Genomic DNA, 88,116 nt, shown 5'->3' on the forward strand with positions numbered 1-88,116 from the left:
CCTCGGTCCACAGCGAATGCCCGTCGGGGTGTTTGAGGCGGCGGGTGCAGCGCAGCCGGGCCTGCCGCCCGCGGAGCACCTCCTGGTACGCGGCCCAGGTACGGGCCTCCGCGGCCAGGTCCACCAGGTCGGCGGCGCACCGGTGGACCAGTGCGTGCGGCTCGGCGCCGAGCAGGCCGGCGAAGGCCTCGTTGGCGGCGACGACGTACCCGTCGCGGTCGACGACCGCCATGGGGAGGTGGGCCGCGTTGAAGGCGGCCCGGTAGTCGCGCCGCTCGGATTCGGCGCGCGGCGGGATTGCCGTTGCCGACACTGCCGCGTGACGCTCCGTAATGGCCGATCGGATGCTGTCGGCCGCCGAACCGGTTCCTTCTGAGGTTCCGCTCACCGTTGGCTCCCGCAGTGCTCGTGAGTGTCCGTGCAGGAAAGTGTGCCGATCATAGAGGCTGCCGGGAGGCCCTATCCAGCGGCGTCGCCGTGCGGGGGGCGGGAGTTCGGCGTGATGACGAAGTGACGCCCGAAGCCGGGGCGATCGTTTCTGCGCGGCTCTGAGCATGCGGAGTCCCCTGCTGATCTCGTGTGATCGGTCGTGACGTTCTGTAGGCAGGCGAGTGAAGGCCAAGGGTCACCGGCTTGCCGGGTTGCTCACTCGTGTGGGGCAGAGCAACAGGGCATTGCCCAGCCAAGCACCTCAAGGTGGACGGACAGGTACGAATCCACCACCGGAGGTCGATGTGGCGCGTCAGCTGACACCCGGGGGAGTGGACCGTTCCCGCATCCGAAGTACGGCGGCGGGCCTCACCTCCCTGACGGCGCTCGCCGCCATGTCGCTCGTCGCGGGGCCCGCGGTGGCCGATTCCGGGGCCGGCCCCTGTGCGCTGACCCGTACGGCCGCACACCATTCGCTGGGCCTCGACACCTGGAACGGCGCCTACCCGCGGCCCGAGCGCACCCTCAACGCGGTCATGGTCTTCCTCTCCTTCCCCGACCACCGGACCGCCGTCACCCCCGAGGAGATCGCCGGCGACTACTTCCCCGCCACCAGCGACTTCTTCGAGCGGGCCTCGTACGGCCGGTTCCACCTGGTCCCGCATCCGCAGAAGCAGTGGGTCCGGATGCCCAAGCCGTCCACCGCGTACGGGATACAGCGCGACTGGGCCCCGGAGGACCGGGCGGCCTACCTGCGGGACGCGGTCGCGACCGCCGACGCGCAGGTGGACTTCGGCAAGTACGACGTCGTGTACTTCGTCGCCGATCCGGATGCGCCCGGGGTGGACTCCGATGCCACGAAGGTCGTCAACTTCGACCGTCCGATCCGCGCCGACGGCACGGACCTGCGCCGGATCGTCACCGTCTTCGAACGGCACCCGCCGGACCGCAACGTGCTCGCCCACGAGACCGGGCACGTCTTCGACCTGCCCGACCTCTACCACCGGCCGACGGACGGCAAGGGCGACTGGGACACCTACGTCGGGGACTGGGACGTGATGGGCAGCCAGTTCGGGATGGCCCCGGACCTCTTCGCCTGGCACAAGTGGAAGCTCGGCTGGCTGGACCCGGGCCAGGTGGACTGCGTCCAGTCGGGCTCCTCGCTGCACACCCTCCAGCCGCTGGCCGAGGCCCCGCTGCGCGGCGGCACGGGAGGGACCCGGCTCGCCGTGGTCCGTACGGGCCCCGGCAGCGCGATCGCCGTCGAGGCGCGCGGCTCCGCCGGCAACGACGGGGACACCTGCACGGAGGGTGTCCTGGTCTACCGGGTGCGCAACGAGGCGGCCTCGGGCGGAGGCCCGATCGAGGTCCTCGACGCGCACCCGGCGACGGAGGCGTGCTGGGACCGCTCGGTGTACCCGCCGCTCGCGGACGCGCCGCTGGACGTGGGCGAGACCTTCACCGTGCCTGGCGAGCGGATCACCATCGAGGTGGCCGACCGGACCCAGTCGGGCGCGTACACGGTGAAGATCACGACCTGAAGGGCGCGCAACGACGAAGAAGGCCCCCGCTCCGAGGAGCAGGGGCCTTCTTCCGTCTGTGCGCCGCCAGGGACTCGAACCCCGGACCCGCTGATTAAGAGTCAGCTGCTCTAACCAACTGAGCTAGCGGCGCTTGCTGACGTCGTAGACATTACCAGGAGGTTCCGCGGAACTAAAAATCGATATCCGCAGCTCGGGCGGCGCGGACGAACGCCCACAGCAGGGCCTCGGGCCCGGGGAGCCAGGGCGTGCGCGCGTCGGGCGCCACCAGCCAGCGGGACGGGCCCGCGGAGGCGGCGAGCGGCGGCACGGTGACGGCGTCGCCGAGCCCGTGGCACAGCGGCGCGGGCGCGGAACGGGAACCTCCCCGCTCTCCCCCCGACTGCGTCGGGGGGTCGCCCAGCCACGCCAGCAGGGCCGGCAGCCGGTGGGCGGTGCCCGGGGCGGCGAAGATCAGCATCCGGCCCCGGTGCACGGCGACCGGGCCGGAGCCGGGGCCCTCGGCCCAGAGCAGGTCCAGGATCCGGCGCCCGAACACGGCCGGGACGTTGACGACGTCGAAGGCGTTCCCGCAGGGCAGCGCGGCGGGCGCGGAGGGCCGGGCCTCCCAGGCCGCGAGGGTGCTCCGGGGGTCCGCGCACGCGGAGACGAGCCACGCGGCGCCCTGCGGTGTGACGTGGGTGGCGGGTGCGGTGCGTACGTCGAGGGCGGGGCGTCCGGGGGCCGTCGTCAGCGTCGTCATGCCTCCAGGTCTACCGGCCGTAACGTTCCGGTTTCTGCGAGTTACCGAAAACCGGGACAGGGCGGGCCGCGCTGCGGTATGTTGCGCCCGCATATGCCAGCCGCCCTGTCCTCAGGTCGATTCCGGGCCCGCCTCGCGCTGGAGGGATTCCCCGAACTCGATCATCTTGCGGGCGTAGTCCTCGGTCCACTCCGCCTGGTCCGCGATCAGCGCCGGCGACAGCCGGTCGAACCGCCGCGGGTCCGCCAGCTGCGCCGCCGCCAGGGCCTGGAGCTCCACCGCCCGCTCCTGTGCGGCCCGGAAGGCCAGCGTCAGCTCGGTCGCACGCGCCAGCAGCTCGAGCGGGTCCTCGATCGACTCGAGGTCGAAGAAGTGCTCCGGGTCCGTGGCGGCCTCGGAGGGCTCGAAGAGCAGGGGTGCGGGCCGAAGCCTCCGCTCGGTCCGCTCGGGCTCTGCCATGCCTGTCCTCCTGCTGCGCGTGCGAAATGCTTCCGGGCCACCGTCCATTGTCCAACGCCCCGCAAGACCGCAGCGAGACCGGGCTTACACGGTGACGGCCTCGGCGGCGGACTCGGCCGCCAGTTCCGCCACGTCGTCGAGCACCCCGGCCAGCCGGTCGGCGAAGCCCTCGGGCGCGGTGAACCCCTCGGGCCCGATCAGGCCCGGGATGCCGGGGACGGCGAGGGAGCGGGCGGCGGGCCGCAGGCCGACCCGGGTGAGCACCGGCAGCAGCATCTCGGCGGCCGGGGCGCCGCCCGTGGGGCCCGCGCTGTAGCTGACGATGCCGACCGGCTTGCCCTGCCACTCGCGGTAGAGGAAGTCGATCGCGTTCTTGAAGGGGGCGGTGAAGCCGCCGTTGTACATCGGCATCACGAAGAGGAAGGCGTCGGCCGCGTCGACCAGCGCGCTCCAGTCCCGGGTGTGCTGGTGGGCGTAGACGCCGCTGGAGGCGTACTCGGGCTCGTCGAGGAAGGGCAGCGCGATCTCGGCGAGGTCGACGGGCGTCACCTCGAAGCCGCCGCGGGAGCGGGCCTGTCCGACGACCCACTCGGCGAGCGGGCGGCCGGAGGAGGTGGGGCGCGTGGCGGCGGAGATGACGTGGAGACGGGTCACGGTGTGGACTCCCGATCGGTGTGCACGGTTGTTGACGTGTCACCTATAAAACCCGGGCGGTGGGTGACGTGTCAACCATCTAGGTGATGTGTCACCGACCTGGTTACAGTGCTGACATGACCCCCCCATCCGAGCCCCGCTGGCTCTCGGAGCCCGAACAGGACGCCTGGTACGCCTGGCGGCGGATGTTCCCGCTGGTCAACGCGGAGATCGCGCGGGACCTCGGCCAGGACAGCGGCCTCTCCGAAGCCGACTACGACGTCCTGTCGGTGCTCGGCTCCACGGACGGCCACCGCATGCGGATCAGCGCGCTGGCCGTCCTCATGCACTGGTCGCGCAGCCGGCTCTCCCACCAGCTCACCCGCATGGAACAGCGCGGGATCGTCCGCCGCGAGGAGGTCGCCGGCGACGGCCGGGGCGCGGAGGTGGTCCTCACCGGGGCCGGAGTGGACATGATCACGGCCGCGGCCCCGCTGCACGTGGAGTCCGTACGCCGCCACCTCATCGACGTCCTCACACCGGAGCAGCTCCGCACCCTGGCCGAGATCGGCGAGGTGCTCCGCGCACGGCTGGGCGCCGAACGCAAGGGCGGCGAGCCCGCCTAGGGGCTGTCTGGCTACGGCTTCCAGGGGACCCGGTGTTCCGCCAGGTGGGCCAGGACCGAGTGGTTCGCCTCCCAGCCGTCCGGGAACTTCACCGTCACGCCCAGCTGCACCGGCTCCGTCGACGGGTGGTCGTCCAGCAGCTCCGCTATGCCCGCCCGGGCCACCACCACGCAGGCGTGCCGGTGCCGGGAGGCCAGCACGCACAGGCGGCCCGTCTCCAGGTGGAAGGCCGTCGCGTCGGGGCGGCCCGACAGCGGGTGCAGGATCACCGTGAGGTCGTACTCCCGCCCCTGGAGGCGATTCGCGGTGTCCACCGTGACCCCGGCGATCCCCTGCGCGGCCAGCGCCGCCCGGATCGCCGACGCCTGGTCGCGGTGCGCGGTGCCCACCGCGACGCGGTCCGCGGTCAGCGGGGCCGGTCCCGCCGACCGCTCGTCGGAGGTCACCGCCCCGCGGTCCAGGGCCCGGCGGACCACCAGGGCCACCGCCGCCACCGCCTCCGGATCGGTGCGCGGCGTGTGCCGCGCGGGCAGCTCCAGCAGGCCCCAGCCCGACTCGGCGGCCTCGTCCAGCACCCGGTCGGGACCCGACCCGTCCGAGGGGACCCCGTACGACAGCCGCCGCTCGCCCGGACCCGTACCGCTGCGGAACTGCGTGTACGGGTAGAACGCCCGGGAGACCAGCGGCGCGGCCGTCGCCGGGAGCCGCCACGACACCGGCAGCCGGTGCTGCGGCAGCTGCGGATTGTGCGCGAGCAGCGTGCTGACCGCCGAGGCGGACGGGTCGTACGACAGTCCCGCCCACTGCTCCGCGCCCACCACGCTGAAGGGGTCCAGCTGCCCCGGGTCGCCGACGAACAGCGCCCGCTCGAAGAGCCCCGCCACGGCCAGCAGCGCGTCGGACCGCATCTGGTACGCCTCGTCGACGATGGCGTGCTCCCAGGGCCCCACGTCCTTGACGTACGCCCACTTCGCCGCCGTCGAGAGGGTGATCGGGAGCTCCGCGAGGTCCCCCGGCTTGGCGGAGAGCGTGACCGAGGGCAGCTCGCGCAGCGCGGGGTCGTACGCGTCGCCCTCGCTGCTGTGCAGCCGGCCGACCTTCAGCTCCGGATCCTTGTCGGCGAGCCGCAGCACCAGGTCGTCGACCTGAGCGTTCGTCTGCGCCACCACCATCAGCCGGCGCCCGGCCGCGGCCAGTTCCCGGGCCGCCCGTACGACGAGGGTGGACTTGCCGGCGCCGGGCGGGGAATCCACGACCACGCCCCGCTCGGTGCCGTGCAGGGTGTCGCGCAGGATGGCGGCGGTCGCCTCGGCGGCGGCCGCCGCCGGGTCGAAGGTCGCGGTCACAGGAGGTCCTCGTCGGTCACGGCGTCGGGCAGCGGGGGAGCGGTCAGGTGTCCCGGCGGGCCGCCGTGGGTCCACGGGGTCCGCTCCGGATCCGGCAGCTTCGGGCCACCGCGCGCGTCGTGCTCGAAGAGCGTCCAGCACACCCGGTCGCCCTTCTCCGGCACCGAGCCCGGCTCCGGTTCCCGGCCGCGGCCCATCTTGTCCAGGAGGCGCAGCACCAGCCGCCCGTCCTCCTCGAAGCGGACGAACTGCGCGCTCTGCGGGCGCCCGTCCAGCGAGCGGTAGACCTTCCCGCCGCCCCCTTCGACGAGCTGCGGCCGGTCATCGGTGGCCACCGTCACCAGCGGCCGCGGGCTCGGCCGCTTCGACTCCGTCCACTCCATCACCACCTCGGTGACCTCCCCGGCGAAGGCCTCGCCCGCGAGCCGCCGGCCCGCCATCACCAGGGGGTCGTCCAAGGCCTCCTGGGCGTCGAGCCGCACCTGCTCGGTCTCCCGCGTGGCCAGCTTCTGCGCCGCCGTCACCGCGTCGTCGCGGCGCGGCTGCGGCGGCTCGCCCGCCCGTACCCGGTCCCGGTGGCCGGTGTACGACCAGCGGTCGCGCGTCCACCGCTCCTCGGCGCGCTCTCCCTCCGGCAGGGTGCGCAGCAGGTCGATCGCCTCCCACGTCATCCGCCAGGTGCCGGACATCTGCTCCACGACCAGTCGGCGCACGGCCCGTTCGGCTGCGCGCACCTCACGGTCGTCGTCCCCGGGTCCGGCCGCCAGCGCCACCCGCGCCGCGTCGTAGCGGGCGATCGCGGGGGCCAGCAGCTTGTTGTCGAAGGCCGGGTCGGTGGCAGGGCCGGCCGGCGGGCACAGCAACTGGCCGTCCGCGCCGCGGCCCAGCTCCGCGCGGAGCGCCGCCTCGGCACCCGAGGCGCCCTCGGGCGGGTCGATCCAGCCCAGGAGCGCGCCCAGGTGCTGGTCCTCCAGGTTGCTCTGGCCGGTCGCCCAGTGCCGGGAGAGCAGGTCCGTCGCCGACAGCAGCATCGAGGAGCCGGGTACCCGCGCGCGCTCGCCGAGGTGGGTGAACCAGCGCCCGAGCAGCGGGACCCGCGAGGGCGCCGGATACGGGTTCTCCGGATCCTCCTCGGCCGTCCGCCGGAACCGCATCGAGCGGCCCAGCAGCCGCACGTACTCGATGCCCGCCCGGCTCGGCACGATCAGCTGCGGCGCGTCCAGGCACAGCTCGGTCTCGACCTTGACCTTCTTGCCCGTCTCCGGGTCGGTCTCGCTGCGCTCGGCCGGTTCCACGGCGTCCGCGTACGCCTCGATGTGGCCCAGCACGTGGACCGCCAGGTCCGCGAGGAACGCCCAGCGCAGGTCCCGGTCGCGTGGCTGGGGTACCACGAACACCCGCGGCTCGTGCCGGTCGGTGCCGACCATGGCGCCCAGCGGGGCACCGGCCTCACCGGCCGTGGTCAGCGGCACGAAGACCATCGGGTTCTCGCTCAGATGCCGGTGCCGTACGGTCGCGAGCGGCTGCGCCCGGCCCGCGCGGACGGCCTCCAGCCGGGCCAGGGTGGTCAGCAGGCTCATCCGGACGCCTCCAGCGCCTCGGCGCGCAGCCGGGCCGCCCGGTGCAGCGCGGCCGCGGTCGGATCCTCGGCGCAGCCGGCGCCGGCGGCCGCGGCCAGGGCCTGCTCGACGGTGGTCAGCGCGCCCAGCTCGCCCCGTACGGAACGGCCCAGCGCGGTCACCTCGTCGGCGGCGCGGGCCCGGTCCCGGCAGTGGAAGGCCAGCTCGCAGGCGGCCAGGCACTCGGGGGCGTAGGAGGCGTCCACGGCGGCCACGGCCTCGGCCAGTTCCTCGGCGGTGCGCGCCGGGTCGAAGCTGAGCCCCTCGGGCAGCGCCGCGGCCAGCTCCTCGACCCGGGTCAGCCGCTCCAGCTGGCGCCGGGTCACGGCGCGCTCGCGGCGGACGTCGACGGGCGCGGCGGTGGGCAGGTTGGAGAAGTCCTTGGGGCAGACCAGCAGCACGGTGTGCCCGACCTCGGCGCCGTCCAGCTTCCCGGCGGTGTTCTCCAGGGCCAGCACGTAGACGGCGGCCTGGCGGGCGGCGGCGCCGACCTTCGCGGCGTCGGCGGACCCGTCGACCATCGGGAACGACTTGATCTCCACGACGGTCCAGCGGCCGTCGGGATGCACGACGACGGCGTCCGGCTCCAGGTAGGCGGGGGTGCCCGCGACCTCCAGGGCCAGCATCGGGTGGTCGAGCAGCGTCCACGCCCCGGTCGCCCGCCCGGCGGCGGTGGCCTCGCGCAGGGCGAGCGCGGTCCGGGCGGCGCGGCCCTCCGGTCCGGCGGCGGTCAGGTCGGGGACGCGGGCGTCCGGCCCCGGGGCCTCGGCCCCGGCGCCGAGGTGCCCGTGGACCAGCCGCAGCAGCTCGGCCCCGCCGCCGCCCTTGACCTTGGCCTCGAAGGAGTTCCCGCGGATGATGGCGAACTGCGACTGCCCGAACGGCGCGGGCGAGCCGAGGGCCGAGGCGAGGGCGGTCTTGTCCACGCCGGCCCCGTCGAGCAGGGCGCGTCTGCCGCAGCCCGGGTTGGCGGCGAGCGCCGCCAGGGCCCGGGCGTCGAGCGGGCGGGGCGGCACGGCCGGGCCGCGCAGGCCGGCGAGCCGCTGCCGCAGGGTCGTCTGCGGAGCGCTGCGGGGCGGGTAGGAGCTCACCCGCGGAAGTGTCCCATCCGCCACTGACAATCGTGCACTTACGGCGGAATGGGGTCGTGGAGTGGCCGCGGGGTGGCCGTGGATGAGCCCGCCGTTCACGTGTTGGATGATGTACGGACGATGGAATCGCAGTAAAAGCGCACAAAAGCTCACCCACCGGGAGAACTCACATGGCCCCCCGCATCCTGCTGGCCCGCCACGGCCAGACGGCGTGGTCCCAGCTCGGCAAGCACACCGGGCGCACGGACGTGCCCCTGCTGGAAGAGGGCAAGCGGGGCGCCAAGCTGCTCGGCGAGCGGCTGGCCCGGGACCCGTGGAAGCGCCTGCCCGGCCTCGAGGTCCGCACCAGCCCGCTGGTCCGCGCCAGCGAGAGCTGCGAGCTCGCGGGCTTCGGCGTCCAGGCGGAGCCGTGGGACGCGCTGATGGAGTGGGACTACGGGGACTACGAGGGCATGACCCCGGCCGAGATCCAGGCCATCCGCCCCGGCTGGCTGATCTGGCGCGACGGGGTCCCGGGCGGCGAGTCCGTCGCCGATGTCGCGGCGCGCGCGGACGAGGTGGTGGCCTGGGCCCGCTCGGCCGAGCGCGACGTCCTGGTCTTCGCCCACGGGCACATCCTGCGCACCCTGGCCGCCCGCTGGCTCGGCTTCGAGGCCTCCTTCGGCGCCCGGATCCGCCTGGAACCCACCTCGCTGTCGGTCCTGGGCTGGGCGTACGGGGCCCCCGCGCTGGAGCGCTGGAACGACACCGGGCACCTGGACGGCTGAGCGGCGCAGCGGCAGGGGCGCAGGCTCCGGCGACCCTTCCCCGCGGCCGCCCGGGTTTACCGAAGAGGGGGCTGCACCAAGGGAGTTGGGCTTTCCCGCGGCTGCGAGGATAGGCCCATGACGATTACCTCCGTGGTGCTGCGGCGGCGCGTGGACGATCTCGGTCCGGCGCTGGACTTCTACGTACGGCTGACCGGCCAGCCGGCGACGCGGTTCGAGTTCGCCGGCCTGGACCTGGCGACCGTCGGGCCGTTCCTGCTGTTCAGCGGGCCCGACGCGCTCGCCGAGCGGTTCGCGGGGGTGGCGGCCACGCTCTCCGTGGCCGACCTGGACGCGGCGGTCGCGCACTGCGCGGCCTCCGGGGGCGAGGTGATCGCCGCTCCCGCGCCCACGCCCAACGGGCGTCGCGCGGTGGTCCGCCATCCCGAGGGCGGGGTCTACGAGTACCTGGGCGTCTGACCGGACCGGGTCAGACGGCGGCGTGCCGGGCGAGGAAGGCGCCCACGCGCGGGGAGCGCTGGTGCGGGACCAGGGTGCGGGCGGTGTCGGAGAGCAGGGACCGCACCCGCGTGGACTGCACCTCGGCCAGCAGGTCCAGCACCCGGCCGCCCGCCCAGGCGGCCTCGTCGGGAGCTCCCGCGTGGGCCAGGTCGCCGGCCAGCTCGGCGGTGTAGAGGGCCACGTTCCGGGCGAAGTGCGGATCCTGCAGGTCGGCGGCGCGGCGGGCGTGGCGGGCGGCGCGGGCGTGCTCGCCGAGCGTCGCCCAGCACCTGGCCTCCAGGAACTCCAGCTCGGCCTCCCCGAAGAAGGACATCCACTCCGGATCCGCGTCCGCCCCGCCCCGGGAGAACTCCGTGTGGGCCCGGGCCAGCGCCTCCTCGCAGGCCCTGCGGTCGGCCAGGCCCGCCCAGCCGCCCGCCTCCCGCAGCGCCAGCAGCGACAGCAGCCGCGGGGAACCCAGGGAGCGGGCGGCGCGGCGGCCCGCCTGCGCCGCCCGTACCGCCTCCCGGGAGCGGCCGCAGTCCCGGGCGAGGAAGGCCATGTTGCTGAACGCGTGCGCCTCCAGGCCGGCGTCCCCCGACACCCGGGCGGTCGCCAGGGCCTCCGCGTAGTGCGAGCGGGCGTCGTCGAAGCGTCCGGAGTCGTGGGCGAGCCAGCCGACCGAGACGGCCAGTTCGCCGGCGCCCGCGTGCAGCCGGTCCTCGGTGGACTGCCGGGTGGCCCCCGCGTCGAGCAGCGCGTACGCCGCGCGCAGGGGCCCGGCGGCCTTGCGGTACAACGCGTCGGCCCCGTGCCGGTCGTCGAGCAGCCGGATCTGGCGTACGGCGTCCTCGACGGCTGCCGCCTCGGAGTCCCCGGCGCGGGAGGGGAGCCGGCGGGAGTCACCGAGCAGGGTGAGGCTGAGCGTCGCGGCCGCCACGGTCGCGGAGCCGCCCGCCATGAACGCGCGACGCAGCACGTCGCTCTCCTTGGCACGGGAAGGGGAATTGGCACGGGAAGGGGACGGGGACGGGGACGGGCGCGGGGCGGGGGCGGACGGGCCGCGCAGCGCGAAACGGCCGCGGACGGCTTCGCGCGGTGAGAAGCCCAGGTCGGCCAGGGTGCGGCCGGGGAACATGTGCAGGAAGACCCGCTCGTACGCGTAGTTGGGGCAGCGGATCTCGCCGGACTCGACGCGGCCGATGTAGCGGGCGTCGCAGGAAACCGTTTCGCCGATCTCCTTCGCGGCCCGGCGCACCAGCGCCGCGAACTCGGCCGGGGAGTGCTGCCCGCGCAGCCGCCGGAACGTGGAGTTGGGTGAGTGGGGGGACGCCGCCATGGACGTGGCCTCTCTGGCAAGGAACGCAGCGCCGGTACGGGAAGGGGTGAGGAGGGGTCGCCCGGCGCGCATGAACGTACCGCCGCCGCGGGTCCCTTCACACGATGTTTGTTTACAAAACGGATATCTCACCCGCGATCTGCCATGAACTGCCATCCTTTGCAGCGTCTTGCCGCCGCACCCGTTGACGTTCCGGGGCGTTGAACCCATGCGGAGTGGGAGGCGACCGACCGCTCCTGCGCTCGTACGCGGATCGAGGAGGGGTTCCCTTGGTGGAGGCCGGCATGGAGAGCACTGGAACGAACACCGCGCCCGAGCCCGGGGTGACCGCGATCGTGACCGCGACCGTGACCGCGACTGTGACCGCGATGGCGACCGCGAGGGCGACCGCCCCCGACGCCCCGGACCTGGTGACCGTGCCCACCCGCCAGGGCCTGGAGGCCGTGGACATCATCCGCCGTGCCAGCCGGGCCGGCGGGGTGGGGCCCGTCCTGCACGACGGATCGGGCGACACCCTCGGCTTCCTCGTCCCGCCCGGCACCGCCGACGCCTGGGACATGCCGGGCAGCGCGTGTACGCAGACCAACGGGCGCGGGATGCGCTTCGGCGACGCGGTCCCGCCCGCCACGGGAGCCACCGGCTGGCTGCTGCCGCCCGAGGCCGTCGGCCCGGTCACCGACCCCGCGGTGCTGCGCGAGGCGCTCGGGGAGGCCGCCCGGCTGATCGAGGCCGCCGACAACTGCCGCTGACCGGCCACAATGGGGTGGTGGCAGGCAAAGACAGAGGCAAGGGCCGGAACAAGGGCGAGCAGCAGCAGCGCGGACGCGGCGCCGCCGAGCCGGTCGTCGGGCAGGTGGCCGGCGGGCGGGCGGAGCTGGCGCCCGACCGCGAGCGCGCCGACGCCTGGACCCTGCTGGTCGACGGAGCCCCGCAGTCGCACGTGGACCTCGCCGACCCCGGGTACCTGGACTTCGCGTACCAGCGGCGGATCGGCCACCTGATCGACCTCGCCGCGCCCGCCCGCCAGCCCCTGAACGTGGTGCACCTCGGCGGCGGCGCCTTCACCCTCGCCCGCTACACCGCGGCCTCCCGCCCCCGCTCCACCCAGCAGATCGTGGAGATCGACGCCGCGCTGGTGGCCTTCGTACGGGAACACCTGCCGCTCGACCCGCAGGCCCGGATCCGGGTCCGCGCGGTGGACGCCCGGGCCGGCCTGGCCAAGGTGCCGGACGGCTGGGCGGATCTGGTGATCGCGGACGTGTTCAGCGGTGCGCGCACCCCGGCGCACCTGACGAGCACCGAGTTCCTGGACGACGTACGCCGCGCCCTCGCGCCCACCGGGTGGTACGTGGCGAACCTCGCGGACGGTCCGCCGCTGGCCCACCTGCGGGGCCAGATCGCGACGGCAGCGTCCCGGTTCACGGAGCTGGCACTGGCGGCCGATCCCGTGGTGTGGCGGGGGAAACGCTTCGGCAACGCGGTCCTGGTAGCCGCGGACCGTGAACTTCCGATTGCGGAGTTCACCCGCCGGGTGGCGAGCGATCCGCATCCGGGCCGGGTGGAGCACGGCCGGGCCCTGGCGGACTTCACGGGCGGCGCCGCGCCGGTCGAGGACGCCTCGGCGGTGGCCTCGCCCCAGCCGCCGCCCTCCGTGTTCCGCTAGCGCCAGGGCCGACAATAAAAAGAGGTCTCCCGACAATCGGTCCTGATGCGTAGTGTGTTGATCCCTAGGAGGCCAGCCCCTCCTACGACGCGCTACGGAGACGGCCAACGATGTCTGATTCCCACGCTGGAACCCCGGGTACCCCCGCACCGAGCACCGCGACCCCGGACTACACCCGGCGGCTCGCCCGCCTCGAACAATCCGGGCTCAAGCGTCTCCTGCCCACCCAGGCGCCCTACCGGTGGAACCTGCAGAGGCTGCGGCTCGGCCGGGTCCTCGACATCGGCTGTGGCCTGGGACGGAACCTGCTCAACTGCGGCCCCGAGAGCGTGGGGGTCGACCACAACCCGCACTCCGTGCAGACCTGCCGCGAGCGCGGGCTGACCGCCTACACCCCCGAGCAGCTGGCCGAGGCCGCGGACTGCGGGCCCGGTTCCTTCGACAGCCTGCTGGCCTCGCACGTGCTGGAGCACGTCGACGAGGAGACCGGGGCCGCGCTGCTGGAGCAGTACCTTCCGCTCGTGAAGCCGGGCGGCTCGCTCGTCCTCATCACCCCGCAGGAGGTCGGATTCCGCTCCGACGCCACCCACATCCGCTGGGTCGGCTTCGACGAGCTGCGCACAGCGGCGGCCCGGGCCGGGGTCGCGGTGCGGCGCACCTACTCCTTCCCCTTCCCCCGCCCGATGGGCAAGGTCTTCCCGTACAACGAGTTCGTGCTGGTGGGCACCGTTCCGGGGGCCTCCCGCTAGGGGCGGACCTCAGGGATCGACGACCTCGACGACCGGCGGGTGGTTGTGCCACGTGCAGAAGACCGACACCTCGCGGTCGTCGCGGGTGAAGGTGACCCGGATCCAGTAGTCCTGCTTCCACACCTGCATGCGCCAGCCGGCGGCCGGGGTCGCGGAGACCAGCTCGGCCGAGGAAGTGCCCAGGTCGAAGACGACCCGGCCGCCCGAGACCGGGTAGGCCTTCACGTTGCCCGCGCGTGTGGACGCCTTCGGCGAGGGCTTGGCGGAGGCGGAGGAGGCCGCGGCGGACGGCGGGGAGGCCGGCGCCGAGGCCGAGGCCGAAGCCGACGCCTGCGGGCTCGCGGAGGCGGACGGGGAGCCCTCGGGGGAGGGGGACGGCGAATGCCGCGTCGAGGACGACAGTGGCCGGGTGGCCAGCGGGACGGCGAGCGGGCGGTCGTAGGCCGTGCCGGACATGACGGTGTGCACGCCCCACCACGACAGCGTCACCGCCGCCCCGGTCGCCAGCGTCCAAGCCATGGCATGTACAAGACCTCGCTGCATCAGGGCACATACTGCACCACCCGTCACAGGGGTGGCCCGGCACCTCCCCGGGCCGGGCGGATGGACTACCGTGCGGGCCATGGCAAGTGTGCTCGTGGTCGAGGACGACCAGTTCGTACGTTCCGCCCTCATCCGGCACCTGACCGAGGCCTCGCACACCGTGCGCAGCGTCGGCACGGCCCTGGAGGCACTGCGCGAGGTCGCCCACCACCGGTTCGACGTCGTCATCCTCGACCTCGGGCTGCCCGACCTCGACGGGTCCGAAGCCCTCAAGATGCTGCGCGGCATCACCGACGTGCCCGTGATCATCGCGACCGCGCGGGACGACGAGGCGGAGATCGTCCGGCTGCTCAACGACGGCGCCGACGACTACCTGACCAAACCTTTCTCCGTGGAGCACCTCTCCGCCCGGATGGCCGCCGTCCTGCGCCGGGCCCGCTCCGCCGCCGGGGCCGAGCCGCCCTCGCGCGTGCTGCGCGTCGGCGGGCTGGCCATCGACCCGCTGCGCCGCCAGGCCGAGCTCGACGGCACGGTACTGGACCTCACCCGCAGGGAGTTCGACCTGCTGGCCTTCCTCGCCGGGCGGCCCGGGGTGGTCGTGGCCCGGCGCGAACTGCTCGCCGAGGTCTGGCAGCAGTCGTACGGGGACGACCAGACCATCGACGTCCACCTCTCCTGGCTGCGCCGCAAGCTGGGCGAAACCGCCGCCCGGCCGCGCTACCTGCACACGCTGCGGGGGGTCGGGGTCAAGCTGGAGCCGCCCCGGTGACGCCCCGATGAGGTGGGCGCTGGTCAAGGTGTGCCTCGCGGTCACCGCCATGGTGGTCGTGGCCTTCGCCGTGCCGCTGGGGCTGGTGGTGCGGGAGATGGCCAGCGACCGGGCGTTCTCCAACGCCGAGCGGCAGGCCGCCACCATCGGGCCGACCCTGTCCATCACCACCGACCCGGCACAGCTGCGCCGGGCGGTCGAGTCCACGCAGATGGGCGCGGCCCGGCGGATGGCCGTCCACGTGCCCGCGATCGGCGACAGCCCGCCGGTGGACATCGGCGAGGGCCGGGCGGGGGCGCACGCCGTCGCGGAGACCCGGCGGATCGGCCGGGCCACGACGGCCTCGGTGCCGGGCGGGGGTTCGGCGCTGCTCCAGCCCACCGCGCTCGGCTCCGGTGACATCGCCGTCGTGGAGGTCTTCGTCCCCGAGAGCGAGGTCAGCAACGGCGTCACCACCGCCTGGCTGATCCTCGCGGGCGTCGGGCTGGCCCTGATCGTGGGTTCGGTCGGGGTCGCCGACCGGCTCGGCGCCCGGCTGGTACGGCCCGCCGAGCGGCTCGCGGACGCCGCGCACCAGCTGGGCGAGGGCCGGCTCGGGGCGCGGGTCCCGGAGGACGGCCCGAAGGAACTCCGCTCGGCCGCCGCCGCGTTCAACGCGATGGCGGACCAGGTGGTGGAACTCCTCGCCAACGAGCGGGAGCTGGCCGCCGACCTGTCGCACCGGCTGCGGACGCCGCTGACGGTGCTGCGGCTCAACGCGGCCTCGCTCGGCGACGGTCCGGCCGCCGAACAGACCCGCGAGGCCGTGGAGCAGCTGGAACGCGAGGTCGACACGATCATCCGTACCGCCCGCGAACAGCGCGCGCCCACCGCTGCGGGAGCGGGCGCGGGCGCCGGATGCGACGCCTCCGAGGTCATCCGCGACCGGATGGCCTTCTGGTCGGCGCTCGCGGAGGACGAGGGCCGCGAAGTGCGGCTCGCGGGAGTGGACCGTACGGTACGGATCCCGGTGGCGCGGCCCGAACTCGCCGCCGCCCTCGACGCCATGCTCGGCAACGTCTTCCGGCACACCCCCGAGGGCACCCCCTTCGCGGTGGACGTCCACGACGCCTCGGACGCGGTGATCGTGCTCGTCTCGGACGCGGGCCCCGGCATCGCCGACCCGGACGCCGCCCTGCGCCGCGGCAACGACGGCGGCCGCGACGGCTCCACCGGACTCGGCCTCGACATCGTGCGCCGGGTCGCGGAGTCGACGGGCGGCGACGTCCGGCTGGGCCGCTCGGTGCTCGGCGGCACCGAGGTGCGGGTCTGGATCGGCCTGGACGGCCGCACGCGCGGCGGCTCGGGCGGGGTGCGGGTCCGGCGGGGCCGGCGCAAGCGGCGGGGTAACTGACGGAACGGGCCGGGTCGGGGGGCGCGCCTCGCGGGCGGCCCGTCCGTGGATGACATGACATGACCTGGACCAGGGCCCGGCTCCGACCCGGACGGTCGCGGAGATGTTGCCGGTTCCGTCCGGGCCGAACAGGGTGGCTGCGAGGGAAGGAGGCAGCATGAGAGTCATGCTCCGCGCCCACTTCGACACGGCTGCCACCAACGAGGGCATCAAGACCGGGGGGCTGCCCCATGCGCTCAAGAAGCTGATGGACACGGTCAAGCCGGAGGCGGCCTACTTCGGCCTGCACGAGGGAGTGCGGTCCTGCTGGATCGTCTTCGACCTGCAGGCAAGCGACATGCTGCCGGCGCTGACGTGGGACCTGTTCCAGGAGTTCAACGCCGAGATCGAGGTCGGTCCGGTGATGCGGCCGGAGGAACTGGCCAAGGCGCTGGGGGCGTTGCAGTCCTCGTAGCCGAGGCCGACGAGGCCGACGAGGCCGATGAGGCCGACGATGTCGATGCGGTGGCCGCGGTCGCCGCCGCAGCCGCCAGGACGGCCGAGGCGGCGGCGGCCGCGCACGCCACGGCGAAGGCGGCCCGGTGGCCGTACGCCGCCGCCAGCGGGCCCGCGGCGGCCGCCGCCACCGCCTGGCCGAGGATCAGGCCGCTGCCGGCCACGGTCATGGCCTCGCCCATCCGCTCCGCCGGACCCGTCCGTTCCACCAGCCCGAACAGCGCGATCAGGTGCGGGGCCACGGCCAGCCCGATGCCCGCGAGCGCGAGGGCGGCGCCGGCCAGGCCCGACACCGCGAGCAGCGGCAGCGTGAGGAGCGCCTGGACGGCGATCGTCCACCGCAGCCGCACGGTCAGATCCGCCGAACCGGGCCGGGCCACCGTCACGAAGCCGGCGAGGGAACTGGTCACGGCCATGGCGGCCCACACCAGCCCGGCGGCGCCCGGCGCGCCCAGCGACTCGGCGAGTGCGTTGACCCCGGTGTTGGCCCCGCTCCAGGCGGCTCCCTGGAGCACGGCCATCGCGAACAGCAGGACGAGGCCGGGCGACCACAGCCGTACGCCGGCCCGCGCGCCGGGGGCCGTCAGCGTCGGCCCGGGCGCGGTCGGATGCACCGCGAACAGGGTTCCGAAGACGAGGATCAGTGCGGCGGCGAGGAGCAGCGCCGAGGCCGGGTGCACGGTCACGGCCAGGATCCCGGCCAGCGCGGGCCCGACCATGAAGCCGGTCTCGTCCAGGGTGGTGTCGAAGGACAGGGCGGAGCCCAGCAGCTTCTTGTCCGCGCCGGCCAGCCGCGCCCAGCGGGCCCGGGCCAGCGGTCCGATCTGCGGGACGGTGAGCCCGGCGGCGACGGCGAGGGCCATGCGTGCGGCGAGCGGCAGCCCGCCGAGGACGGCCGCGACGAGGGCGAGGAGCACGGCGGCGTTGGCGGCGCAGGCGAGCAGCAGTACGGGGCGGTGGCCGCGCCGGTCGGCGAGCCGGCCGATGACGGGGCCGCCGAGGGCCTGGCCCAGCCAGAGGGCGGCGGCGACGGCGCCCGCGTCCCCGATGCCGTCGCGTTCGTTGATGAGCAGGAGCGTTCCGATGGGGCACAGTGCCGCGGGCAGTCGGGCGAGGAACGCGTAGAGGGGGAGGGCGGTACCGCCGAGTGCGAGCACTCCGCGGAAGCCGCCGACCGGGGGCGCGGGTGAGGGCACGGGCGCGGGCGGGTGCGGGGGCACGGGCGCGGGGCGGCCGGGGCGGGCTGATCGGGCTGATCGGGTCACGGACAACCTCCATCCGCACGCCGACCCTCCCGTTTCTCCGGCGCGCGCCGTTGCCCGTTGCCGGGGACCGTACCGGGGAGGCGGCCGCCCCGGAAGACCTCGTCCGGCCGCCGGACGTCAGCCGGCTTGGCCCGAGGTCAGCTTCTTGGCCTGCGCCCGGCCGACTTCGGCGGCGCGGTGCAGGTAGTCGGCGATGATGGCGAGTTCGGCATCGGAGTAGCCCTCCAGGACGGCGCCGAAGGCCCGGCCGGGGGTCTCCCAGGCCTTGCCGATCCGCTCGCGGGCCTCGGGGGAGAGGGAGACCAGGGAGCGGCGGCGGTCGTTGGGGTCGGCGCGCCGCTCGACGATCCCCGCCTTGACCAGCCGGTCGACGAGGCGGGTCGCGGAGCCGGAGGTCAGGCCGGTGAGGCGGGCGATGTCGCCGGTGCTGACCGGGCCGGGCTCCATGTCCAGGAGGGCGACGCACTGCATGTCGGTGGGGTGCAGTCCGACGTGGTCGGCCAGGGCCTGGGTGAAGAGGGAGTAGTCGGCGTAGTGGCGCTGGCTCTCGGTGACGATGCGCGCGAGCAGCTCGGCTCGGCTCCACTCATCACCCGTACGGGGGGAATCGGTTGACATCGGCTTCTCCATGCTCCAAATTTATCTGTGTGACACAGAGAATGTGTAGCGCAGAATCTGCATCACGTATCTATCCTAGGAAAAGGAGCCAGCCATGTCGATCCTCGTCACCGGTAGCCGCGGCGCCGTCGCCCGCGGACTCTCCGCCCTCCTCACGTCCCACGGCCTCCCGCACCGGCTCGGATCCCGGGAGCCGGACCGTCCCGATGCCGTCCGCTGCGACCTCACCGATCCGGCGACCTTCCCCGATGCCCTGGCCGGCGTCCGCTCCGTCTTCCTCTACGCCGAGGCGTCCGGCGTCGAGGCCTTCGTCAAGGAGGCCGTCACGGCCGGGGTCGAGCACGTCGTGCTCCTGTCCTCCTCCTCGGTCCTGAGCCCCGGCGCCGCCGACAGTCCGCTGTCCGCCTCCCCTCTCGCCGTCGAGCAGGCCCTGTCGGCCTCTCCGCTGCGCACCACGCTGCTGCGCCCGGGATCCTTCGCGAGCAACGCCCTCGGCTGGGCCTGGTCGCTGACGTCCGGCCGCCCCGTCCACCTGCCCTACCCGGGCTCGTTCTCCGACCCCGTTCACGAGGCCGACCTCGCCGAAGCCGCCTTCGCGGTCCTCGCCGACCCGGCTCTCGGCGGGCGCGCCTACACCCTGACCGGACCGCAGTCGCTGACGTTCGCGGCGCAGCTGCGCATACTCGGCGAAGTCCTCGGCCGGCCCATACCGTTCGAGGCCGTCTCCTCCGAGCAGTGGAAGGCCGAGGTCGACGGCTACATACCCGGGCCGTACGCCGACGCGCTCCTCGACTACTGGGCCTCCACCGACGGCCTGCCGGTCCCCCTCACCGACGAGGTCGAGCGCCTCACCGGCCACCCGGCCCGCGCCTTCGGCCAGTGGGCCGAGGACCACGCCGACGCCTTCGGCGCCCCCGGCCGGTAAGGGGGTCCGGTCAGAGGGAACCCGTCCTGGCCACGCGCGCGTACCAGCGTGCGCTGGAGCGCGGGGTGCGGGTCTGGGTCTCGTAGTCCACGTGGACGATGCCGAAGCGTTTGCTGTAGCCGTAGGCCCATTCGAAGTTGTCCATCAGCGACCAGAGGAAGTAGCCCTCCACCGGGGCGCCGTCCGCCAGGGCGCGGTGCACGGCGGTCAAATGGGCTTCCAGATAGTCGATCCGCGCCGGGTCGTGCAGGTCGGGAGCGTACGCCGCGCCGTTCTCGGTGACCAGCAGGGGCAGGCCCGGTGCCTCCCGGGAGAAGCGCATCAACAGGTCGTACAAGCCCGTCGGATCGATCGACCAGCCCATGTCCGTCTGCTCGCCCGGCGGCTGGTGGAAGGCCACGGTGTCGGCCCCCGGCCAGGGGGAGTGGTCCGCGGCCCCGTGGCCGTCCGCGCGGGGGCCGGTGCCGGCCGGAGCCGCCGACACCACCGCCGGGGTGTAGTAGTTCACGCCGAGATAGTCCAACGGCTGGTGGATCAGCGCCTCGTCACCGGGCCGGATGAAAGACCAGTCCGTCACCGCGGCGGTGTCCGCGAGGAGGTCCTGCGGGTAGGCCCCGTACAGCAGCGGCCCGGTGAAGATCCGGTTCGCCAGGGCGTCGATGCGGCGCTGCGCGTCCACGTCGGCCGCCGAGGAGGTCAGCGGCCGCACCGCGCTCGGGTTGAGCGCGATCCCGACCCGCGCCGAGGCGGGCAGGGCGGCCGCGGCCAGGCCGTGGGCCAGGTTGAGGTGGTGGGCGGCGCGCAGGGAGTCGGCGGGGGAGGTGCGGCCGGGGGCGTGGACCCCGGAGGCATAGCCGAGGAAGGCGCTGCACCAGGGCTCATTGAGGGTGGTCCACAACTCCACCCGGTCGCCGAGCACCTTCGCGACCTGCTCGGCGTACGCGGCGAAGGCGTAGGCCGTCTCCCGCTCGGGCCAGCCGCCCTCGGCCTCGAGCTCCTGCGGCAGGTCCCAGTGGTACAGGGTCACGCAGGGCCGGATCCCGTGGGCGAGCAGCTCGTCCACCAGGGCGTCGTAGAAGCCGATCCCGCCCGAGAGCACCCGCGGCCAGGACACCGAGAAACGGTAGGCCCCCAGCCCCAGTTCGCCCATCAGCCGCACGTCGTCCCGCCACAGCCGGTGGTGGTCGACCGCCACATCGCCCGTGTCGCCGCCGTGCACCTTGCCGGGCGTACGGCAGAACGTGTCCCAGATCGAGGGCCCGCGCAGGGCGGCCCCGCCCTCGATCTGAAAGGCCGCCGTGGCCGCCCCCCACAAGAACCCGTCCGGGAACCGCACGTTGTCCATCGGCACAGTCGTCATCCTTTGACCGCTCCCTGCATGATGCCGCCGACGATCTGGCGGCCGAAGACGAGGAACACCAGCAGCAGCGGGAGCGTGCCCAGCAGCGCGCCCGCCATGATCACCGACTGGTCGGGGATGTATCCCCGGCCCAGACCGGTCAGGGCCACCTGCACCGTCGGGCTGCCGTTCTGGGTCAGCGCGACGATCGGCCAGAAGAAGTCGTTCCAGGCCATGACGAAGGTCAGCATGGCCAGGACCGCCATCGCGGGGCGGGCCACGGGGAACACCACGTGCCACACGATCCGCAGGGAACTCGCCCCGTCCGTGCGGGCGGCCTCCACCAGCTCCATGGGCAGGGCCTGCGCCAGGTACTGCCGCATGAAGAACACGCCGAACGCGGACACCAGGGTCGGCAGGATCACCGCCTGGAGCCGGTCCGTCCACGACAGCTCCGCGATCAGCATGTACAGCGGGACCACGCTCAGCTGCGGCGGGATCAGCATCGTCCCGATCACCAGCCCCAGCAGCAGCCTGCTGCCGCGGAAGCGCAGCTTGGCGAAGGCGAAGCCCGCGAGCGTGGAGAACACCACCGTCCCGGCGGCCACCGTGCCGGCCACGATCAGGGTGTTCAGCAGGGCGGTGCCCATGTTCGCGTCGGTCCACGCGACCTGGAGGTTGCGGCCCAGGTTCCCGCCGAACCAGAACGGCGGCGGGGTCTGCGCCAGCCGCGTGTTGCTCCGGGACGCCGCGATCGCCGTCCAGACGAGGGGGAAGAGCGAGCCGGCCGTGAACAGGGCCAGCACCACGTAGGTGAGCTTGCCCGCGCGCAGCGATCTCATCGGGAAGCCCCCAGTCTGCGCAGCAGCCGCGCCGCGCCCGCGATGACCAGCAGGATCAGGAACATCGCCCACGCGATGGCCGAGGCCCGCCCCAGGTGCAGGTTCACCCAGCCCTGCTCGTACAGGTACAGCCCGAGCGTCTGGAACTGGTGCTCCGAGCCGCCCGTCGCGCCCGCCCCGCCGTTGAACAGCAGCGGCTCCCCGAACAGCTGGGTCGCCCCGATCGTCGAGACGACACAGGTGAACAGGATCGTCGGCCGCAGCGAGGGCACGGTCACGTGCAGGAACTGCTGCCAGCGCGAGGCGCCGTCCAGCGCGGCCGACTCGTACAGCTCGCCCGGCACGGCCTGCATCGCCGCCAGGTAGATCAGCGCGTTGTAGCCCGTCCACCGCCAGATCACGATGGTGGAGACGGCCAACTGCGAGGCGAAGGTGCCGTTCTGCCAGTCCACCGCCCCGAGCCCGACCGCCGACAGCGCCCAGTTGATCATCCCGTAGTCCCGGCCGAAGAGCAGCACGAACACGAGGGTCGCCGCCGCCACCGAGGTCGCGTACGGGGTGAGCACCGCGACCCGGAAGAACGCGGAGCCGCGCAGCTTGTAGTGGAGCAGATGGGCCAGGCCGAGCGCGATCGCCAGCTGCGGCACCGTGGACAGCAGCCCGATGGTGACGGTGTTGCGCAGGGCGTTCCAGAAGAACTCGTCGTCCCAGAGCCGGGTGAAGTTCTTCAGCCCCACCCACGTCATGCTGTCCGGATCGGTCAGCTCCACCTGGTGCAGCGCCGCCCAGCCCGTGTACAGCAGCGGGAACAGCCCGAAGGCGGCGAAGAAGAGGAAGAAGGGCGCCACGAAGGCGTACGGGCTCCAGCGCAGGTCCCAGCGGTAGCGGCGCGAGCGCCACATCTGGCCCCGGCCGCCCCCTTCCGCCGCCGGCCGCTTCGAGCCGGCGGCGGAAGGGGACAGAACAGCCGTCTCGTCCGTCACCTGCGCCTCACTGGTCCAGGGCGTTGTCGATCGCCTTCACCGCGGCCTCCCAGCCCTCCTGGGCACTGCGGCCCTTCTGGTCGACCTGGAGCATCCCGATGTCCGCCAGGTTCTGCGCGATCACCAGGTCCTTGGGACCGACCACCGTCACCGGCACCGCCTGCGCCGCCTTCGCGAAGATCTCGCCGATCGGGGCCCCGCCGAAGTACGCGTGCTGTGCGCCCGAGACGGCCGGCAGCTTGTAGGCGGCGCTCGCGCTCGGGAAGCTGCCCCGCTTCTCGAAGAGCTTCGCCTGCTGCGCCGGAGCGGTCAGCCAGGCCGCCAGCTTCGTCGCCTCCTCGGTGTGCTTGCCCGCCTTCGGCACCACCAGGAAGGAGCCGCCCCAGTTGCTGGGCTTCGGCGCCTGCGCCACGTCCCACTTGTCCTTGCCCGCCGGGCCGGCCTTGTCCTGGATGTAGCCGAGCATCCAGGCCGGGCAGGAGACCGTGGCGAAGGAGCCGTTGGCGAAGCCCTGGTCCCAGGCCGGGGTGAACTGCTGGAGCTTGGCGCTCAGCCCCTCACTGGCGAAGGAGGCCGCCAGGTCGAAGGCCCCGCGCACCGCCGGGTTGGTCTTGTAGACGATCTTGCCCTGATCGTCGTAGAACCGCTGCGCGCTGCTGCCCGTCACCGCCGCCATCACGCCCGAGGCGGAGTCGACGAAGGCCTTGCCCTCGCCCGCCTTCGCCTTGTACGCCTTGCCGGCCTCCAGGTACTTGTTCCAGTCGCCCGCCCACAGCGCCCCGACCGCCGCCCGGTCAGTGGGCAGCCCGGCCGCCTCGAAGAGGTCCTTGCGGTAGCAGATCCCCTGCGGCCCGATGTCGGTGCCGAGGCCGACCGTGGCCCCGCCCTTCGCCGCGGGCGCCGTGCCCTGAGCCCACTTCCAGGGCAGGTAGGCGGACTTGTCCACCCCCGGCGCCTTGCCCAGGTCCACCAGCTTGTCGGCCTGGGTGGCGGTGATCTCGGCGATGTTGTTGACCTCGACCGCCTGGATGTCGGCGAGCCCGCTGCCCGTCCCCAGGTGGGTGAGGAGCTGGGGGTAGTAGTTCTCGTTCCGCTCGATCGAGGTCTGCTCGATGCGGATCCCGGGATTCTGGGCCATGTACTCGTCGTAGAGGCCGGCCTCCTGGAGGCCGAAGGCCCCGAAGACCCCGACGGTCAGGGTGGTCTTCCCCTTGTCGCCGGCCGGGGCGCCGCTCCCGGACTTCTCGGCCGGATCCTGCGCGCACCCCGCGAGCAGCAGGGCCGCCGCTCCCACCGCGGTGACGGTGGTGACAAGGGTTCTTCGGGCTCGGGCATGGGCTCGCATGTGCATCCTCCCTGAAGGACGGAACGTGCCGGGTGTCGTGTGCCACACTGTGGGAGCGCTCCCACAGTCGTCAAGGGGTAGATTCACAGCTGGGAGGAAGCCATGAACGGGCACGGGGGCAGCAGAGGACGGCCGACCCTGGAGGAGGTCGCGGCGCGCGCCGGAGTCGGGCGCGGCACGGTCTCCCGGGTGATCAACGGTTCTTCCAAGGTCAGCGAGCACACGAGGAACGCCGTCGAGGCGGCCGTGGCCGAGCTGGGGTACGTGCCGAACCGGGCGGCGCGGGCCCTCGCGGCCAACCGCACCGACGCCATCGCCCTGGTGATTCCCGAGCCGGAGGCTCGCTTCTTCGCCGAGCCCTACTTCTCGGACGTGGTCCGCGGGGTCGGGGCCGCGCTCGCCGAGACCGACGTGCAACTCGTCCTCACCCTGGCCGGCAGCGACCGCGAGCGCCGCAGCCTGTCCCAGTACCTGTCCGGGCACCGCGTCGACGGGGTGCTCCTCGCCTCCGTCCACGCCGGGGATCCGCTGCCGGACCTGCTGGCCGAGCTGGGCATCCCGACGGTGATCAGCGGCCGCCGTTCCGCCGCCGAGACCCTGCCCTCGGTGGACTCCGACAACCTGGAGGGAGCCGCCGGGGCGGTGCGCCACCTCCTCGGCCGGGGCCGCCGCGCGATCGCCACGATCACCGGACCGCTGGACGTGTACGGGGCCCAGTGCCGCCTCGACGGCTACCGGCAGGCCCTGGCGGCCGCCGACCGCCCCGCCGACGCGGGGCTGATCGCGGTCGGCGACTTCACCGAGGAGGGCGGCCGGCGCGCCATGCGCGAGCTGCTCGAGCGGCGTCCGGCGCTCGACGCGGTCTTCGCGGCCTCGGACGTCATGGCGGCGGGCGCCCGGCGGGAGCTGCGCGCGGCCGGCCGCCGGATCCCCGAGGACGTGGCGCTGGTCGGCTTCGACGACTCGGTGGTGGCCCGGCACATGGACCCGCCGCTGACCAGCGTCCGGCAGCCGATCGAGGAGATGGGCCGGACCATGGCGCGGGTGCTGCTGGCCAGGATCGCCGGCGAATCCGGGGGAGAGGCGTCCGTGGTGCTGCCGAACCGGCTGGTGGTCCGGGAGTCCTCGTGAGCCCCGTACCCGAACGGCGCGGGAACGAGAAGAGGGGCCCCGGTCCGCTGTCGCGGACGGGACCCCTCTGCTTCGCAGGGTGAGTGACGGGACTTGAACCCGCGGCCACCTGGACCACAACCAGGTGCTCTACCAACTGAGCTACACCCACCATGTCCGGTCGGAGAACCGACCGGCCGAAGAAAAGGGTACAGGGTCCGGGAGGGTGCTCGCTCCCCCGTTGCCGCGCCCTCGGCTCCGGGTCGGTTATTCGGCGGGCAGGACGTACTTGGCGGCGATGCTCCGGGCCGTGTCCGAGTCGGGCCCGGGCTGCGGGACGAAGACCGCCTCCCGGTAGTAGCGCAGCTCGGCGATGGACTCCTTGATGTCCGCGAGCGCCCGGTGGTTGCCGTTCTTCTGCGGGCTGTTGAAGTACGCCCGCGGGTACCAGCGGCGCGCCAGCTCCTTGACCGAGGACACGTCCACGATCCGGTAGTGCATGTAGCTCTCCAGCGCGGCCATGTCACGCAGCAGGAAGCCGCGGTCGGTGCCGACCGAGTTCCCGCACAGCGGGGCCTTGCCGGGCTCCTTCACGTGCTCCCGTACGTACGCCAGGACCTGTGCCTCGGCGTCCGCCAGGGTGGTCCCGCCGGCCAGCTCGTCGAGCAGTCCGGAGGCGGTGTGCATCGCGCGCACCACGTCGGGCATGGTCTCCAGGGCCGCGTCCGGCGGGCGGATCACGATGTCCACGCCTTCGCCGAGCACGTTGAGCTCCGAGTCGGTGACCAGTGCGGCCACCTCGATAAGTGCGTCGTCCGTCAACGAGAGCCCGGTCATCTCGCAGTCGATCCACACCATGCGATCGTTCATGTGTCCCACCTTATGCGGTCGCGGTGCCCGCGGGACCGGACCGTACATGCGGAAGGCCCCCCGCCGGCGGTGACCGGTGGAGGACCTTCCTCGTCGTACCCGTTGTGTGGGTTACGCGTGTTCCCGCAGGGCCCGGCCCGGGGCGTACAGCTCCGTGACCGTCGGGCCGGCCGCGGCCAGGGCCGCCGCCGCCCGCTGGGGCTGCGGAGTGCGCTGGTGCGGGACGGGGCTCTCCGAGAGCTGGGACACCTGAGCCACGTCGGCCTGCGGCCGCCGCGCCCGGTAGGCGGAGCGGTAGGCGGCCGGGGAGGACCCCAGCTGCCGCCGGAAGTGCCCGCGCAGGGCGACCGGCGAACGGAACCCGCAGCGCCCGGCGACCTCGTCGACCGAGTAGTCGGAGGTCTCCAGCAGCCGCTGTGCCTGGAGCACCCGCTGGGTGATCAGCCACTGGAGCGGCGCGCTGCCCGTCAGGGAGCGGAACCGGCGGTCGAAGGTGCGCCGGCTCATGTAGGCGCGGGCCGCCAGGGTCTCCACGTCGAACTGCTCGTGGAGGTGTTCCAGCGCCCAGGCGACGACCTCGGCCAGCGGGTCCGCGCCGATCTCCTCGGGCAGCGACCGGTCGAGATAGCGCTCCTGCCCGCCCGTACGGCGCGGCGGCACGACGAGCCTGCGGGCCAGGGCCCCGGCCGCCTCGCTGCCGTGGTCCGTGCGCACGATGTGCAGGCACAGGTCGATTCCGGCCGCCGTGCCCGCGGACGTGAGCACGTCCCCGTCGTCGACGAACAGCTCGCGCGGATCGACGTGGACGGACGGGTACCGCTTGGCCAGCGTCGGCGCGTACATCCAGTGCGTCGTCGCGGGCCGGCCGTCGAGCAGACCGGCGGCGGCGAGCACGAAGGCTCCCGTGCACAGTCCGACGATCCGGGCACCCTCCTCGTGCGCCAGACGCAGTGCGTCGAGCGCCTCCGGAGGCGGCGGTGAAGTGATGGAACGCCATGCGGGCACGACGACCGTGCCTGCCCGGGCGATCGCCTCCAACCCGTACGGCGCGGTCAGTTCGAGTCCGCCGGTGGTCCTGAGCGGACCGTCCTCACCGGCGCACACGAGCAGTCGATAGCGTGGAACTCCCGCGTCCTGCCGGTCGATGCCGAACACGGAAAGTGGAATGGAGCTCTCGAAGATCGGTCCGCCGCTGAACAGCAGCACCGCGACGATCTCCCTGCGGCGACGCCCCGCGAGCTTCCGGCCGGCGTCCGCGACGACGGCGGTGGAATCCTGGCTCATGGCGCTAAGCCCCCCTTGGGTGTCGCGACTCCTTGGTCTGGTCGCACCTGCACGTTTCCCCTCGGCCTTGCACGTGGATCCCCCGCCGTAAATACATGATCGAATCTACTGCGTCCCGTGGTGTCGGCGTGACAAGTTCAGCACGCAGCGCTATGTCGACTTCTCAACTTGGCGAAAAGCATTCGATCAGGAAGCGTTCCGCTCCGCTACCGGCATGAGAAGCGTCCGATCCGCCCGTGGCCAGTACCCGTAGGGTCGCAGCGCCCCCCGGCGACTGTCGTCGCTGGTGGTAGGGGGGTTGGGGGGACATTCCGGCAAGAGGGGCAACCTGCCGGGAAGTTGGCTGAAAACGTGCGGGTGTGGGTGTGCGAATGAGTCAGTCGTGCGGGGACGGCGCCGCGCGCGGCGCGGAACCGCCGCAGACGCGATGTCCACCGGACCCTCCGCGCGAGTGCCGGCCGCGCGCGGCCGGGGCGGCCGGCGGCCGCTCCTGCGCCGGCACCCGGACCGCGGCCCGCTCGGCCCGCTCCGAGTACCGCAGCAGCGCCCGGCAGGCGGCCGTCACCGCGAGCAGGCCGAGAGTGGCGACCGCGGCCCCGCCGACGGAGGTCCCGTAGACGACGAGGACCACGGGGACGAGCAGACAGCTGAAGGCGGCCCAGCGCACGACGTCACCCGCGGGGTCCTCGTGACGGCGTCCGGAGGGGTGCACGGACGGGTGAAGGGCGGACGGGCGGGAACGGGCGTGGAGCGGGGCGGTCTCGGCGTACTGGTGGACGGACTGCGTCGGCTGAGCTGGCTGGACGGGGTGTACCGGATGGCCGGGCACGGCGTGCTCCCTGCGGGCTCTTCCTGGACGGTCGGACCCGTGTCCAACGGCGTTCGGCCCGGCCGGGTCACTGCGCGCACGGGTGGCGCCGGGCCCGATCGTCACTGGCTGTAGGGGACAGCGGGCATTGCCAAGGAGCGCTCGCTCCGGCATGCTCCCTGGGACGCTCTCCAAGGGCGGCAAGCCCTGTGCAGGACAGGAGTGTCGCCGTACCCTGGTGGGTATGGGCTTGGGAAGATGCTTCCCGGACAGAGCTCCGTCACCCAGCGTCGCCGATTTCGCCCCTGTTGCTTCCTCCAAGGACCTCTTCGCCGAGACACCCATGGCCGGTCACGAATTCTCCGAACCCGCGGACCGCAAGCGCAAACGGGTCGCCGACCCCGCGTCGGCCGCCGATCTGCGCGCGGTGGAACAGACGCGCCTCCCCTGCGATCCGGCCTTCCGGCACGGAGTCGTTGTGGGATTCGACGGATCGACGTCCAGTGAGCGCGCGCTCGCGTACGCGATCGGCATGGCCCGCCGCTCCGGCTCCGGTCTGATCATCGTCCATGTCGCCAACCGGCTGCCCACCACCGTCTGGGCCGGCTGCGAGCCGCCCGTCTTCGTCGACGTGCCGGACCACCGCACGGAGGTCCTCGGGCTGGAACTCGCCTGCGCGGACTACCTCGCCGAGGTGCCCTGGATCCTGGTCGAGCGCGGCGGGGACATCTGCCACGAGCTGGAGGAGGTCGGCCGGGAGTATTCGGCCGACGCCATCGTGGTCGGCTCCACGCACGGGATCGTGGGCCGGATCTTCGGGTCGGTCGCGGGCCGGCTGGCCAAGCGCGCACAGCGCCCGGTCGTCGTCATTCCCTGATGCCCCGCGCCGACCGATTCCGGTCGCTCACCGTTGTCTTCCCGTGACCGATTGTGCGATTGTGCCCCTGTGTAAAGGGTAGATAAATGCTGCTGGGACGCAGCAAACAACTGCAGATCGAAGGGAGCCCGCCGTGGACAATGGTGTCTCTGCGGGAAGCACGGCCTCGACTTCGACCCTCGGGAACATCGCCCTGGGTCTGACCCTTCTCGCATTCGGTATCGGCCACACCGGTGTCATCGACGGAGTGACCGCCGCCCATTCCGTATCGCTCGCCATGTACGTGGGCGGCGCGGCCCTGTTCCTCCTCGGACTCCTCGAGTACCGCGGCGGAAACGGGTTCAACGGCACCGCGTTCGCGGGCCTCGGCGTCTTCTGGTTCACGTGGGCCAAGGGAGCCGGGGCGTCGGTCTCCGACGAAGCCGCCGGAACGTTTCTGGTGCTCTTCGCCCTGCTCGCGCTGACCCTCACGGTCTCGGCGGCGAGCGGTCTGTTCAGCCAGGGCGTCTACGCCCTGCTGACCCTGTCCCTCCTCCTGTTGGCCATAGCCTCGTTCGCCGGCAGCGACGGGCTGGCCAAGGCGGGCGGCTGGGCCGCCGCCGTGTCCGGGCTGCTGGCCTGGTACGGGGCCACCGCCGCACTGGCGCACTGGCCCATGGCGATGGGCAAGGCCTCGGGCCGCGGCGCGGTCGCCGCGGGCTGAGCCCCTGCGCGAAGACCCCCGTGCGCGATGCGCACGGGGGTCTTCGCATGCCCGGGAGGGGCGCAGCCGGTGCCTACTCGACCGTGACCGACTTCGCCAGGTTGCGCGGCTTGTCGATGTCCCGGCCCATGGCCAGGGCCGTGTGGTACGCCAGCAGCTGGAGCGGGATGCCCATCAGGATCGGGTCCAGCTCGTCCTCGTTCTTCGGGACCACGATGGTGTGGTCCGCCTTCTCCTGCTCGCGGTGCGCGACGGCCAGGATCCGGCCGCTGCGGGCCTTGATCTCCTCCAGGGCCGCGCGGTTCTTCTCCAGCAGGTCGTCGTCGGGAACGATCGCGACCGTCGGCAGCGAGGGCTCGATCAGCGCGAGGGGGCCGTGCTTCAGCTCGGAGGCCGGGTAGGCCTCGGCGTGGATGTAGGAGATCTCCTTCAGCTTGAGGGAGGCCTCCAGCGCCACCGGGTAACCGCGCACCCGGCCGATGAACATCATCGACTTGGCCTCGGCGAACTGGGCCGCCAGCTTCTTGATGTCCTCTTCGCCGTCGAGGATCTCCTGGATCTGCGCGGGCAGCTTGCGCAGGCCCTCGATGATCCGCTTGCCGTCGGTGACCGACAGGTCCCGGATGCGGCCCAGGTGCACGGCCAGCAGCGCGAAGGCCACGACCGTGTTGGTGAAGCACTTGGTGGAGACGACGCAGACCTCGGGCCCGGCGTGCACGTACACGCCGCCGTCCGCCTCGCGGGCGATCGCGGAGCCGACCACGTTGACGACGCCGAGGACGCGGGCGCCCTTGCGCTTGAGCTCCTGCACGGCCGCCAGCACGTCGTACGTCTCACCGGACTGGGAGACCGCGATGTAGAGGGTGTCGGGGTCCACGACCGGGTTGCGGTAGCGGAACTCGGAGGCGGGCTCGGCGTCCGCGGGGATCCGGGCCATGCCTTCGATGAGGCCGGCGCCGATGAGGCCCGCGTGGTACGAGGTGCCGCAGCCAAGGATCTTGACCCGGCGGATGCCGCGCGCCTCGCGCGGGTCCAGGTTCAGGCCGCCCAGGTGCACCGTGTTGAAGCGGTCGTCGATCCGGCCGCGCAGCACGCGGTCGACCGCGTCGGGCTGCTCGGAGATCTCCTTGTGCATGTAGGTGTCGTGGCCGCCCATGTCGTACGAGGCGGCCTCCCACTCCACGGTCTCCGGGGTGGCGGTGGTGGTGGCACCGCTGGTGGTGTAGGTGCGGAAGTCGTCGGCCTTCAGCGTGGCCATCTCACCGTCGTCGAGGGTGACGACCTGGCGGGTGTGGGCGACCAGGGCGGCGACGTCCGAGGCGACGAACATCTCCTTCTCGCCGATGCCCAGGACGACGGGGGAGCCGTTGCGGGCGACGACGATGCGGTCGGCGAAGTCGGCGTGCATCACGGCGATGCCGTAGGTGCCCTCGATCGCCTTGACGGCTTCGCGGACCTTCTCCTCCAGGGAGTCGGCCAGGGAGCGGGCGATCAGGTGGACGATCACCTCGGTGTCGGTCTCCGACACGAAGACGACACCGTCGGCCTCGAGCTTGGCGCGCAGCTCGGAGGCGTTGTCCACGATGCCGTTGTGGACGACGGCCACCTTGTTCTCGGCGTCGAGGTGGGGGTGCGAGTTGATGTCGCTCGGGGCGCCGTGCGTGGCCCAGCGGGTGTGGGCGATGCCGGTGGTGCCGGCGAAGCGCTTGGGGACGCGGGACTCCAGCTCGCGGACCCGGCCCTTGGCCTTGACGACCTTCAGGGCCGCGGCCTTCGGGCTGTTGACGACGATGCCCGCGGAGTCGTATCCGCGGTACTCGAGGCGCTGCAGGCCCTCCAGCAGCAGTGGTGCCACGTCACGCTTGCCGATGTAACCGACGATTCCGCACATACGGTTCTGCCCCTCCTGAAGTTCGGTACGTGTGCTCGGGTGGCTGGGTCCCAGCCGTGGTTCGCTGTCGTGCGTCAGCCGTAGACGATGCGGCGCAGCTGCCGGAGAGAGAGCTCCGGGGGCGCCACGGCGCGGTGCGGCAGCTCGGCCGCGATCCGCTCGAAGATCTCCGCGTTGACCGCTCCGCCGGACTGCAGTTCCCGGTGGCGGCGGCGGACGAACTCCTCGGTCGTCTCGTCGAAGTACGCGAGCACGTCGAGGACCACCCGGGCGGCCTCGCCGCGCTGCAGCGAGGTGCTGCGCACCAGGTGGTCGACGAGGTCGTCATGCGACGGACGGCGATCGAGCACCCGTAGATACTGGCGGGTCGCGGCGCCGAACGCAAAGATCCTGCCCGGAATCGGGCAGGATCTCCCTGGTCTGGACCAGCGGAATGGTTGGATCCGGTCAGAAACGGCGCAAAACGGCCTGCTTGGCCGCCGCGAACTCGTCCGCCGTGAGGATCCCCGACTGGTGCAGCTCCCCCAGCTCGCGCAAGCGCCGCAGCAGGGTGTCGTGGTCCGCCGCGGTCTCCTCCGCCGAGCCCGCCACGGCCACCGAAGCCGAGACCCCCGGCTGTCCGGCCGGTCCGGCACCCCGGGCCGCTGCGGCGCCCGCCGGATCGGCCGCGGCCGCCGCGGGGTGGGGCAGCCGGGCCGCCACCGCCGCCGCGACCAGGGCCATCAGCGGGTCGTTCTTGAAACCGAAGAGCTCCACCGTGAAGGGGTCGTACTTGGGCGAGGCGGGCGCCGCGCTGCCCGCCGGGAGGAAGCGCAGCCAGCCGCTCCCCAGCCCCTTCGACGGGGACCACTCCACCGACCGCAGGTCCGCCACCCGGAACACCCGCGTCCCGCCGGAGCGCTTCGCCTCCTCGGCCGTCCAGTTCCACTCCAGGGACACCCGGTCCCCGTCGAAGGCCGCGGTCCCGTCACCCGCGCCCGCCGTGATCGGCACCGCGGGGCCCGGCAGCAGGTACGCGCTGGTGGGACCGGTCTCCACCTGCTCCAGCAGGAGTGCATGGCGCACCTCGTCCACGAAGTACTCCGCCACCCCGGCCCGGTCCGCCTCCACGGTCAGCCGGTACGGGTCGGAGGCGTCCGGCAGCCGACCGCCGGTCACCTGGAGCAGGGGGTCGGCGCCGTCACGCAGCCGCAGCCGCAAGCGGCCCGCCTTGCGCCCCGGTTCGAAGCTGATGCCGGCCAGCGCGCGCAGCGGTACGGCCAGTTCGCCGAGCGTCTGGCGCAGCAGGCCCACCCCCTTGTCGCGGCCCGGCACGATGCGCACCGTGTCCCCGTCGAAAGTCCAAGTGCCGTCCTTCTGGATGATTTCCGCCATCCGTCGATTCTCGCACCGGCCACTGCGGCCCACTTGGCCTATACCTGGGCCATGAGAGTTCTGCGCCGCACGCTCGGCACCCTCCTCGCCCTCTCCGTCCTCGGCGCCGCCCCCGCCTTCGCCACCGCCTGCACCGCGGCCCGCGGTGACGACGCCAGGCCCGGCGGCCGCGCCCCCGCCGCGGCCCTGGCCCCCTTCGACCGGCTGCTGCCCGCGCCCGTCTCCGCACGCGCCGAAGGCCCCGGCTACTCCTTCGGGGCGGGCACGGTCATCCGTACCGGCCTGGGCCGCGACGAGGAGGTCCGGCGGGTCGGCGAGCTCCTCGCGGAGCAGCTGCGCGGCCCGAGCGGACTCCCGCTGCCCGTGGTCGACGGGGCCGAGGGCGACGGCATCCGGCTCCGGATCGACGAGGAGGCCGAAGGGGTCGGGGCCGAGGGGTACCGGCTGGAGTCAGGACCGGGCGGGATCACCCTCACCGCGCGGACCCCGGCCGGGCTGTTCCACGCCGGGCAGACCCTGCGCCAGCTGGTACCGGTGGCGGGGCCCGGGAAGGTGCCCGGCGGGACGGTCGTGGACCGGCCGCGCTTCGCGTACCGGGGCGCGATGATCGACATCGCGCGGCACTTCTTCACGGTGGAGCAGGTCAAGAGGTACGTCGACCAGCTGGCCCAGTACAAGGTCAACACGCTGCACGTGCACCTGACCGACGACCAGGGATGGCGCCTGGCGGTCGACTCCTGGCCGCGGCTGGCGGAGTACGGGGGCGGCAGCGAGGTCGGCGGCGGACCGGGCGGGCACTGGACGAAGGACGAGTACCGGGAGCTCGTCGCGTACGCGGGACAGCGGTACGTGGACGTGGTCCCCGAGATCGACATGCCGGGGCACACGAACGCGGCGCTCGCCTCGTACGCCGAGCTGAACTGCGACGGGAAGGCGCCGCCGCGGTACACCGGGACCAAGGTGGGCTTCAGCTCGCTGTGCGTCGCCAAGGAGCGGACGTACGAGTTCATCGACCAGGTGCTCGGCGAGCTGGCGGAGCTGACGCCGGGCCGCTACCTGCACATCGGCGGCGACGAGGCGCACGCGACGCCGGCGGCGGACTACGCGGCGTTCATGGACCGGGCGCAGGCCGCGGTGGGCCGGTACGGGAAGACGGTGGTGGCCTGGCACCAGCTCGCGGCGGCGCGGCCCGCGCGGGGGGCGGTGCTGCAGTACTGGGGGCACGACCGGACGCCGGCCGCGGAGAAGGCCGGGGTCGTCGCGGCGGCGAAGGCGGGGCACCCGCTGATCCTGTCGCCGGCGGACCGGCTCTACCTGGACATGAAGTACGACCTGGCGACGAAGCCGGGGCTGGCGTGGGCCGGGCTCGTGCCGGTCAGGCGGTCGTACTCCTGGAACCCGGGGGCCTACCTGGCCGGGGTTCCCGAATCGGCCGTCCTGGGCGTGGAGGCGCCGCTGTGGACGGAGACGATCGCCGCGCGGGCCGACTGGGAGCTGATGGCGTTTCCGCGGGTGCTGGGCCTCGCGGAGCTCGGCTGGTCGCCGGCCGCTGCCCTCGACTGGGCCTCGTACAGCCGGCGGCTGGGCGAACAGGGCCCGCGCATGGACGCCCAGGACATCGGCTACTACCGGGCGCCGGAGGTGCCCTGGTCCTAGCGGCGCGGCGCGGCGCCGTTGCCGGGGGCGGAGTCCCGAGAAGTCGGGCGGCAGCCGAGGGACCGTATCGGCTGCCGCCCGGGCTCCGTCACCGCCGGGCGAAGGCCGCGACGGGGTTCTTGAGGGTGCCGATCAGCTGGAGCGCGGCGGACGGGTCGGCGAGGTCGACCATCTGCCGGTTGTTGCGCAGCTGGAGGCGGTTCAGGCAGGACAGCTGGAACTCCTCGGCGAACAGGTCGTAGCGTTCGAAGCGGTCCGACAGGGCCGGCATGGAGTCCTGGTACTCGTGGGCGCAGTCCGCGACCGCCCGCCAGAAGGTCTCCTCCTCGCAGATGCCCTCCGCCGCCAGGATCGGGCCCAGGAAGCGGAAGAAGCAGTCGAAGACGTCCGTGAAGATCGACAGCAGCTTCATGTCCTCGGGGACGTCCGCCCGGACCCGCTCGACCGCGGGCGGCAGCACCGCGTCCGGGTCCATGACCACGATCTCCTCGGCGATGTCCTTGAAGATCGCCCGCTTCACGACGCCGCCCTCGATGACGAGGATGGTGTTCTCGCCGTGCGGCATGTACGCGAGGTCGTACTGGTAGAAGCAGTGCAGGAGCGGGACCAGGTAGGCGCGCAGGTACGAGCGCAGCCACTCGGCCGGGGTCAGGCCCGATTCCGCGATCAGGGCGCCGGCGAAGGACGTGCCCTCGGCGTCCACGTGCAGCAGGGAGGCCATCGTGGCCAGCCGCTCGCCGTCCCGCAGGGAGTTGACCGGGGACTCGCGCCAGAGCGCGGCCAGCATCTTGCGGTACGGGGAGTACCGGTCGGTGGCGCGTTCGTACTGGCGGTGGTGGTAGCCGATCGCCGCGCGCTCGCGGATGATCGAGAAGTCCACGGACCGCAGCACCGGGTCCGACCCGATCAGCTGGTGGAGCCAGTCGTTGATGGCCGGCGTGGCCTCCATGTACGCGGCCGACAGGCCCCGCATGAAGCCCATGTTCAGCACCGAGATGGCGGTCTTGACGTAGTGCTTGCCGGGGGCGCTGGTGTTGAAGAAGGTGCGGATCGACTGCTGCGCCAGGTAGGCGTCCGTGCCCTCGCCCAGCAGGACCAGGCGGCGGTTGGCGATCTCGGCGGCGAAGGTGATGGTGGTCTTGTTCCACCACTGCCACGGGTGGACCGGGAAGAGGTGGTAGTCCGCCAGGTCCAGGCCGAGGCCGGTCATCCGGGCGGAGAAGGCCGCGATCGTCTCGTCGCCCAGCTCGTCGCGCATGAACGTGTCGTGGTCCAGGCCCGCGCCCGCCGTGAAGGTGGAGACGTCCTTGCGGGCCGCCACCCACACCAGGTGGACGGGGCTCGCCGTCTCCGGGGCGTACGAGAGGTACTCGTGCACGCCGAAGCCGAGGCGGCCGTTGTTCGCGACGAAGCAGGGGTGGCCCTCGGTCATGCCGGTCTCGATGTCCTGGAAGGAGGACTTCGCGAGGACGGCGGAGGAGACCTGCGGCTTGGTGTACTTGAAGCCCGAGCCGGCCAGGGTGGAGGAGATCTCCTCCAGGTAGACGGGCAGGACTTCGGCGCTCAGCCCCAGGGACTCGCGGAGCTCGATGTGAAAGTCGAGGGCGTCCAGCGGAAGCTCGCGGCCGTCCTGGTGGCGGGTGATGGACGACTCGTCCACCGACCAGTGGTCCAGGGCGTGGCGGGTGGCCGCGAAGCGGTACTCCACCGAGTTGTCGTCGCTGAGGACCGAGTAGAGGCCGCAGTCCAGCAGTCTGGGGGTCAGCAGGCGCTCGTGGGAGAACTCCGCGAGGGCCTTGCGGACCAGGGCGCGGTTGGCGCGGGCCCACAGCTCGGGGTCGAGGTGGGAGACGGCGTCGGCGAGGCTCATATCGAGAGCTCCTTGGTGAGGCGCTCCGCGGTGAGGCCGGTGGCCGCCTCGAACCGGGCGCGGGTGCAGAAGCTGAGGAGGGCTTCCTTCTCCGGCTTCCGTACGGGGCGGTCGGGCACGAAGCCGACGGCCTCGTTCAGGGCGTGGACGGCGGTGTTGCGGACGTCGGGCTCGACCACGACCCGCTCGGCCGCCGGGTCGGCGAACACGGCCGCCATGACGGTGGTGATGACCGCGCGGGTGAACCCGTGCAGCGGCCGTTCGCTCGGTGCGACGAGGAAGTGCATGCCGACGTCGCCGGGCTGGGCGTCGTACAGGCCGACGAGCTCCAGGCGGGCCGGGTCGTACGTCTCCATCAGGAAGGCGGGCCGGCCCTCGTGCAGGCCGATGAAAGCCTGGTGGTGCTCGGCCGCGGCGATCCTCATGTACTCGCGCTCGACGTCCGGCAGCGAGGCGTCCTGCATCATCCAGAACGAGGCCTTGGGGTGGGTGACCCAGCCGTGCAGGAGCTCCGCGTCGGAGAAGGGGTCCAGCGGGCGGATGGCGAAGGTGCCGAGTACCGCGTCGGTGCGGGCGTAGAGGATCTCGGTGGTGGAGCCGGTGGTGCTCATGCGTGCATGCCTTCCGGGACTGCGAACTGCTGGAACGCGATGGACTTCTCGACCTTGTAGTACTCGCGGCCGAGGAGCTCGCCGATGATGTACGCGTTGCGGTACGCGGCCATGCCCAGGTCGGGCGAGGTGAGGGAGTGGTTGTGGGTCGTGCCGTTCTGGAGGTAGACCCCGCGGCCGGTGGTGTCGACGCTGTAGTTGCGGGCGGCGTCGAGGCGTCCGCGGCCGTCGAAGTTCAGCCGGTCGCGCACCGGGGCGAGGAACTCCGGGATCCGGTACGCATAGCCGGTGGCCAGCACCAGGCCCTCGGTGGAGAGGCAGAAGTCGCGCTCCTGCTCCTCCTGGCGCAGGCCGAGGGTGTACGTGCCCGTGGTGGTGTCGTACGCCGTGCTGTTCAGCGAGGTGTTGGTCAGCAGGGTGGTCGGGACCGCGCCCGGCATGCTGATCTTCTTCTGGTAGAGCAGGTCGAAGATGGCGTTGATCAGATCGCCGTCGATGCCCTTGAAGAGGTTCTTCTGCTGGGTCTCCAGCCGGTAGCGGGTGTCCTCGGGGAGGGCGTGGAAGTAGTCCACGTACTCGGGGGAGGTCATCTCCAGCGTCAGCTTCGTGTACTCCAGCGGGAAGAAGCGCGGTGAGCGCGTGACCCAGTTGAGCCGGTAGCCGTACACGTCGATCTCGGTGAGGAGGTCGTAGTAGATCTCGGCGGCGCTCTGGCCCGAGCCGACCAGGGTGATCGACTTCTTCTTCTGGAGCTCGGCCTTGTGCGGCATGTACGCGGAGTTGTGCAGGAAGTCGCCGCCGAGGCCCGCGCAGGCCTCCGGGACGAAGGGCGTGGTGCCGGTGCCCAGGACCAGGCGGCGGGCCAGGTGGGTCTCGCCCTTGTCGGTGTGGACCTCGTAGAGACCGGCGCGTTCGTCGTAGGTGACCTCGGTGACGGAGGTGGAGTACAGGACGTTGTCGAGCCGGTCGGCGGCCCAGCGGCAGTAGTCGTTGTACTCGGCCCGCAGCGGGTAGAAGTTCTCCCGGATGTAGAAGGAGTACAGCCGGTCGCTGTCCTTCAGGTAGTTCAGGAAGGAGAAGGGCGAGGTCGGGTCGGCGAGGGTGACCAGGTCCGACATGAACGGCGTCTGCAGGTGCGCGCCGTCCAGGAACATCCCGGCGTGCCACTCGAAGTGCGGCTTCGACTCGATGAACAGGCCGTCGAGCTCGTCGATCGGCGCGGTCAGGCAGGCGAGTCCCAGGTTGAAGGGACCGAGGCCGATGCCGATGAAGTCGTGGGGCTTAACGGTGGACGGCAAGGGATTCTCCCAGGAACTGCTCGGCGTGTGCGGCGAGAAGGTCGAGGACGGCCGCGATGTCGGCCGTCGTGGTCTGCGGGTTGAGGAGGGTGAACTTCAGGTACTGGTCCCCGTCCACCTTGGTGCCGGCGACGACGGCCTCGCCCGAGGCGAACAGGGCCTTGCGGGCGTGCAGGTTGGCCTCGTCGACCAGGTCCGCCCGGACGTCGCCCTCCGGTACGTAGCGGAAGACCAGCGTGGAGATCCGGGGCTTGACCACGACCTCGAAGCGCGGGTCGGCGTCGATGAGGTCCCAGCCCGCGGCGGCCAGGTCGATGACCTCGTCGAAGAGGGAGCCGATCCCGTCGGCGCCCATGACGCGCAGGGTCATCCAGAGCTTGAGGGCGTCGAAGCGGCGCGTGGTCTGGATGGACTTGTCGACCTGGTTGGGAATGCGCTCCTCGGCCATGCGGCGCGGGTTGAGGTAGTCCGCGTGGTACGTGGCGTGCCGGAGGGTGTCGCGGTCGCGGACCAGCATGGCGCTGGAGCTGACGGGCTGGAAGAACGACTTGTGGTAGTCCACGGTGACGGAGTCGGCGTGCTCGATGCCGTCGAGGAGGTGCCGGCGGGTGGGCGAGACGAGCAGTCCGCAGCCGTAGGCGGCGTCCACGTGCATCCACGCGGAGTGCTCTTCGGCCAGCTCGGCGATCTCGGGGAGCGGGTCGATGGACCCGAAGTCGGTGGTGCCGGCGGTGGCGACGACGGCCATCGGGAAGAGGCCCTCGGCGGCGCACGCCTCCAGCTCCAGGGCGAGCACCGCGGTGTCCATCCGGCGGCTCCGGTCGACCGGGACGGCGATGACGGCCTCGTAGCCGAGGCCCAGCATGGCGGCCGACTTCTTCACGCTGAAGTGGCTGGCCTCGGAGGTGAAGATGCGCAGCTTCGGGAGGAGTTCGGCCTTGGTGAGCTCGCGGCCCTCGTCCAGCGCCTTCTTCATCACGATGCGGCAGGCCTCGTCGCGGGCCAGCAGCAGGGCGTGGAAGTTGGACTGGCTGCCGCCGGAGGTGAAGATGCCGTCCGCGGCGGGGCCGAGGCCGATGCGCTGCGCGGTCCAGTCGATGAGGCGGCGCTCGATGAGCGTGCCGCCGATGGACTGGTCCCAGGTGTCGAGGGAGGAGTTGACGGCCGAGAGGACCGCCTCTCCGAGCACCGCGGGGATGACGACCGGGCAGTTGAGGTGGCCGAGGTAGCGCGGGTGGTGGAAGTACACCGCGTCGCGCAGGTAGACGTCCTCCAGCTCGTCGAGGACGGCGGCGGGGTCCTCGAGCGGCTTGTCCAGGTCGATCCCGTTGATGACCGGGGCGAGTTCGTCCACGGAGATACCGGTGTGGGGGCGCTGCGTGGCCGCGAGTTTGGCGGCGACGCGTTCGACGCCCTCGGTGACCGAACGCCGGTAGAGGTCCGCGGTCGTCTCGTTCAGCAGATGCGAGCGCATCAACTTTCCTCCGGGCAGGGGAGAGAGGGGGGTGGGGTGTGGAACTTAGGTTAGCCTAACCTAAGTAACAAGCCAAACGACGAGGGGCCCCGGCTGAAAGCCGGGGCCCCTCTCTGAAATGCCCTGTGACCTGCGGAAGTCGACTACAGGTCGGAAGTCGGGTCCTCGCTGGGCGCCTGGCCCGCGTATGCCTCGGCGAGGAGCTGCTCCTCGCTCGCGCCGAGCCGCCAGTAGCCGGTGAAACGCACCGACCGGCGGTCGACGGATCGTTCCTGCACGAAGTGGCGGCGCGTCGCGCGCACGGTGCCCGCCTCGCCCGCCAGCCAGACGTACGGGGCTTCGGCGGCGGGCGGCTCGGCCGCGCGCAGCACGCTCAGCACCTGTTCGGTGCGGCCCCGGCCGTCGCCCTCGCGGACGATCCAGGTGATGTCCGTGTCGGCGGGGGCCGACAGCGCGAGCCGGTCGTCCTCGTGCGGGACCTCGAACCAGGCGCGGACCCGGGTCCCGGCCGGCAGCCGGTCCAGGATCGCGGCCGCGGCCGGCAGGGCGGTCTCGTCCGCGTACATCCAGATCGCGTCGGCTCCGGCCGGCGGCTGGAACCGTACGGACTTGTTCTCCGCGACGACCGGGCCGATCGCCAGGATCCGGCGGCCGGCCACCGCCCGGCCCGCCCAGCGCGAGGCCGGGGAGCCCGCCGCGGCAGCGGCTGATGTCTCAGTGCCGTGCAGGACGAAGTCGATGTCGACCTCGTCCGCGCCCTCGGCCGTGCGGCGCTGTTCGCGCACCGTGTAGGAGCGCATCACCGGCCGCTCCTCGTCCGGCATCCCGCGCCACGCGGCGAACCAGGTGTCCTCGTCCGTGGACGGGAGGGCCGTGTGCTCCTGGTCGCCCGTCGGCAGGAAGAGCGACAGGCTCTGGTCGAAGCCGCCCGAGCGGAAGTCCTTGAGGGACTCGCCGCCGAAGGTGACCCGCAGGAACGAGTGACCGAGGCGGCGCGTGCGGAGCACGTCGAGGGCGAAGAACCGGTAGTGCGCTTCGGCCGTCATGGTCAGCTGACCTTCTTGGCGTTCTGGATGGCCTTCGCGAGGTCCTCGAGGAGCGCGGCGCACTTGGCGTACGAGTAGATCGGCTCGGTGACGCGCGGGGTGATCTGGCCGGCCTTGACCGCCGGGAGCTCGGCCCAGGTGGCCTTCGCCTGCAGGTCCTGCGGCTGGAGGGTGCCGGTGCGGTTGTCGAGCAGGACGACGTCGGCCTTGTACTTGCCGGCGTTCTCCCAGCTGAGGCTCTCGAAGAAGCCGCCCTCGTCCAGCTTCTCCGGGGTGACGAACTCGACGCCGAGGGACTTGAAGTACTTCAGGTCGGCCGAGGTGTCCGGGGTGGAGACGTAGAACAGGTCGGCGGAGCCGGATCCGACGAGCACCTTGATGCCGGGGTTGGCCTTGGTGGCCTCGCGGAGCTTCGCCGCGGCGGCCTCGAAGCGGGCCTTGGAGTCGACGGTGTTCTTGGCGTTCATGTCGGCGCCGAGGGACTTGGCGAGCTCCGCGGTGCGCTCCAGCGCCTTGTCCAGGGTGGCGTCGCCGCCCACGGAGATCGCGGCGGCCGGGGCCAGGCCGAGGATCTTGTCCTTGGAGGCCTCGGGCACGTACCAGTAGCTGCCGTCCCAGGTGTTGGTGACGAGCAGGTCGGGCTGGAGGGCCGCGTACTTCTCGACGTTGAACTCGTCGTAGACGTTGCCGATGATCTCGAGCTTGGAGATGTCCATCGAGCCGGCCTGGACGTCGGCCTTGCCGTCGGCGGTCTTGGTCGGGCCGAACACGCCCTTGACCGGGACGCCGTAGTCGTACAGCGCGGCGGCGGTGCCGGTGAAGGCGACGATGTTCTTCGGCTTGGCCTTGGTGGTGACGTCCTTGCCGAGGTCGTCCTTGAAGGTCCACGGGCCCGACGCCGCGGCGCTCTTGTCCGCGCCGCCGTCGCCCTTCGCCGAATCGGTGCCGCCGCACGCGGCCAGTGCCGCGACGAGGCCGAGGGCGCCGCCGGCCGCGATGAATCCGCGGCGGGTGAAGGAGGAGGTGCGGGACTTGGGCATGTCGATGTCCGTTTTCGTGCGTTCCGGGCGGCCACTGAGCCGTTCGGAACGAAGGTTAGCCTAACCTTGGCTGGAAAAGGTAAGGGGGCCCTAAGTTTCTTAGGGCCCCCGGCACGCGGAGCTGCCGCGTGCGCTACCGCTCCCGGTGCGGCGACTAGGCGGAGAAGCCCAGTTCGCGGGCGATGAGCATGCGCTGGACCTCGCTGGTGCCCTCGCCGATCTCCAGGATCTTCGAGTCACGCCACATTCGCGCCACCGGGTACTCGTTCATGAACCCGTACCCGCCGTGGATCTGAGTGGCCTCCCGGGCGTTGTCCACGGCCACCGTGGAGGAGTACAGCTTGGCGATCGCCGCCTCCTTCTTGAACGACTCGCCGCGCACCAGCCGCGAAGCGGCGTCGCGCCAGCCGATGCGGGCCATGTGGGCGCGCATCTCCATGTCCGCCAGCTTGAACTGGATGGCCTGGTTGTCGCCGATCGCCTTGCCGAAGGCGTGCCGCTCCTTCGCGTACTTCACCGACTCGTCCACACAGCCCTGGGCCAGGCCCGTCGCGAGCGCGGAGATGGCGATCCGGCCCTCGTCGAGGATCCGCAGGAACTGCGCGTAGCCGCGCCCCTCTTCGCCGACCAGGTTGGCGAGCGGCACCCGTACCCCGTCGAAGGACAGCTCGCGGGTGTCCGAGGCGTTCCAGCCGACCTTGGAGTACGGGGCGGCGACCGTGAAACCGGGCGTACCGGACGGGACGATGATCGAGGAGATCTCCGGCCGGCCGTCCGCCTTGCGGCCCGTCACGGCCGTGACGGTGACCAGACCGGTGATGTCCGTACCGGAGTTGGTGATGAAGCACTTGGAGCCGTTGATGACCCACTCGTCGCCGTCGCGGACGGCGGTGGTGCGGGTGCCCCCGGCGTCGCTGCCCGCGCCCGGCTCGGTCAGGCCGAAGGCGCCCAGGATCTCGCCGGAGCACATCTTCGGCAGCCACTGCTGCTTCTGCTCCTCGGTGCCGAAGAGGTAGAGCGGCATGGCGCCGAGGGAGACCCCGGCCTCCAGGGTGATGGCGACCGAGGAATCGACGCGGGCCAGCTCCTCCAGGGCGATGCCGAGCGCGAGGTAGTCGCCGCCCATGCCCCCGTACTCCTCGGGGAAGGGCAGGCCGAACAGGCCCATGCGGCCCATCTCGGCGACGATCTCGTACGGGAACTCGTGGCGCTCGTAGAGGTCGCCGATCTTCGGCGCGATCACGTCGTGCGCGAACGCCTCGACGGTACGGCGGAGTTCCTCGTGCTCGGGGGTGAGCCGGTGGTCGAGGGACATGTCTTCGTTACTCCTTGTGGGAGAGGGCGCGGACGGTACGGGAGGGGCTGGGCCGGCCCAGCTGTTCGGCCATCCACACGCTCGTGGCGGTGAGGGCGGCCAGGTCGACACCGGTCTCGATGCCGAGGCCGTCGAGCATCCACACCAGGTCCTCGGTCGCGAGGTTGCCGGTGGCGCTCTTCGCGTACGGGCATCCGCCGAGGCCGCCGGCGGAGGCGTCGACCGTGGTCACGCCGTGCCGGAGCGCGGCGAGGGTGTTGGACAGGGCCTGGCCGTAGGTGTCGTGGAAGTGCACGCCGATCCGGTCGGTGGGCACCGCGTCCTCGTTGAGCGCGCCGAGCAGCGCCTGGACGTGGCCCGGGGTGGCGACACCGATGGTGTCGCCGAGGCTCAGCTCGTCGCAGCCGAGGTCGAGCAGGGCCTTGGCGACGCGGACCACCTGGTGGACCGGGACCGCCCCCTCCCAGGGGTCGCCGAAGCACATGGAGAGGTAGCCGCGGACGTGCGCCCCGCCCTCCTTGGCGCGGGCCACGACCGGCTCGAACATGGCGAGGGACTCGGCGACGGTCCGGTTGAGGTTGCGCGAGGCGAAGGTCTCGGTGGCCGAGCCGAAGACGGCGATGCGGGTGGCCCCGAGGGCCAGGGCCCGGTCCAGGCCGCGCTCGTTGGGGACGAGCACCGGCAGCGCGGCGTCCACGTCGGCGAGCAGCGGGAAGAGCTGCTCGGCGTCGGCCAGCTGGGGCACCCACTTGGGGTGCACGAAGCTGGTGGCCTCGATGGTGGTCAGCCCGGCGGCGGCGAGGCGGCGGACGAACTCCGCCTTCACCTCCGTGGGTACGGCCGTCTTCTCGTTCTGCAGCCCGTCACGGGCGCCGACCTCGTGGATCCGGACCCGGGCCGGCAGGCCGGGCGCCGGGACGGTCATGGGCAGACCGCTCATGCGTCCGCCTCCTCGTCCGGGGTGACGACGGCCAGGACCTGGTCCATGGCCACGGTGGCGCCGGGGGTGACGTCGAGTTCGGTGACGGTCCCGGCGTGCGGGGCGGAGATGACGTGCTCCATCTTCATCGCCTCGACGACCAGCAGGCTCTGGCCGGCGGCCACCGTGTCGCCGACGGCCACCTTGACGACGGTGACGGTGCCGGGCATCGGCGCGGCCAGGGTGTCGGCCCCTGCGCTCGCCGCGCCGTGGGCCGTGACGGGGTCGTGGCGCTGGACGTGCCAGGAGTCGCCGTCGCGGCCGAGCCAGGTCCCCTCCGGGGAGGTGGCGTGGCTGAAGGTGTGCGTGATGCCGTCCAGCTCGATGGTGAGGTGGTCGGTGGTGCGGCTGACGATGCGGCCGCGGGCCGGTGCGCTGGGGCTCTGCCCCAGACCCCGCGCCTCAAACGCCGGCGAGGCTGGGTTTGCCTCGGCGGAGCCGGTCAGGAGGATCTCCGTGGTCGAGCCGGACCCGGTGGCCGGGGCGGTCACCTCCGCGCGGGTGCGGACTGCGATCGGGTCGTGGCCGGGGAGGCGGAAGTGGTGCACGGTCCAGGCGGGGGTGCCGCCCAGGCGCCAGCCGCTGGGCACCCCGAAGGGGTCCACCCACCCCTTCAGCCCGTCCGGCGTTTGAGGACCGGGGTCTGGGGCCGGGCCCCGGCTTTCGGACAGCAGCGCAGCCGCCGCGTACACCTCCGGCGGGACGCCGTCCGGGAGGAGGGACGGGAGGTCGCGCTCGACCAGCCCCGTGTCCAGGTCCCCGGACACCACGTCCGGATGCGCCAGCAGCCTCCGCAGGAAACCGGCGTTGGTCTGGACACCCAGGATCACGGTGTCCGCCAGAGCCCCCCGCAGCAGGCGCAGCGCACTCGCCCGGTCCGGCCCGTACGCGATGACCTTCGACAGCATCGGGTCGTACGCCGACCCCACCGGCACCCCCGCCGTCAGGCCGGAGTCGGTACGGACCGCCCCGCCCGACGGCTCCGACAGCGCCAGCACCGTACCGCCGGACGGCAGGAACCCGCGCGCCGGATCCTCGGCGCAGACGCGCGCCTCGATCGCGTGGCCCGTCAGCCGGACCTCGTCCTGGCCGAAGGACAGGGCCCCGCCGGCGGCCACCCGCAGCTGCTGCTCCACCAGGTCCAGGCCGGTGATCAGCTCCGTCACCGGGTGCTCGACCTGGAGGCGGGTGTTCATCTCCATGAAGAAGTAGGAGGACGGGTCCCCGCCCGGGACGATGAACTCCACCGTGCCCGCGCCGACGTACCCGCACGAGCGGGCCGCCTCCACCGCCGCCGCGCCCATCGCCGCGCGTGTCTTTTCGTCCAGCAGGACCGACGGCGCCTCCTCGATCACCTTCTGGTGGCGCCGCTGGAGGGAGCACTCGCGCTCGCCCAGGTGGACCACGTTCCCGTGGGAGTCGGCGAGGACCTGGATCTCGATGTGCCGGGGGCGGTCGATCCACCGCTCGACCAGGAGCGTGTCGTCGCCGAAGGAGGAACGGGCCTCGCGGCGGGCCGCCGCGATCTCCTCGGCCAGGACGGCCGCGTCGCGCACCAGCCGCATGCCCTTGCCGCCGCCGCCCGCCGAGGGCTTCAGCAGCACCGGCATGCCGATCTCCTCGGCCGCCGCGACCAGTTCGGCATCCGACAGGCCGCTGCCGGAGGACCCGGGGACCACGGGCACGCCCGCCGCCTTCACCGTCTCCTTGGCCCGGATCTTGTCGCCCATCAGGGAGATGGCCGAAGCCGGGGGCCCGATGAAGGCGAGGCCGGCCTCGGCGCAGGCCGCCGCGAAGGCCGCGTTCTCCGCGAGGAAGCCGTAGCCGGGGTGGACCGCCTCGGCGCCCGTGCGGCGCGCGGCGTCCAGCAGCCGCTCCACCGACAGGTAGCTCTCGGCGGCCGCCGCCGGGCCGATCCGGACGGCCGTGTCGGCCTCCCGTACGTGGCGCGCGTCCGCGTCCGCGTCGCTGAAGACGGCCACCGACCGCACGCCCAGTTCGCGCAGGGTGCGGATGACGCGTACCGCGATCTCGCCGCGGTTGGCGACCAGAACAGTCGTAAACATGGTCCTCACATCCGGAAGATGCCGAAGCCGCGATCGCCCAGCGGGGCGTTCGCGCACGCGGTCAGGGCCAGCCCGAGCACCTGCCGGGTCTCCAGCGGGTCGATGACCCCGTCGTCCCACAGCCGCGCCGTGGCGTAGTAGGCGTTGCCCTGCTCTTCGTACTGCGCCCGGACCGGGGCCTTGAAGGCCTCCTCGTCCTCGGCCGGCCACTCCTGGCCCGCGCCCTCGATCTGGTCCCGCTTGACCGTGGCCAGGACGGAGGCCGCCTGCTCCCCGCCCATCACGGAGATCTTGGCGTTGGGCCACATCCACAGGAAGCGCGGCGAGTACGCCCGGCCGCACATCGAGTAGTTGCCGGCCCCGTACGAGCCGCCGACGACCACGGTCAGCTTCGGGACCCGGGTGCAGGCCACCGCCGTGACCATCTTGGCGCCGTGCTTGGCGATGCCGCCCGCCTCGTAGTCGCGGCCGACCATGAACCCGGAGATGTTCTGGAGGAACAGCAGCGGGATGCCGCGCTGGTCGCACAGCTCGATGAAGTGCGCGCCCTTCTGGGCGGATTCGGAGAACAGGATGCCGTTGTTGGCGACGATCCCGACCGGGTGCCCGTGGATCCGCGCGAAGCCGGTGACCAGGGTCTGCCCGAACTCCGCCTTGAACTCCTGGAAGCGGGAGCCGTCCACGATCCGCGCGATGATCTCGCGGGCGTCGTAGGGGGTGCGCGAGTCGACGGGGACCGCGCCGTACAGCCCGTACGGGTCCACCTTCGGCTCTTCCGGGGCCTCGACCGACCAGGGCAGGGCCCCGCGCTCAGGCAGGGTCGCCACGATGTTCCGTACGATCCGCAGCGCGTGCGCGTCGTCCTCCGCGAGGTGGTCGGTGACGCCGGAGGTCCGCGAGTGGACCTCGCCGCCGCCGAGCTCCTCCGCCGTGACCACCTCACCGGTGGCGGCCTTCACCAGCGGCGGGCCGCCGAGGAAGATGGTGCCCTGGCCGCGGACGATGACGGCCTCGTCGCTCATGGCGGGCACGTACGCGCCGCCCGCCGTGCAGGAGCCGAGGACGGCGGCGATCTGCGGGATGCCGGCCCCCGACATGCGCGCCTGGTTGTAGAAGATGCGGCCGAAGTGGTCGCGGTCCGGGAAGACCTCGTCCTGCATGGGCAGGAAGGCGCCGCCCGAGTCGACCAGGTAGAGGCAGGGGAGACGGTTCTCCAGTGCCACCTCCTGGGCGCGCAGGTGCTTCTTCACGGTCATCGGGTAGTACGTGCCGCCCTTGACGGTGGCGTCGTTCGCGACGATCACGCACTCGCGGCCGCTGACCCGGCCGATGCCCGCGATGACCCCGGCGGCGGGGGCCGCGCCCCCGTACATGCCCTCGGCGGCCAGCGGGGCCAGCTCCAGGAAGGGGGATCCGGGGTCCAGGAGGGTGTCCACGCGGTCGCGGGGGAGGAGCTTCCCGCGGGCGGTGTGGCGGGCGCGGGCCTTCTCTCCGCCGCCGAGCCGCGCCGCGTCGAGCCGGGCCCGCAGGCCTTCGGTGAGCTCGCGGTGGGCGGCCTCGTTGGTCCGCCAGGCCTCGGACGCCGGGTCCGCGGCGCTCGTCAGCACTGGTGCCTGCTGCATCGGTCGAGCTCCCTTGCTCGGTGCACGCTGTTAATGAGCGTTAACGCATGTACCGCTTAGGTTAACGACCGCTAACGGCCCTGTCTAGAATGGTTTCCCATGAGCACCAGTGCCGCCGCCCCGACCCGTCGGGAGCAGATCCTCAGCGAGGCCGCCCGCCTCTTCGCCGCGCGCGGATTCCACGGCGTCGGGGTCGACGAGATAGGGGCGGCGGTCGGGATCAGCGGCCCCGGCCTCTACCGGCATTTCGCGGGCAAGGACGCCATGCTGGCCGAGCTGCTGGTCGGCATCAGCGAACGGCTGCTGACCGGCGGCCGGCGCCGCGTGGAGGAGGCGGCGGGCGACCCCGCGCTGGTCCTGTCCTCCCTCATCGACGGGCACATCGACTTCGCCCTCGACGACCGGGCGCTGATCACCCTGCACGACCGGGAGCTCGACCGGCTGCGGGACACGGACCGCAAGCTCGTCCGGCAGCTGCAGCGCCAGTACGTCGAGCTGTGGGTGGACGTCGTACGGGAACTGCACCCGCAGGTGGGCGAGGCGGAGGTACGGGTCTCCGTGCACGCCGTCTTCGGCCTGCTGAACTCCACCCCGCACCTGGCCGCCCTGGGCAGGGAGGCGACGGAGTCACTGCTCCGGCGGCTCGCGCACGGGGCGTTCGGGGCGCTGACCGTGTGAACCGGCGCGTCCGCGGGTCGGGATGGACGCGGCGCCTCCGCCCCGGCGGCGGCAGAATGGGCCGCATGCCGAAGCCGATAGAGACGCCCGTACCCAGCCGCGCAGAGCTCGTCGACCACCTGGTCCTCACGCGCATCGCCGGCCAGGTCGCCACCCCGCGCGAGAACAACCTCTCCCACTACCGCAAGCTCGCCAACGGCGACCGGCACTACTGGCTCGGGCTGGAACTGGGCGACCGCTGGACCGACGAGCAGGACGTGCTCGCCGTGATGGCGGAGCGCTGCGGGGTCGTGGACGACCCGGCGCACCGCTTCGGCCAGGACACCATCGACCCCGAGCTGACGGTGGCCGGCCTGGACCGGATGGCGGCCCGGCTGCGGAAGGCCGCGCTGGACCGGCAGAGCGTGCTGCTCGCCACCGGGCACCCGGGCGGGCTGCTGGACGTCCACCGGGCCACGGCGGCGGCCCTGCGGGCGGCGGGCTGCGAGATCGTGGTGATCCCGGCCGGGCTGACGGCCGACGAGGGCTCGGTGTGGCAGTTCGCGGACGTCGCCGTGCTGGAGCGGGGCGCGACGCTGTGGCACACCCACTCCCCGGAGCCGATGGCCGCCATCCTGGACGGGCTCGCGGCGGCCGACCGCCCGCAGCCGGACCTGGTCGTCGCCGACCACGGCTGGGCGGGCTGCGCGGCGCAGCGCGGGCTGGACGCGGTGGGTTACGCGGACTGCAACGACCCGGCGCTCTTCCTCGGCGAGGCCGAAGGCACCCTCCAGGTGGCGGTCCCGCTGGACGACCACGTCCGCGACCCGCGCTTCTACGACCCGCTGGTGGCCTACCTGTTGTCCGCGGCCGGGCTCCTGGAGGCGTAGGGCCTGCCGGGCCGGGGTGCGGCGCCGCTGCCGGAGCCCCGCCCCGGATCCCGCGCCGTACGCGCCGCCGCGGGACCTCGTGTGACGGTATGTCCGGTCAGGCGCGCGGAATGCGTACGACACCCTCCTGGATGACGGTCACGGCCAGCCGGCCGTCCTGGGTCCAGATGCGGGCCTGGCCGAGCCCCCGGCCGGCGGCGGCCGACGGGGACTCCTGGTCGTACAGCAGCCACTCGTCCGCGCGGAACGGCCGGTGGAACCACATCGCGTGGTCCAGCGAGGCGCCGACCACGTCGCCGACCGCCCACCCGCCGCGCCCGTGCGCGAGCAGCACCGAGTCCAGCAGGGTCATGTCGGAGACGTACGTGGCCAGACAGGTGTGCAGCAGCGGATCGTCCGCGAGCTTGCCCTCGGTACGGAACCAGACCTGGGAGCGCGGCTCCCGCGGCTCGCCGACCGAACCCCACGGCGGGGTGGTCGCGTACCGCAGGTCCACCGCCCCGCGGGACTCCAGCAGCCGCTCGACGGTGCCCGGGTCACGGAAGATCCCGCGGTAGGCGGGCAGCGACTCGGCGGCCGTCGGCAGGGTCTCGGGGTCCGGCGCGGCCGGCATCGGGGCCTGGTGTTCCAGCCCCTCCTCGTACGTCTGGAAGGACGCGGAGAGGTGGAAGATCGGCTGCCCGTGCTGGACGGCGACCACGCGCCGGGTGGTGAAGGAGCGCCCGTCGCGGATCCGGTCCACGGAGTACACGATCGGCGCGCCGGAGTCGCCGGTCCGCAGGAAGTACGAGTGCAGCGAGTGCGGCAGACGGTCCGCGGGGACCGTGCGGCCGGCCGCGACCAGTGCCTGCGCCGCGACCTGGCCGCCGAACACGCGCGGCACCAGGGAGGTGCGGCTCGTGCCGCGGAAGATGTTCTCCTCGATCTGCTCCAGGTCGAGCAGATCGAGGAGATCCGTCAGTGCCTCGTTCAAGTGGGTTACAGGCCCATCGACTTGGCGATGATCGACTTCATGATCTCGCTGGTGCCGCCGTAGATGCGGTTGACGCGGTTGTCGGCGTACAGGCGGGCGATCGGGTACTCGTTCATGTAGCCGTAGCCGCCGTGCAGCTGGAGGCAGCGGTCGATGACGCGGTGCGCGACCTCGGTGCAGAACAGCTTGGCGCTGGCGGCCTCGGCCGGGGTCAGCTCGCCCGCGTCCAGGGCCTCCAGGGCGCGGTCGGCCACGGCCTGGGCCGCGTCCACCTCGGCCTGGCAGGCGGCCAGCTCGAACTTGGTGTTCTGGAAGTGCGCGACCGGCTTGCCGAAGACGGTGCGGTCCGTGACGTACTGCTGGGCGAACCGGACGGCCGCGGCGGCCTGGGCGTACGCGCCGAAGGCGATGCCCCAGCGCTCGGAGGCGAGGTTGTGGCCGAGGTAGTAGAAGCCCTTGCCCTCCTCGCCGAGCAGGTCCTCGACCGGCACCTTCACGTCGACGAACGCCAGCTCGGCGGTGTCGGAGGTGCGCAGGCCGAGCTTGTCCAGCTTGCGGCCGATGGAGTAGCCCTCGGACTTGGTGTCCACCGCGAACAGGGAGATGCCGAAGCGGCGGTCGTCCTCGCGAGGGGCGGAGGTGCGGGCGCAGACGATCACGCGGTCGGCGTGGACGCCGCCGGTGATGAAGGTCTTCGCGCCGTTGAGGACGTAGTGGGTGCCGTCCTCGGAGAGCTTGGCGGTGGTCTTCATGCCCGCGACGTCGGAGCCGGTGCCCGGCTCGGTCATGGCGAGCGCCCACATCTCCTCGCCGGAGACGAACTTCTCGAGGTAACGCTTCTTCTGCTCGTTGGTGGCGAGCATCTTGATGTAGGGGAGCGCGAGCAGGACGTGGACGCCGGAGCCGCCGAAGTTGACGCCCGCGCGCGAGGTCTCCTCGTAGAGGACGGCCTCGAACTTGTGGGTGTCCAGGCCCGCGCCGCCGAACTCCTCGGGCACGTTGATGCCGAAGACGCCCAGCTCACCGAGCTTGTAGTAGAAGTCGCGCGGCGCCTGGCCGGCCTGGAACCACTCGTCGTAGACGGGGACGACCTCGGCCTCGATGAAGGCGCGGATGGTCTCGCGGAACGCCTCGTGGTCCTCGTTGAAAACGGTACGGCGCACGGCCGGCCTCCTTCGGTCGCGGCAGTCCGCCGCTTATGTCTAAGCGCTTGCTCAATTAAGTTACCGGCGGGTTGTCCCTCCTGTCCAGAGTCGCACCGGAGCCGGACCGCAGGGCGAACCACAGTTCCATCCGCACGTCCGCGTCGTCCAGATCGCGGTCGAGGAGGGCCGCGGCGCGGGCGATGCGCTGGCGGACGGTGTTGCGGTGGACGGACAGGGCGGCGGCGGTGCGGTCCCAGCTGCCGTGGTGGGCCAGCCAGGCGTGCACGGTGGTGCGCAGGACCGGGTTCAGCGGGCCGAGCAGGGCCTCGGCGTGCGCACGGGCCTCGGCCGGATCCAGCAGGGCGGCCAGACCGCCCTCGCTGTGGCGGGCCAGCGCGGTACGGGCCGCCTCCGCCCGGTGCAGCGCCCGCCGGGCCTGCGCCCCGGCCCGGGGCAGCTCCGCCGGCGCTGCCGGTGCGCTCACCCCGAGCCGCCAGCCGGGCTGCGGACCGGGCTCCCGCTCGGTGAGCAGGCGTACGGAATCCCCGCGCGGGTCCAGCAGTACGGTGCCCAGCGCCGCCGCGAGGGCCTGCGGATCACCGGAGCCCCTGGCGTGCACGACGTGCCAGGGCCCGGGGGCCAGCGCGGCCGCCGGGTCCCCGTCGAGGAGGAGCCGGGTGAGCGCGGCGGCCGCGTCCCCGGCGGGCCGCTCGGCGGTGAGCAGGGTCAGCAGGACGGCGGCGATGGCGGTGATGGCGTGGTCGCCCGGGACCCGCCGCGGGGTGGCGGTGCCCAGGACCCGGCCCGTGCCCAGGGCGTAACCGGCCAGCTGCCAGCCCGCCGCCGAGTCGGTGGCCGTGGCCGGACCGCCCGGCGCCCCGCTGCGGCCGAGCAGGGAGGCCAGCGCTTCGGAGGCCTGCGCCGGCAGGGCGCGGCCCGCCGAGCGGCCGGCGGGGAGCAGGCTGACGTGGCCGCCCAGGCTCGCCGCGAGGCGGGCCAGCACGGCGGGGACCGGATCGGGCCGGGCGGCCGCTGCCGCGAGGGACTGCTGGGCCTCGGTGACCCGGCGCAGCTCGCGCGTACGGGCCTCCGCCATCAGCCTCCACACCGTACGGGCCACCGCCGTGAACGGGGTTCCCGGCGGGACCTCCAGCAGCGGCAGCCCGTACCGGTCGCACGCCTCGGCCAGGCCCGGCGGCGCCGCCTCGTGCACCGGGGCCACGCCGAAACCGAGCGCCGCCACCCCGGCCCGCGCGAGCCGGGCCACGTACGCCTCGGCGTCGGTCAGCGCCGCACCCGCCGTGAGCAGCAGCTCGCCGCCCAGCAGGTACGGGGACGGGTCCGCCATCTCGGAGGCGTGCACCCCGTGCACATCGGCCTCGGCCGGCCCCGCGAGGTGGCGCAGGCCCAGCTCCCGGTCGGGGAGCAGCGCGCCGAGGGGGACCGGCGGGGTGGGAGGGGCCTCCATGGATACTCCGTACAGGTTCGAGGTGCTCTATGGATGAAACGTACACTTCGCCGCTCACGGGCACCGGCTTACGCTCGAAGGACCGCACTGACCGCACCTACCCGCACGCACCCCACGTGCAGGACTTCCAGGAGGGCACCCCCCATGAGCACGCAGCCGCGCGGCCCCGTCGACTCCTCCCGCATCCCGCGCTACGCGGGCCCGGCGACCTTCGCCCGGCTGCCGCGCCTCGACGAGGTCGGCTCCGCCGACGTCGCCGTCGTCGGCGTGCCCTTCGACTCCGGCGTCTCCTACCGCCCCGGCGCCCGCTTCGGCGGCAACGCGATCCGCGAGGCCTCGCGCCTGCTGCGCCCGTACAACCCGGCCCAGGACGCCTCCCCGTTCGCCCTGGCGCAGGTCGCGGACGCCGGTGACATCGCCGTGAACCCCTTCAACATCAACGAGGCCGTCGAGACGGTCGAGGCCGCGGCCGACGAACTGCTCGGCGCCGGCTCCCGCCTGATGACCCTCGGCGGCGACCACACCATCGCCCTCCCGCTGCTGCGGTCGGTCGCCAAGAAGCACGGGCCGGTCGCGCTGCTCCACTTCGACGCGCACCTGGACACCTGGGACACCTACTTCGGCGCCGAGTACACCCACGGCACCCCGTTCCGCCGCGCCGTCGAGGAGGGCATCCTCGACACCGAGGCGCTCTCGCACGTCGGCACCCGCGGCCCCCTGTACGGCAAGCAGGACCTGGACGACGACGCCAAGATGGGCTTCGGCATCGTCACCTCCGCCGACGTCTACCGCCGCGGCGCCGACGAGGTCGCCGACCAGCTGCGCCAGCGCATCGGCGACCGCCCCCTCTACATCTCCATCGACATCGACGTGCTCGACCCCGCGCACGCCCCCGGCACCGGCACCCCGGAGGCGGGCGGCATGACCTCCCGCGAGCTGCTGGAGATCATCCGCGGTCTGTCCTCCTGCAACCTCGTTTCCGCCGACGTGGTGGAGGTGGCCCCGGCGTACGATCACGCGGAGATCACCTCGGTCGCGGCCTCGCACACCGCGTACGAGCTCACCACGATCATGAGCCGGCAGATCGCGCAGTCGAAGGGCAAGTAAGAGAAGTGACGCACGACCACGACCTGGTTCTCCGTCCCACCGAGGCCCAGACGGCCGCCGCGCTGGCTCCGCCGCCGGGCCGCACGGGCGGGGACCTGGTCGTGGAGACGCTGCGTTCGCTGGGCGCGACCACCGTCTTCGGGCTGCCGGGCCAGCACGCGCTGGCCGTCTTCGACGCCGTCGGCCGCTCGGACCTGCGCCTCGTCACCCTGCGCACGGAGAACAACGCGGGCTTCGCGGCGGACGCGTACGGCCGCATCACGGGCGAGGCCGTGCCGCTGCTGCTGTCGACCGGGCCCGGCGCCTTGATGGCCCTGCCGGCGCTCGCGGAGGCCGCGGCCGCCTCCGCCCCGGTCCTGGCCATCTCCTCCCAGGTGCCGGTGGCGGGCCTGGGCGGCGGCCGCCGGGGCCACCTGCACGAGCTGCGCGACCAGGCGGCGTCCTTCCGGGACGTGGTCAAGTCCGTCCACGTGGCCCGTACCCCCTCGCAGATCCCGTCGGTGGTCGCCGAGGCCTGGGAATCGGCCCTCACCGCACCGCACGGCCCGGTCTGGGTGGAGATCCCGGAGGACGTGCTGCGCGGCGAGACGTTCATCCCGCAGGTCACGGGCATGGACGCGACCCCGCACGAACTCGCCCCGCGCCCGGAGCTCACCGCCGTCGCCGCCCACTGGCTGTCCCAGGCCGCCCGCCCGGTGATCATCGCGGGCGGCGGCGTCATCCGCTCCGACGCGGCGGGCAAGCTGCGGCAGCTGGCGGAACGCCTGAACATCCCCGTGGCCACCACCTTCGGCGGCAAGGGCGCCTTCCCCTGGACCCACCCGCTCTCCCTCCAGTCCTGGCTGGAGGACCGCCACATGACCGACTTCCTGGAGGACGCGGACGTCCTCCTCGTCGTCGGCTCCGGCCTGGGAGAGCTGTCCTCGAACTACCACACCTTCTTCCCCACCGGCCGGGTCATCCAGATCGAGGCGGACCTCGGCAAGCTGGAGTCCAACCACGCGGCCCTGGGCATCCACGCGGACGCCCGCCTCGCCCTCCAGGCCCTCCTGGAGACGGTGACCGAGCGGTCGGACCCGTACGCTCCGGACCGCGTGAAGATGGTCCTGTCCGAGATCGCGGACCGCCTGTCCACCCAGGACGTCACCCTGGAACAGGACCTGCTGACCTCGATCCGCGCCGCTCTCCCGCCCCGCTCCCCGTCCTTCTGGGACATGACGATCCTGTCCTACTGGGCGTGGTCGGCCTTCGACGCCAAGCACCCCAACACCATGCACTCGGCCCAGGGCGCGGGCGGCCTCGGCTACGCCTTCCCGGCGGCCCTCGGCGCGGCCGTCGCGGAACCGGGCACCCCGGTCCTGGCGGTCTCCGGCGACGGCGGCGCGATGTACTCGATCGCGGAACTGGCCACGGCGCGCCAGCACGACCTGGACGTCACCTGGCTGATCGTCGACGACGGCGGCTACGGCATCCTCCGCGAGTACATGACGCACTCCTTCGGCCGCGCCACCGGAACCGACCTCACCCGCCCCGACTTCGTGGCCCTGGCCGAGTCCTTCGGCGTCCCGGGCGCCAGGACGACCCCGGAAGCCCTGAAGACCGACCTGAAGAAGGCCCTCGGCACACCGGGCCCCTCGGTCCTGGTCCTCCCCGCCACCCTCAAGATGTTCGCCCCGACCCACATCTGAACCGGAATCGTCCTGACGGGTGAAGCCCGCTCGCGGCGTCCGGACCCCAGTGCGATTGTTGCGGCGGGATGAAATCCGCCGGTCGGGGCGTTGGGGCTTCCGGCAGGACAGGACGAACGGGGAGGCATCACGTGACGGCGGCGGCTGGGGAGAAACAGGGCTGGGGCAGGCGGCTCGCCGCGTACACGTGGCGCTACAAGGTCAACGTGCTGCTCGCGCTCGGGTCCTCGCTGGCCGGCATGGCCGTCATGGCGCTCGTGCCCCTGGTCACCAAGGTGATCATCGACGACGTCATCGGGGACCGGTCCAAGCCCATGGGCCCCTGGGCGGGCATGCTCATAGCCGCCGCCCTCCTCGTGTACGCGCTGACCTATGTACGCAGGTACTACGGGGGGCGGCTCGCCCTCGACGTCCAGCACGACCTGCGCACCGACATGTACGACACCATCGCCCGCCTCGACGGGCGCCGGCAGGACGAACTGTCCACCGGACAGGTCGTCGGGCGGGCCACGAGCGACCTCCAGCTGATCCAGGGCCTGCTCTTCATGCTCCCGATGACCATCGGGAACTTCCTGCTCTTCGGGATATCCCTGGGGATCATGCTGGCGCTCTCGCCGCTGCTGACCCTCGTCGCCCTGCTGATGGCCCCCGCCCTCTGGTTCATCGCCAAGCGCAGCCGCAAGAAGCTCTTCCCCGCCACCTGGTACGCCCAGGGCCAGGCCGCCGCCGTCGCGAGCGTCGTCGACGGCGCCGTGACCGGCGTCCGCGTCGTCAAGGGCTTCGGCCAGGAGGAGCAGGAGACCGCCAAGCTGCGCACCGCCGGGCGGGGGCTGTTCGCCGCCCGGATGCGCACCATCAGGCTGAATTCGCGCTACACCCCCGCCCTCCAGGCCGTACCCGCCCTCGGCCAGGTCGCCATGCTGGCGCTCGGCGGCTGGATGGCCACCCGCGGCCAGGTCACCCTCGGCACCTTCGTCGCCTTCTCCACCTACCTCGCCCAGCTCGTCGGCCCCGTCCGCATGCTCGCCATGGTGCTGACGGTGGGGCAGCAGGCGCGGGCCGGTGTGGAGCGGGTCTTCGAGCTCATCGACACCGAGCCCGTCATCGCGGAAGGCACGCGCGAGCTGCCCGCCGACGCGCCCGCCACCCTCACGTTCGACGACGTCCGCTTCGGGTACGACGCCGAGCGGCCCGTCCTCGACGGGTTCTCGCTCTCCGTCGCCGAGGGGGAGACCGTCGCCGTCGTCGGGGCCTCCGGGAGCGGGAAGTCCACCGTCTCGCTGCTGCTGCCGCGGTTCTACGACGTCGACGCCGGGTCCGTGCGCGTCGGCGGGTACGACGTGCGCGAGCTGACGTACGCCTCCCTGCGCGGGGCCATCGGACTGGTGCCGGAGGATTCGTTCCTCTTCTCCGACACCCTCCGCGCCAACATCGCGTACGGCCACCCCGACGCCACCGACGAGCAGATCGAGGCCGCCGCCCGCGCCGCACAGGCCGACGGGTTCATCCGGGCCCTGCCCGCCGGGTACGACACCAAGGTCGGCGAGCAGGGGCTCACCCTCTCCGGCGGCCAGCGCCAGCGCGTCGCGCTCGCCCGGGCCATCCTCACCGACCCCCGGCTGCTGCTCCTCGACGACGCCACCTCCGCCGTGGACGCCCGCGTCGAGCACGAGATCCACGAGGCGCTGCGCTCCGTCATGGCCGGGCGGACCACCCTGCTGATCGCCCACCGCCGCTCCACCCTCGCGCTGGCCGACCGGATCGCCGTACTCGACCGCGGCCGGCTCTCCGACATCGGCACCCACGAGGAGCTGGAGCGCCGCTCCGCCCTCTACCGCAGGCTGCTGACCGACCCCGACGCGCTCGGCGCCGGATCGCCGCGCACCCGTGACGCCCTGCCCATGGCCGAGTTCGAGCGGGACATCGAGCGGGACATCGAGCTCGAAGCCGAGATCGACTCCGAGCCCGTCAGCGCCAAGCGCCGGGTCGCGGGCGGGATCACCCCTGAGCTGTGGAAGCGGCAGGAGCAGTCCGACGGCGCCGCCGCTTCCGCTTCCGCGCCGGCCGCCGCGTCCGCTTCCGTGCCGGGCGCCGTCCCCGGCACGGGCCCCCAGCCGCCGATGGGGGGATCCCCGGCCACACCCGAGCTGCTCGCGCAGGTCGCCGCCCTGCCGCCGGCCGACGACGAGCCCGACGTGGACGAGACCCGCGCCGCGTCCGCCGAGAAGAGCTACGGCCTGCGCCGCCTGCTCGGCGGATTCTGGACGCCGCTCGCGATCAGCCTCGGCCTGGTGGCCGTCGACGCGGGCTCCGGGCTGCTCCTGCCGATCCTGATCCGCCACGGCATCGACCAGGGCGTGGAGAAGGCCGCCCTCGGCGCGGTGTGGGCCGCCGCCGCGCTCGCCCTCGCGGTCGTCGTCGGGCAGTGGGCCGCGCAGTTCGCCGAGACCCGGATGACGGGCCGTACCGGCGAGCGCGTGCTGTACGCCCTCCGCGTCAAGATCTTCGCCCAGCTCCAGCGCCTCGGCCTCGACTACTACGAGCGCGAGCTGACCGGCAAGATCATGACCCGGATGACCACCGACGTGGACGCCCTGTCCAGCTTCCTGCAGACCGGGCTCGTCACCGCCGTCGTCTCCGTCTTCACCTTCTTCGGCATCCTGATCGCCCTGCTCGTCCTCGACCTCGAGCTCGCCCTGATCGTCTTCGCCACGCTGCCGGTGCTGGTGGTCGGCACGATCGTGTTCCGCCGCAAGTCGGTCGCCGCGTACGAGCTCGCCCGCGACCGGGTCAGTCTGGTCAACGCCGACCTCCAGGAGTCCGTCGCCGGGCTCCGCATCGTCCAGGCCTTCCGCCGCGAGGGCTCCGGCGCCCGCCGCTTCAAGGAGCGCAGCGACGCGTACCGCGAGGCCCGGGTCCGCGGCCAGTGGCTGATATCCGTCTACTTCCCCTTCGTGCAGCTGCTGTCCTCGGGCGCCGCGGCCGCCGTGCTGATCGTCGGCGCCGGCCGGGTCGAGGCGGGCACGCTCACCACCGGTGCGCTGGTCGCGTACCTGCTCTACATCGACCTGTTCTTCGCCCCCGTCCAGCAGCTGTCCCAGGTCTTCGACGGCTACCAGCAGGCCACCGTCTCCCTCGGCCGCATCCAGGACCTGCTGCGCGAGCCGACCACCACCCCGCGCGCCGACAAGCCCCGTGCGCTGCCCGAACTGCGCGGTGAGATCGCCTTCGAGGACGTCCGCTTCGCCTACGGCACCGCCGAGGAGCGCGGTGAGAAGGGTGACGCACTGGCCGGCATCAGCCTGCGCATACCCGCCGGGCAGACGGTCGCCTTCGTCGGCGAGACCGGCGCCGGCAAGTCCACGCTGGTCAAGATGGTGGCCCGGTTCTACGACCCGACCTCCGGCCGGATCACCGCCGACGGGGCCGATCTGCGGGAGCTCGACCTGACGGCGTACCGCCACCGGCTCGGTGTCGTCCCCCAGGAGCCCTACCTCTTCCCCGGTACCGTCCGCGACGCCATCGCCTACGGGCGGCCCGACGCCGAGGACGCCGAGGTGGAGGCCGCGGCCCGCGCGGTCGGCGCCCACGACATGATCGCCACGCTCGACGGCGGCTACCTGCACACCGTCGCCGAGCGCGGACGCAACCTCTCCGCCGGGCAGCGCCAGCTGATCGCACTGGCCCGGGCCGAACTCGTCGACCCGGACGTGCTGCTGCTCGACGAGGCCACCGCGGCCCTGGACCTCGCCACCGAGGCCCAGGTCACCCAGGCCACCGACCGGCTCGCCGGCAAGCGCACCACGCTGGTGGTGGCGCACCGGCTGACCACGGCCGCCCGCGCCGACCGGGTCGTGGTCATGGACCGCGGCCGGGTCGTCGAGGACGGTACGCACACCGAACTCCTGGCCCTCGGCGGCCGGTACGCCGAGCTGTGGCGCACCTTCGCCGGCGAGGACGAGCGCGCCGCGGCCTGACCGACGGGCGGGTCAGAGCTCGCCGAAGAACAGGTTGCCCGGGGCGTCCTCGGCGGTGCCGGTGTAGTAGTCCCGTACGGCGTCGAGGAGTTCGTCCACGGTGAGGGTGCCGTCCCCGTTGGCGTCGATCCGCCGGAACAGCGCCTCGGCCTCGGCGGAGCTCAGTTCCGTGTCGAAGGCCTCCTGGGCCCGGTGGAACTCCGCCGGGCTGATGCGGCCGTCGCCGTCGGTGTCGACGACCGTGAGGATCGCCTGCATCATCGGCCGGAAGGAGCGGTCGTACGCGGCGCCGCCCTGCTCGTACAGCCGGGTCATGCCCACCTTGTACTCCTCGGGCGTGACCTTGCCGTCCCGGTCGATGTCCAGCTCGGTGAACAGGTCCTGCCAGAAGTTGGCGAGCCCGTTCATCACCGCGTCCGCCTTGGGCGAGTCACCGGGCTCGTCCAGGGCCGCCAGGAGCCGGGAGCCGAGCGCGATGATGTCCGTCGCGTCGATCACGCCGCTCCCGTCCGCGTCGAGGCGGTTGAAGGAGCGCTCCAGCTTGCGGTCGAGCAGGTCGTTCGTCACGTGAATGCCTTTCACGGCTACGGAGGACGGGAGGTGGGTCACCCAGCGTAATCTCCCGCCCTCTCGTGACATCCCGTTCTCCGCCAGGGGATGGCGGATGCACCCTTACGGGCGACGGACGGCTCCCCGCAACCTTCCGGGGGGCCCGTGCGTCGTACGTGCGTACGCACGTCGTACGTGCGGCTGATCGGGGGACAGGGTGTTGCAGGGGTCGAGGGGGTGGCGGAGGTGCGGCCGGCGGGCCGTGCCCCTCGGGGTGTTCGCGGCCGCGCTGTGGCTCTGCGCCGGCGGGCTGTTCGCGGCTCCGTCCGCGCGGGCGGCTGCGCCGGAGCAGGCGGCGGCATCGGAGCACGCGGCGTCGGAGCGGGGCGGGCGCGGGGAGCGGGCCGCCGCCGGCGCCTGTCCCGGCCGGCTGGCGAGGACGCTGCCGTTCGAGGCGGGTGAGGTGCGCGTCTACAAGAGCCGCACCCGGGTGTGTGCGCTGACGGTGGCGCACGTCCCCGGTGAGCGGCGGGAGATGGCGCTCAGCATCCAGGGCCGCGGCGGGGTGCCCGTCCGCGATGTCGGCCGATTCACCCGTTATGCCGGTCCCGTCACCGTGAGCGCCATCGGCCGCTGCGTGTATGTAAAGGGGAGCGTGGGGGCCGGGTCGGCCGAATCCGGCTGGATCCTTTGTTGAGGGAGCGGCCCAACTAGGTCTGTTCAGCAGCACGTTCGCCCGGCTAGGTTCACCGCGACCGAAGTGAACACAAGGGGAGGGTGAATGCGCAAGACGCTCGGATGGCTGCTGTCACTCGTGGTGCTGATCGGCACCATGGGTGCGGCCGGCTCCACGGCACAAGCGGCCACCGCCGCAGGGCCCGCGGCCGCCACGGACATCAAGGACCAGATCCTCGGCATTCCCGGAATGAGCCTGATCGAGGAGAAGCCGTACCCCGGCTACCGCTTCTTCGTGCTGAACTACGAGCAGCCGGTGGACCACCGGCAGCCGTGGAAGGGCACTTTCAAGCAGCGCCTGACCCTGCTGCACAAGGACGTCTCACGGCCGACGGTGTTCTTCACCTCCGGCTACAACGTCAACACCAACCCGCGCCGCAGTGAGCCGACGACCATCATCGACGGCAACCAGGTCTCCATGGAGTATCGGTTCTTCACGCCGTCCCGGCCCGACCCGGCCAACTGGGCGAACCTGGACATCTGGCAGGCCGCCAGCGACCAGCACCGCATCTTCGGCGCGCTGAAGAAGATCTACCCCAAGAACTGGCTGTCCACGGGCGGCAGCAAGGGCGGTATGACGGCGACCTACTACGAGCGCTTCTACCCGCGCGACATGGACGGTGTCGTCGCCTACGTCGCGCCCAACGACGTCGTCAACGACGAGGACTCGGCCTACGACCGCTTCTTCAGCAAGGTCGGCACCAAGGAGTGCCGCGACAAGCTGAACGCGGTGCAGCGCGAGGCGCTCGTGCGCCGCGAGCCGCTGGAGGCCAAGTACGCGGCCGCCGCCGCCGAGAACGGCTGGACCTTCACCACCGTCGGCAGCCTCGACAAGGCCTACGAGGCCGTCGTACTCGACTACGTGTGGGCCTTCTGGCAGTACAGCCTGCTCGCCGACTGCGCCTCCATCCCGGCCGCCGCGACCGCGAGCGACCAGGAGATCTGGGACACCATCGACGCGATCTCGGGCTTCTCCGCCTACTCCGACCAGGGCCTGACGACGTACACGCCGTACTACTACCAGGCGGGCACGCAGCTCGGGTCGCCCGACATCAAGCAGCCCCACCTGGGCAACCTGAGCCGCTACGGCTACCAGCCGCCGCGCAACTTCGTGCCCCGCGACATCCCCATGACCTTCCAGCCGGGAGCCATGAAGGACATCGACACGTGGGTGCGGAACAACGCCCACCAGATGCTGTTCGTGTACGGGCAGAACGACCCGTGGGGCGCCGAGCCGTTCCGCCTCGGCTACGGGGCGCGCGACAGCCACGTGATGATCGCTCCGGGCGCCAACCACGGGGCCAACGTCGCCAAGCTGCTCGACGGCGAGAAGGCCCTCGCGACCGCGAAGATCCTCCAGTGGGCCGGGGTCGCCCCGGCCGCCGCGATCGCCGACGAGGCGAAGGCGGCGCCGCTGGCCGCGCCGGACGCCCAGCTCGACCAGCGCGACCTGGAGCGCGAGCCGCAGCTGCGGCCGTAGCCCCCGGGCGCCTCGCACGGCGGCCGCGGGCCACGGGCCACGGGCTGACGTCTAGTACTTCACCCCGTGGCCCAGCGGGTAGCGGCCCGGAACCGGGACCGGGAGACGGCCCGCCGGCCGTACCGCACCGGTGAGCACCCGGGCAGCCGCCCGCATCTCCACATCCGTCCAGGAGTACGTCGCCACCTCGGCCGCGCAGGCCGGCAGCCGGGCCGCGTCGTACGGATTGCGGATCGCCACCAGGACGACCGGCACCCCGGTCGCCAGCAGGCCGGCCACCAGGGCGCGCTGCGGATCGTCCCCCTCGGCCACGTTGTACGTGCACACCAGCACCGCCGCGTGACCGGGCGCGGCGGCCGCCGCGCGGGCGGGCGGCAGCGCCGTGGCCCGGCAGCCCAGGGCGGTCAGCTCCCGCGCCAGGACGGCCGTCGGCGGCCCCGTGGTGCCGCTGGGGGAGGCCGGGTCCGCCCCGGTGACCAGCAGCCGGGGGGCGGCCGACGCGTCCAGCGGCAGCAGGCCCGCCGGATTGGCCAGGACGGTCGTCGTGCGGGCGGCGATCGCGTCGGCGGCCGCGAGGTGTTCCGGGGTGCCGACGGTGGCGTCGACCTCCCCGGCCGAGGTGCCCGCCCCGTCGAACAGGCCGCGCCGCGCCTTCAGTTCCAGGATCCGCAGCACCGACTCGTCGACGCGCTCCTCCGTCAGCTCGCCGCTCTCCACGGCCGCCAGCACGCTGCGGTACGCGAGCCCCAGGTCCGGCGGGTTCAGCAGCTGGTCGCAGCCCGCCAGCAGGGCCAGGACCGGCACCCGGTCGTCCCCGTACTTCTGCCGGACCCCCGCCATGTCGAGCGCGTCGGTGACCACCACGCCCCGGAAGCCCAGGCGTTCGCGCAGGATGCCGGTCACGATCGGCCGGGACAGCGTCGCCGGATCCCCGGAGGGGTCGAGCGCGGGAAACACGATGTGCGCCGTCATGACCGCGTCCACGCCCGCCTCCACCGCGGCCCGGAACGGCGGCTCGTCCAGCTCCTCCCACTCCGCCCGGCTGTGCCGCATCACCGGCAGCCCGACGTGGCTGTCGGTCGCGGTGTCCCCGTGCCCCGGGAAGTGCTTCGCGGTGGCCGCGACACCCGCCTCCTGGTAGCCGCGGACCTGGGCGGCGACGAGCTCCGCGACCGCGCCGGGGCCGGCGCCGAAGGACCGTACGCCGATCACCGGGTTGGCCGGATTCACATTGACGTCCGCCACCGGCGCGTAGTCCTGCCGGATGCCCATGGCCGCCAGTTCGGACCCCGCGATGCGCGCGGCGCGGCGGGCGTCGGCGGTGGAGCCGGTCGCGGCGTGCTGCGCGCCGAGGGCCATCGCCCCCGGGAACAGGGTCGCGGGCTTGCCGACGCGGGCGACGGCGCCGTGCTCCTGGTCGGTGGACAGCAGCAGCGGGATGCCGGGGCCGGAGGAGAGGGCGGCCTGCTGGAGGCCGGCCGAGAGCCCGGCGATCTGATGCGGGGTACGGGTGTTGTGGGCCCAGGCGAAGTAGATGATCCCGCCCAGGTGGTAGCGGGAGACCACCTCGGCCGCGGTGCCCACCCCGAACAGCTCCAGGTTCTTCTCGGCGTCCGCCGGGTCGGGCTCGGTCGCCGAGTGCCCGTACGCGCGGGAGACGAAGAGCTGCCCGACCTTCTCGGCGAGGCTCATCCGGTCCAGCAGCCGGCGCACCGAACGCTTCGGGGCGCGGCCGGGGTTGCGCGCGTCGTCGGTGCTCCGATAGGCGCCCGCGGCGGCGGAGGCGGCCCCGGCGCCCGCGACGGCGACCATGGCGGCCGCGGCGAGCAGGGTCCGGCGGGAGGCTTGGTTCGGCACCCGCCGGACCCTACTGCGGCGGCGCGGCCGAGGGGTGACGGACACTCGGGGGTTCCCCCGGATGACCCGTTGACGCGGTCCAGGCCTCCTGGAGGGTCCGTACGGCCTCGGTGATCGCCGGACGGCGGGCGGCCCCCGTCCGCCACAGCGCGTACAGCCGGCGCACGGGGCCGGGCTCCAGCGGGACGGCCACCGCGCCCGGCGGCAGCGCGCCGGTGCCCAGCCGGGGGACGACGGCCACCCCCAGCCCGGCCGCCACCAGGGCGACGATGGTGTGGTTCTCCTCCGCCACGTGCGCGATGTCGGGCTCGAAGCCGGCCGTGCGCAGGGTCCGGATCAGCCAGTCGTGGCAGACCCGACCCGGCGGCTGGCACACCCAGCGTTCGCCGCCGAGGTCCGCCCGCCGGATCACGTCCCGCGCGGTGAAGGGGTGCCCGGCCGGCACCACCAGATCGCAGAGGTCGTCCCCGATCACCGCCTGTTCGATGCCCTCGGGGGCCGGCAGCGGCGCGATGTCCCAGTCGTGCGCCACCGCCAGATCGGTGACGCCGCGGGCCACCAGGTCCACCGACAGGTGGGGGTCCACCTCCGTGAGGCGTACGTCGAGCGCCGGATGGCGGCGGGCCAGGTCGGCCAGTACCCCCGGCAGCAGCCCGCGCGCCGCCGAAGCGAACGCGGCCACCGTCAGCAGCCCGCTGGGCTGCCCGCGCCGCTCCTCCAGCGTGGTCTCGGCACGTTCCACGATCGCCAGCAACTCCCGGGCGGTGTCGGCCAGATGGCGGGCCTCCTCGGTGAGCGCGACCCCGCGCCCGCGCCGCTCGAGCAAGGTGGTGCGGGTCTCCCGCTCCAGCTTGGAGATCTGCTGCGAGACCGCGGAGGGGGTGTAGCCGAGGGCGGCGGCCGCGCCCGCGACCGAGCCGTGGACGGAGACGGCGTGCAGGGCGCGCAACCGCGCGAGATCGAGCATGGCTCCATCGTGGCACTGCGCGTCAGGCGTAAGCAATGCTTCATCCATTGCGGAAGAGATCTGCGCTGGTGCTACACGATCCCGGCGCCGATGCTCGGAGCATGCGTCCCGTACACACCGCACTCGCCGTGCTCGTCGCCGCCGTCTGGGGCTTCAACTTCGTCGTCATCGAGATCGGACTCGACCACTTCCCGCCGCTGCTGCTGTCCGCGCTGCGCTTCCTGGCCGCCGCCCTGCCCGCCGTGTTCTTCGTCGGGCGCCCCAAGGTCGCCTGGAAGTGGATCCTCGGGGTCGGCCTGGCCCTGGGCACCGCCAAGTTCGGCCTGCTCTTCACCGGCATGGCCGCCGGGATGCCGGCCGGGCTGTCCTCCCTGGTGCTCCAGGTGCAGGCGGTGTTCACCGCCGTCCTCGCCGCGGTGCTCCTGCGCGAACGGCCCGGCCGGGTACGGCTGATCGGGATGGGCGTGGCACTCGCCGGGATCGCGGTGGCCGCCGTGGACGGCGGGACGTCCGGGCCGGTGCTCGGCTTCACCCTGGTCGTCGCTGCCGCCGCCTGCTGGGGCGTGTCCAACGTGCTGACCCGCAAGGCGTCCCCGCCCGACGCGCTGAACTTCATGGTCTGGGTGTGCACGGTGCCGGTGCTGCCGCTGTTCGCCCTCTCCCTGCTGCTGGAGGGCCCCGAGCGGGACCTGGCCGCGCTGCGCGCACTGGACTGGTCGGGGGCGGCCGTCATCGGCTACGTGGCCTGGGTGTCCACCGTCTTCGGCTTCGCCGCCTGGGGCTACCTGCTGCGCCGCTACCCGGCCTCCTCGGTGGCGCCGTTCTCCCTGCTGGTCCCGGTGTTCGGGATGTCCTCGGCGGCCCTGGTCCTCGGGGAGTCCGTCTCGGGGCTGCGCTGGCTGGCGGCCGTACTGCTGGTCGGCGGCGTGGCCCTGACCTCGCTGGCCCCTTCGCGGGGCGTGCTCACCGCGGCCGGTCCTCCTGGAGCGGCAGCCGCCAGTCCTGTCCCGTCAGGCTCACTCCGAACGAGCGGTGCGGCCGCTCCGCGATCAAGGTGAACCCGGCGCGCAGGTAGAGCTCGCGGGCGTCGGCCAGTACGTCGTTGGTCCACAGCACCAGCTCGCGGTAGCCGACCGAGCGGGCGAAGCCGACGACCGCGGAGACGAGCTGGGTGCCGATGCCGCGGCCGCGGCCCTCCGGGTCGACCAGGAGCAGCCGCAGCCGGGCGGTGCCGGGCGAGCCCTCGTCCCGTACGCACATCACGCAGCCGACGGGACGGCCGTCCAGCTCGGCGATCCACACCCGTTCCAGATGGGGGTCGTGGTCCTCGGCGAAGTCCGCGACGATCCGGGCGACCAGGCCTTCGAAGTCGGAGTTCCAGCCGTACTCGGCGGCGTACAGCGCGCCGTGGCGCTGCACGATCCACCCCAGGTCTCCCGGTTCCGGGTCCCGCAGCCGCACGCTTTCCGCCATGCGCCAACTCTACGGGCCCGCGTCCCGGGTGCGCGGGGTCCTCGAACGGGCTACTTCCTGCCGCCGCCGAGGATCCGGCCCAGCAGGTCGCCGAGATCCGGGCCGCCGCCCTGCGCCGGGGCCGCGCCGGGGGCCGAGGTGCCCCCTGCCGACGGCGCACCCGCCCCGGTTTCCGCGCCCCGGCCGGCGGCGGCGCGCTTGGCGAACACGGCCAGCAGCGCCGGGATCAGCAGCTCGATGACCCGGCTGACGGCGGGGGCGGGGATGCCGGTCTTCTTCGAGACGGCGTGGGCCACGGGTTTGCTCACCTTGGCGAGCACCCCGGCCATCAGCCCGCCGCCCAGCAGGCCGCCGCCGAGCGTGGCGACGCCCTGCAGCGGAGGCTCGGCCACCTCCGCGAAGGCCTGCCGCACCTCGTCGTCATCGGAGGCCGCCTTCTCCTGGAGGCTGCCGGTCATCGCGCCCACGGTCTGCGCGACGGTGTCGCGGGCGCCGTCGGCGTCGGTGCCGAGCAGTCCGGCGATCTCGGTCAGCCGGTCGTCGCCGAGCTCGCCCAGCACGTCTTTCTGCAACGAGGATTCACTCATGCCGGAAACGCTACTTCTGTGCTGATCTGACAGCATCTCGGAGGGGAGTTGGGTAACGGAAACATAAAACTCCGGATCCTGCTGCAACCCTTCGCGCGGATTGCGGGTCGTACGGTGCGTCGGCGCTTCCGGGAGGGGATCTGGGGGGATCGGGAAGTCCGGCGAGGGAGGGGTAACCGTGAGGGGGTCCGGCCGCGAGGCCGGACCCCCTTCTGGTATCCGCCCCCCGCCCGGCGCCGGGCGCCCGTCCACAGCCCTGACGCGCTGTCGGCGCAGGGCGGTAGCTTCGGGTCATGGCAACGAACGGGGCGCAGGCGCAGACCGTGCAACTGGCGGTGGTCGAGGGGGTCCTCGAGCGCATCACCTACGCCAACGAGGAGAGCGGGTACACGGTCGCCCGCGTCGACACCGGCCGGGGCAGCGGCGACCTCCTCACCGTCGTCGGCTCCCTGCTGGGCGCCCAGCCCGGCGAATCCCTGCGCATGGAGGGCCGCTGGGGCTCCCACCCGCAGTACGGCAGGCAGTTCACCGTCGAGAACTACTCCACCGTGCTCCCCGCCACCATCCAGGGCATCCGCCGCTACCTCGGCTCCGGCCTGATCAAGGGCATCGGCCCGAAGATCGCCGACCGGATCGTGGAGCACTTCGGCACCGACACCCTCGACGTCATCGAGGAGGAGCCGAAGCGGCTGATCGAGGTGCCCGGCCTCGGCCCCAAGCGGACGAAGCTGATCGGCGCCGCCTGGGAGGAGCAGAAGGCCATCAAGGAAGTCATGGTCTTCCTCCAGGGCGTCGGCGTCTCCACCTCCATCGCGGTGCGCATCTACAAGAAGTACGCGGACGCCTCCATCTCGGTGGTGAAGAACCAGCCCTACCGGCTCGCCGCCGACGTGTGGGGCATCGGCTTCCTCACCGCCGACCGCATCGCCCAGGCCGTGGGCATCCCGCACGACAGCCCCGAGCGGGTCAAGGCCGGACTCCAGTACGCCCTGTCCCAGTCCACCGACCAGGGGCACTGCTTCCTCCCCGAGGACCGGCTCATCGCCGACGGGGTCAAGCTGCTCCAGGTGGACACCGGGCTGGTCATCGACTGCCTGGCGGAGCTCGCCGCCGACCCGGAGGGCGTCGTACGCGAGCCCGTGCCCGATCCGCAGGGCGGTCCGGACCCGCTGACCGCCGTCTACCTCGTCCCCTTCCACCGCGCCGAGCTGTCACTGGTCGGGCAGGTGCGCCGGCTGCTGAACGCCGAGGAGGACCGGCTGCCGGGATTCCGGGACGTGGACTGGGACAAGGCGCTGGGCTGGCTCGCCGGGCGGACCGGAGCCACCCTCGCCCCCGAGCAGCGGGACGCGGTCCGGCTCGCGCTGACCCGCAAGGTGGCCGTCATGACCGGCGGGCCCGGTTGCGGGAAGTCCTTCACCGTGCGCTCCATCGTGGAGCTGGCCCGGGCCAAGAAGGCGAAGGTGGTGCTCGCCGCCCCCACCGGCCGGGCGGCCAAGCGGCTGGCCGAGCTCACCGGGGCCGAGGCCTCCACGGTGCACCGGCTGCTGGAGCTCAAACCCGGCGGGGACGCGGCGTACGACCGGGAACGGCCGCTGGACGCGGACCTGGTCGTGGTCGACGAAGCCTCGATGCTGGACCTGCTGCTCGCCAACAAACTGGTCAAGGCCGTGGCACCGGGAGCACACCTGCTGCTGGTCGGGGACGTGGACCAGCTGCCCTCGGTCGGCGCCGGGGAGGTGCTGCGCGACCTGCTGGCCGAGGGGGGCGCGGTTCCCGCGGTCCGGCTCACCCGGATCTTCCGGCAGGCCCAGCAGTCGGGCGTGGTCACCAACGCCCACCGGATCAACACCGGCCTGCCGCCGATCACCGACGGGCTGCCGGACTTCTTCCTCTTCCCCGAGGAGGACACCGAGGCGGCGGGCGTGCTCGCCGTGGACGTGGCGGCCCGGCGGATTCCGGCCAGATTCGGTCTCGACCCGCGCCGGGACGTCCAGGTGCTCGCGCCCATGCACCGGGGCCCGGCCGGCGCCGGGAACCTCAACGGCCTGCTCCAGCAGGCCATGACGCCGGCCCGGCCGGACCTGCCCGAGAAGCGCTTCGGCGGCCGGGTCTTCCGGGTGGGCGACAAGGTCACCCAGATCCGGAACAACTACGAGAAGGGGGCCAACGGCGTCTTCAACGGCACGGTCGGCGTGGTCACCGCCCTCGACCCGGAAGAACAGCGCCTGACGGTGCGGACGGAGGAGGACGAGGAGATCGGCTACGAGTTCTCGGAGCTCGACGAGCTGTCCCACGCGTACGCCGTCACCATCCACCGCTCCCAGGGGAGTGAATATCCCGCGGTCGTGATCCCGGTCACCACCGGCGCTTGGATGATGCTCCAGCGAAATCTGCTCTACACGGCGGTGACCAGGGCGAAGAAACTGGTGGTCCTCGTCGGGTCCCGCAAGGCCCTCGGTCAGGCGGTGCGTACCGTTTCCGCAGGCAGGAGGTACACGGCGGTCGCGCCGAGGCTGTCCGGCCGGATACCGGTGGGAAACATCACCTAGATGATCGATCATTTGGGGTTCCGCCGCCGGTGCGGAGCGGGCAGGATGAGCAGCTTGACGGCACTCAGTGCCGTCAATAGCACCAAAGGCCGACCCCGAGTGCACTCTCCTGCGCCAAATGGGGGAAGGTAGAGGCAGTCAGGGCACCTCGAAGAAGAGGCACTACGTCGGTGAGGGATGACGTGAGCGACAACTCTGTAGTACTCCGGTACGCGGACGGTGAATACACCTACCCGGTGGTCGAGAGCACCGTCGGTGACCAGGGCTTCGACATCTCGAAGCTGAGGGCCCAGACCGGGCTCGTCACTCTGGACAGCGGCTACGGCAACACCGCGGCCTACAAGTCCGCGATTACCTACCTCGACGGTGAGCAGGGCATCCTGCGCTACCGCGGCTACCCGATCGAGCAGTTGGCCGAGCGTTCGACCTTCATCGAGGTCGCGTACCTGCTGATCAACGGTGAGCTGCCGACCGTCGACCAGCTCGCGTCGTTCCGCAACGAGATCACCCAGCACACGCTGCTCCACGAGGACGTGAAGCGCTTCTACGACGGCTTCCCGCGGGACGCGCACCCGATGGCGATGCTGTCTTCCGTGGTCAGCGCGCTGTCGACGTTCTACCAGGACAGCCACAACCCGTTCGACGAGACGCAGCGCAACCTCTCGACGATCCGCCTGCTGGCCAAGCTCCCGACGATCGCGGCCTACGCCTACAAGAAGTCGGTCGGCCACCCGGTGGTCTACCCGCGCAACGACCTCGGCTACGTCGAGAACTTCCTGCGCATGACGTTCTCCGTGCCGGCCCAGGAGTACGACCTGGACCCGGTCGTGGTCTCGGCGCTCGACAAGCTGCTGATCCTGCACGCGGACCACGAGCAGAACTGCTCGACCTCCACCGTGCGCCTGGTCGGCTCCTCGCAGGCGAACATGTTCGCCTCGATCTCCGCCGGCATCTCGGCCCTGTGGGGCCCGCTGCACGGTGGCGCCAACCAGTCGGTCCTGGAGATGCTCGAGGGCATCAAGAACGACGGCGGCGACGTCGACGCCTTCATCCGCAAGGTGAAGAACAAGGAAGACGGCGTCCGCCTCATGGGCTTCGGACACCGCGTCTACAAGAGCTTCGACCCCCGGGCGAAGATCATCAAGGCGGCGGCGCACGACGTCCTCTCGGCGCTCGGCAAGAGCGACGAGCTGCTCGACATCGCGCTCAAGCTGGAAGAGCACGCGCTGGCCGACGAGTACTTCGTCTCGCGCAACCTCTACCCGAACGTGGACTTCTACACGGGTCTCATCTACCGCGCGATGGGCTTCCCGACCGAGATGTTCACCGTGCTCTTCGCGCTCGGCCGGCTCCCCGGCTGGATCGCCCAGTGGCACGAAATGATCAAGGAGCCGGGTTCCCGCATCGGCCGCCCGCGCCAGATCTACACGGGCGAGGTCCTGCGCGACTTCGTTCCCGTCGAGGCCCGCTGACCCGAGGCCCGCTGACCCGAGGCCCGCTGACCCCAGGCCCGTGACCCGAGGCCCGCTGGCCTTCGGCCCGCTGACCCCAGGCCCACCACGGCCTGGGGTCAGCTGCGTCCGGGCCGCGCGCACGGCATACGAAAAGCGCCCCGCCGTCGATCCCCCCACGGGTCGACGGTCGGGGCGCTTTCCTTTCCCCGGTACGGATTCCCCCCACGGGACCCGCGCCGGGGCGTCGGTGTCTGCCGGGACCCGTTCGGGTCGGGAGGGCCGCTCAAAGCCTCCCGCGGGAACGCGTCCCGGCCGGCCGGTGCCCGTGGACGTCCCCCAAGACCTCCGTGGAACGTCCCCCAAGACGTTCCTGGCACCGCCCCATTAGACCCGTGCGGACCCCGGATGGTTACGTTGGCATCACTGTGATCTGCGTCTCCCGTGAAGGAGATGTGTGCGCGATGCGAAGGCGATCCATCAGCGGAAGGACCGCAACCGGAGGCTGTTGGTCACTACGAAGACCGAAGAGAAGGCCATGGCGGCCCCCGCGATCATCGGGTTGAGCAGGCCGGCGGCCGCCAGCGGCAGGGCCGCCACGTTGTAGCCGAAGGCCCAGAACAGGTTGCCCTTGATCGTGGCCAGGGTCCGGCGGGACAGCCGGATCGCGTCGGCCGCCACCCGCAGGTCCCCCCGTACGAGGGTCAGGTCGCCCGCCTCGATCGCGGCGTCCGTCCCGGTGCCCATGGCCAGGCCCAGGTCGGCCTGGGCGAGCGCGGCCGCGTCGTTGACCCCGTCGCCGACCATCGCGACCGTACGGCCCTCGGCCTGCAGGCGGCGTACGACGTCCACCTTGTCCTGCGGGAGCACCTCGGCGATCACCTCGTCGATGCCGACCTGCCGGGCCACCGTCTCGGCGACGGCCGTGTTGTCGCCGGTCAGCAGAACCGGCGTGAGGCCGAGGGCGCGCAGCCGGGTGACCGCCTCGGCGCTGCTCTCCTTGACGGCGTCGGCCACGGTCAGCATGCCGCGCGCCGCGCCGTCCCAGGCCACGAGGACGGCGGTGCTGCCCGCCGCCTCGGCGGCCGCCTTGGCCCGCGCCAGCGGGGCGGGCAGCGCGATCGACCAGTCGGCCAGCAGCTGCTCGCGGCCCACCAGGACGGCGTGTCCGTCGACGACGCCCTGGACGCCGAGCCCGGCGAGGTTCTCGAAGTTCTCGGGCACCGGCAGTTCGCCCGCCTGCGCCGCGGCCCCCGTGGCGATGGCGCGGGCGATCGGGTGCTCCGAGGCGTGCTCCAGGGAGCCCGCGAGACGCAGCAGCTCCGTCTCGTCGACCCCTTCGGAGGCGTGCACGCCCGCCAGGGTCATCCGGCCGGTGGTGACGGTCCCGGTCTTGTCCAGGACGACGGTGTCCACGCGGCGGGTGGACTCCAGCACCTCGGGACCCTTGATCAGGATGCCGAGCTGCGCGCCCCGGCCGGTGCCGACCATCAGGGCGGTCGGCGTGGCCAGGCCCAGGGCGCACGGGCAGGCGATGATCAGGACGGCCACGGCGGCGGTGAAGGCGGCGGCGGGGTCGTCGGTGATCAGCATCCAGGTGGCCCAGGTGCCGAGCGCGAGCAGCAGGACCACCGGCACGAAGACCGCGGAGATCCGGTCGGCGAGGCGCTGGACCTCGGCCTTGCCGTTCTGCGCGTCCTCGACGAGCCGGGCCATCCGGGCGAGCTGGGTGTCGGCGCCGATCCGGGTGGCCTCCACGACGAGGCGGCCCGAGGCGTTGACGGTGGCGCCGGTGACGGGCTCGCCGACGGAGACCTCGACCGGCACGGACTCGCCGGTGAGCATGGAGGCGTCCACGGCGGAGCTGCCCTCGACGACCGTGCCGTCGGTGGCGATCTTCTCGCCGGGGCGGACGACGAACCGGTCGCCGACCGCGAGCGCGCCCACCGGCACGCGGACCTCCCGGCCCGCGCGCAGGACGGCGACGTCCTTGGCGCCCAGCTCCAGCAGGGCCTTGAGGGCCGCGCCCGCCTTCCGCTTCGAGCGGGCCTCCAGATAGCGGCCGAGCAGGATGAAGCTGACGACCCCGGCCGCGACCTCCAGGTAGAGGGCGGAGGAGCCGTCCGTCCGCGAGACGGAGAAGTCGAATCCGTGCCGCATGCCCGGCATGCCCGCGTGGCCGAAGAACAGGGCCCACAGGGACCAGGCGAAGGCGGCGAGCGTGCCGACCGAGACCAGGGTGTCCATCGTGGCGGCGCCGTGCCGGGCGTTGGTCCAGGCGGCCTTGTGGAAGGGGAGGGCGCCCCAGACGACGACGGGCGCGGCGAGGGTCAGCGAGAGCCACTGCCAGTTGTCGAACTGGAGGGCCGGGACCATGGCGAGCAGGACGACGGGCAGTGCGAGTGCGGCGGACACGAGCAGCCGCTGGCGCAGCGCGGCCGTGGCGGGGTCCCGTACGGCCTCCGCGGCCGCCGGCGGCCGCTCCGCCGGCGGAGCGTCGAAGTCCGGTTCCGTTCGCGGCTCCGGGGCCGGCGGCGGAGGCTCCTCGGCGGTGTACCCGGTCTTCACGACGGTCGCGATGAGATCGGCGACCCGGACGTCACCCGCGTACGAGACCTTCGCCTTCTCGGTGGCGTAGTTCACCGTGGCGGTGACCCCGTCCATCCGGTTCAGCTTCTTCTCGATGCGGGCCGCGCAGGAGGCGCAGGTCATTCCGCCGATCGAGAGTTCGACCGCGGTGATGGGTCCGTCGTGCACTGTGCTGGTCATGTTCCGGCTCCAGGGGGATGGCCGGGGTGTACGGAACCAGTATCAGCTGGCCGGCACACCCCGGCGAGGTGCTGCCGAAGGTGGGGACGTCCGGCTCAGATCCGGCCGGTGAACTCGTAGCCCGCCTCGTCCACGGCGGCGCGTACGTCCTCGTCGGCCAGCGGGGCGGCGGAGGTCACGGTGACCTCGCCGGTCGCGGCGACGGCCTTGACCGAGCTGACGCCCGGCAGGGCGGAGAGCTCGGCGGTCACCGCGCCCTCGCAGTGCCCGCAGGTCATGCCGGTCACCCGGTAGACGGTGGTGGTCTGGGTGTCCGTCTCGGCGGTCATGTCGTTCTCCTCTTCAAGGGCGTGTGCGGTCGCCGGAAGGCGGCGAGTCGCTCCACCGTCCTCCCGACACGTCGAGACTATACCCCTAGGGGGTATGGATGCGAGCGTCCGCGCCCGCTCTTTTGGGATGGCCGATCGGGATGAACCATATGTAAATGGCTCATATGGATCATCCGGCTACCCTCGTCCTGATCGCGGCCGCCGCCGTACTGGCGCCCCTGCTGGCCTACGGCATCTCGCGCTGGCTCCCCGTACCGCTGGTGATCTTCGAGATCCTGCTCGGCATCCTGATCGGCCCGGACGTGCTCGGATGGGCTCCCACTGGCCGGGTGATCGACGTACTGAGCCGGCTCGGACTCGCGATGCTGATCTTCCTGGCCGGATACGAGATCCGGTTCGACCAGGTCAGGGGGGACACCCTCAAGCGGTCGGTGTGGGCCTGGCTGATCGCCCTGGCGCTGGGACTGGGCATCGGGACCCTGCTCGCCCACGGCGGCGGCTTCGACAAGGGCGTCTACGTCGGCACCGCGCTCACCAGCACCGCGCTCGGCGCGATCCTGCCGGTGCTGCGGGACGCCGGGGACCTCCAGAGCCGGTTCGGCTCCGTGACGATGGCGATGGGGTCGGTCGGCGAGTTCGGACCGGTCATCGCGATGGCGCTGCTGCTCAGCGGGCGGGCCCCGGGGCGCTCGGCGGCGCTCCTGGCGGCCTTCGCGGTGCTGACGGCGGCGGCGGTCTTCTGGGCGGTGCGCCCCAAGCCGCCCTGGTTCTCGAACGTCATCGCCACGACCCTGCACAGCAGTGGGCAGTTCGCGGTACGGCTGGTGGTGCTGCTGCTGGTGGGGATGCTGGGGCTGGCCCAGGTGCTCGGGCTCGACATCCTGCTCGGGGCCTTCGCGGCGGGGCTGGTGACCCGGCTGGTGCTGCAGGGGGCCGCGCCGGAGAGCAGTGAGACCGTGCTGTCCAAGGTGGAGGCCATGGGCTTCGGCTTCCTGGTGCCGCTGTTCTTCGTGGTCACCGGGATCGAGTTCGACCTGGAGGCGCTGCTCGGGGGCGGGCGGGTGCTTCTGCTGCTGCCGGTGTTCCTGCTGCTCTTCCTGCTGGTGCGGGGGCTGCCGATGTGGCTGCTGGCCCCTCGGGACCTGGGGCGGCGGGACAGGTCGGCGCTGGTGCTCTTCGGGTCCACCGCGCTGCCGCTGGTGGTGGCGATCACCACGCTGGGGGTGGAGGACGGGCGGATGGAGCCCGGGGAGGCGGCGGCGCTGGTGGGCGCCGGGATGCTGTCCGTGCTGGTGTTCCCGCTGGTGGGACTGCGGCTGAGGGCCGGGGGCCGGCCCGCTGAGGGCGGGCCTGCGCAGGAGCGGCGCGCGGGGCGGGTCAGGGGTGGCGAGTCGTGGTGACCTTCGGCTCCAGGTAGCGCAGCAGGACGGTCTTCAGCTCCGCGATGTACGCGTCGCGCTCCTCGCCCTCGTGGGCCAGGATCAGGTCCAGCGAGGCCTTGAAGATGCCCAGGATCATGTGCGAGGTGTGGGTGAGCTCGGCGGGCGCGGCCTGCGGGCAGAAGGTGTGCAGGACGCCCTCCACCCGGGCGAGCAGGCCTGCGTGCAGTTCCTCGTGCTCCTGGTGCATGGCGGCGCCCGGGATGCCCGAGCCGTGCATGAGCGCCCAGAAGGCCGGGTTCTCGCAGTTGAAGGCGATGACCGGGTCCAGGACGGCGTCCAGCAGCTCGGGCAGGGGCAGCTCGAGGTTCTCGGGCAGGAAGGCCTGGCCGTGCGTCTCGTGGGCGCGCTTGAGCAGTTGGCCGCCGAGCTCGATCGCGATGGCCTCCTTGTTCGGGAAGAACTGGTAGAGCGTGCCCGGCGACACCCCGGCCTCGCGGGCGATGGCGTTGGTGCTGGCCGCGGCGTAGCCGGTACGGCAGAACACCCCGGCGGCGGCGGCGAGGAGCTGGGCGACCCTGCGCTCGCCCCGTGCCTGCCGGCGGCGCGGCGCGGAGGTTTCACCGGTTTCGGTTGTTTTGCCCCTGGGAGTCCCCGGCATGTCCCATCCCTTGCTTCCCGTGGGTGATTGACAAACACGAGAGGTCGCTCGCATTCTGAAGAAACGCGAGCGATTGCTCGTGTTTGCCAGTCTATTTGGCCTGGCAATCACGGTGAAGGGGACACCGAGCCATGTCCGAAGTCAAGAATCCGCCGTCGCCCGGGGAGAGCGGCAGGTGGACCCGGTGGGTCACGGCCCGTCCGCGGCTCTCGCTGCTGATCGCCCTGGTGGTCACGGCACTGGCCGTGTTCGCGGGCGGCGGCGCCGCCGAACGGATGGGCAGCGGCGGCTGGGAGGATCCGGGCGCCCGGTCCACCTATGCCGCCAAGGCGCTGGAGCGCGAGTTCCCGGCCTCCCAGCCCAACCTGCTGCTGCTCGTCGACTCCGGCCCGGGCACCGCCGGAGTGGACGATCCCGCCGTCGCGGCCGAGGCCGAGCGGCTGACGGCGCAGCTCGCCGCCGAGCAGGGGGTCGTCGGCGTCGGCTCCTACTGGCGCACCCGGCTGCCAGCCCTGCGCTCCGAGGACGGGCGGCAGGCCCTCGTCGCCGCCCGGGTCCTGGGCGACGAGAAGACCGCCACCGAGGTGCTGGAGCGGATCACCCCCCGCTACCGGGGCGAGCACGGGCCGGTGCGGGTCTCCCTCGGCGGGCCGGTCGCGGTCCAGCGCGAGGTGACCGCCACCATCCAGGAAGACCTGCTGCGAGCCGAGATGATCGCCCTGCCGGTCACCCTCGTCCTGCTCGTCCTCGTCTTCGGCAGCGCCGTCGCCGCCCTGCTGCCCCTGGGCGTCGGGATCGTGGCCATCCTCGGCACCAACGCGGTGCTGCGCGGACTCACCGAGGTCACCGAGGTCTCCGTCTTCGCCCAGAACCTGACCACCGCGCTCGGACTCGGGCTCGCCATCGACTACGCCCTGTTCATCGTCCGCAGGTTCCGAGAAGAACTCGCCGCCGGTCGGGACCCGGTGGCCGCCGTCGGCGCCACCCTGCGCACCGCCGGGCGCACCGTGCTGTTCTCGGCGCTGACCGTCGCGGTCTCGCTCTCGGCGATGCTGTTCTTCCCGATGTACTTCCTGCGCTCCTTCGCCTACGCCGGGGTCGCGGTGGTGCTGCTCGCCGCGGCGGCCGCGCTGATCCTGCTGCCCGCGGCCCTGGTGCTGCTCGGGGAGCGGGTCAACTCCCTGGACCTGCGGCGGCTGTGGCGGCGCGGGCGCCCGGCCGCCGCCCCGGCGGAAGCGGGGCGGGGCTGGGCACGAGGGGCTGCTCTGGTGATGCGCCGGGCCCCGTTGTTCGCGGTGGCCACGACGGCGGGGCTGCTGCTCCTCGGACTGCCCTTCCTCGGCGTCAGGTTCGGCACCGTGGACGACCGGCAGCTGCCGAAGACCGCGGAGTCGCACGTGGTCCAGCAGCAGATCCGGGACTCCTTCCCGGGCAGCCCCGGCGGCGGGATCACCGTCCTCACCGAGGACGCGGCAGGACCGGCGGAACTGGCCGCCTACCGGGAGCGCCTGGCACTCCTGCCCGGCGTGGTCCGGGTCGACGGGCCGGTCGGCACCCCGGACCCCTCGCGGTACGCCTACTTCTCGCTCACCACCGAGGGCGAGGCGGTGGGGCAGCAGGCCCGGGACCTGGTCGGTGAGGTGCGGAGGGTGGAAGCGGACTTCCGGACCTCCGTGACCGGAGAGGCGGCGGTGCTCGTCGACGCCCAGCAGGCGATAGCCGGGAAACTGCCCGTGGCGCTGGCCCTGGTGGTGCTCGCCACGCTGCTGCTGGTGTTCCTGCTCACCGGGAGCCTGCTCATACCGCTCCAGGCGGTCCTGCTCAACGCACTGAGCCTGACCGCGATGTTCGGGGCGATGGTGTGGGTGTTCCAGGAGGGCCACCTCTCCGGACTGCTCGCCTTCACCTCCACCGGCGACATCGAGACCACCCTGCCGGTCCTCATGTTCTGCATCGCCTTCGGACTCTCCATGGACTACGGGGTGTTCCTCATATCCCGGATCAAGGAGGAGTACGACCGGACCGGGGACCACGAAGGGGCCGTGCGCACCGGACTGGCCCGCACCGGCGGGCTGATCACCGCGGCGGCCGTGATCCTGGCGGTGGTGATGGTGGCCATCGGCACCTCACGGGTGACCAACACCAAGATGCTGGGGCTCGGGATCGCGCTGGCGGTCCTGATGGACGCCATGGTCGTACGCAGCCTGCTGGTCCCGGCGGCCATGAAGCTGACCGGGAAGGCCACGTGGTGGGCGCCGGGCCCGCTGCGCAGGCTGCACGAGAGGTTCGGACTGAGCGAAGGGGAACCCCTGTCGCCGACGGCCGGCCCGGAACCGGAGAAGGTGCCCGTCGGGACGGGCTGAGCGGGACGGCCTGAGCGGGGCGGCGGGGTGTGGGGCGGGGCCGTGGGCGGCCCCGTCCGGCCACCGCGGACGGGTCAGCCCTCGCGGCGCCCCCGGTTGCCGGGGCGTCGGGCCACCCAGGTGCGGATCGTGTCGGCGTACCAGTAGGGCTTGCCGCCCTCCACGTGGTCGGGAGCGGGGAGCAGGCCGTGCTTTCGATAGGAGCGCACCGTGTCGGGCTGCACCCGGATGTGGGCAGCGATCTCCTTGTAAGACCACAGCTGTCGGTCGCTCATGATGCACCTCCTTGTCCACGCCGCGGGGCCGGCCGGGAGGCCGTCGGGGGAGCCGGCACGTGGACACTGACGATCACTCGGGTTGTGCCCGGCGAACGACGCGAAGCGAGGGCAGGGGAGGGCCTGTCGAACGGCTGTGACGGAAAACCCGCGTGATGCGGATATGCGTGACAAGGAGGAGATCTCTGTGACAGATGCGGCACAGAGGTGCACAAGTGGCCCGGAGGGGGCGGTGCTTGGCGGCGGCGCGGCCGGGGCTCAGAGGTAGAGGGGCGGGCGGTCCACCAGGGTCACCGGGGTCCGTACGCCGGTGCGCGCGGCCGCGAGGCCCGCCTCCGAGACGGCGGCGGCCGCGTAACCGTCCCACGCGTCCGGCCCGGCCACCCCGCCCCGCGCGGCCGCGGCCACCCAGCGCCGCAGCTGCCGGTCGTAGGCGTCGGCGAAGCGCACCGTGAAGTCCTGGTCGATCTCTCCGCCCCACCGGCCCGCCGACTGCACCACCATCGCGTGACCGTCACCGATCCGGGCACTGCCGGACTCGCCGACCGCCTCGCACTGCACCTGGTAGCCGACACCGCAGTTGACGAAGATCTCCACATCCACAACGGCCCCGCCGGAGGTCTCCAGCAGCACCAGCCGGGGATCGCGCAGCCCCTCGGGAGCCGCCGAAGAAGGCGTGGGGGAGAGCACGGACACCGCCGTGATCTCGTGCCCCAGCAGCCAGCGGGCCGCGTCCACCTCGTGTACGACGGAGTCGCTGATCAGCATGTCGCTGGTGAAGAAGGACGGCGAGGCGGCATTGCGGTGCCGGCAGTGCAGGAACAGCGGTCTGCCGATCCCGCCCGCGTCCAGCAGCTCCTTGAGCCGCTCGTACTCGGCGTCGTACCGGCGCATGAACCCCACCTGGACCAGACGCCGCCCCAGCCGCTGCTCGGCCTCCATGATGCGCAGCGCCCCCGCCGGATCGGGCGTCAGCGGCTTCTCGCACAGCACGGGAAGCCCCCGTTCCAGCGCGAGTCCGATCGCCTCCTCGTGGGCGGGCCCCGGCGAGGCGATCAGTACGGCCTCGACCCCGGGCGCGGCTATCGCGGCCGCCGGGTCGGTGTGCGCGCCGGCGCAGTCCAGGGCGCCCGCGACCTCCTTGACCCGGTCCCCGTCCGGGTCGGCCACCGCCACCACCCGGGCCCCGCCGACCGTCCGCCCGATACGGCGGACGTGGTCGGCGCCCATCTTCCCCGTGCCGATGACGGCGATGCCGAGCGTGCTCATGTCGTGTTCCTCCCGGGAGTTCAGCGGGCGCCGCAGGAGCGCAGGTAGGCGCGGGTGCGGCGGGCGATGGGCAGCGGCCGGTCGGGCTCGCACGGGTACATGTCCTGTTCCACGATGGCGAACAGGTCCACGCCGAGCCGCTGCGCCGCCGCCAGTACCGGCTCCAGAGCAGGCACCCCCGAAGGCGGTTCGCACATCACCCCGCGGCCCACGGCCGGACCGAACGGCAGCTGCTCCGCGACCACTTCGGCGAGGATCCGCGGGTCCACCTGCTTCAGGTGCAGGTAGCCGATCCGCTCGGAGAAGGTCTCGAGGGCCTGCACGCTGTCGCCCCCGCAGTACGCGTAATGGCCGGTGTCCAGGCAGAGCGAGACGAGGGCGGGGTCGGTGGCGTCCAGGAACCGCGCCACGTTGTCCGGAGTGTCGATGTGCGTGTCGGCATGGGGATGGACCACGATCCGCAGGCCGTACCGGTCCTGCACCTCCCGGCCCAGCCGCTCGGTCTGGGAGGCCAGTTCACGCCATTGCGCGGCGGTGAGGGTGCGGTCCTCCAGCACCTCCCCGGTCTTGTCGTCCCGCCAGAAGGAGGGGATGACCACGAGGTGCGCCGCGCCCATGGCCTGGGTGAGCGCCGCGATCCGCGACACGTGCGCCCAGGTGTCCTCCCATACGGCGGGCCCGTGATGGAGTCCGGTGAAGACGGTGCCGGCCGAGACCCGCAGCCCGCGCTTGGCCGTTTCCTCGGCGAGCCGCAAGGGATCGGTGGGCAGGTAGCCGTAGGGGCCGAGTTCGATCCACTCGTACCCGGCGTCGGCGACCTCGTCGAGGAACCGCTCCCAAGGGGTCTGCGCGGGGTCGTCGGGAAACCAGACACCCCAGGAGTCCGGAGCCGAACCGACGCGGATACGGGTCAACGCGGGCGGGGAGGACGTCATAGCGCCACCTTAGGGTGCGAGGCTCGAAGGGACGGTGAAGACCGTGGGACCAGTGGGACCAGCGGGACCAGCGGGAGGACTGACGGTGAGCGGCGACGGGTTCGGGTTCGACCTGATCACGATGGGGCGGATCGGGGTGGATCTCTACCCGCTGACGACGGGCGTACCACTGGCGGAAGCGGACACCTTCGGCAGGTTCCTGGGCGGCTCCCCGGCGAACGTGGCCGTGGCGGCCGCCCGGCTGGGGCGGCGCGTGGCGCTGATCAGCCGTACCGGCGCCGACCCCTTCGGCACGTACCTGCGCTCCGAGCTGCGGGAGTTCGGGGTCGACGACCGGTGGGTGGCCGAGGTCGCCGGCCGGCCCACCCCGATCGCGTTCTGCGAGATGTTCCCGCCCGACCGCTTCCCGCTGTACTTCTACCGGCTGCCCAAGGCACCGGATCTGGAGATCGAGGCCGAGGAGCTGGACCTGGAGGCGGTCCGGCGGGCCCGGGTGTTCTGGATGACGGGCACCGGCCTGAGCGAGGAGCCGAGCCGCACGGCCACGCTGGCCGCCCTCGAAGCCCGCTCGAAGTCCGGTACCACCGTCTTCGACCTCGACTGGCGGCCGATGCTCTGGCGCGAGAAGCCCGGACCGTCCTACGAGCGGGCACTGGCCCTGGCGACGGTGGCCGTCGGCAACGCCGAGGAGTGCGAGATCGCCACCGGCGAGTCGGAGCCGTACGCGGCGGCGCGGGCACTGCTCGCCGCCGGAGTGGAACTGGCGGTGGTCAAACGGGGCCCCGAGGGCGTGCTGGCCGTCCACCGCGACGGGACGGCGGCGGAGGTCCCGCCGGTTCCCGTCCAGGTGGTGAACGGGCTGGGCGCCGGGGACGCGTTCGGGGGCGCGCTGTGCCACGGCCTGCTCGCCGGATGGGACCTGGAGGCGGTCATGCGGTACGCGAACGCGGCCGGGGCGATCGTGGCGTCACGGCTGGCGTGTTCGACGGCCATGCCGTTCTCTCACGAGGTGGAGGAGGTGCTGGGCCGTGCCGGTGGTGTCTGAGTGGGGCATGGAATGGACGAGGCTGATCGTTCTGGAGCTGGAGCCGGGGGAGGTGTACGCGCACCGGTGCGGGGATGCGGAGTGGATCGTGCTGCCGTTGTCGGGTGGGTGCGAGGTCCGCTGCGCGGGCTCCGCCGAGATGGCTGAGGTTGCCGGGGTTGCGCGCAGCGCAATTCCAGCCCCGCCGGCGTTTGAGGCGCGGGGTCCGGGGCGGAGCCCTGGGAGCGGACCGCAAGTCTTCGAACTGCACGGACGGGCAGGGGTGTTCCAGGGGACCACCGACTTCGCCTACCTGCCCAGGGGCGCGCACGCGCAGGTCACCTCGGCAGGAGGCGGACGCTTCGCCCTCGCGGGGGCACGGTGCGACAACGTGCTGCCGGCCCGGTACGGCCCGGCCGGGGCCGTGCCCGTGGAGCTCCGCGGAGCGGGCCAGTGCTCCCGGCAGGTCAACAACTTCGCCGCCGCGGGCCCCGCCGGCTTCGCGTGCGACCGGCTCATCGCCGTCGAGGTGCTCACCCCCGGCGGGAACTGGTCCTCGTACCCGCCCCACAAGCACGACGAACACCACCCCGGCGAGGAGTCCCGGCTCGAGGAGATCTACTACTTCGAGATCGCCCCGCACGGGGACACCCCCGGCCTCGGCTACCAGCGCGTCACGCCCTCCCCGGCCGGGAAGACCGACGTCCTCGCCGAGGTGCGGACCGGCGACGCCGTGCTCATCCCGGACGGCTGGCACGGGCCCTCCATCGCCGCCCCCGGCCACGACATGTACTACCTCAACGTGATGGCCGGTCCGGGCCCGACCCGCGAGTGGCTGATCCGGGACCACCCCGACCACGGCTGGATCCGCGCCACCTGGCCGGGCCAGGCCATCGACCCCCGCCTGCCCTACCCGCAGACACATCAGCAGACTGCCCCCCAGACACACCCGCAGACGGAGGCACCCCGATGAAACTCACCGTCGCGCAGGCCCTCGTCGCCTTCCTGGCCCGCCAGTACACCGAACGCGACGGCCGCCGCCACCGGCTCATCGCGGCCACCTGGGGGATCTTCGGGCACGGGAACGTGGCGGGCATCGGCCAGGCCCTCCTGGAGACCGGCCCCCGCTCCATGCCCTTCCTCCAGGGGCGCAACGAACAGGCCATGGTGCACGCCGCCGTCGGGTACGCACGCCAGAGCGGCCGGCTCTCCGCGCACGCGGTGACCACCTCCATCGGGCCCGGCGCCACCAACCTCGTCACCGGCGCCGCCCTCGCCACCATCAACCGGATCCCGGTGCTCCTGCTGCCCGGCGACACCTTCGCCACCCGGCCCGCCGACCCCGTCCTCCAGCAGCTGGAGGTCCCCTATGCCGGGGACCTCTCCGTCAACGACGCGCTGCGCCCCGTCTCCCGCCACTTCGACCGGATCACCCGCCCCGAGGCCCTGGTCCCGGCCGCCCTCCAGGCCATGCGCGTCCTCACCGACCCCGTCCAGACCGGGGCCGTCACCCTGGCGCTGCCGCAGGACGTGCAGGCGGAGGCGTACGACTGGCCCGAGGAGTTCTTCGCGGAGCGCGTGTGGCGCGTGCGCCGGCCCCGGCCCGACCGCGCCGAGCTGGCCGCGGCGGCCCGGGCCGTACGGTCGGCCGCGCGTCCGCTGATCATCGCCGGGGGCGGGATCCGGCACAGCGGGGCCCAGGCGGCCCTGGCCGCGTTCGCCGAGGCCACCGGCATCCCGGTGGCCACCACCCAGGCGGGCAAGGGCGTGCTCCCGTACGACCACCCCGCCGAGGTCGGCGGGGTCGGGCACACCGGGACGGCCACCGCCGACGACCTGGCCCGGGAGGCGGACCTCGTCATCGCCGCCGGGACCCGGCTGACCGACTTCACCACCGCCTCCGCGACCCTCTTCCAGAACCCGGCCGTCCGGTTCATCGGCCTCAACCTCGACCCGTACGACGCCCACAAGCTCGCCGCGCTGCCCCTGGTCGCCGACGCGCTCGAGGGGCTCGGCGAACTCCGGGAGGCGCTCGCCGGCCACCGGGTGGATCCCGCGTACGAGGCGGCGTACGGGCAGCGGAAGACGGACTGGGAAGCCCGGGTCGACCGGGCCTTCGCCGCCCCCGACGAGGACCTGCCGCCCACCCAGGCCCAGGTCCTCGGGCTGCTCGACGCCCTCGTCGACGACACCGACATCCTGATCAACGCGGCCGGTTCGCTCCCCGGCGACCTGCACAAGCTGTGGCGGGCCCGCTCGGCGGACCAGTACCACGTGGAGTACGGCTACTCCTGCATGGGCTACGAGATCCCGGCCGCGATCGGGGTCGCGCTCGCCGCACCCGGCCGCCCGGTGTGGGCCCTGGTCGGCGACGGTACGTACCTGATGAACCCGACCGAGATCGTCACGGCCGTCCAGGAGGGCATCCCGGTCAGGATGGTCATCCTCGACAACCACGGCTACGCCTCCATCGGCGGCCTGTCGGGGGCGGTGGGCGGCGAGGGCTTCGGCACCGCGTACCGCTTCCGGGGGCCCGACGGCACGTACACGGGTGAGCCCCTCCCGGTGGACCTCGCGGCGGGCGCGGCCTCCCTCGGGATGGCCGTGATCCGCGCCCGAACCGTACGTGACCTGCGTGAAGCCCTCGCGGAGGCCCGCTCGGCGGACCGTCCCACATGTGTCTACACACAGACCCGAACGCCCGACACTGTGTCGGGCCCGCCCCCCGCACAGGCGTGGTGGGATGTTCCTGTGGCCGAGACCGCGACCCGCAAGGCGGCGGCCGAGGCCCGTGAAGAGTACGACCGGCAAGCCGCGCAGCGACGTCGCCATCTGTGAAGGAGCAAGGCACATGAAGACCGTCAACCACTGGATCGGTGGCAAGACCGTCGAGGGCGCGTCGGGCAACTACGGCCCGGTCACCGACCCGGCCACCGGCGAGGTCACCACGCAGGTCGCGCTCGCCTCGGCCGAGGAGGTCGACACGGCCGTACAGGTCGCCAAGGAGGCCTTCGCGACCTGGGGCCAGTCCTCGCTGGCCGCCCGCACCAAGGTGCTGTTCGCCTACCGCGCCCTGCTCGACGCGAACCGCGACGCCATCGCCGAGCTGATCACCGCCGAGCACGGCAAGGTGCACTCGGACGCGCTGGGCGAGGTCGCCCGCGGCCTGGAGATCGTCGAGCTGGCCTGCGGGATCACCACGCAGCTCAAGGGTGAGCTGTCGACGTCGGTGTCCCACCGCGTGGACGTCTCCTCGATCCGCCAGCCGCTGGGCGTGGTCGCGGGCATCACCCCGTTCAACTTCCCGGCGATGGTGCCGATGTGGATGTTCCCGCTGGCCGTGGCCTGCGGGAACACCTTCGTCCTCAAGCCGAGCGAGAAGGACCCCTCCGCCTCCAACAAGCTGGCCGAGCTGATGAGCGAGGCCGGTCTGCCGGCGGGCGTGCTCAACGTGGTGCACGGCGACAAGGTCGCGGTGGACGCCCTGCTGGCCCACCCCGACATCGCGGCCGTCTCCTTCGTGGGCTCGACCCCGATCGCCCGCCACATCCACACCACCGCCTCCGCCAACGGCAAGCGCGTCCAGGCGCTGGGCGGCGCCAAGAACCACATGCTGGTGCTCCCGGACGCCGACCTGGACGCGGCCGCCGACGCGGCCGTCTCCGCCGCCTACGGCTCGGCCGGTGAGCGCTGCATGGCGATCTCCGCCGTCGTGGCGGTCGGCTCCATCGCCGACACCCTCGTCGAGAAGATCCGCGAGCGCGCCGAGAAGATCAAGATCGGCCCCGGCAACGACCCGACCTCCGAGATGGGCCCGCTGATCACGGCCGCCCACCGCGACAAGGTCGCCTCGTACGTGAAGGGTGCGGCCGCACAGGGCGCGGACGTGGTCCTGGACGGCACCGGATACACGGTCGAGGGCAGCGAGAACGGCCACTGGATCGGCCTGTCCCTGCTCGACAACGTGAAGACCGACTCCGACGCCTACCGCGACGAGATCTTCGGGCCGGTGCTGTGCGTGCTGCGGACGGAGACCTACGAGGAGGGCGTCGCCCTCATCAACGCCTCGCCGTTCGGCAACGGCACCGCCATCTTCACCCGGGACGGCGGCGCCGCCCGCCGCTTCCAGCTGGAGATCCAGGCGGGCATGGTCGGCGTCAACGTCCCCATCCCGGTGCCGGTGGGCTACCACTCCTTCGGCGGCTGGAAGGACTCCCTCTTCGGCGACCACCACATCTACGGCAACGACGGCATCCACTTCTACACGCGCGGCAAGGTCGTCACCACCCGCTGGCCGGACCCCGCGGACGCCCCGGCCGGCGTGGACCTGGGCTTCCCCCGCAACCACTGACGCCCTGCGTCCATTCGGCGTCCCCCCGGGTCCGCCCGAAGACACGGAACCCCCGGCCAACCCTCACCGGCCGGGGGTTTCCGCCGTCCCGCGGCGCAGGTCAGCGGCTGTGGGCCAGGTCCCGGGCGGGGGCCGGGCCGCTCCGGGACGCGCTGCGGCGGCGGAGGGCCCAGAGGGTGAGGGCCGCACCCGTCAGGACCAGGGTCGCGCCCGCGGCGGGCCACGGCACGGCGACGAAGTCCGCCGAGGACCGCGAGGCGAGGTCGGGGTGGGCTGCGGCGCCGGCCGTGATGGTGAGCGTCACCCAGTCCAGCTGGGGGGCGTCCGGCCAGGGCTCGGTGAGTTCGACCCGCTGGCCGGGCAGGAGGCTCAGCTTCAGCTCACGGGCCGGGCGGCTGAGCACCTCGCGTCCGAACAGGCCCTCGGCGGAGAACGCCACCTTCGGTTCGACGACCACGTTGCCCCGGTTGACCAGGGCGTACGAGACCGTGGCGCGGGCGTTCTCGACCCAGGGCAGCAGCGGCGCCGAGCGGTTGACCCGTACGTCCTCCACGCTCAGGCCCGGGGTGAGCGGTCCCGGCACCCGGAAGTACAGCCGGGCGCCCACCGAGCGCTTCACCCCGACCTGCACCTTGCCCTCCTGCTGCACGCCCTCCACGGCGGTGTTCAGCGCCACGATCCCGCCGACGTGGTCGCCGGGCGTCGCGTCCGCCGGGACCTTCACCGTGAACGGGAGGTCCTTGCGGCCCTTGGCCGGCACGGTCACCGTCGTCGCCGTCTCCGGCGGGAGCCCGATCCACGCGCCGACGTCCTTCGGCTCGCTCTCCACGGGCATCAGGGCGAAGGCGCCGCCCGCCGGGGTGTTCACCGCGTCGGCGGCGAAGACCTGGAACGTCAGTTCCTTGTCGGAGGAGTTCAGGATCGTCACGCTGTCCTGGACGGTGGTCCCGGCCGCGCCCTGGTGGAAGAAGTACGCACGGTCGGTCATCGCCGCCCCGGCCGCGGGCGTCGGGAAGACCCCCCAGGTGCCGTTGTCCGCCGCCGTCGCGGGGCCGGCGGGGAGCAGGCCCGCGCCCAGCAGCAGGCCGGCGAGCAGACCGTACAGAGCGGTGCGGATGCGGATGCGGGTGCGCATGGGCGGGCTTCTCCAGTCGGCGCGCAAAGGGGGAAGGGGTGGTGGGGGGGGGGGGGGGGGGGGAAAAAAAAAAAAAAAAAAAAAAAAAAAACAAAAAAAAAAAAAAAAAAAAAAAAAAAACCCCCCCCCCCCCCACAACCCACAAAACCCCCCCCAACAGAGAAAAAAAGGAAAC

Annotated in this window: 75 protein-coding genes, 2 tRNA genes and 2 pseudogenes (1 of these 79 only partly in view); 31 read left to right on the forward strand and 48 right to left on the reverse strand. The window is 72.5% G+C overall.

Annotated elements, in window-relative coordinates:
• On the reverse strand, positions 1-388 hold the 5' end (the start) of the coding sequence (locus ACZ6I1_RS12290) for a putative bifunctional diguanylate cyclase/phosphodiesterase (protein WP_469286130.1). The gene continues 1,496 nt to the left of window position 1, outside the view; the window shows 388 of its 1,884 coding nt (coding positions 1-388); the start codon lies at positions 386-388; its stop codon lies off the left edge, out of view.
• 346 nt (positions 389-734) lie between these two features.
• Between ACZ6I1_RS12290 and ACZ6I1_RS12295 the strand changes: the two genes are divergently transcribed.
• Positions 735-1,970 carry a M6 family metalloprotease domain-containing protein gene (locus tag ACZ6I1_RS12295; RefSeq protein WP_469286132.1) on the forward strand — a complete coding sequence of 412 codons (1,236 nt, stop codon included), beginning with the start codon at positions 735-737 and terminating at the stop codon, positions 1,968-1,970.
• A 59-nt stretch (positions 1,971-2,029) separates the two neighbouring features.
• On the opposite strand, the gene ACZ6I1_RS12300 is transcribed toward ACZ6I1_RS12295, so the two are convergent.
• The 4 genes and pseudogenes from ACZ6I1_RS12300 to ACZ6I1_RS12315 all read right to left on the reverse strand — a co-directional run bounded on the left by ACZ6I1_RS12300 (position 2,030) and on the right by ACZ6I1_RS12315 (position 3,825).
• A tRNA-Lys gene (locus ACZ6I1_RS12300) sits at positions 2,030-2,103 on the reverse strand.
• A pseudogene (locus ACZ6I1_RS12305) lies at positions 2,094-2,712 on the reverse strand (bifunctional DNA primase/polymerase). The gene ACZ6I1_RS12300 and the pseudogene ACZ6I1_RS12305 overlap by 10 nt, the downstream one beginning before the upstream one ends.
• Before the next feature lie 111 nt (positions 2,713-2,823).
• A complete protein-coding gene (locus tag ACZ6I1_RS12310) occupies positions 2,824-3,171 on the reverse strand; it encodes a hypothetical protein (protein WP_469286134.1) in 348 nt (115 codons plus the stop codon).
• A gap of 84 nt (positions 3,172-3,255) precedes the next feature.
• Positions 3,256-3,825 carry an NADPH-dependent FMN reductase gene (locus tag ACZ6I1_RS12315; protein WP_469286136.1) on the reverse strand — a complete coding sequence of 190 codons (570 nt, stop codon included), beginning with the start codon at positions 3,823-3,825 and terminating at the stop codon, positions 3,256-3,258.
• A gap of 116 nt (positions 3,826-3,941) precedes the next feature.
• Between ACZ6I1_RS12315 and ACZ6I1_RS12320 the strand changes: the two genes are divergently transcribed.
• Entirely contained in the window at positions 3,942-4,430 is a 489-nt protein-coding gene (locus ACZ6I1_RS12320; protein WP_469286138.1) for a MarR family winged helix-turn-helix transcriptional regulator, read from the forward strand.
• Between the two features lie 11 nt (positions 4,431-4,441).
• On the opposite strand, the gene ACZ6I1_RS12325 is transcribed toward ACZ6I1_RS12320, so the two are convergent.
• Genes ACZ6I1_RS12325 through ACZ6I1_RS12335 form a run of 3 tightly spaced genes read right to left on the reverse strand, consistent with a single transcriptional unit; the run spans position 4,442 to position 8,516 of the window.
• Positions 4,442-5,776, reverse strand: a complete 1,335-nt coding sequence (locus ACZ6I1_RS12325) for an AAA domain-containing protein (RefSeq protein ID WP_469286140.1) — start codon at positions 5,774-5,776, stop codon at positions 4,442-4,444.
• Positions 5,773-7,356 carry a hypothetical protein gene (locus tag ACZ6I1_RS12330; RefSeq protein WP_469286143.1) on the reverse strand — a complete coding sequence of 528 codons (1,584 nt, stop codon included), beginning with the start codon at positions 7,354-7,356 and terminating at the stop codon, positions 5,773-5,775. Before ACZ6I1_RS12330 ends, ACZ6I1_RS12325 begins: the two co-directional genes overlap by 4 nt.
• Positions 7,353-8,516 carry a hypothetical protein gene (locus ACZ6I1_RS12335; RefSeq protein WP_469286145.1) on the reverse strand — a complete coding sequence of 388 codons (1,164 nt, stop codon included), beginning with the start codon at positions 8,514-8,516 and terminating at the stop codon, positions 7,353-7,355. The genes ACZ6I1_RS12330 and ACZ6I1_RS12335 overlap by 4 nt, the downstream gene beginning before the upstream one ends.
• A 140-nt stretch (positions 8,517-8,656) precedes the next feature.
• On the opposite strand from ACZ6I1_RS12335, the gene ACZ6I1_RS12340 reads away from it, so the two are divergent.
• The gene (locus tag ACZ6I1_RS12340; RefSeq protein ID WP_469286147.1) at positions 8,657-9,253 is read left to right on the forward strand and encodes a histidine phosphatase family protein; all 597 of its coding nucleotides are present in this window, start codon (positions 8,657-8,659) and stop codon (positions 9,251-9,253) included.
• 117 nt (positions 9,254-9,370) lie between these two features.
• On the forward strand, positions 9,371-9,712 hold the full coding sequence (locus ACZ6I1_RS12345; RefSeq protein ID WP_469286149.1) for a VOC family protein: 342 nt from the start codon (positions 9,371-9,373) through the stop codon (positions 9,710-9,712).
• A 10-nt stretch (positions 9,713-9,722) separates the two neighbouring features.
• On the opposite strand, the gene ACZ6I1_RS12350 is transcribed toward ACZ6I1_RS12345, so the two are convergent.
• Complete coding sequence (locus tag ACZ6I1_RS12350) at positions 9,723-11,072, reverse strand: tetratricopeptide repeat protein (protein ID WP_469286151.1); 1,350 nt, start codon at positions 11,070-11,072, stop codon at positions 9,723-9,725.
• Positions 11,073-11,356: 284 nt separating this feature from the next.
• Here ACZ6I1_RS12350 and ACZ6I1_RS12355 point away from each other — a divergent pair, with 284 nt between their 5' ends.
• From ACZ6I1_RS12355 to ACZ6I1_RS12365, 3 genes are all read left to right on the forward strand, one after another.
• On the forward strand, positions 11,357-11,821 hold the full coding sequence (locus ACZ6I1_RS12355; protein ID WP_469286153.1) for a hypothetical protein: 465 nt from the start codon (positions 11,357-11,359) through the stop codon (positions 11,819-11,821).
• A 17-nt stretch (positions 11,822-11,838) separates the two neighbouring features.
• Complete coding sequence (locus ACZ6I1_RS12360; RefSeq protein ID WP_469286155.1) at positions 11,839-12,735, forward strand: spermidine synthase; 897 nt, start codon at positions 11,839-11,841, stop codon at positions 12,733-12,735.
• Positions 12,736-12,845: 110 nt separating this feature from the next.
• Positions 12,846-13,484 carry a class I SAM-dependent methyltransferase gene (locus ACZ6I1_RS12365; protein WP_469286157.1) on the forward strand — a complete coding sequence of 213 codons (639 nt, stop codon included), beginning with the start codon at positions 12,846-12,848 and terminating at the stop codon, positions 13,482-13,484.
• A gap of 9 nt (positions 13,485-13,493) precedes the next feature.
• Here ACZ6I1_RS12365 and ACZ6I1_RS12370 read toward each other — a convergent pair whose 3' ends face one another.
• On the reverse strand, positions 13,494-14,027 hold the full coding sequence (locus ACZ6I1_RS12370; protein ID WP_469286158.1) for a hypothetical protein: 534 nt from the start codon (positions 14,025-14,027) through the stop codon (positions 13,494-13,496).
• A 79-nt stretch (positions 14,028-14,106) separates the two neighbouring features.
• On the opposite strand from ACZ6I1_RS12370, the gene ACZ6I1_RS12375 reads away from it, so the two are divergent.
• From ACZ6I1_RS12375 to ACZ6I1_RS12385, 3 genes are all read left to right on the forward strand, one after another.
• On the forward strand, positions 14,107-14,796 hold the full coding sequence (locus ACZ6I1_RS12375; protein WP_469286159.1) for a response regulator transcription factor: 690 nt from the start codon (positions 14,107-14,109) through the stop codon (positions 14,794-14,796).
• Between the two features lie 7 nt (positions 14,797-14,803).
• Entirely contained in the window at positions 14,804-16,189 is a 1,386-nt protein-coding gene (locus tag ACZ6I1_RS12380; protein WP_469286160.1) for a sensor histidine kinase, read from the forward strand.
• Positions 16,190-16,346: 157 nt separating this feature from the next.
• A complete protein-coding gene (locus ACZ6I1_RS12385) occupies positions 16,347-16,643 on the forward strand; it encodes a hypothetical protein (RefSeq protein ID WP_469286161.1) in 297 nt (98 codons plus the stop codon).
• On the opposite strand, the gene ACZ6I1_RS12390 is transcribed toward ACZ6I1_RS12385, so the two are convergent.
• Both ACZ6I1_RS12390 and ACZ6I1_RS12395 read right to left on the reverse strand, forming a co-directional pair.
• The gene (locus ACZ6I1_RS12390) at positions 16,564-17,949 is read right to left on the reverse strand and encodes an MFS transporter (RefSeq protein ID WP_469286163.1); all 1,386 of its coding nucleotides are present in this window, start codon (positions 17,947-17,949) and stop codon (positions 16,564-16,566) included. The genes ACZ6I1_RS12385 and ACZ6I1_RS12390 overlap by 80 nt on opposite strands.
• Positions 17,950-18,066: 117 nt before the next feature.
• Entirely contained in the window at positions 18,067-18,567 is a 501-nt protein-coding gene (locus ACZ6I1_RS12395) for a MarR family winged helix-turn-helix transcriptional regulator (protein WP_469286165.1), read from the reverse strand.
• A 94-nt stretch (positions 18,568-18,661) separates the two neighbouring features.
• On the opposite strand from ACZ6I1_RS12395, the gene ACZ6I1_RS12400 reads away from it, so the two are divergent.
• On the forward strand, positions 18,662-19,492 hold the full coding sequence (locus ACZ6I1_RS12400; protein ID WP_469286167.1) for an NAD(P)H-binding protein: 831 nt from the start codon (positions 18,662-18,664) through the stop codon (positions 19,490-19,492).
• Between the two features lie 10 nt (positions 19,493-19,502).
• Here ACZ6I1_RS12400 and ACZ6I1_RS12405 read toward each other — a convergent pair whose 3' ends face one another.
• From ACZ6I1_RS12405 to ACZ6I1_RS12420, 4 genes are all read right to left on the reverse strand, one after another.
• Positions 19,503-20,852 carry a GH1 family beta-glucosidase gene (locus ACZ6I1_RS12405; RefSeq protein ID WP_469286169.1) on the reverse strand — a complete coding sequence of 450 codons (1,350 nt, stop codon included), beginning with the start codon at positions 20,850-20,852 and terminating at the stop codon, positions 19,503-19,505.
• Entirely contained in the window at positions 20,849-21,673 is an 825-nt protein-coding gene (locus tag ACZ6I1_RS12410) for a carbohydrate ABC transporter permease (RefSeq protein WP_469286171.1), read from the reverse strand. The genes ACZ6I1_RS12405 and ACZ6I1_RS12410 overlap by 4 nt, the downstream gene beginning before the upstream one ends.
• Positions 21,670-22,575, reverse strand: coding sequence for a carbohydrate ABC transporter permease (locus tag ACZ6I1_RS12415; RefSeq protein ID WP_469286292.1), 906 nt, complete (start codon positions 22,573-22,575; stop codon positions 21,670-21,672). Before ACZ6I1_RS12415 ends, ACZ6I1_RS12410 begins: the two co-directional genes overlap by 4 nt.
• 88 nt (positions 22,576-22,663) lie before the next feature.
• A complete protein-coding gene (locus ACZ6I1_RS12420) occupies positions 22,664-24,001 on the reverse strand; it encodes an ABC transporter substrate-binding protein (RefSeq protein ID WP_469286173.1) in 1,338 nt (445 codons plus the stop codon).
• A 102-nt stretch (positions 24,002-24,103) separates the two neighbouring features.
• Here ACZ6I1_RS12420 and ACZ6I1_RS12425 point away from each other — a divergent pair, with 102 nt between their 5' ends.
• The gene (locus ACZ6I1_RS12425) at positions 24,104-25,132 is read left to right on the forward strand and encodes a LacI family DNA-binding transcriptional regulator (RefSeq protein WP_469286175.1); all 1,029 of its coding nucleotides are present in this window, start codon (positions 24,104-24,106) and stop codon (positions 25,130-25,132) included.
• A 78-nt stretch (positions 25,133-25,210) separates the two neighbouring features.
• Here ACZ6I1_RS12425 and ACZ6I1_RS12430 read toward each other — a convergent pair.
• From ACZ6I1_RS12430 to ACZ6I1_RS12445, 4 genes are all read right to left on the reverse strand, one after another.
• A tRNA-His gene (locus ACZ6I1_RS12430) sits at positions 25,211-25,283 on the reverse strand.
• Positions 25,284-25,378: 95 nt separating this feature from the next.
• Positions 25,379-25,981, reverse strand: coding sequence for an oligoribonuclease (gene orn / locus ACZ6I1_RS12435; RefSeq protein ID WP_469286177.1), 603 nt, complete (start codon positions 25,979-25,981; stop codon positions 25,379-25,381).
• A gap of 111 nt (positions 25,982-26,092) precedes the next feature.
• Positions 26,093-27,265: a helix-turn-helix domain-containing protein gene (locus ACZ6I1_RS12440; RefSeq protein ID WP_073915441.1), complete on the reverse strand. Its 1,173-nt coding sequence runs from the start codon at positions 27,263-27,265 to the stop codon at positions 26,093-26,095.
• 376 nt (positions 27,266-27,641) lie between these two features.
• Positions 27,642-28,094 (reverse strand): hypothetical protein, encoded by a 453-nt coding sequence (locus ACZ6I1_RS12445; RefSeq protein ID WP_469286179.1) that lies wholly within the window; start codon positions 28,092-28,094, stop codon positions 27,642-27,644.
• Positions 28,095-28,416: 322 nt separating this feature from the next.
• On the opposite strand from ACZ6I1_RS12445, the gene ACZ6I1_RS12450 reads away from it, so the two are divergent.
• Positions 28,417-28,950: a universal stress protein gene (locus ACZ6I1_RS12450; RefSeq protein WP_215147414.1), complete on the forward strand. Its 534-nt coding sequence runs from the start codon at positions 28,417-28,419 to the stop codon at positions 28,948-28,950.
• A 133-nt stretch (positions 28,951-29,083) separates the two neighbouring features.
• Positions 29,084-29,653, forward strand: a complete 570-nt coding sequence (locus tag ACZ6I1_RS12455; RefSeq protein ID WP_469286181.1) for an acetate uptake transporter — start codon at positions 29,084-29,086, stop codon at positions 29,651-29,653.
• A gap of 73 nt (positions 29,654-29,726) precedes the next feature.
• On the opposite strand, the gene glmS is transcribed toward ACZ6I1_RS12455, so the two are convergent.
• The 3 genes from glmS to ACZ6I1_RS12470 all read right to left on the reverse strand — a co-directional run bounded on the left by glmS (position 29,727) and on the right by ACZ6I1_RS12470 (position 32,918).
• The gene (gene glmS / locus ACZ6I1_RS12460) at positions 29,727-31,544 is read right to left on the reverse strand and encodes a glutamine--fructose-6-phosphate transaminase (isomerizing) (RefSeq protein WP_469286184.1); all 1,818 of its coding nucleotides are present in this window, start codon (positions 31,542-31,544) and stop codon (positions 29,727-29,729) included.
• A 74-nt stretch (positions 31,545-31,618) separates the two neighbouring features.
• Positions 31,619-31,894: a hypothetical protein gene (locus tag ACZ6I1_RS12465; protein ID WP_069920372.1), complete on the reverse strand. Its 276-nt coding sequence runs from the start codon at positions 31,892-31,894 to the stop codon at positions 31,619-31,621.
• 97 nt (positions 31,895-31,991) lie between these two features.
• The gene (locus tag ACZ6I1_RS12470) at positions 31,992-32,918 is read right to left on the reverse strand and encodes a DUF4429 domain-containing protein (protein ID WP_469286187.1); all 927 of its coding nucleotides are present in this window, start codon (positions 32,916-32,918) and stop codon (positions 31,992-31,994) included.
• 51 nt (positions 32,919-32,969) lie between these two features.
• On the opposite strand from ACZ6I1_RS12470, the gene ACZ6I1_RS12475 reads away from it, so the two are divergent.
• On the forward strand, positions 32,970-34,574 hold the full coding sequence (locus ACZ6I1_RS12475) for a beta-N-acetylhexosaminidase (RefSeq protein WP_469286189.1): 1,605 nt from the start codon (positions 32,970-32,972) through the stop codon (positions 34,572-34,574).
• 88 nt (positions 34,575-34,662) lie between these two features.
• On the opposite strand, the gene ACZ6I1_RS12480 is transcribed toward ACZ6I1_RS12475, so the two are convergent.
• The 10 genes from ACZ6I1_RS12480 to ACZ6I1_RS12525 form a co-directional block, all read right to left on the reverse strand.
• A complete protein-coding gene (locus ACZ6I1_RS12480) occupies positions 34,663-36,444 on the reverse strand; it encodes an IucA/IucC family protein (protein WP_469286190.1) in 1,782 nt (593 codons plus the stop codon).
• Entirely contained in the window at positions 36,441-37,055 is a 615-nt protein-coding gene (locus ACZ6I1_RS12485) for a GNAT family N-acetyltransferase (RefSeq protein WP_469286192.1), read from the reverse strand. The genes ACZ6I1_RS12480 and ACZ6I1_RS12485 overlap by 4 nt, the downstream gene beginning before the upstream one ends.
• The gene (locus tag ACZ6I1_RS12490) at positions 37,052-38,353 is read right to left on the reverse strand and encodes a lysine N(6)-hydroxylase/L-ornithine N(5)-oxygenase family protein (RefSeq protein ID WP_469286194.1); all 1,302 of its coding nucleotides are present in this window, start codon (positions 38,351-38,353) and stop codon (positions 37,052-37,054) included. Before ACZ6I1_RS12490 ends, ACZ6I1_RS12485 begins: the two co-directional genes overlap by 4 nt.
• Positions 38,337-39,827 (reverse strand): pyridoxal phosphate-dependent decarboxylase family protein, encoded by a 1,491-nt coding sequence (locus ACZ6I1_RS12495; RefSeq protein ID WP_469286196.1) that lies wholly within the window; start codon positions 39,825-39,827, stop codon positions 38,337-38,339. Before ACZ6I1_RS12495 ends, ACZ6I1_RS12490 begins: the two co-directional genes overlap by 17 nt.
• Positions 39,828-39,970: 143 nt before the next feature.
• On the reverse strand, positions 39,971-40,873 hold the full coding sequence (locus tag ACZ6I1_RS12500; RefSeq protein ID WP_469286198.1) for a siderophore-interacting protein: 903 nt from the start codon (positions 40,871-40,873) through the stop codon (positions 39,971-39,973).
• A 2-nt stretch (positions 40,874-40,875) separates the two neighbouring features.
• Entirely contained in the window at positions 40,876-41,913 is a 1,038-nt protein-coding gene (locus ACZ6I1_RS12505; protein ID WP_469286200.1) for an ABC transporter substrate-binding protein, read from the reverse strand.
• A gap of 154 nt (positions 41,914-42,067) precedes the next feature.
• The gene (locus ACZ6I1_RS12510) at positions 42,068-43,228 is read right to left on the reverse strand and encodes an acyl-CoA dehydrogenase family protein (protein ID WP_469286202.1); all 1,161 of its coding nucleotides are present in this window, start codon (positions 43,226-43,228) and stop codon (positions 42,068-42,070) included.
• A 7-nt stretch (positions 43,229-43,235) separates the two neighbouring features.
• Positions 43,236-44,168, reverse strand: coding sequence for a hydroxymethylglutaryl-CoA lyase (locus ACZ6I1_RS12515; protein ID WP_469286204.1), 933 nt, complete (start codon positions 44,166-44,168; stop codon positions 43,236-43,238).
• The gene (locus ACZ6I1_RS12520; protein ID WP_469286206.1) at positions 44,165-46,273 is read right to left on the reverse strand and encodes an acetyl/propionyl/methylcrotonyl-CoA carboxylase subunit alpha; all 2,109 of its coding nucleotides are present in this window, start codon (positions 46,271-46,273) and stop codon (positions 44,165-44,167) included. Before ACZ6I1_RS12520 ends, ACZ6I1_RS12515 begins: the two co-directional genes overlap by 4 nt.
• Before the next feature lie 5 nt (positions 46,274-46,278).
• Complete coding sequence (locus tag ACZ6I1_RS12525) at positions 46,279-47,895, reverse strand: carboxyl transferase domain-containing protein (RefSeq protein WP_469286208.1); 1,617 nt, start codon at positions 47,893-47,895, stop codon at positions 46,279-46,281.
• A 99-nt stretch (positions 47,896-47,994) separates the two neighbouring features.
• Here ACZ6I1_RS12525 and ACZ6I1_RS12530 point away from each other — a divergent pair, with 99 nt between their 5' ends.
• Both ACZ6I1_RS12530 and ACZ6I1_RS12535 read left to right on the forward strand, forming a co-directional pair.
• Complete coding sequence (locus tag ACZ6I1_RS12530; RefSeq protein WP_362587294.1) at positions 47,995-48,573, forward strand: SACE_7040 family transcriptional regulator; 579 nt, start codon at positions 47,995-47,997, stop codon at positions 48,571-48,573.
• 56 nt (positions 48,574-48,629) lie between these two features.
• Positions 48,630-49,442 (forward strand): phosphatase, encoded by an 813-nt coding sequence (locus tag ACZ6I1_RS12535; protein WP_469286212.1) that lies wholly within the window; start codon positions 48,630-48,632, stop codon positions 49,440-49,442.
• 97 nt (positions 49,443-49,539) lie between these two features.
• Here the strand turns inward: ACZ6I1_RS12535 and tesB are convergent, their stop codons facing one another.
• The 3 genes from tesB to ACZ6I1_RS12550 are packed head-to-tail and all read right to left on the reverse strand — an operon-like array spanning position 49,540 to position 53,028.
• Complete coding sequence (gene tesB, locus ACZ6I1_RS12540; protein ID WP_469286214.1) at positions 49,540-50,415, reverse strand: acyl-CoA thioesterase II; 876 nt, start codon at positions 50,413-50,415, stop codon at positions 49,540-49,542.
• A gap of 5 nt (positions 50,416-50,420) precedes the next feature.
• Positions 50,421-51,578 (reverse strand): acyl-CoA dehydrogenase family protein, encoded by a 1,158-nt coding sequence (locus tag ACZ6I1_RS12545; protein WP_469286216.1) that lies wholly within the window; start codon positions 51,576-51,578, stop codon positions 50,421-50,423.
• A 55-nt stretch (positions 51,579-51,633) separates the two neighbouring features.
• Positions 51,634-53,028, reverse strand: a complete 1,395-nt coding sequence (locus tag ACZ6I1_RS12550) for a PucR family transcriptional regulator ligand-binding domain-containing protein (RefSeq protein ID WP_469286218.1) — start codon at positions 53,026-53,028, stop codon at positions 51,634-51,636.
• Between the two features lie 144 nt (positions 53,029-53,172).
• On the opposite strand from ACZ6I1_RS12550, the gene speB reads away from it, so the two are divergent.
• From speB to ACZ6I1_RS12565, 3 genes are all read left to right on the forward strand, one after another.
• The gene (gene speB, locus ACZ6I1_RS12555) at positions 53,173-54,135 is read left to right on the forward strand and encodes an agmatinase (RefSeq protein WP_361713502.1); all 963 of its coding nucleotides are present in this window, start codon (positions 53,173-53,175) and stop codon (positions 54,133-54,135) included.
• Positions 54,136-54,140: 5 nt separating this feature from the next.
• Positions 54,141-55,823: a thiamine pyrophosphate-binding protein gene (locus ACZ6I1_RS12560; protein WP_469286221.1), complete on the forward strand. Its 1,683-nt coding sequence runs from the start codon at positions 54,141-54,143 to the stop codon at positions 55,821-55,823.
• A gap of 68 nt (positions 55,824-55,891) precedes the next feature.
• On the forward strand, positions 55,892-59,800 hold the full coding sequence (locus tag ACZ6I1_RS12565) for an ABC transporter ATP-binding protein (RefSeq protein ID WP_469286223.1): 3,909 nt from the start codon (positions 55,892-55,894) through the stop codon (positions 59,798-59,800).
• A 12-nt stretch (positions 59,801-59,812) separates the two neighbouring features.
• On the opposite strand, the gene ACZ6I1_RS12570 is transcribed toward ACZ6I1_RS12565, so the two are convergent.
• Positions 59,813-60,367 (reverse strand): EF-hand domain-containing protein, encoded by a 555-nt coding sequence (locus ACZ6I1_RS12570; RefSeq protein WP_469286225.1) that lies wholly within the window; start codon positions 60,365-60,367, stop codon positions 59,813-59,815.
• Between the two features lie 244 nt (positions 60,368-60,611).
• Between ACZ6I1_RS12570 and ACZ6I1_RS12575 the strand changes: the two genes are divergently transcribed.
• Positions 60,612-61,046, forward strand: a complete 435-nt coding sequence (locus tag ACZ6I1_RS12575) for a hypothetical protein (RefSeq protein ID WP_469286227.1) — start codon at positions 60,612-60,614, stop codon at positions 61,044-61,046.
• Positions 61,047-61,130: 84 nt separating this feature from the next.
• The gene (locus tag ACZ6I1_RS12580) at positions 61,131-62,564 is read left to right on the forward strand and encodes an aminopeptidase (RefSeq protein WP_469286229.1); all 1,434 of its coding nucleotides are present in this window, start codon (positions 61,131-61,133) and stop codon (positions 62,562-62,564) included.
• Positions 62,565-62,615: 51 nt separating this feature from the next.
• Here the strand turns inward: ACZ6I1_RS12580 and ACZ6I1_RS12585 are convergent, their stop codons facing one another.
• Both ACZ6I1_RS12585 and ACZ6I1_RS12590 read right to left on the reverse strand, forming a co-directional pair.
• Entirely contained in the window at positions 62,616-64,376 is a 1,761-nt protein-coding gene (locus tag ACZ6I1_RS12585) for a glycoside hydrolase family 3 protein (RefSeq protein WP_469286293.1), read from the reverse strand.
• A 55-nt stretch (positions 64,377-64,431) separates the two neighbouring features.
• Positions 64,432-65,388, reverse strand: a complete 957-nt coding sequence (locus ACZ6I1_RS12590; protein WP_469286231.1) for a LysR substrate-binding domain-containing protein — start codon at positions 65,386-65,388, stop codon at positions 64,432-64,434.
• A gap of 101 nt (positions 65,389-65,489) precedes the next feature.
• Between ACZ6I1_RS12590 and ACZ6I1_RS12595 the strand changes: the two genes are divergently transcribed.
• Positions 65,490-66,446, forward strand: a complete 957-nt coding sequence (locus ACZ6I1_RS12595; RefSeq protein WP_469286233.1) for an EamA family transporter — start codon at positions 65,490-65,492, stop codon at positions 66,444-66,446.
• On the opposite strand, the pseudogene ACZ6I1_RS12600 reads toward ACZ6I1_RS12595, so the two are convergent.
• Together ACZ6I1_RS12600 and ACZ6I1_RS12605 are read right to left on the reverse strand one after the other, a co-directional pair.
• Positions 66,352-66,855, reverse strand: a pseudogene (locus tag ACZ6I1_RS12600) (GNAT family N-acetyltransferase); the annotation flags it as partial. The gene ACZ6I1_RS12595 and the pseudogene ACZ6I1_RS12600 overlap by 95 nt on opposite strands.
• A 56-nt stretch (positions 66,856-66,911) precedes the next feature.
• Entirely contained in the window at positions 66,912-67,448 is a 537-nt protein-coding gene (locus tag ACZ6I1_RS12605; RefSeq protein ID WP_469286235.1) for a DUF937 domain-containing protein, read from the reverse strand.
• A gap of 293 nt (positions 67,449-67,741) precedes the next feature.
• Here ACZ6I1_RS12605 and recD2 point away from each other — a divergent pair, with 293 nt between their 5' ends.
• A complete protein-coding gene (gene recD2 / locus ACZ6I1_RS12610; protein WP_469286237.1) occupies positions 67,742-70,000 on the forward strand; it encodes an SF1B family DNA helicase RecD2 in 2,259 nt (752 codons plus the stop codon).
• 182 nt (positions 70,001-70,182) lie between these two features.
• Positions 70,183-71,472, forward strand: a complete 1,290-nt coding sequence (locus tag ACZ6I1_RS12615; RefSeq protein ID WP_030029946.1) for a citrate synthase — start codon at positions 70,183-70,185, stop codon at positions 71,470-71,472.
• Between the two features lie 459 nt (positions 71,473-71,931).
• Here the strand turns inward: ACZ6I1_RS12615 and ACZ6I1_RS12620 are convergent, their stop codons facing one another.
• On the reverse strand, positions 71,932-74,220 hold the full coding sequence (locus ACZ6I1_RS12620) for a heavy metal translocating P-type ATPase (protein WP_469286240.1): 2,289 nt from the start codon (positions 74,218-74,220) through the stop codon (positions 71,932-71,934).
• Between the two features lie 95 nt (positions 74,221-74,315).
• A complete protein-coding gene (locus ACZ6I1_RS12625; RefSeq protein ID WP_469286242.1) occupies positions 74,316-74,549 on the reverse strand; it encodes a heavy-metal-associated domain-containing protein in 234 nt (77 codons plus the stop codon).
• A 164-nt stretch (positions 74,550-74,713) separates the two neighbouring features.
• Between ACZ6I1_RS12625 and ACZ6I1_RS12630 the strand changes: the two genes are divergently transcribed.
• Positions 74,714-75,949, forward strand: a complete 1,236-nt coding sequence (locus ACZ6I1_RS12630) for a cation:proton antiporter (protein ID WP_469286295.1) — start codon at positions 74,714-74,716, stop codon at positions 75,947-75,949.
• On the opposite strand, the gene ACZ6I1_RS12635 is transcribed toward ACZ6I1_RS12630, so the two are convergent.
• Positions 75,927-76,589 (reverse strand): TetR/AcrR family transcriptional regulator, encoded by a 663-nt coding sequence (locus tag ACZ6I1_RS12635; RefSeq protein ID WP_469286243.1) that lies wholly within the window; start codon positions 76,587-76,589, stop codon positions 75,927-75,929. The genes ACZ6I1_RS12630 and ACZ6I1_RS12635 overlap by 23 nt on opposite strands.
• Positions 76,590-76,720: 131 nt before the next feature.
• On the opposite strand from ACZ6I1_RS12635, the gene ACZ6I1_RS12640 reads away from it, so the two are divergent.
• A complete protein-coding gene (locus ACZ6I1_RS12640) occupies positions 76,721-78,952 on the forward strand; it encodes an MMPL family transporter (protein ID WP_469286244.1) in 2,232 nt (743 codons plus the stop codon).
• Positions 78,953-79,026: 74 nt separating this feature from the next.
• Here the strand turns inward: ACZ6I1_RS12640 and ACZ6I1_RS12645 are convergent, their stop codons facing one another.
• From ACZ6I1_RS12645 to ACZ6I1_RS12655, 3 genes are all read right to left on the reverse strand, one after another.
• Positions 79,027-79,227: a helix-turn-helix transcriptional regulator gene (locus ACZ6I1_RS12645; protein WP_469286245.1), complete on the reverse strand. Its 201-nt coding sequence runs from the start codon at positions 79,225-79,227 to the stop codon at positions 79,027-79,029.
• A 258-nt stretch (positions 79,228-79,485) separates the two neighbouring features.
• Entirely contained in the window at positions 79,486-80,496 is a 1,011-nt protein-coding gene (locus tag ACZ6I1_RS12650; RefSeq protein WP_469286246.1) for a Gfo/Idh/MocA family protein, read from the reverse strand.
• Between the two features lie 20 nt (positions 80,497-80,516).
• A complete protein-coding gene (locus ACZ6I1_RS12655) occupies positions 80,517-81,431 on the reverse strand; it encodes a sugar phosphate isomerase/epimerase family protein (RefSeq protein WP_469286248.1) in 915 nt (304 codons plus the stop codon).
• 85 nt (positions 81,432-81,516) lie between these two features.
• Here ACZ6I1_RS12655 and iolC point away from each other — a divergent pair, with 85 nt between their 5' ends.
• Genes iolC through ACZ6I1_RS12675 form a run of 4 tightly spaced genes read left to right on the forward strand, consistent with a single transcriptional unit; the run spans position 81,517 to position 86,806 of the window.
• On the forward strand, positions 81,517-82,476 hold the full coding sequence (gene iolC, locus ACZ6I1_RS12660) for a 5-dehydro-2-deoxygluconokinase (protein ID WP_469286250.1): 960 nt from the start codon (positions 81,517-81,519) through the stop codon (positions 82,474-82,476).
• A 7-nt stretch (positions 82,477-82,483) separates the two neighbouring features.
• Complete coding sequence (iolB, locus tag ACZ6I1_RS12665; protein ID WP_469286297.1) at positions 82,484-83,428, forward strand: 5-deoxy-glucuronate isomerase; 945 nt, start codon at positions 82,484-82,486, stop codon at positions 83,426-83,428.
• Positions 83,425-85,293, forward strand: coding sequence for a 3D-(3,5/4)-trihydroxycyclohexane-1,2-dione acylhydrolase (decyclizing) (iolD, locus tag ACZ6I1_RS12670; protein WP_469286253.1), 1,869 nt, complete (start codon positions 83,425-83,427; stop codon positions 85,291-85,293). Before iolB ends, iolD begins: the two co-directional genes overlap by 4 nt.
• Positions 85,294-85,306: 13 nt before the next feature.
• Positions 85,307-86,806 carry a CoA-acylating methylmalonate-semialdehyde dehydrogenase gene (locus ACZ6I1_RS12675; protein ID WP_469286254.1) on the forward strand — a complete coding sequence of 500 codons (1,500 nt, stop codon included), beginning with the start codon at positions 85,307-85,309 and terminating at the stop codon, positions 86,804-86,806.
• A 100-nt stretch (positions 86,807-86,906) separates the two neighbouring features.
• Here ACZ6I1_RS12675 and ACZ6I1_RS12680 read toward each other — a convergent pair whose 3' ends face one another.
• Complete coding sequence (locus tag ACZ6I1_RS12680) at positions 86,907-87,941, reverse strand: WxL protein peptidoglycan domain-containing protein (protein ID WP_469286256.1); 1,035 nt, start codon at positions 87,939-87,941, stop codon at positions 86,907-86,909.
• Between the last annotated feature and the right edge of the window lie 175 nt (positions 87,942-88,116).

The sequence above is a fragment of the Streptomyces sp. NPDC046303 genome (assembly GCF_055588085.1).

What these genes read in the sequence shown, in the direction of transcription:
- ACZ6I1_RS12310 (WP_469286134.1), bottom strand. Translation starts at nt 3,171, where the DNA reads ATGGCAGAGCCCGAGCGGACCGAGCGGAGGCTTCGGCCCGCACCCCTG.
- ACZ6I1_RS12320 (WP_469286138.1), top strand. Translation starts at nt 3,942, where the DNA reads ATGACCCCCCCATCCGAGCCCCGCTGGCTCTCGGAGCCCGAACAGGAC.
- ACZ6I1_RS12330 (WP_469286143.1), bottom strand. Translation starts at nt 7,356, where the DNA reads ATGAGCCTGCTGACCACCCTGGCCCGGCTGGAGGCCGTCCGCGCGGGC.
- ACZ6I1_RS12340 (WP_469286147.1), top strand. Translation starts at nt 8,657, where the DNA reads ATGGCCCCCCGCATCCTGCTGGCCCGCCACGGCCAGACGGCGTGGTCC.
- ACZ6I1_RS12345 (WP_469286149.1), top strand. Translation starts at nt 9,371, where the DNA reads ATGACGATTACCTCCGTGGTGCTGCGGCGGCGCGTGGACGATCTCGGT.
- ACZ6I1_RS12350 (WP_469286151.1), bottom strand. Translation starts at nt 11,072, where the DNA reads ATGGCGGCGTCCCCCCACTCACCCAACTCCACGTTCCGGCGGCTGCGC.
- ACZ6I1_RS12355 (WP_469286153.1), top strand. Translation starts at nt 11,357, where the DNA reads ATGGAGAGCACTGGAACGAACACCGCGCCCGAGCCCGGGGTGACCGCG.
- ACZ6I1_RS12365 (WP_469286157.1), top strand. Translation starts at nt 12,846, where the DNA reads ATGTCTGATTCCCACGCTGGAACCCCGGGTACCCCCGCACCGAGCACC.
- ACZ6I1_RS12370 (WP_469286158.1), bottom strand. Translation starts at nt 14,027, where the DNA reads ATGCAGCGAGGTCTTGTACATGCCATGGCTTGGACGCTGGCGACCGGG.
- ACZ6I1_RS12375 (WP_469286159.1), top strand. Translation starts at nt 14,107, where the DNA reads ATGGCAAGTGTGCTCGTGGTCGAGGACGACCAGTTCGTACGTTCCGCC.
- ACZ6I1_RS12380 (WP_469286160.1), top strand. Translation starts at nt 14,804, where the DNA reads ATGAGGTGGGCGCTGGTCAAGGTGTGCCTCGCGGTCACCGCCATGGTG.
- ACZ6I1_RS12385 (WP_469286161.1), top strand. Translation starts at nt 16,347, where the DNA reads ATGAGAGTCATGCTCCGCGCCCACTTCGACACGGCTGCCACCAACGAG.
- ACZ6I1_RS12395 (WP_469286165.1), bottom strand. Translation starts at nt 18,567, where the DNA reads ATGTCAACCGATTCCCCCCGTACGGGTGATGAGTGGAGCCGAGCCGAG.
- ACZ6I1_RS12400 (WP_469286167.1), top strand. Translation starts at nt 18,662, where the DNA reads ATGTCGATCCTCGTCACCGGTAGCCGCGGCGCCGTCGCCCGCGGACTC.
- ACZ6I1_RS12405 (WP_469286169.1), bottom strand. Translation starts at nt 20,852, where the DNA reads ATGACGACTGTGCCGATGGACAACGTGCGGTTCCCGGACGGGTTCTTG.
- ACZ6I1_RS12410 (WP_469286171.1), bottom strand. Translation starts at nt 21,673, where the DNA reads ATGAGATCGCTGCGCGCGGGCAAGCTCACCTACGTGGTGCTGGCCCTG.
- ACZ6I1_RS12415 (WP_469286292.1), bottom strand. Translation starts at nt 22,575, where the DNA reads ATGTGGCGCTCGCGCCGCTACCGCTGGGACCTGCGCTGGAGCCCGTAC.
- ACZ6I1_RS12420 (WP_469286173.1), bottom strand. Translation starts at nt 24,001, where the DNA reads ATGCGAGCCCATGCCCGAGCCCGAAGAACCCTTGTCACCACCGTCACC.
- ACZ6I1_RS12425 (WP_469286175.1), top strand. Translation starts at nt 24,104, where the DNA reads ATGAACGGGCACGGGGGCAGCAGAGGACGGCCGACCCTGGAGGAGGTC.
- orn (WP_469286177.1), bottom strand. Translation starts at nt 25,981, where the DNA reads ATGAACGATCGCATGGTGTGGATCGACTGCGAGATGACCGGGCTCTCG.
- ACZ6I1_RS12440 (WP_073915441.1), bottom strand. Translation starts at nt 27,265, where the DNA reads ATGAGCCAGGATTCCACCGCCGTCGTCGCGGACGCCGGCCGGAAGCTC.
- ACZ6I1_RS12450 (WP_215147414.1), top strand. Translation starts at nt 28,417, where the DNA reads ATGGCCGGTCACGAATTCTCCGAACCCGCGGACCGCAAGCGCAAACGG.
- glmS (WP_469286184.1), bottom strand. Translation starts at nt 31,544, where the DNA reads ATGTGCGGAATCGTCGGTTACATCGGCAAGCGTGACGTGGCACCACTG.
- ACZ6I1_RS12470 (WP_469286187.1), bottom strand. Translation starts at nt 32,918, where the DNA reads ATGGCGGAAATCATCCAGAAGGACGGCACTTGGACTTTCGACGGGGAC.
- ACZ6I1_RS12475 (WP_469286189.1), top strand. Translation starts at nt 32,970, where the DNA reads ATGAGAGTTCTGCGCCGCACGCTCGGCACCCTCCTCGCCCTCTCCGTC.
- ACZ6I1_RS12480 (WP_469286190.1), bottom strand. Translation starts at nt 36,444, where the DNA reads ATGAGCCTCGCCGACGCCGTCTCCCACCTCGACCCCGAGCTGTGGGCC.
- ACZ6I1_RS12485 (WP_469286192.1), bottom strand. Translation starts at nt 37,055, where the DNA reads ATGAGCACCACCGGCTCCACCACCGAGATCCTCTACGCCCGCACCGAC.
- ACZ6I1_RS12495 (WP_469286196.1), bottom strand. Translation starts at nt 39,827, where the DNA reads ATGCGCTCGCATCTGCTGAACGAGACGACCGCGGACCTCTACCGGCGT.
- ACZ6I1_RS12500 (WP_469286198.1), bottom strand. Translation starts at nt 40,873, where the DNA reads ATGACGGCCGAAGCGCACTACCGGTTCTTCGCCCTCGACGTGCTCCGC.
- ACZ6I1_RS12505 (WP_469286200.1), bottom strand. Translation starts at nt 41,913, where the DNA reads ATGCCCAAGTCCCGCACCTCCTCCTTCACCCGCCGCGGATTCATCGCG.
- ACZ6I1_RS12510 (WP_469286202.1), bottom strand. Translation starts at nt 43,228, where the DNA reads ATGTCCCTCGACCACCGGCTCACCCCCGAGCACGAGGAACTCCGCCGT.
- ACZ6I1_RS12515 (WP_469286204.1), bottom strand. Translation starts at nt 44,168, where the DNA reads ATGAGCGGTCTGCCCATGACCGTCCCGGCGCCCGGCCTGCCGGCCCGG.
- ACZ6I1_RS12520 (WP_469286206.1), bottom strand. Translation starts at nt 46,273, where the DNA reads ATGTTTACGACTGTTCTGGTCGCCAACCGCGGCGAGATCGCGGTACGC.
- ACZ6I1_RS12525 (WP_469286208.1), bottom strand. Translation starts at nt 47,895, where the DNA reads ATGCAGCAGGCACCAGTGCTGACGAGCGCCGCGGACCCGGCGTCCGAG.
- ACZ6I1_RS12530 (WP_362587294.1), top strand. Translation starts at nt 47,995, where the DNA reads ATGAGCACCAGTGCCGCCGCCCCGACCCGTCGGGAGCAGATCCTCAGC.
- ACZ6I1_RS12535 (WP_469286212.1), top strand. Translation starts at nt 48,630, where the DNA reads ATGGGCCGCATGCCGAAGCCGATAGAGACGCCCGTACCCAGCCGCGCA.
- ACZ6I1_RS12550 (WP_469286218.1), bottom strand. Translation starts at nt 53,028, where the DNA reads ATGGAGGCCCCTCCCACCCCGCCGGTCCCCCTCGGCGCGCTGCTCCCC.
- speB (WP_361713502.1), top strand. Translation starts at nt 53,173, where the DNA reads ATGAGCACGCAGCCGCGCGGCCCCGTCGACTCCTCCCGCATCCCGCGC.
- ACZ6I1_RS12565 (WP_469286223.1), top strand. Translation starts at nt 55,892, where the DNA reads ATGAAATCCGCCGGTCGGGGCGTTGGGGCTTCCGGCAGGACAGGACGA.
- ACZ6I1_RS12580 (WP_469286229.1), top strand. Translation starts at nt 61,131, where the DNA reads ATGCGCAAGACGCTCGGATGGCTGCTGTCACTCGTGGTGCTGATCGGC.
- ACZ6I1_RS12585 (WP_469286293.1), bottom strand. Translation starts at nt 64,376, where the DNA reads ATGGTCGCCGTCGCGGGCGCCGGGGCCGCCTCCGCCGCCGCGGGCGCC.
- ACZ6I1_RS12590 (WP_469286231.1), bottom strand. Translation starts at nt 65,388, where the DNA reads ATGCTCGATCTCGCGCGGTTGCGCGCCCTGCACGCCGTCTCCGTCCAC.
- ACZ6I1_RS12595 (WP_469286233.1), top strand. Translation starts at nt 65,490, where the DNA reads ATGCGTCCCGTACACACCGCACTCGCCGTGCTCGTCGCCGCCGTCTGG.
- ACZ6I1_RS12605 (WP_469286235.1), bottom strand. Translation starts at nt 67,448, where the DNA reads ATGAGTGAATCCTCGTTGCAGAAAGACGTGCTGGGCGAGCTCGGCGAC.
- recD2 (WP_469286237.1), top strand. Translation starts at nt 67,742, where the DNA reads ATGGCAACGAACGGGGCGCAGGCGCAGACCGTGCAACTGGCGGTGGTC.
- ACZ6I1_RS12620 (WP_469286240.1), bottom strand. Translation starts at nt 74,220, where the DNA reads ATGACCAGCACAGTGCACGACGGACCCATCACCGCGGTCGAACTCTCG.
- ACZ6I1_RS12625 (WP_469286242.1), bottom strand. Translation starts at nt 74,549, where the DNA reads ATGACCGCCGAGACGGACACCCAGACCACCACCGTCTACCGGGTGACC.
- ACZ6I1_RS12630 (WP_469286295.1), top strand. Translation starts at nt 74,714, where the DNA reads ATGGATCATCCGGCTACCCTCGTCCTGATCGCGGCCGCCGCCGTACTG.
- ACZ6I1_RS12635 (WP_469286243.1), bottom strand. Translation starts at nt 76,589, where the DNA reads ATGCCGGGGACTCCCAGGGGCAAAACAACCGAAACCGGTGAAACCTCC.
- ACZ6I1_RS12640 (WP_469286244.1), top strand. Translation starts at nt 76,721, where the DNA reads ATGTCCGAAGTCAAGAATCCGCCGTCGCCCGGGGAGAGCGGCAGGTGG.
- ACZ6I1_RS12645 (WP_469286245.1), bottom strand. Translation starts at nt 79,227, where the DNA reads ATGAGCGACCGACAGCTGTGGTCTTACAAGGAGATCGCTGCCCACATC.
- ACZ6I1_RS12650 (WP_469286246.1), bottom strand. Translation starts at nt 80,496, where the DNA reads ATGAGCACGCTCGGCATCGCCGTCATCGGCACGGGGAAGATGGGCGCC.
- ACZ6I1_RS12655 (WP_469286248.1), bottom strand. Translation starts at nt 81,431, where the DNA reads ATGACGTCCTCCCCGCCCGCGTTGACCCGTATCCGCGTCGGTTCGGCT.
- iolB (WP_469286297.1), top strand. Translation starts at nt 82,484, where the DNA reads ATGGAATGGACGAGGCTGATCGTTCTGGAGCTGGAGCCGGGGGAGGTG.
- iolD (WP_469286253.1), top strand. Translation starts at nt 83,425, where the DNA reads ATGAAACTCACCGTCGCGCAGGCCCTCGTCGCCTTCCTGGCCCGCCAG.
- ACZ6I1_RS12675 (WP_469286254.1), top strand. Translation starts at nt 85,307, where the DNA reads ATGAAGACCGTCAACCACTGGATCGGTGGCAAGACCGTCGAGGGCGCG.
- ACZ6I1_RS12680 (WP_469286256.1), bottom strand. Translation starts at nt 87,941, where the DNA reads ATGCGCACCCGCATCCGCATCCGCACCGCTCTGTACGGTCTGCTCGCC.